This window comes from Clostridium sp. CTA-7 (assembly GCF_054768095.1).
Genome location: NZ_BAAAAV010000001.1, coordinates 1 through 115,343 on the forward strand (window position 1 = coordinate 1; position 115,343 = coordinate 115,343).

Consider the following 115,343-nt stretch of genomic DNA (forward strand, 5'->3'; position numbering starts at 1 on the left):
AAAAGGCTATTTCACTTGGAATATGCAAAGTTAATGTAGCAACAGATTTAAAAATACCATTTTCTGATGCAGTAAAGAAATACTTTATTGAAAATCCAGATGCTAATGATCCAAGAAAATATATGGCTCCTGGTAAAGAAGCTATGAAGAAAATAGTTGCTCACAAAATAATGGTTTGTGGAAGTAATGGAAAAGCTTAATTTAAATATTTAAAAGAAAATAATATATTAAATACGAAAGAAGATAATATGAAAGCAAGAGCTAGAATATTATTTTCTTTCATAATGTTAAGAGACATTAAGAGAATTTTAAGAGGTGATAAGATGGTACATCCTATGAAGGAAATTGTAAAAAGATATAAAAGTGGAGAAAATGTTGGAATATTTTCAGTTTGTTGTTCAAATAAGCATGTAATTGAAGCTTCAATGGAAAAACTTTTAAACAAAAATATGCCTTTACTAGTAGAAGCAACTGCAAATCAAGTTGACCAATTTGGTGGATATACAGGAATGAAACCAAAAGATTACGTTAAGTATATTTATAAAATAGCTGAAGAAGTAGGATTCCCAAAAGAAAGAATAATCTTAGGGGGAGACCATTTAGGACCATTAACTTGGAAAAATATAGATCCGAGAGAAGCTATGGAAAATGCTAAGAATTTAATTAGAGAATATGTTTTAGCTGGATTTACTAAAATTCATCTAGACACTAGCATGCCTTTAAGAGGTGATATTGAAAATGGTTTATTTGACGATAGTTTAATAGCAAATAGAGCATCTGTATTATGTAAAATAGCAGAAGAAGCATATTTAGAGTTAAAAGAAAAAGATGAAGATGCCATTCATCCAGTTTATATAATAGGTAGTGAAGTTCCTATACCAGGTGGAGCGCAAGTAGAAGAAGAGGAAGAAGGTCCTAAAGTAACTAGCGTAGAAGGCTTTAAGAACACTGTAGAAACATTTAAAGTAGCTTTTGAAAGCTTTGGAGTAGGAGAAGCATGGCAATATGTAATAGGTGTTGTTGTTCAACCAGGAGTTGAGTTTAGTAGTGATTATGTATGGAAATATAATAGGGAAGAAGCTAAAGAGCTAATAGATGCACTAAAGGATTATCCTCAATTAATATTTGAAGCTCACTCAACAGATTATCAAACTCCAAAAGCATTAAGAGAAATGGTAGAAGATGGATTTATAATATTAAAAGTTGGACCAGCATTAACTTTTGGTTTTAGAGAAGGTATATTTGCATTAAATCTTATAGAAAATGAATTATTAAGATATAATCCAGATGTAGAGTTGTCTAATTTTATTGAAATATTAGACTTTAGTATGCTTAAAGAAACTAAAGACTGGATAAATCACTATTCAGGAACAGGAGATAAAATTAAGCTAGAAAGAAAATATAGTTTATCTGATAGAGCTAGATACTATATGCCAAAGGATGAGGTAAACTTTGCTTTAGAAAAATTAATGAGCAATTTAGAAGGTATAGAAATACCTATGACTATTATAAGTCAATTTATGCATGAACAATATAAAAAGGTTAGGGATGGAATATTAAATCCAACAGCAGAGGATTTATTAAAAGATAGAATAGGTGAATATATAGACGACTATTTATATGCTGTTGAAGAATAAGAAAAAGACTTTCTAATATAAATTATTTTTAATAAAGGACATGCACTTAGACATGTCCTTTATAATTACCAAGACAGTTTTCTGAATATTTAGAATAAAGCTAATTGGAATTAATTAACTGTTATAATAGTATTGGGGAATATTGGTTTAAATTTATTTATATAGGAGGATTTTGGTATGTTTCAATTTGAAACTCAGTTAAAAAAGCTTAAGCATGAGGTTTTGACAGAAGTAGCTAAGTTGGCTAAGGAAGGTAATCTAACAACAGAATCAATAGAAAAAATTCCTTATGAGATTATAAAAGGGGAAACAGCTATGTATAGATGCTGTGTATATAAGGAAAGAGCTATTGTTTTAGAGAGAGCAAAATTAGCAGCAGGGTATTTAGCTAATGGAGATAATATAGATGATGAATTTGTTGATATTAAAGAGGACGATCAAATAATATATGTTATTGAAGCTGCCTGTGATAGATGTCCTATAAATAAATATAGTGTTACAGATTCTTGTAGAAACTGTTTAGCTCACAAATGTAATGAAGCTTGTAATTTTAATGCGATAACTTACGTAGCTGGAAGAGCATATATAAATCAAGAAATTTGCAAGGAATGTGGAATGTGTAAAAAAGCATGCCCTTATAATGCTATTGCAGAAGTTATGAGACCATGTAAAAGAGTATGTCCTACGGGTGCTTTAGATATAGATCCAGATGATAGAAGAGCTATGATAAAAGAAGAAACATGTGTTAATTGTGGAAGCTGCATGAGTGCATGCCCCTTTGGTGCTATTTCAGATAAGAGCTTGATAGTTCCAATATCAAAGAGACTAGCAAGAGGTAGAAAGATGTATGCAGTAGTTGCTCCAGCTATAACAGGACAATTTGGGGCGAAAATATCATATGGACAAATTAAAAATGCAATTAAAAAGCTAGGATTTGTAGATATGATAGAAGCAGCTTGTGGAGCAGATGCAGTAACTGTACATGAAAGTAGTGAATTTATAGAAAGATTAGAAGAAGGTCAAAATTACATGACAAATTCCTGCTGTCCTGGTTTTCTAAGTTATGTGGAAAAAATGTTTCCTACAGAAGTTGAAAAGATATCAGGAACTGTGTCACCAATGATTGCAACAGCAAGATTTATAAAGCATAATGATCCAGATGCAAAGGTTGTATTTATAGGGCCATGTACTGCTAAAAAAAGCGAAGCAGTTAGAGAGTCAGTAAAGGATGCTGTTGACTATGTTATAACTTTTGAAGAGCTTTTAGCTTTATTTAGTGCTTTTGATATAGAAGTTGAAAAGTGTGAAGATACTATAGTTGATGATGCATCAATATATGGAAGAGGATTTGGAGCTCATGGTGGGTTAACAGCTGCTATAGAAAATTATATAAGAAGTCAAGGATTAGAAGTTAACTTTAATCCTGTTAAAGTATCTGGCGGAATAGAAATAAAGAAAACTATGACTATGGCTAAAATAGGAAAACTGCAAGGAAACTTTATTGAAGGTATGATGTGCGAAGGAGGATGTATAAATGGTGCAGGAGCACTAGTTACTCCTTTTAAATCTAAAGGTATTTTTAATAAAATAAATGCACAAGCAACTAAAAAGTCAGTTATAGATAATGATAATCTTGATGAGTATAAGAATATAGACTTAGAAAGATAAATTAAATATAAAAATATAAATTAGTTAATATATACGAGGTTTTTATATGATAATAACATTTTACGTTATATGATATAAACCTCGTTATATTATATTTTAAAATATTATGTACTTATAAGATATATTACGAGAGTGGTAGCCATATTCTAACTAGTAAAGCTAAAATTCACAGATTTTGATATTGAGCATAAGATAGCATTAGTGTTTTTATTATCCATTTTTTAATATATTTTCTTATATATTTTTTAATATAAGTGTAACAATGATAGATACAATTTATTGGATGTTTTTGAAGTATTATGTAAAAGAAACAAATTCAAATATAATCATTATTAAATAATATATGGACATATATGAAATTAAAAGAAAATAAGTAAAAGAGTGAGGAAATATAAAATAATTAATGAAAAGTGGTAATATTTATTATATACAGGGTAATAATATATGAAGTAGCGTTTGAAAAAATCAAAGCAAAACATTATTATAAAGTTATTAGCACTTGAATATGATGAGTGCTAATAAAGAGAATTATTATTAGAGGTATAAATAGGAGGGATTTTTTTATGAACATTAAACCACTAGCAGATAGAGTAGTAATAAAGAAGTTAGAAGCAGAAGAAACAACTAAGAGTGGAATAGTTTTAACAGGAACTGCAAAAGAAAGACCACAAGAAGCAGAAGTTGTAGCAGTCGGACCAGGAGCTATAGTAGATGGAAATAGAATAGCTATGGAAGTAAGAGTCGGAGATAAAGTACTTTATTCAAAATATGCAGGTACAGAAGTTAAAGTTGATGGAGAAGAATATACTATTTTAAAACAAGATGATATCTTGGCAATAGTTGAATAAGGGAGGAATTAATTATGGCAAAAATGATTAAGTTTAGTGAAGATGCAAGAAGATCAATGCAAATTGGTGTTGATACACTAGCAGATACAGTTAAGGTAACTTTAGGACCAAAGGGAAGAAACGTAGTTTTAGATAAAAAATTTGGATCACCACTTATTACTAACGATGGAGTTTCTATAGCAAGAGAAATAGAACTTGAAGATCCATATGAAAACATGGGAGCTCAATTAGTTAAGGAAGTAGCAACTAAAACTAATGATGTTGCAGGGGATGGTACTACAACAGCAACTCTTTTAGCACAAGCTATAATAAGAGAAGGTTTAAAAAATGTAACAGCAGGAGCAAATCCAATACTAATTAGAAATGGTATAAGAATGGCAGTAGATAAAGCTGTTGAAGAAATAAAAAACATTTCAAAGCCAGTTAATGGAAAAGAAGATATAGCTAGAGTCGCAGCAATATCAGCAGATGATGAAGAAGTAGGTAAATTAATTTCTGATGCTATGGAAAAAGTAGGAAATGAAGGCGTTATAACTGTTGAAGAATCAAAGTCAATGGGAACAGAATTAGATGTAGTTGAAGGTATGCAATTTGATAGAGGATATGTATCAGCATACATGGTAACAGATACTGAAAAAATGGAAGCTGTTTTAGATAACCCATTAATTCTTATAGCGGATAAAAAGATTTCAAACATTCAAGAGTTACTTCCAATCTTAGAACAAATAGTTCAATCAGGAAGAAAACTACTTATTATAGCTGAAGATGTTGAAGGCGATGCAATGACTACATTAGTAGTTAATAGATTAAGAGGAACCTTCACATGTGTAGCTGTAAAAGCACCAGGTTTTGGAGATAGAAGAAAAGAAATGCTTCAAGATATAGCTATATTAACAGGTGGAACAGTTATATCAGAAGAACTTGGTATAGACATAAAAGAAGTAAATGTTGATATGCTTGGACAATGCGAAAGTATTAAGGTTACAAAGGAAAATACTACAATAGTTAATGGAAAAGGAAGTAGCGAAGCTATTAAAGAAAGAGTAGCGCAAATAAAAGCTCAAGTTGAAGAAACAACTTCAGAATTTGATAAAGAAAAATTAACTGAAAGATTAGCAAAGCTTGCAGGTGGAGTTGCAGTAATTAAGGTTGGAGCAGCAACAGAAACAGAGTTAAAAGAAAAGAAATTAAGAATTGAAGATGCTTTAGCAGCAACAAAGGCAGCTGTTGAAGAAGGTATAGTACCAGGTGGTGGAGCTGCTTATGTAAATATAATAAATAAAGTGGCAGAGATAACTTCAGATGTATCAGATACACAAGTTGGTATAAATATAATAGTAAGATCTTTAGAAGAACCAATGAGACAAATAGCAACTAATGCAGGAGTTGAAGGTTCAGTTATTATAGAAAATGTTAAAAATAAAGAAGTTGGAATGGGCTATGATGCATTACAAGGAAATTACACTAATATGATTAAAGCTGGTATAGTAGATCCAACTAAGGTTACAAGATCAGCTCTTCAAAATGCAGCATCAGTAGCATCAACATTCTTAACTACAGAAGCTGCAGTAGTTGACATTCCTCAAAAAGAAACTCCAATGCCAGGAGCACCAGGAATGGGAATGGACGGAATGTATTAAAATTCTAATCTATAGAGAACTTAGATTTCTAAGTTCTCTATTTTTTTATTCTTTAGGGAATTATAAAAATTTTATTCTGTAGATAAATTTTTATAATTTCCTTCCTTCAGTTTTCAAGTGGACATATGTAAGTTTGCCTTGAATTGGAGAGAAGTGACGGAATAAGTAAACTTATATATATCCACTTTTTTATTGATTTTAAGTGTATTATAATATTATAATCTATACAGTAGGAATTAATTATATGAATTAAAAAAATCTTAAAGTAAATAATATTATAATAGTTTTTAAAATCATACTTGGAGGTACTGATATGAATAATAATTATAATACGAGGAAAAAGAAGAAAAAATATGGTTTTACTATAATTGAAATAATAACAGTACTAGTTGTAATAGGAATATTAGCGGGTATATTAGTACCTAATTTTAATAAATATATAGTTGACTCTAAAAAGGTGGAAGTAAAATCAATTATAAGAGAGTTTGTCATGGCAGTAGAAACAGCTGAAATAAGTGATAAAATTAAGTTTTCAAATAGTGATTCTGTAGCAAGTATACTAAGTGAAAGTGGAGAAAAGGCAAAATCTATAAATAAGTACATAAGCAATTCAGATGACTTAAATAGAATAAATAACTTAAATATAGAGGATGCAAAAAAGATAGCTAATTATGAAAAGGATTTTGAGATAGATAAAAAAGGGAATTTTTTAAGAATAATAGAAAAATGATTAAAGCCGAGATTAAAATATCTTGGCTTAATTTATTTTTTATAAATTTATATATCTAAAGGAATATATTAACATTATGTAGAATTAAAACTAGGTCAACTTCACAAATTTAAGGAGGATAATTATGGAATTATTTGTATTTATAATAGGGTTATGTATAGGGAGCTTTTTAAATGTATGTATATATAGAATTCAAAGAGAGGAGTCTATAGCTTTTCCAGCTTCTCATTGTACCAATTGTGGATATGAACTAAAATGGATTGATTTAATCCCTATAGTTAGTTATTTATTTTTAAAGGGAAAATGTAGAAAGTGTAGTGAAAAAATATCATTAAAATATCCTTTAGTAGAATTATTAAATGGTTTTTTATATATTTTATTATTTATTAAATATGGATTAGGATTAAATTTTATATTTTTTAGTTTGTTAGTTTCTCTGCTAATTGTTATTTCATTTATAGATTTAGAAAGTAAATATGTATATTCATCTACAACAATATTTGGTGTAGTCTTAGGAGCTATTTATATATTAATAGCATGGTATATTGGCCATATAAATATTTTAAATAATTTATTTGGAGGTATTTTAGGTTTTGGAATTATATATCTAATAGTTATAATTACGAAGGGGATGGGAGAAGGAGATGCTGAAATAGCAGGAGTTTGTGGCTTATTTCTAGGAGTAAAAGGTGTTTTAACAACATTGTTTATAGCTATACTATTAGGAGGAATAGTGGCTTCACTAATACTTTTATTTAAGTTGAAAGATAAGAAAGCAGAAATTGCCTTTGGACCATATATAGCTATTGCTACTATTATATATATGTTTTTAGGGAATGAGTTATTGTCATTATATTTAAAATTTTTTTGGTGAAAAGTAAGTTAAATTAAAATTAATATTCTGATTGCAAAAGGAAGAAAGCTATATTAATATTAAAATATGAGGTAAATGGACAAAAAAGGAAATTTTTTTTAGAAGGAAATTAAATTTAGGGGGAGCTTATGGCTATAGTTCAAAAGAAAAGATTAGGGGATATTTTAGTAGCAGCAGATAAGATAACTCCTTTTCAGCTTCAAAGTGCGCTAAAATCTCAAAAAATTTTAGGTAAAAAATTAGGAGAAGTTTTAATTGAAGGCGGAATTGTTTCCGAAGAAGACATTATAGATGCCATAGAAACACAAACTGGAATAAAAAAAGTAGATTTAAACGATATAAATTTCGACAAAAAAGCTATTAAGATAGTACCTCAAAATTTATGTGATAAGTATAATTTAATAGCATTTGGCTTTGAAGAAGATAAAATAATGGTAGCACTTTCTGATCCATTAAATATTTTTGCTATAGATGATATTTCTATATCTACAGGCTTAGATGTAAAGGTGTTTATTGCACCCAAAAATGATATAAAAAAATTCGTTCAAATAAACTATAGTAGCGAAGAAGTAAGTAAAGCAGCAGAAGAACTTCTAAAAGAAGCATTAGAGTCAAAAAGTATAGCTTTAGATATAGAAGAACTTGATGATGTAAAAAATGCTCCAGTTGTAAAAATGATAGAGCAATTATTTAGAAACTCAGTTGAAATGAGAGCATCAGATATACATATAGAACCATATGAAAAGGAAATAAGAATAAGATATAGAATAGATGGAGAACTTACTACAATAAATACTTTAGGGATAGAAAGCTTAGCACCATTAGTGACTAGAATAAAAATTCTTGCAGGACTAAATATAGCTGAGAAAAGACTTCCACAAGATGGAAGAATAATAACTAAAGTTGGAAATGCGGAAGTAGATCTTAGAGTATCTATCCTTCCAATTGTAAGTGGTGAAAAAATAGTTATAAGAATTTTAAATAGAGATAATTATAAGGTTAGCAAAGAAAAGCTTGGTTTAAGTAAAGAAAATCTTAAAAAGCTAGAAAATATAATAGCTAGCCCTAATGGAATAGTCCTAGTAACTGGTCCTACAGGAAGTGGAAAATCAACAACACTTTATACAATTTTAAGTGAACTTAATTCAAACAATGTAAACATAGTTACAATAGAAGATCCAGTTGAATATACATTAAGTGGTGTAAATCAAGTTAATGTGAATACCAAAGCTGGATTAACCTTTGCAAATGGTCTTAGAAGTATATTAAGACAAGACCCAGATATAGTGATGATAGGGGAAGTTAGAGATGAAGAAACTGCACAAATAGCAATTAAAGCAGCTATAACTGGTCACTTAGTTTTAAGTACTCTTCATACTAATGACTCACCATCTTCAATAACTAGATTAGTTGATATGGGAGTTGAACCTTACTTAGTGGCAACATCTATATCAGGGATAATAGCTCAAAGGCTAGTAAAGAAAATATGTCCTAATTGTAAAGAAGAATACATAGCTTCTGATTATGAAAAGATGATATTTAATGGAAAAGATAATGAGCATTTAAAACTATATAGGGGTAAAGGTTGTGGACATTGCAATAATACTGGATACATTGGAAGAATCGGTATATATGAAATAATGGAAATAACAAGAGAGCATAGAGACATAATAAATAAAACTAGAGATTCTAATATTCTTAAAGATATATCGATTAAGCATGGAATGACAACTCTTGCACAAGAGTGTAAAAGGCTAGTTTTAGAAGGAGTAACAACTATAGAGGAACTTGCCACTATAACACTACTAAAGGATATATAAGGGGTGATAAGAAGTTATGAAAATTTTTAAATATAGAGCTATGAAGGCAGATGGAACTAAGATAGAGGGGAAGTTTGAAGGTAGTTCGAAAGAAGAAGTAATAAATATGATAGCTTCAAGTGGATATTATCCTTTAAAGATTGAAGAGGTAGTTGAAAGTAAGTCTATAGAGTTTAAATTTTTAGATAGAATAACAACAAAAGATTTGGCCATTTTATGTAGGCAATTTTATACTATGCTAGATGCAGGAGTTCCTATAACTAATTGTTTAAATATTTTATCTAATGAAATTCCAAATAAAAAATTAAGAGATATACTATCAAAAATTGAGGATGATGTTAAAAAGGGAGAGCTTTTATCAGAATCAATGGCAAAGCATAATAAGGTTTTTCCACAGCTTTTAATAAGTATGGTAGAGTCAGGAGAAGTTAGTGGTAATATAGATGAAATGATGCTTAGAATGTCGGTGCATTTTGAAAAAGAAAATAAAATTAATAATAAGATAAAATCAGCAATGACATATCCAGCTATATTAAGTGTAATTGCTATAGCAGCTGTTGTTTTTATAATGACATTTGTAATGCCAACCTTTATAGAGATGTTTGAAGGAGAAGGAATAACACTTCCTTTAATAACTAGAATCATGCTTGGGACAAGCAGGTTTTTAAGTAATAATTTATTTCTAATATTGATATCGATAATCATTATAGTGTTAATATTTAATATTTACAAAAAAAGTTCAAGTGGGATTTTAAGAATTAGCTATTTAAAGTTAAAGCTTCCTATAATAGGGACATTAAATAAAAAAATAATAGTTTCAAGATTTACAAGAACTTTATCTACTTTAATAGCATCTGGAGTTTCTTTAGTGCACGCTCTTCCAATAGTTGCAGGAGTGCTAGCAAATAAAGTGGCAGAAGATGCCATTTTGAAGGTTAGAGAAAGAGTTGTAAGAGGAGATGGATTAAGTTCACCAATAAGAGAAAATGATATTTTTCCTAAAATGCTATCTTCAATGATAAAAATAGGGGAAGAGTCAGGTTCCTTAGATGACATATTAAACAAAACAGCAGATTTTTATGATGATGAAGTTGAACAATCTATTCAAACAACAACAGCGCTTATAGAACCACTATTAATAGTAGTTATGGGGATAGTTATTGGAGGTATAGTAATTTCAATAATGCTTCCAATGTTTGATATGTACACACAAATGTAGGATTTTGATCTTTTTTCAGCAAGTACTTCTAGCTGCTCGCTATATGTTTACTACACATATTCTATTTATCAGCGACAGTATATTTATAACCATAGTTGGTAAAAATAGGGATATGTAGAATTGAAAAGATGATGTTTTGCTATGTAAAATTTAGGGTTATATAATCGCAAAGCGATTCTAGTTTAAAATTTTTTTAAGGATTTTTCCTTAATTGTATATTATTTTGCTTCGCAAAATATAAATAGGTTTATATTTAAAAATTAATATAAAGCAAAAATAAAAGGAGGATTTTATTATGATTAAAAATGCTAACAACAAAAAGAAAAAGAGAGGGTTTACCTTAATTGAACTTATTATAGTTATAGCTATTATAGCTATATTAGCAGCGCTAGCAATTCCTAAGTTTGGTGAAGTAAGAAAGAATGCAAATGAAAAATCAGATTTAGCAAATGCTAAGACAATAGCAAATGCAGTAAGTTCATTGATTGCAGAAGATAAATTAACATTACCTTCAGCTGCAGATGGAATTACACTTAATAATGAGAGAGAGAATACTACAACTCCAACAGATGCAGATAAGATTGAAGAATATCTTCAAAATGTACCAACACCAAAAAGTGTTTCAGCAGCAGCTAATTTCGTAGTTCAAGTTAAGGCTGACGGTGGAGTAACTGTAAAAGCAGGAACTAAGGAGTTCTTCCCAGAATTAAAAGATGCTACAGCAAAACAATAACAAGAATGTAATATTAATTAAAGAGTAAAATGTAGATGACCTCTGCATTTTACTTCTATTAATTTTTAATTATCAACTATCAACTAAACTCCGGAGGTGAGAAAATGTCACAGGAAAAAAGTAAATTCAATTTATCAAAGCTAAAAGATATAGGAAGTATGGATGTAAAAGATATTGGTAAGCTTTTTAAAAAGGAAAAATCTAATGATGTAAATTCTTCTTATGAAGTAAATAAAGTTGAAAAGAAAATAAGAATTAAGGAAAGAGAAAAATTAGTTTTGTCTATAGATTTAGGAACTAATTATATAAAGCTAGTAGAAGGAAAGTATCAAAAAGGTAAGGTTATTTTAAATAAGGCTATTGAAATTACAACTCCAGAAGGATGTATAGCTGATGGTAAGATAATAAATTCTCAAGGTGTTATAGATGTATTAGATTTTCTAATAAAGGAAAATAACATAAAGGCTAAGGATGTTATATTTACAACTAACTCTTCTTCAATAATAAACAGAGATATTTTAATACCTGTAGTTCAAGAAGAAGAAATGGAGACTGTAATTAGATATGAAATACAACAATATTTACCTATAAACTTAGATGATTATATAATTCAATTTATAGTTTTAGACAAAATTGTTGAGGATTCAGGAGCAAAGCTAAAGGTTAATGTAACTTCTTTTCCAGAAAGAATGGCTATTGCTTATTATAATATAATAAATTCTTTAGATTTAAATCCATATGCATTAGATGTTACTTATAATTCAATAAATAAATTAGCTAATTATTCAGAGTACACATCAAATGATGGACAAGTTATAGGAGGTACTGTTGCTTTTATTGATATGGGAGCAACCTCTATTAGTGTGGCAATATTTAAAAATGGCAAATTAGATTTTACAAGAATGATAAAATCTGGTGGAGATAATATAGATTATGCCCTAAGCCAAAGCTTAAATATGTCAATAAAATCAACAGAATCTATAAAGATAAAGGATGGAAATTTATTAAACATTAAAGAAGATGATATCTCCAATTTAACTATAAAAAAAGCTGTTGATGATATATTAGAAGAGCTAGAAAGAATACTTCAGTTCTATAGCAACAAATCTGGTAATGTAATAAATAAAATATATTTATATGGTGGGACTTCTAATTTAACTAATATAAGTACATATATTCAAAATAGGTTAAATACTAATGTTCATAAAATTGAAGAAATTAGAAATATAGAATTTACATCCAAGGAATTAACTAATGAAAATCTTGGAGAATACTTAAATGCCATAGGCGCAATTATAAGGTTATAAGGAGGAACATTATATGGTAAAAGATATGAATTTTTTTACCCCTTACCAAGGGCAAAAAAAGGAACAAAAAAATAAAAATATTTATGTTTACTCCCTAACAGGCTTTCTAGCAGTTGTTATATTAGGAACCTTAGCTTGGAACAGTACAAGCTTATTTTTACTTAATAGAAAAATTAAGAGCTATAATGAAAAATTAGAGCAAGAAGATATAAAAGAGAAAATTACTAAATGGGATGATATAAGTAGAAAAAGTGATATCTTAAAAAGATATGATATAGAGTTAAATAAAATAGTTGGTGCTTTGAAAACTAGAGAAGTAGTAACTACTAATTTATTAGATAAACTAAGCTCCAGCTTACCAACAGAAGTAACTTTTAATAGCATAAACATAACTAATACAGAAATTTCTATTCAGGCTATTTCAACAAGTAGAGTTGCAATAGGGGAAATAGAGCATAATTTAAAGAAGCTAAATAATATACAAGATGTATATATTGGTGGAATATCAGGGGATGGACAGTATACCTTTGATATAAAATGCGTATTAAAGGATGTTGAGTAGTATGAATATAAGTAAAAGAGAAAAATATTTATTAGGTATTTTAATAACTGTATTAGTGTGCTTTGTTTACTATCAATTTATTTATAAAAATCAAGTTGAAAAGCTAAATGTAAAAAGAAATGAAAAAAATCAAGTTGAGCAAAGATATAATGAAGTAATGGCGGCAATAGCAAAGTTAGACTCAAAAGAAGAGGAACTAAAAATATTAAAATCAACTGTTTTAGATAAATCACAAAAGTTATATCCAACTATTTTACAAGAGAAGATAATAATTGAGATAGACAAGCTTTTAAGTGATAGTGGACTTAAAGGAAATATAGCTTTTAGTCCAATAGAAGTATCACCAGTAGAAAAGATGATATCTAAAGAAGTAAAAAAGCCAGAAAGCTCGTTAAAGCCAATAGCTGATGAATATGATGGAAAAGAAGTTAAAAACATTGAAAATAGTAATTCTAATAACAATACAAGCAATACAACAGAAAATTCTGGACAAGATCAGCAAGAGGTTAAAAATCAAGAAGGTGGAGCAACATCAGAACAACTTAAGGTTGCAATAAACTTCTCAGGAAGCTATGGAAATTTAAAAAAATTCATTGAGTTAGTACAAAACTATGAAAGAAAAGTTGTAATTACAAATATATCAATATCATCAAAATCTCAAGAAGAGTTAACTGGAGTTATGAATTTAGAATTCCATGCAGTTCCTAAGCTCTCAGATACAGATATGGAATATCTAATATGGACATTAAACAATGTATATGGAAAAGAAATTTTATTTAGTAATGGAGCAGCAAGTGGAGCATACTCTTCAACTATAGAAGAGCAAAAAGATAAAAAAGATATTAATGATTTTGCTATGATGCTTAGATCATCATCTTCAGAATTACCTACAGTAACAATAGGAAAGTCTAAAGATGATTCAAGGGAAAGTTATATATACTCAGATAATGATAAAACTGAAGAAGTAGAAATAGTCTTTAATGAAGAAGGAGGAAAAACTTATTATAAATATAAAACTTCATCTTCATATTATCCTAAAGAAAATTCAGAAACAGGTAAAGAGTTTAAGTTAAAATCAGAAAATATAGTTCTTGAAATATTAAGTGAAAAAAGAGTAGGAAGTTCAGATAATTCAGGAATAAAATTAAAAGTTATAAATAATACATCTAAAAAGGTTGAAATAATAGTTAAAGATGACGATTCTTCAAATCCTAGAGTTGCAGTAACAAGTGAAGGTAACACTGTGAATGTTACTAAAAAGTAGGTGTTTAATATGAAAAAAGAAAAACTAAAAGCAAAAAAAGGGATGACATTAATTGAGGTAATCATTAGTGTTACCCTTTTATCAATATTAGTAGTACCTTTATCAGGTTTGGTAATTTCAAGCTTAAAAACTAATAAAGATGCGGAACATAAACAAAAGGCAAGTTACATAGGGCAAAAGGTTTTAGAAGAACTAAAAGCTTATGATGAAATAACATTAAAAGATGATACTGGAGTAAAGTATTTTCAGCTTTTGGATGGAGATAAAATAGAAAAAAAGAGCTTATCAGAGAATAAGTTTATAGGAAGCTTTAAAAGAACTATATATGGAGCTACTTCAGAAGACTCAAGTAAAAATGAAGAATTTTATAAGGTTGATGTTGAGATAACTCAAGATTCTAATTTTAAATATAGCGATACAGATAATTTAGATAAAAATAATGATGCAGACTTTAAGCTTAATTTTTTAAAAAAAGATAATATAAATAAAATAGAATTAGATTCAGATAAAAATAACGTTTCATCAGTTAATGGAGATTTAATAGTTGAGTTAAATAAAGGTTCGAACAACCTAAACTTAAGGGTTTATAGTAAAAATAATAAGAGTCCAATAATAGATACTACAATGAAAGAAGCGATTAATAATAAGGTTCTTTTATATATTAGAAATAGTTTTAGTGAAAATATCAATGTTGATATAAAAAATAATACAGAAGAGTTTATAGAAATACATGTAGTTAAGGAAAATAATTCTTTTGATAAGTTAAATGTAACATCAAGTAAGGGCAATGTGATGCTATATGAAGAAAATGAAATAGAAGAAAGCTTAATTGCAGATATGTATAAGTACAAGGTAACAGTTAAAGACAAAAGTAATAAAGTCTTATTTGAAGGTAACTCAAGCAAAAACATAAATATAAAATAAATTTATTGGTGGTGAATAAGAGGTGAAAAAAAGAAAAAAGAAAAAAGGTTCAACCTTTATGATAGTAGTTATAGTTATGGCAATTATTTTTACAACAGGAACAACAATATTAGCTGTTACAGCCAATGACTATAAAATGAGAATAAATGAAAGTAAGAAGCTTCAAAATCTTTATGAAGCAGATTCAGGTCTGGATATAGTAGAAAACATAATAATAAAAACCTCACAAGAAGCCATAAAATATGCAGATAATGAAGTTAAAAAAGAATTCACTAATACAAAGGAAGAAGATAGACGAAAGGAAAATTTAAATAAATTATTTAAAGAAAAATTCTATGAATTTCTATCTAAAAAAGAGACTTTAAATTTAAAAGGTAACTCAAAGGAAGTGTATATTTTAGAATATTTAATAACAAGTAAGAAATATATAAAATCTATATCTAATGATGCTATGGAGTACACTTCAAGTGGAATAGATCCTAATATAATAATAGAAATACCTGAAGGCGGGTATGTTGTAAATAAGAGTGGAAATATTATAGATAATATTAAAGTAAAAGTTAATTCTACTTTTGAAACAAAAGAAGGAACACTTAGAAATAAAAAAACAGTTTCTACAGAATTTACAGTAAAGGCACCAGATTATAATTCGGAAATAACTAGTATAAATATATACCCTGTATTTGATGGTAAAGCGATAACAGCAGATGGAAATATGACTGTTTCAGAAGGTAACCTTGATATAAAAGGGGATATATGGATAAAAGGTAATCCTAGCAATTTAGATAATCCAGCATTTACTTTTGATAAATATAATGGTGGAATAAGCTTAGAAAATACAAAGTTTAATATTGATGGAAATATATACACGGCTAATACTTTTCATTTGAAAAATAAAGTAGAAAAAGAATCATCTGTAAATGAAAATATATATGCAAGAAATATTTATGTAGGAAAATCTATAAATTCAACCATTTCAGAGAGTAATAATATTTCTTTTGAAAAAGACGTAGTTGTAAATAATGACTTAGCATTAAATGCTATAAAAAGTAGTATATTGATTAAAAATAATTTTTATGGAATTAATGATAAGACAACAGAAGTGGATACAGCTGAAAAAGCATTAAATTCAAGTAGTATTATCGTAAATGATCTAAGTAATACATCTAAAATAACAGTAGATAAGGATTCTTATATTATGGGAGTTGCATATCTAAATGCAACTGATGATAAAGGTAATAAATATCAAACTGGTGAATCTATAGCAGTAAAAGGGAACTATTTAGCTTATACAGATGTAAATAATTTAGGTAGTAATGTTACTTTAAAATATTATAACCCACTTCATTTATTAGAAAGTATCAATGGAGATAAGTCAGCAAATATGAAGGCTAAATATTTTGAAGACTATTATTCTAAGTCTAATGATTATTCTTTAAAACAAGGGGGAGTAAATCTTAATGGGAATATACATTCAGTAGGGGCAAGCATTAAGATGGATGGTACTATTCAAAAAGCAAATATAAGTAAAGAAGATTTAGACGTAATAAATAATCAAAAAAGTGAATTTGCAAGAAATGTATTTGCTATGGGGGATTCTACAGGTTTTAAGGATTTATATGACGGGAAAACCGTTGTTAGAACTGTTAATAATCAAATAGATTTTAATAAAGTAAGAGATATTCAAAATAATGCATTTGATGAAAAGGAAGGATCAGTTATTTTAATAGGAGATAAACAAAATCTCGTAATAGAAAATAATAAAATAAATGGACAAGCATCACAAAAAATAAACAAAGGTTTAATAGTAACAAATGGAGATATAACCATAGAAGGTGAATTTGATTTCACTGGAAACATAATAACTACAGGAAATATTAATTTTAAAGACAATGGAACTAAGAAAATTACTTATAGTCCTCAAGTTGTAAGAAATGTACTATCTAGTAATTATGATGTTTTAAAGGATATATTTAAAACTAAAGAAAGTATAAGTAAGGGTGAGGAGATAAAAGTTAATGCATCTTCAGAATTATATAATACAGATAGTTTTCTAAAAAAATCTTTATGGAGAATTGTTAAATAAAAGAGGTGGAATTATTGAAAACAAAAGCAAAAGGATTTACTTTACTAGAACTTACAATAACCTTAAGCTTAACAGTTTTAGTTTTAGGAGTAGTTTATACATTTTTCTTTAGTAATAGCAAAACCTTAACTACTACAGAAATTAATTCTGACCTGCAATTAGAGGCTGAAGCAATTCAAAAGGAGTTGTTAATGTATGGAACACAAGCTGAGGGAATAAGTAAAATTAATGGAGTGGAGTTAATAATCCCTAAGGACATGGAGTATAGTTCTATATCAGCTAGCGATGGAAAACTTGATGTTACAGAAATAAAGCTAAAAGTTGGAGCAGATTATTTTACTTTTTTATACAACGAAATTAATAATACGTTAACTATAAGAAAAACAAATGAAGAAGATAGAGAAGTTATAGACTCAAAGTTAAATTTACCAAAAGAGTTGTCAAATAATGTTTCTGAATTTAAAGTTAGACCTTTAGATTATAGGATGAACCCAACAGGAAATTTTAAAGATGCTCCAGGATTAGAAATTTCATTAGTTCTAAATAAGAAAAAGGGTTATTCAGATGTAACTATTCCTGTAAGTGTAATAGTTAAATTTAGAAATAAAAATAATATTTAAAAAAGGGGGATAAAATGATTAAGAAAAATAAATTTAAAATAATAAGTTTAATAACAATATTTTTTGTTATAGGAACCTTAATATCCCTTAAAAGTTTAGATGTAAAGGCAAAAGTTCCAGATAGACCAGATTTTGATATGGAAATTTCAGCTTCTCCAAACCCAGCTATGGTAGGCGAGGATATAGTAGTTAGTGGAAAAATAATACCAAAGCCATTTGAAACAGAAATACCTCCAAAGGAAATAGTATTAGTTTTAGATGTGTCTGGAAGTATGAAAGATCAAATCAGAGGAGTTATATGTAATAATACAGGATATTGTGAAGAGCATAATTCATATAATAGGCATTATACAACAAAAATGTATGAGCTAAAAAAGGCTGCAAAAAATTTTGTTGAGAAAATGAAAAATGTACCTAATCTTAAGATTGGTATTGTTACGTACTCTACAAATGCAGATATTAGAAGGGCTAGAATTAATAATAAGGATGTAGCATTAATACCTTCAAATGAAATTTATAAGTTAAACTCAATAATAGATGGATTAAGGCCTGATGGAGGAACTAATACAGGAGAAGGAATGAGAAAGGCAACTTATTTATTAGATAGCAGTGGTGAAAGTAATTCAAATGCTAATAAATCCATAGTAGTAATGTCAGATGGAATTCCAACTTATAGAACAATTTATGAATACTGGAACTATGGTCGATATTGGGATTATTATAGGGATACTAGTATTGAAAATCCTAGGGATGCCCGTATTGGTGGCGCAGGTAGTTCAGATGATGGTGGCTTAAATACAGAATATGCAAAAGAAATCGGTAAAATTATTAATATTAAAGGATATAATGCCTTTTCAATAGGATATGGTATGAACGATACAGGAAATAGCAAAATGAGAGAAATACAAGGAGCTATGACTGGGTTAAATATGAATGACCAAAGTACTACGGATGAAGCAAAAGGATTCTTTCCAACAAGTGATAATGCAATAGATAGTGTTTTTAATAAAATTGCAGATAAAATATTAGATAGTTATCCTGTTAATAATATAGATTTAAATATAAACTTTACAGAAGGTTTTACATTAAATGCAGGAGGAAATACTGTAAGATTAGATAATGTTATTTATAAGAAAGTTTCAGAAAGTAATGGTAAGGCAAGGTATGAAGCTAATCCACAATCATTTAAATTTACGGTAAAGGGAAGAATACCAGGTGTTCAAAAAATCTATAATAAAATAGATATTAAATTCCCATGGAAAAATGATACTATTACAATAAATCCTACAAATAATATATCTATAACAATAAAGGATAATGAGCTACCATCTATAGAAGCGAAACTTATTAGCTCTAAGGAAGTTCAGGTTAATAAAAATGAAGAATTTAAACTTCAGTATGAAATTAAGCCAGATAACTTTATTTTTAAAGATGTAACAAATACAATATCAAATGATGTTGTTATTGTTTTAGATGTGTCTAAAGATATGAAGGAGAAATTAACACCAATAAAAAATTCATTATGGAGTAAGCTTTTAAATAATGATACTTTAATAAGTGGTCAAACACAATATGGATTAGTAACATTTAGTAGTCAAGAAAAACAAAAGGTTGATTTAACTAAGGATATAATTAATCTTAATGAAGAATATATAAAAAATATAGAGTTTGATAATTCTAATTCTAGCAATATAGGACATGCTTTTGATGAAGCAGTAGATATTTTATCAAGAGGTAGACGAGAAGCAAGAAAAAATATAATATTTATATCCATGGGAAAAGTATCATATAATACTGATTCCTTAGAATTGTTAAAAAAACAGGGATATAATATATTAAGTTTATCTATGGATAATAGTAAAGATAATAATAGCTTATATAGATTACATAAAGATTTATCAGGAAAAGATGAAGATTATTTTAATGTAGATAATAATAATTATATTAGTATAGAAGAAACTCTAATGAATCTTATAGCTGATAGAATAATTTCTACTACTAAGTATAAATCTTATAAGTTTAAGCCATCATTAAAGATAAATTTAGGTGATAATTTTAATTCTATAAGTGGAATACAAAGTATAAATGAAGGGGTAGCGACAATAGCAGTACCAGAAATTACTTATAATCCTGTAGGAGATGGAAAATATTCATCAGATAAGGTTTTAGTAGAGTTTACTATATCAGTGAAAGAGGGAAGGATAGGAGAACTAAATTTCGGTGAAGCTAAGAAAAACATAATGATCTATAATAAGTTAAAAGGTGGAGTTGCAGAAGTTTTATTAGAAACACCAAAAGTTACAGTAAGAGAGGAAATAAAAAACTTAACTCATGGCCTGTATAATGGAATTAGAAATAACTTAGTAGATATTCAAACTAATGCTAATGGATTTGAAATAGCTGCAGGATCAACAGTAACTTTTGGAGGTAAATTTACTTTAACAAGTAATAAATCAGAATTTAATTTAAATATAGATTCTAAATTTGAACAATTAAATAATGATGATATAAAGATTTATAAAGTTGTTAAGAATGGTGAGAATATTTCTTTAGTGGAACTATTAGATGTAATTAAAACAAAGACATCACCAAATAATAATAACTTTAATATAAAGTTAGAAAACTTAAATGAAAATAATAGTAGTTCAGTATTAGAAAATGAAGTGGTTGTTGTATATAAAGGAAAGATTAAAGAAGATAGTAAAAATGAAAGGTTTGAAAACACCATTCAGTTTACAAATACTTCATCAAAGGTAAGTATTTTTACTCCTAATTCAAAGGATGGAGAATTACCAGACCTATTCTAAAATGAAATTTAAACTATATAAAAAGCAGGAGCTTAAACCTAAAGCTCCTGTTTTTTTAATTTATTTATTAAAATATAAAATCTTAAAGTTTTGAAAATGTGAATATATAATGCTTTTAGCAATAGGTCTGGAAAAGTAGATTTATTTTATGATTTCCTTGCCTTACCTTCATATGTCCACTTTACTTTTTTATTGTGTAAGGAAAATATAAAATCTTTATACAATCTTAATGTCTACATATATAATCCTAACACTATCTTTATATGTAATTTTATATAATTTTAGATAGAAGGGGGAAGGAAATAATGTCAGTTATTATAAGTCTTATTGGTTTAGTAGCCTTAGTGCTATTTATTTATTTAAGTTACATTTTACTAAGAGGTGATAATGAATGATTAACTCAATAATACAGTACTCATTATACTTGATAATTTTAGTTGTACTAGCTATTCCTTTGGGGAAGTATATTGGCAAAGTAATGAATGGAGAAAAAGTTTTCTTAACTAAAATATTAAGTCCAGTTGAAAACTTTATATATAAAGTATTAAAGATAGATAAAAATGAGGAAATGAATTGGAAAAAATACGCCTTATCAGTAGCTGTTTTTAGTATTATAGGATTCGTAATTTTATTTTTATTACAAATTGTACAAGGTGTATTACCTTTAAATCCAGAAGGAGTTAAAGGTGTAAGTCTAGATTTAAGTTTTAATACAACTTCAAGTTTTGTAACAAATACAAATTGGCAAGCTTATTCAGGTGAAAGCCAATTAAGTTATTTAACACAAATGTTAGGGCTTACAGTTCAAAACTTTGTATCAGCAGCTGCAGGAATTGCAGTTTTATTTGCACTTATAAGAGGTTTTACAAGAGTTAAAGAAAAGACAGTAGGTAGTTTTTGGGTAGATGCTACAAGAAGTATAGTTTATGTATTAATACCTCTTTCAATAGTAGTATCAATATTAATAGCATCTCAAGGAGTTGTACAAAACTTTTCATCTTATCAAGAAGTTGAGCTTTTAGAACCAATAACTCTTGAAGATGGAACTGTTATAACAAAGCAAGTAGTACCACAAGGACCAGCAGCAAGTCAAATAGCAATAAAACAATTAGGTACAAATGGAGGAGGATTCTTCGGAGTTAACTCAGCTTATCCACTAGAAAATCCTACACCTTTTACAAATACAGTAGAAATGCTTTCAATATTAATAATACCAGCAGCATTATGTTTTACATTTGGTAGAAATATAAAAGATAAAAAACAAGGACGAGCTATATTTATTGCAATGTTTAGTATTTTACTTATAGCTCTTGCAATAATAGCAGTAAATGAAGCAAATGCTACTCCACAACTTGCTCAAAATGGAGCTGTAGATATATCATCTATCCATCAGGCTGGTGGAAATATGGAAGGTAAAGAAGCAAGATTTGGTATTGCAGCATCTTCTACATGGGCAGCATTTACAACAGCAGCATCTAATGGTTCAGTAAACTCAATGCATAGTAGTTATACTCCTTTAGGTGGTATGATTCCAATGTTATTAATGCAATTAGGTGAAGTTATATTTGGTGGAGTTGGATGTGGATTATATGGAATGATTGCATTTGCAATAATAGCAGTATTTATTGCAGGATTAATGGTAGGAAGAACGCCAGAATATTTAGGAAAGAAAATAGAACCATTTGAAATGAAGATGGCAATGTTAGTATGTCTTGCAACACCAATAGCTACATTAGTTGGAAGTGCTATAGCAGCCTTAGTACCAAGTGTAGCGGAAAGTATTGCTAATCCAGGAGCACATGGATTTTCAGAAATGCTTTATGCATATTCTTCAGCAGGTGGAAATAATGGGTCAGCCTTTGCAGGTTTTGCAGCAAATAAACCATTTATAAATATAAGTATAGGTTTAGTAATGTTATTTGCTAGGTTTGTTCCTATGATGGCTACACTTGCCATTGCAGGATCATTAGTTCAAAAGAAAAAAGTAGCAGTAAGTGCAGGAACACTGCCAACACATAATGCTTTGTTTATAGGGCTTTTAGTATTTGTAATACTTTTAGTTGGAGCATTAAGCTTTTTCCCAGCACTTGCATTAGGACCAATAGCTGAGTTTCTTAAAATGATAGGATAGGGGGAATAGTATATGAAGGGTAATAGTAGTTTTCTATCTGATAAAAAAATGGTAAAAAGAGCAGTAAAGGATTCTTTTATAAAATTAAATCCTAAAACACAAAAAGAGAATCCTGTAATGTTTATAGTATATATAGCTTCAATTATAACAACTATTCTATATTTTATATCTTTATTTGGAATAAAAGATAATTCATCAAGCTTTATATTAGGTATAACTATTTTATTATGGTTTACAGTTTTATTTGCAAACTTTGCAGAAGCAATAGCAGAGGGACGTGGTAAGGCTCAAGCCGATGCATTACGTTCTGCTAAAAAAGATGTTATGGCAAATAAAATAAATTCTTTAGAAGAAAAAGATAAATTGATAAAAGTGAGTTCTACAGAGCTTAGAAAAGGTGATATAGTGGTCGTTTCTGCAGGAGAACAAATTCCAGCAGATGGGGATGTAATAGAAGGTGCAGCATCAGTAGATGAAAGTGCTATAACTGGGGAATCAGCACCAGTAATTCGTGAAAGTGGTGGAGACAGAAGTGCAGTAACAGGTGGTACAACAGTAATTTCAGATTGGCTTATAATTAAAGTAAGTAATGATCCGGGTGAAAGCTTTATGGATAAGATGATAGCAATGGTAGAAGGTGCAGCTAGAAAGAAAACACCAAATGAAAAAGCACTTGAAATATTATTAGTTTCACTTACAATAATATTTCTTATAGTAACAGTTTCTTTATACACTTATTCAGAGTTTATTTCTAATGAAGCAGGTATGGTAAACAGCACATCAATAACTTCATTAATAGCGTTATTAGTTTGTTTAGCGCCAACAACTATAGGAGCTCTTTTATCATCTATAGGGATAGCTGGTATGAGCAGATTAAATCAAGCAAATGTACTTGCTATGAGTGGTAGAGCTATAGAGGCAGCAGGGGATGTTGATATATTAATGCTAGACAAGACAGGTACAATAACACTTGGAAATCGTCAAGCTAGTGAATTTATTCCTGTAGATGGAGTAGATATAAAAGAACTTGCAGATGCAGCTCAATTATCTTCACTTGCAGATGAAACTCCTGAAGGAAGAAGTATAGTAGTTTTAGCTAAAGAGCAATTTGGCATTAGAGGAAGAGATATGGGAAGCTTAAATGCAACTTTTATAGAATTTACAGCTAAAACAAGAATGAGTGGGGTAGACTTTAAAGGGAATGAAATAAGAAAGGGTGCAGCAGATGCTGTAAAAAAATATGTTATAGAAAAAGGTGAAGTTTTTTCTAAGGAATGTGAAGAAAAAGTAAAATCAGTAGCTAACCTAGGGGGAACACCGTTAGTTGTAGCCAAAAACGGCAGAGTACTTGGAGTAATACACTTAAAAGATATAGTTAAAAAAGGTGTAAAGGAAAAATTTGCAGACCTTAGAAAAATGGGAATTAAAACAATAATGATAACTGGAGATAATCCACTTACAGCAGCAGCTATTGCAGCAGAAGCTGGTGTAGATGATTTCCTTGCAGAGGCAACCCCAGAAGGAAAACTAGATATGATTAGAGATTTTCAAAAGAAGGGTCATTTAGTAGCTATGACAGGTGATGGAACAAATGATGCTCCAGCATTAGCACAAGCAGATGTTGCAGTTGCTATGAACACAGGAACTCAAGCAGCTAAAGAAGCTGGTAATATGGTAGATTTAGATTCATCACCAACAAAGCTTATAGAAATTGTTCGTATAGGTAAGCAACTTTTAATGACGAGAGGTGCATTAACAACATTTAGTATAGCAAATGATATAGCAAAGTATTTTGCTATAATACCACCATTATTTATAGGTCTTTATCCAGAATTATCAAAGCTAAATATAATGGGTTTAAGGAGTCCAGAAAGTGCAATATATTCAGCTGTTATATATAATGCCTTAATTATAGTAGCACTTATTCCGCTAGCACTTAAAGGTGTAAAATATAGAGAAGTTCCAGCTAGTAAGTTATTGTCAAGAAATCTTTTAGTATATGGACTTGGAGGTATAATAGCTCCATTTATAGCAATAAAGATTATAGATATACTAATAACAGCAATAGGATTAGTTTAGGAGGTATAAATTATGAAAGTTATAAATAAAGCATTTAAATTTATACTAATATTTACAATAATATGTGGATTAGTATATCCAGTTTTTATAACAGGTGTTTCCCAATTACTATTTAAAGATAAGGCAAATGGTAGTATCATAGAAATTGATGGAAAGAAGTACGGTAGCGTATTACTTGCTCAAGAATTTACAGGAAATGATTATTTATGGGGACGTATAATGAATATAGATACAAATACATTTAAAGATGACAATGGAAAAGCATTAATGTATGCTTCTCCTTCAAATTTAAGTCCTGCAAGTGAAGAGTATGAAAAAATAGTAAATGATAGAGTAAATAAAATAAAGGAAGCAAACCCAGATAAAAAAGATGAACCTATTCCAGTAGATTTAGTTACATCATCAGGAAGCGGACTTGATCCTCATATATCAGTGGCAGCAGCAAATTATCAAGTAGATAGAATTGCAAAAGCACGTAATATGAGTACTGATGAAGTAGAAAAAGTAATAGAAAAATACACTGAAGGAAGAACTTTTGGGGTCTTTGGAGAAGAAAGGGTAAATGTATTACAAGTTAACCTTGCTTTAGATGGAATATTAAAATAATGAGGTGTCAAAATGAATGAAACTCGTCCTAATCCAGAAGAGTTACTGAAAAAAATAAAAGATGAAGAAAAAGAGAATAAAAAAGGTAAGCTTAAAATATTTTTTGGTTATGCAGCAGGCGTAGGTAAAACCTACGCTATGCTAGATGCTGCTCATGCTGCAAAAAAGGCAGGAATAGATGTAGTGGTAGGGTATATAGAACCTCATACAAGACCAGAAACTTTAGCTCTTTTAGATGGATTAGAACTTTTACCAAAACTTGAAGTTAAATATAAAGGAATAACATTAAATGAATTCGATTTAGACGGAGCTTTAAAAAGGAAGCCAGAGCTTATACTTGTAGATGAATTAGCTCATACAAATGCGATAGGGTTAAGACACAAGAAAAGGTATAGTGATATAGATGAGTTGTTAAATGCTGGGATAGATGTTTATACTACAGTAAATGTTCAGCATATAGAAAGCTTAAATGATATAATTGCATCAATTACTAATGTTGTAGTAAAAGAACGAGTTCCTGATAGATTTTTTAATGAGGCATCTCAAGTAGAAATAATAGATATTGAACCATCAGATCTTATAGATAGATTGAATTCAGGTAAAATATATAAAGAAAAACAAGCAAAAAAAGCTTTAAATAATTTTTTTATAAGAGAAAATCTAGTAGCATTACGTGAAATAGCCTTAAGAGAAACTGCAGATAGAGTAAATAAAGAAGTCGCAATTAATAAAAGTTATAGCAAAGGTATGTACCATACAAATGAACACATTTTAGTTTGCTTAAGCTCATCACCATCTAATGCAAAGGTGATAAGAGCAGCAGCAAGGATGGCAGAAGCTTTTCATGCTGAATTTACAGCACTTTTTGTTGAAACTATATCTTCAAAAGATTTAAGTGAAAAAAGTATTGATAAACTAAGAGAAAATTTAAAGCTTGCTGAAGATTTAGGAGCAAATGTAGAAACTGTTTATGGAGATGATATACCATACCAAGTAGCAGAGTTTGCAAAATTAAGTAGTATATCAAAAATAATTATTGGAAGAACAAAAAGAAGAAAGGTTCTTCTTTGGTATAAAATTGGATATGTAGATAGAATAGTAGAGCTTGCTCCAGAAATAGATCTTTATGTTATACCAGATAATGAAGATATTGTTGCTAAAAGGAAATATCCAGTAAAAAATATACAGCTTTCACCTAAAGACATAGCTAAGACAATCTTAATATTGCTATTGTCTTTAGTAATAAGTGGTCTTTTATATACTCTTGGATTTAGTGAAGCTAATATAATAACTGTATTTATATTAGGAGTGTTACTTATTTCTAATAATACTGAAGGTATGGTTTATGGGGCGATATCATCATTAGCAAGTGTATTGATTTTTAATTTCTTTTTTACAGTACCAAGGTTTTCACTGAATTTTTATGATCCTGGATATTTGGTCACATTTATTACAATGCTTACATCTGCATTAGTTACAAGCACGTTAACTAATAAGGTTAAATATCAAGCAAATTTATCAGCTGTAACTGCAAATAGAACCAATATTTTATTAGAATTAAGTAGGGATTTAGAGAGAACAAGTAATTTAGAAGATATTATATTTACTTCACAAATGCAGTTATATAAGTTTTTAAAAAAGCCTATTATAGTGTATGAAGCTATAGATGAAAATATAAAAAGTGTATATAATTATAAATTTGATGATGGAAGTGAGATAGATAAAAAGTATATAAGTGAGGAAGAAAAGGCAGTAGTAAGCTGGGTAATAAGAAATAAGAAAAGGGCAGGTGCTAGTACTGATACACTTCCAGGTTCAAAGGCAATGTATATACCATTAATAGGGCAAAATAATGTTATGGTTGTAATAGGAATAGTAATGAGAGAAAATGAAAGCATAGATAGTAGTGAAAAATCTTTACTAGAGGCAATGCTAAGTCAAATTTCCTTTGCAATAGAAAAGTATTTATTAAATGAGTCTAAAAAGAATGCTTTAATGCAAGCTGAGAATGAAAGGTTTAGGGCTAACCTTTTAAGAGCAGTTTCGCATGATCTTAGAACACCACTTACAAGTATTTCAGGAAGTGCTAGTTCGATATTAAATAATGAATTTGATGAAGAAGTAAAGAGAAAATTAATATTAGATATATATGATGATTCTCTTTGGTTAATAAATTTAGTGGAGAATTTATTATCAGTATCTAGATTGGATAATGGTAATGTAAAGTTAAATACAGAGCCACAATTAATAGAAGAGATAGTTAATGAGGCTCTTGAACATGTTAATCGTAAAATTTCAGAGTATAAAGTAAAAGTTAATTTAACAAATGAATTTTTAATGGTTGATGTAGATGTAAGGTTAATAGTTCAAGTAATGATAAATATATTAGATAATGCAATAAAATATACAAAACAAGGAACGGAAATTCAAATAAATGTATTTACGAAAGGGAAAAAAGTAATAGTAGAAATAGCCGATAATGGGGTTGGAATTAGTAAGAGTGATCAGGAGTGTATTTTTGATATGTTCTTTACAGCAAATGATAATAAGGGAGACAGCAGAAGAGGTCTTGGATTAGGGCTTGCACTATGCAAATCAATAATAAATGCTCATGGAGGAGAAATTTATGTTAGAAATAACAAACCTCATGGAACAGTGATCGGATTTACTTTATTACAAGTGGAGGTAAACAATGGCAGTGTCAATTTTAGTAGTTGAAGATGATAAAGCAATAAGAAATTTTATATCTGCTACTTTAGAAGTTCATTCATATAGTTGCTTTACAGCAGAAAATGGAGAGCAAGCAATTTTGTTTGCAACATCTCATAGACCAGACATAATTATATTAGATTTAGGATTACCTGATATAGGAGGTATAGAAATAATAAAAAAAGTAAGAATGTGGTCTAATTGCCCAATAATAGTTGTTAGTGCAAGAAGTGAAGATAGAGATAAAATAGAGGCATTAGATTCTGGTGCAGATGATTATCTTACAAAGCCATTTAGTGTAGATGAGCTTTTAGCTAGAATAAGAGTTGCTATTCGTAAAATGAACTATGATAATAGCAAAAAAGAAGAAAGCACTGAATTTATAAATGGTGGACTAAAAATAGATTACATCTCAGGGTGTGCCTTTATAGATAGAGAAGAAATACACTTAACTCCTATAGAATACAAATTACTTTGTTTATTAGCTAAAAATGTTGGTAAAGTTTTAACTCATACCTACATTTTAAAAGAAATATGGGGAGCCACCTATGAGGGAGATATACCTTCTTTAAGGGTATTTATGGCTACATTAAGAAAAAAGATGGAAAAAAATAGAACTAAAAGTAGTTATATACAAACTCATATAGGAGTGGGATATAGACTTGTTAGAATACAAGATAATGATAATGATTAAGTAATTACGAGAAATACTGCTGAAAATAATTTGAAAAGAACTTCCTTGGATAATAGTGGAATTTATAAAATTGATTCAGGAGAATGATATAAATCAAAATACAAAAAATATTTGAATTATAAATTGCAAACTTATTGACAAGTATAAGTCATAGATATATAATAACTATAAATTTAAATTAGTCATACATCTAGTACTCGTATATCCCCTGAATATGGCAGGGAGTATCTACCGGAAACCTTAAATTTCCGACTATGAGTGATTTTGATATACTATACCTATAGTTATTTATATAGGGTTTTAGGCATATTAACTTCACTTAGAAGATTAGTATGTCTTTTTTTATACTCAAAAATAGAAAGAAAAAAGAATAAATAACATCATAATACAACAAATATGCAAGAAAAAAATCATTTTTCAAGGGGGAAGACAAATGGCAACAATAATTAAAACTGCTTATACTTTTGATGATGTATTACTAGTACCTAATAAATCAGAGATTTTACCTAATGAGGTTAGCTTAAAAACTAAATTAACAAAAAAGATAACTTTAAATATTCCATTAATGAGTGCGAGCATGGATACTGTAACAGAATCCAAAATGGCTATTGCAATGGCTAGAGAGGGCGGAATAGGAATAATACATAAGAACATGACAATAGAAGAGCAAGCAAAAGAAGTTGATAGAGTAAAAAGACAAGAAAATGGAGTAATAACAGATCCAATATTTTTATCAGAAAATCATACAATAAGACAGGCTCAAGAACTTATGGCTCAATATAGAATATCAGGGGTTCCAATAACAAGAGGAAATAAATTAGTTGGTATAATAACTAATAGAGATATAGTGTTTGAAACAAACTATGATAGATTAGTATCAGAAGTTATGACAAAAAGTCCATTAATAACATCAGCAGAAGGAACTACATTAAAAGAAGCACTTGAAATATTAAAGAAACATAAAATAGAAAAACTTCCTTTAGTAGATAGTGATAATAACTTAAAGGGATTAATAACTATTAAAGATATTGAAAAAGCAAAGGCTTTCCCAAATGCAGCAAAAGATGAAAAAGGTAGATTATTATGTGGAGCTTCAGTTGGTATAACTAAAGATATGATGGATAGAGTAGATGCTTTAGTTAAGGCTAATGTTGATGTTATAACACTGGATACAGCACATGGACATTCAAAAGGCGTTATGGATGGAGTAAGAAAAATAAAAGCTAAGTATCCAGAACTTCAAATAATAGCTGGTAACATTGCAACAGCAGAAGCTACAAGAGATTTAATAGAAGCAGGGGCAGATTGTGTTAAGATTGGGATAGGACCAGGATCAATATGTACAACAAGAATAGTAGCAGGAGTTGGAGTACCTCAATTAACTGCAGTTATGGATTGTGCAGAAGAAGGTAGAAAATATGGAGTTCCAGTAATAGCAGATGGTGGATTAAAATATTCAGGAGATATAGTAAAAGCATTAGCTGGTGGAGCATCTGTTGCAATGATGGGGTCAATGTTTGCAGGTTGCGAAGAAGCACCAGGGGAGATGGAGATATATCAAGGAAGAAGCTATAAGGTTTATAGAGGAATGGGATCACTTGGAGCAATGGAAAAGGGATCAAGTGATAGATATTTCCAAAATGGAACTAAGAAGTTTGTGCCAGAAGGTGTTGAAGGAAGAGTTGCTTACAAAGGATATGTTGCAGATACAATATACCAATTAATAGGTGGAATAAGATCAGGAATGGGATACCTAGGATCAGCTGATTTAGATACATTATATGAAACTGCAAAATTCGTAGTTCAAACATCATCAGGAATAAGAGAGAGTCATCCACATGATGTTAATATAACTAAGGAAGCACCAAACTACAGTAAATAAAAAAATATAGAATTAACTAATAAGCTATTATATAGTTTATTAAATAGAAGATTTAAAAAGTAAAAAAAAGTGAAGAGTTTCAAATTAATTTAATAACTTTTTAACTCTTAACTACTAATTATAAATTATGATATACTAAACTATACCTAAATTAGAAACTTATATTAACGAAAGTTGGAGGTAGTTCATGAATAAAGAATTAGTTTTAGTTGTTGACTTCGGTGGGCAATATAACCAATTAATAGCTAGAAGAGTTAGAGAATGTGGTGTTTATTGTGAAGTTCACCCACATACTTTAAGTGTTGATGAAATAAAAGAAATGAATCCAAAGGGAATAATATTTACAGGAGGACCAAACAGCGTTTATGGTGAAGATTCTCCTTTATGTGATAAAACGCTATTTGAAGCTGGAATACCTATACTTGGAATTTGTTATGGTTCACAATTAATGGCTCATATGCTTGGAGGTAAGGTTGCTACTGCTCCTGTAAGTGAATATGGAAAGACAAAAGTTGATGTAAATGCAGATTCAAAAATCTTTGAGGGAATATCATCATCTACTATTTGTTGGATGAGCCATACAGATTACATAGAAAAAGCACCAGAAGGATTCAAAACAGTAGCCAATACTCCAGTATGTCCAGTTGCTGCTATGGAATGTTCAGAAAAGAATTTATATGCAGTTCAATTCCATCCAGAAGTTATGCATACACAAGAAGGAACAAAGATGATATCAAACTTCTTATATAATGTTTGTGAATGTTCTGGTGACTGGAAAATGGATTCATTTGTAGAGAAGACAATTGAAGAAATTCGTGAAAAAGTTGGAAATGGTAAGGTGTTGTGTGCATTATCAGGTGGTGTTGATTCATCTGTAGCAGCAGTATTACTTTCAAAAGCTGTTGGAAACCAATTAACATGTGTATTTGTTGATCATGGTTTACTTCGTAAAAATGAAGGAGATGAAGTTGAAGAAATATTTGGACCTAATGGACAATATGATCTTAACTTTATTCGTGTAAATGCTCAAGAAAGATTCTATGAAAAATTAACTGGAGTAGAAGAGCCTGAGCAAAAGAGGAAAATAATTGGTGAAGAGTTTATTAGAGTATTTGAAGAAGAAGCTAAAAAAATTGGAGCAGTAGACTTCTTAGTACAAGGAACTATTTATCCAGATGTAATTGAAAGTGGACTTGGAAAATCAGCAGTTATAAAATCACATCATAACGTTGGAGGACTTCCAGACTATGTAGATTTTAAAGAAATAATAGAACCATTAAGATTATTATTTAAAGATGAAGTACGTAAAGCAGGTTTAGAACTTGGTATTCCTAAAAAGTTAGTTTACAGACAGCCATTTCCAGGACCAGGTCTTGGAATACGTATCATAGGTGAAGTAACAGCTGAAAAAGTTAAAATAGTTCAAGAGGCAGATGCAATTTATAGAGAAGAAATTGCAAAGGCTGGAGTTGATAAGGAATTAGGTCAATACTTTGCAGCACTGACTAATATGCGTTCAGTAGGTGTAATGGGAGATGAAAGAACTTATGACTATGCAGTAGTGCTTCGTGCAGTAACTACAAGTGACTTTATGACAGCAGAATCAGCAGATCTTCCGTGGGAAGTACTTGGAAAAGTAACAACTAGAATAGTAAATGAAGTTAAAGGTGTTAACCGTGTAATGTATGATTGCACAGGAAAACCACCAGCAACTATAGAGTTTGAATAATTTCAATTCAATATGAGATATTCTAAATGGCAGGTAATCTATGAGATTATCTGTCATTATTATATTATAATTATTTTTAGTAGTGTTACAAATATAATATTATTAGATTTAAGAAAGTAGTAATTTAAATATACTTAATTTATATAAATGTATAAAGCACAAAAAAGTTAAAAAGAGTTGACAACATAAATATTTTATAGTAATTTTACATTTTAATAAAAAATAAAATAATGTATCATACTATTAAATATAAACTAAAGAGGAGAGAAGTGAATACATGGAATTTAAACTAGACATATTTCAAACAATGGCATTAGCGACAGCTGTATTTTACTTTGGAGTATACTTAAGAAAAAAGGTAAAAATATTAGACAAATATTGTATACCGTCGGCTGTAGTTGGGGGAATGACTTTTGCATTAATAATGCTAATTTTAAAAATAACTAATGTAGCAACAATAACATTAGATACAACACTTCAAAATGTTTTTATGACTGCATTTTTTACTAGTATAGGATATACAGCTAGTATTAAAGTATTAAAAAATGGAGGAGTAAAAGTAGCGTTTTTTTTAATACTATCAATACTACTAGTAACATTCCAAGATTTAATTGGAGTATCACTAGCTAAATTATTTAATCTCGATCCATTATTAGGATTAGCAACAGGCTCAATTCCCTTAGTAGGAGGACATGGAACATCAGGATCCTTTGGTCCTTTATTGGAGAACATTGGGGTTAAGGGAGCTACAACGGTCTCTTTTGCATCAGCAACTTTTGGATTAGTAATGGGAAGTATTTTAGGTGGATTTCTTGCAAAGTCATTAATAGAAAGGAATAATATTAAGACTATCAAGGAGTATCATGACAAAGATATTCCATTAAGTGATTTTCATCATGACGAGTCTGCAATACTAAATTATAATAGGCTTATGAAGGCTGCTTCCTGGATTTTTATTGCAATGGGGATTGGGTCAATTATAACTAATTATATACAAAGTTTAGGACTAACTTTTCCATCATATATAGGTGCGATGATTTCAGCAGCTATTATTAAAAATATAAGTGATTATAAGAATTTCGAGATTGAAGATAAAGAAATAGAAACTATAGGAGGAATTAGTCTTTCTTTCTATCTTTCATTAGCATTAATGGGATTAAAGTTATGGGAGTTATTTTACTTAGCACTTCCTATGATTGTTATGCTTGTTTCACAAACAATTCTTATGGGGGTTTTTGCATATATAGTTGTATTTAGAACTATGGGAAGAAATTATGAAGCAGCAGTTTTCTCATCAGCCATGTGTGGATTTGGTATGGGTTCAACAGCAAATGCAATAGCAAATATGGATGCACTTACGAATAAGTATGGATTTAGTCAAACTCCTTATCTTGTAGTTCCAATTGTAGGTGGATTATTTATTGACTTTATAAATTCCGCAATAATTACATTATTTATAAATATATTTAGTTAATATTTATCATGGTTAAGGTAGTGTAATTTTAGGATTTAAAAGAACCTATAAATAATATTAATATTATTTATAGGTTCTTTTTGTATTATAATTTTCAATAATATTATTTTACAAAACCTCTATTTTTCATTCTTTTCATATTTGTAAATAGACTCATACCTGTCTTTAACTGTCCAAAACCTAGCTTTTTATAAACATAAAGAATTAATAGGTAGAATTTACTTTAAAACATTCCAGCATATTCAGAACCGATAATAATAGAAAACTCTGATTTTGGAATATTTGTGACTTATTCAATAAAGTTTTTAGAAACAACAAATCGTTACTTTCATATAATACTATATTACTTAATTATTTATGAAAAATTTAGTTAGAGTTTAATAATATACAGATAAAACTTAATAGACTTAACTTTAATTCAAAAATAAAGAATTTTAAACATATATACATATATAGTAACAAAATTAACCTATCTTCAATACTATATATTATGAAACAAAAGAGGAGGAATTTAAGTTATGTCAATGTCATGTAATGAAAAAAAACAAACTCACGTTCATGAATTTGTTGGAAGTGTAAGGTTAGCTGAACTTGGGGAAGATCCTCATAATCACCGTTTTGCAGGAGTTTCTGGACAAGTTATTCCATCAGGTTGTGGACATGTACACCGTCTATGTACAAGAACAGATTTCTTTAATGATCACTTTCATGAAATTAATGTAATTACAGGACCGGCAATACCAGTAGGTGCTGGAAGACATGTTCATTTTGTTTATGCATGTACAGAAGAGAGCGATGGTCATAGGCATGCATTTATAGTTGCAACTTTAATAGAAAATCCTATAGGAAAAATTAAGAAATGTTAAATTTAATTAACTAAAAAATAGAGTTAATAGGTAGTTATGATTTTTATAAAAGTAGAAATAGAATCATAACTACCTTAATTATTTTATTTTTTTAGTTGATTACAAATTTTATTTATTCAATAAATCCTCTATTTTTCATTCTTTCTATGTTTGTAAATAAACCCATTTCTGCTCTGAGCTTTCCAAGGATTAACCTTTCATAAATCGTCAGCGTCTTTTCTTCACCATATCTTACAGTTTCTTTAGTACTAAAGCTATCTCTAGAATCTTTTTCAATAAAGTATCTATTATTATTTATTATTTTCAAGTAAAGAAATAATATTTTTAAAAATATTTTGAAAAATTTTTAAAAAACTATAATTAGTGCATATGTAATAGTTGTAAGGAGCTAGCTTCAAAAAATAATAAAAAATAAATTAAAAGGGAGGATTTTTAAAATGGCTTTAGTACAAAGACTTATATCTTCAGACAAATACAGTATAAAGTGTCCATATTCTATGACACCAAAGGGGATTTGCATTCATAACACATATAATGATGCAAGTGCAAATAATGAAATATCTTATATGGTTTCTAACACTAACAGTGTATCCTACCACATTGCAATAGACGATGTGGAAGCAATTCAGGCAATACCATTTAATCGTAATGCTTGGCATGCAGGAGATGGATCAACTGGTGATGGTAACAGAAATTATATATCAGTTGAAATTTGTTATTCAAAATCAGGTGGAACTAGATTTATAAATGCAGAAAAAAGAGCTGCTAAAGAAGTTGCAGCATTATTAAAGCAGTACGGATGGGGTATTGCACAAATTAGAAAACATCAAGACTTTAGTGGGAAATATTGTCCTCATAGAACTTTAGATATGGGATGGCAAAGATTTTTAGATATGATTAAAGCGGAACTAGATAACTTAAATCCACCAACAGAATTATATAGAGTGAGAAAAAACTGGGAAGATGCAGCTTCACAAATAGGAGCCTTTAGTAGCCTAGAAAATGCTAAGATTTGTGCAGATCAAAATCCAGGCTATAGTGTATTCAATAGCAGTGGAGTTAAAGTATATCCTGTATCTATAGTAGTAGGTTCAAAAGTAAAAGTTATAGGTACTAACTATGCTACAGGAGAAATAATTCCAGATTGGGTTAAGGCTAATGTGTACACAGTTAGCAAAATAACTGATAATAAAGCATTGCTAGAAGAGATAACAAGTTGGGTATATCTTAAAGATTTAAAGTTAGCATAATAAAAATTAAGTTTAGAATTCAAAATTTAAAATTGGGGAAAATAATTCAAACATGTTGAATTATTAAAAGAAGGGTAGTTAAATTTAAAAAATTTAACTACCTATTTCTATATAAGGAAATTAGAAAAAGCTTTAACCTAAATTTTCAATGTTTAATTTTAAATTAAGAATTAAGCACATATTATTAAAATAATAACAAAAAATAATATATGAATTTTTATATAAAATAACAAAATAAAATGGCGTTATAAAAAATTTAAGTCATATAATTTAAAATATGTTATAATAGATGTTGATTAAATCAGCAAAAATTCCCAGAAAGATTCGGAGGTATGATTATGAATAAAGGTTTAAGATTAGACTTATCTAAGGTAGAACCATATGCGAAACTACATGAATTAGACTACATGGAAGCAATGGTAAAAGGAGCTCATGAAACTCTTCATAATAAAAGTGGCGCAGGTAATGACTTTTTAGGGTGGTTAGATTTACCTGTTAACTATGATAAAGAAGAATTTTCAAGAATAAAGAATGCAGCTGAAAAAATTAAAAAGAATTCAGAAGCATTAATAGTTATAGGAATTGGTGGTTCATACCTAGGACCTAGAGCTGCTATAGAAATGCTAAATAGTAATTTTTATAATGTGTTAGGCAATGATAAGAGAAACACTCCAAAGGTGTTCTTTGTTGGAAACAACATAAGCTCAACATATTTAGCTGATCTTTTAGATGCAATTGAAGGAATTGATATAAGTGTAAATGTTATTTCAAAGTCAGGAACTACAACAGAACCTGCAATAGCATTTAGAGTATTTAAAGATTACATGGAAAATAAATATGGTGTAGATGGAGCTAAAGAAAGAATTTTTGCAACTACTGATAAGAGTAGAGGAGCATTAAAATCACTAGCTGATGAAATGGGATATGAAACGTTTGTAATTCCAGATGACGTTGGAGGAAGATTCTCTGTTTTAACTGCAGTTGGTTTATTACCAATAGCTGTTGCTGGAATTAGTATAGATGAAATGATGCAAGGAGCTGCAGATGCAAGAGAAGCATATGCCACTCCAGATTTTAAGAATAATGATTGCTACAAGTATGCTGCAATGAGAAATGCTTTATATAATAAAGGAAAAGAAATAGAAATACTAGTTAACTACGAACCAGGTCTACACTATTTTAATGAGTGGTGGAAGCAATTATTTGGGGAGTCAGAAGGAAAAGATCAAAAGGGAATATTCACAGCAGCAGTTGATTTTTCAACAGACTTACACTCAATGGGACAATACATTCAAGAAGGAAGAAGAAGTCTTTTTGAAACAGTTCTTAATGTAGAAAAAGCAAAGAGAGCGGTTGTTATAGAAGAAGCTAAGGGTGATTTAGATGGATTAAACTTCTTAGCTGGGAAAACTATGGATTTCGTTAATAAGCAAGCATTTAACGGAACTTTATTAGCTCATAATGATGGTGGAGTTCCAAATATGGTATTAAATATTCCAGAACTTAGCCCATACTACTTTGGTTATATGGTTTATTTCTTTGAAAAAGCTTGTGCAATAAGTGGATATATTTTAGGAGTTAATCCATTTGATCAACCAGGTGTTGAAGCTTACAAGAAAAATATGTTTGCTTTACTTGGAAAGCCTGGATATGAAGAATTAAAAGCTGAACTAGAAGCTAAATTAAAATAATGAGAATTATAGTAGATGGAGATGCCTGTCCAGGCATCTCTATTATTAAAAGTATAGCCCAAAAGTATAAATTAGAGCTAATAGTTTTTTGTGATATTCATCATTTTATAAGTTTAGATTATGGTGAAGTTAAAGTTGTGGATAGCGGATTTCAAAGTGTGGATATGTATGTAGTAAATACCTGTAAGTCAAATGATGTAGTAATTAGTCAAGATTACGGAGTTGCAGCAATTTGTTTAGGAAAAAAAGCTCATATATTGAATCCAAAAGGATATTTGTACACAGAAGAAAATATAGATAGAATGCTAGAGGAAAGACATATTTCTCAAAAAATCAGAAGAGCTGGTGGAAGGACATCTAATCCTAAAAAAAGAACTTCAGAAGATGATTTACGCTTAGAGAAAAACTTAATAAGGACAATAGAATGTAATTTTAAAGAATAAACTGTAGAAATATAAAATATAGTTTATTCTTCTTTTTTTATTTTGGTGACAAATTTCGTTTTATATTTCATTATGTAAACTGTATAATAATATTAGGTAGAATTGAGAAAAAATAGGGTGTGAGGGTATGAGCGAATTATTAATAACTTTTGATAAAGAAAGTCCATCATTAATAGATGAGAAAATAAATATAAAAGCAATTTCAGATGGTAATGATTGTATGGAATATAAGTTCTTAGAAGGGATTCCAGTGGAGAGGCATTTGACTTGGAAACCAATTCAAGATTATTCACCTAAGAATGAGTGTCTATGGAGGCCTAATAAATCTGGAGAATATATGATAATGGTTCAATATAAACATAAAGATTCAAATAAGCAAGGCAATGCCAAAGCAAATTATGAAATTAAAGGGATAGAAGAAAGTGATGCATTAGAACCAAATCATAGAAGTAGTAAGTTAATCAAAGATGTAATAATAGATAAGACTTCTTTAATTATAGGGGAAAAACTAAATATAGAAGTACTAGCAGCAGAAGATGAAGAAATTTTATTATATAGATTTTGGATAAAAGGAACACAAGGATGGGAGCCTCTTAAAGATTACAGTACAGAAAATAAATTAACATATACTACTACAAAAGCTGTAGATGGTGAATTGCTTATTGAGTGTAAAAGACCATCATCCCAAGAAAATGTTGAAGATTTTATAACTGTAATATTTAAAGTAAAAGAACAACCACTTATAGAGATAAATTCATTTAAATGTTTATCAGAAAATCTTTTAGTAAATGAAGAGTTAATATTTAAAGTTGGTGTAAATTATGATAATAGTAGAACTATACTATATAAATTTTTAAGAGTAGATACTAATGGAAGAATAACATGTATTCAAGACTATTCAACTAAAAATATAGTATCACTTTATGAAAGGAAAAAGGGAGATTATAAGCTTTTATGTTATGTAAGAGATATATTTTCCAACAAGCAATATGATGATAGAGCATGCATGATTTATTCTATTAATCCTTATAATGAAATAAAAATAAGGAATTTTTCATCAGATTTAAATTCGCCTCAAGTTTCTGGAGCTAATATAAACTTTAAATCATTTGTTATAGGTGGAAAAGAAATTCTGTATAGATATATAGTTGAAGGTCCAGTTGCAGAAGATACAGGTTATATAAGGTCAAGAAACTTTAATTGGGAAACAAAAATTGAAGGTGAATATAAAATAGTACTTAAAACAAAGGATATTTCTTTTGATGGAGATTATGAGGATATAAGAGAACTAGACTTTAAAATAGATAAAAAAGGTGAAAAGCCAGTAAAGATAATAGATGTTTTAGCAAGCAAAACAAGAGGTTGTATAAAAAATGAGCCTATAAACATAAAGGTTAAAGCAGAGGGTGGAACAGAACTTAAATATTCATTTATAGTCTATAAAGACAAAAAGGAAAAGGAAAGAAGTAGTTATGGAATTACTAATTGGATAAACTTTACTCCAGAAGAAAGTGGAGAGTATGAGGTTGAGGTAAGAGTTTTAGATAAGTACTCATCTAAAGAATATGATTCCCATAGCTTTATATATTTTAAAGTTAAAGATTATCAAGAAGCAGAAATAGATTATGTATTATTATCTCAAAATGAAATTTATTTAGTAGGAGATATAATAGATTTAGAAACTATAGTACAAAATACTAAAAACGTTTTACTAAGATATATAACAAAAATAAATGGACGTGAAATAGAAGATACAGGTTATATAGAAAGCAAAAGAATTAGGTTTAAGCCTAAGTGTTCAGGAAAATATACTTTTGAGATTTATGGGAAAAATGTATTATGCACTGAGGACTATGATGTAAAAAAGGAAGTATCTCTTTATGTAAATGAAGCTACACCAGTTACGAATACAAAGATTAGAGTTAAAAATGAAAATCTTCAGGTGAATAGTGAAATAACTTTCGAAGCAAGTAGTGAAGGTGGAAAAGAAGTTTGCTATGAATTTTATATCATGGAAAAAAGAAATTGGATAAGAGTACAAGCTTATAGTAGAAAGAACTACTATACATTTGTACCATTTTCGCCCGGTAACTATAGAGTATTAGTTTTAAGTAAAAGCTATTACAAAAAGGTTAATTATGAAGATTATACAAGTATAGAATTTGAAGTTAAGCCTTAAGTATATTAAAAATTGTACGATATTAATAGCAAAAGTGTAATTTCGGAGGGAACAAAAGTGAATATTCCTAAAGTAGAAGAATTTATGGGAAACATGATTAGTAAAGAAGTTTTAAAAAAAGCTATGGGTGATGGCCCGGAATTTGAGATAGTATATGAAGCTTTATTAAAGAATAATGAAGCTAAGGCTTCAGCTAGTGATAATGAAGAAAATACAAGAAGTTATACACCTACAGGGGCAGGACAGAAGCTTGAAGAAATACCCCTTAGATTTAGGTCTGAGACAGTACAAAAAGAAGAAGAATTGTTAGAAGGAGTAAGAAATAATAATACAAGTTCTAACATAAGCTTTAATGAGTTAAGTAAAGATATAAGTAAAGAATTAGGAAATGATGTGGAAAAAATATATGAAGCTGTTGATAAATATTGCAGTAAATATGGAGTGGATAGAGCTTTAGTTCTTTCAATAATAAAGCAAGAATCAAACTTTAATCCTAATGCAGTTTCATATGCAGGAGCAAAAGGACTTATGCAATTAATGGACTTTAACTCAGAAGCTTATGGAGTAACAAACCCATTTGATATAAATCAAAATGTAGAAGCTGGAGTAAGACACATTAAAGAATACTTAGATATGTTCGGTGGAAATTTAGAGATGGCTCTTATGGCATATAATGGTGGGCCAGGAACAATGGAAAGAAGAGGAGTAAAGTCACCTAGTGATTTATATAAGATGCCACAAGAAACTCAAAACTATGTTCCGAAAATACTAGATAATTATAGATATTATAGTAGTAATGAATAAAATAAGTAATATATAATTAATAAATAATAATTAGTTATATATTTATTAATTTAATTCTAAGTAATAAGGACCTAACGAAACGTTAGGTCCTTATTAAATAATTAAGATTATTTAAAGTATGAAGGAAGAAAGTAGATAAATTCTTATGAGGTTATCTACTTTTTTAAATTTTGACTATTTCACTTGTTTATCTCCTATTAAAGTAATAAAATAAATCGTAAAGGCTCAACATATTAATTGAGAAGGAAGGTGCTTAAATGGAAAGATTAGATAAAGTTTTAGCTAATTTAGGATATGGAACAAGAAAAGAACTTAAGCAAGCTATAAGAAAAGGTCTTATAGAGGTAAATGGGGAATTAGTTAAAGATAATGGAATGCAAGTAGATCCAGAGAAAGATAAGATTTGTGTTAATGGAGAAGAAATATTTTATAGAAAATACATATATTTAATGATGAATAAGCCAGATGGAGTAGTCTCTGCAACTCATGATAATAGAGATGAAACAGTTATTGATTTATTAGAAATAGAACATCAAGTATTTAATCCTTTTCCAGTTGGAAGATTAGATAAAGATACTGTAGGATTGCTACTATTAACTAATGATGGTGATCTGAATCATAGATTAATATCTCCAAAATGGAAAGTTGACAAGATTTATTATGCTAAGATAAATAAAAAAGTTACTGATGAAGATATAAAGAGATTTAAAAATGGTATAACTTTAGATGATGGATACACTTGTAAAGAAGCTAAGCTTGAAATTATAGAGGCATCTGAGGAAGGTTCAGAGGTTATGATTACTATTCAAGAAGGAAAGTATCATCAAGTAAAGAGAATGTTTGAAGCTGTCGATAAAAGTGTTACCTATCTACAAAGGGTTGAATTTGGAACTTTAAAGCTGGATGATGATCTGGAAGAAGGCGAATATAGAGAGTTAACAGAAGAAGAAGTCTCTATTTTAAAGAGTTTTTAGCGAATATTTAATTAAAATGAAGCTTAAACATTCATAAATGAATCGGGTTTACAGTAATATTTTCAAAATATCTTGCATTTTAGAAAAAGATACACTATAATAATTCTGCAAGGATAAATAAAAGGAATAAATAGCCCCCTTTTTATTTATTGCTTATTGCTAAAGCGCAACCTGGCCCCAAGGGTTGCGTTTTTTGTTTGGAAAAAAACAGATGAAATCGCTTACTGATGGGGAGAATTTACTATTTTAATAATAGAAAACGATTAAAATTTAAGTGTTAAATCATAATAAAATTTGAATGAAAATGTATAATAAGATGGAAAATGAGTTTATGAAACCAAAAAAATTGCAATATGTATATATTTTAAAAAAATATATGAAATATAAAATTCCTAGATATATCATAATTGCAAGTTTGAAATCACATTTAAAATTTATTGACTAGCTAGTTAAACGTAGTATAATTAAATAGGAAAAATATACAATAATAAACTTATGGAGGATTATTATGAAAATTATACCATGGTGGCAATATTTAATTTCTATGACTGCATATATTGCTGTTTTATACTTATTAGTAGAATTAGCTAGAAAGTATCTTAAAACTACTACAGTTGTAGGTGTTCTAGCAATATTAGCTTTTCCTTTTTGGATTAAGACCTTCGGAAACGATTGGTTTAGATTAGGTAAAGTATTAATAGTTATTATTCCAACATGCTTTGTTAATATTTGTAGAATGAGTAATAAATATAAAGACAAAGGTTTAAGTTTTTTAAAAAAGAATTGGGTATTATGGTTTTTTTATGTAGTACTTTTTCTAAACATATTAGAGGCTTCTATTAAAGACCTTACATTAGGAAATTATTTTAACTTTGGAGCAGGTATTCTATGTGCCATAACAATACCATTTCCACCAAAGCATTGGAGATTTGGATCTAAAGAAGGCTTTGCAGAACTTATTAGTGATCTTCCATTAATGTGGTGCTTATTCTATACTACTTGGAATGCTGGATTCGTTTATGCAGAAAATACAGGATTCTTTGCAAGCTCTATTTGTATATTAATAGTTCCAGAAATTTATTCTTTAATTAGAAAAAGGTCAGATTTATGGTTACATGCAAGAATTTACACATTAGCAATTCATATGTTTATAAGAGGAACATTTGGAGATGTGTTTGCACCTATAATGGGTTCAGAAGCATGGAGAAATGAAAGTATAATTCCTATAATAGGTATATTAAACTTAGTATTTGGTGTAGTATATACTATATGGTGGTTTAATAAATTAAATCAAGAAAAAATAAAAAGTGTAAATGCTATAATTTCTTAGTTATTAGAAATTATATATAGATTTTATTATGAAATTAAAGTGTTTATAAATTAAATAAATAGTAAAGTAGATATACTGTGATTTTTAAATGGTATATCTATTTTTTATGATTAGGAGAATATATTTGATATAATCTATTTAGTACTTTTAGGCAACAATATAAATGATATGTATGTTATAATATGTTGGTAATATGAAAGGAGTCTGTATAGATGGATTTAAAGTCATTACTTAACAAAGAACAATATGAAGGGGCTACTACTATAGATGGTCAAGTGCTGATATTAGCAGGAGCTGGTTCAGGAAAAACCAGAGTTTTGACACACAGAATGGCCCATATGATAGAAGATTTAGGAGTTTTACCATATAAGATACTAGCTATTACTTTTACTAATAAAGCAGCAAAGGAAATGAAGGATAGAGTCAAGGCTTTAATAGGAGAAAGAGCAGAGGATATGTGGATTTCTACATTCCACTCAACTTGTGTAAGAATACTTAGAAGAGAAATAGAAAAGCTTGGATATAAAAAGAGTTTTACAATATATGATACTTCAGATCAAAAGACACTTATAAAAGAGTGTATGAAAGCTTTAAATATAAATGATAAAGATATAACTGAACAAGAAATAATGAGTAAAATAGGTAAGGCTAAGGATAATATGCAAAGCCCTGCAAGTTTTATGAGAGAGAATGAAAGTAATTTTAGAGAAAAGAAAATAGCAGATGTTTATGAAATGTATCAAAAGAGATTAAAGGAAAATAACGCTTTAGATTTTGATGATTTAATATTTAAAACTGTAGAGTTATTTAAAAACGATAAAGAAACATTAGAGTTTTATCAAAGAAAATTCCAATATATTATGGTAGATGAGTATCAAGATACTAATAAGGTTCAATATGAATTGATTAGACTTCTAGCAGATAAATATAAGAACATATGTGTTGTTGGAGATGATGACCAATGTATTTATCAGTGGAGAGGAGCAGATATAAGAAATATATTAGACTTTGAAAAAGATTATCCTGATGCTAAAGTAATTAAGCTTGAGCAAAATTATCGTTCAAAAGGTAATATATTAGATGCTGCTAATGTAGTTATAGTAAATAATGCAAATAGAAAAAGCAAGGTTTTAAGAACAGAACAAGAATCAGGAAATAAAATTAAGGTATATAGAGCCTATTCAGATAGTGATGAAGGTGATTTTGTTGCAACCCAAATAAATAAAATAAAAGAAGCTGAAGATAAGAAATATAAGGATTTTGCAATTCTTTATAGAACTAATGCTCAGTCACGTATATTTGAAGAAGGCCTAAGAAGAAAAGAAATCCCTTATAAAATTTTAGGTGGAACTAGATTCTATGATAGAAAAGAAATTAAGGATATGCTTTCATATTTAAAAGTTCTAGTTAATCCAACTGACAGTGTAAGCTTAAGAAGAATTATAAATGTTCCAAAGAGAGGGATTGGAGATGCTACAGTAAATAAAGTTGTAGATTTCGCTGATGATTATGAATTGCCATTATGGGATGCTTTAAGTACAGTAAGAAATATTCCTACATTAACTGCAAGAAATTGCGGAGGAATAGAAGTGTTTATGGAAATGATGGATAAATTCATGGAAATGAGCGAAGTAATGCCTGTATCTACTTTAATAGAAACTATATTGAAGGAAACAGGGTATATATCAGAGCTAGAAAAATCAAAGGAAATAGAAGATAAAAGTAGAATAGAAAACTTAAAAGAATTAGTTTCTGATGCTGTTGATTTTGAAAGAAGTAGCGAAGATAAGAGCTTATCAGCATACTTAGAAAAAGTTTCCTTGGTTCAAGACACAGATAAGCTAGAAGCGGAAGATGACACTATAGTTTTAATGACTGTTCATAGTGCTAAGGGGCTAGAGTTCCCAGTAGTTTTCATGGTTGGAATGGAAAATGGAATATTCCCAGGTAATGCATCCTTTGAAAGTGAAGCAGAAATGGAAGAATCAAGAAGGTTATGTTATGTTGGTATAACAAGAGCAAAAGAACAACTATTTATGACTTCAGCAGAGGTTAGAAGACAATTTGGTAGAACAGTTGCCTATCCTCAATCAGATTTTATAGCAGAAATAAAAGGCGATTTAAAGGAGTATGTTTCAGGGAATAATTTATCACAAACAGCTAGAGCAACAATGTTTCCAAGAGATAATAGATATAATAATCCACATAGCTTAAGAGGTAATTCAGTACAAATGACAAAACCTAAGTCACAAAATATAGAATCATCTCTTTCAAATGATGAGATAACTATAGGAAGAAAAGTAAAACATAGCAAGTTTGGAATTGGAACAGTAGTATCAATAGCTAATACAGGAAATGATAAAAAGCTCACAATAGCTTTTGATAATCAAGGAATAAAGATATTAATGTTATCATTAGCAAACCTAGAACTAATGTAATAAATTGCGAATATAAAGGCTACGATAAATAGATATGTTCTATAAGCTAAATAGCTGTGCGAAGAAGTACTAGGCTTATTTCACATATTCTATTTATCTTCTCCAACTTATATTTCTCCACTTAAAATTATTAAATGGTGAATTAGCCTCATTAATTATATGTATTAAATTGGAAATTTTATAAAAGGGGTGTTCTATTTGGATAAAAAGCAAAGAATAGAGGAATTAGTAGAAGAATTAAATAGATATGCTTATGAGTATTATTCCTTAGACAATTCATCCATATCTGATAAAGATTATGACAAAAAGTATGATGAACTTAGAAAACTAGAGGAAGAAACAAACTATATTCTTTCATATTCACCTACTTTAAGAGTTGGAGATAGAATATTAGAAGGATTTAATAAATACACTCATAAATCAAGGCTTTGGAGCTTAGATAAGGCTCAAAGTTTAGAAGAATTAAAAGATTGGCATAATAGAAATCTTAAATTTATAAAAGAAATGAATTCTAGGGGCGAAAATTTACCAGAACCAAGATATGTATTAACAAAGAAATTTGATGGATTAACAGTTAACTTAACTTATGATGAAAATGGAATATTAGTATCTGCTGCTACAAGAGGTAATGGAGAAGTTGGAGAAGAGGTTTCAGCTCAAGTTAAAACTATAAAATCAGTACCATTAAAAATATCCTCAGAGGATTTGTTTGAAGTTCATGGTGAAGCTATAATGACTACAGAGGCCTTTGAAAATTACAATAAAAATGCTGATGTTCCTCTTAAGAATTTAAGAAATGGTGCTGCAGGAGCTTTAAGAAACCTTAATTTAAAAGAAACCGCTAAGAGAAATCTTTCAGCTTTTTTCTATGATGTAGGTTATAAAGAAGGGGAACCTTTTAAGACTTATGAAGAAATGTTAAATTTCATAAAGGGAAAAGGCTTACCTATGGATAGCTATGTTAAATACTGTACTACAGTTGAAGAAATAGAAAAGGAAATTAACTATATAAATGATAGTAGATTTGACTTAAATTATGATATTGATGGTGTTGTTATTGCAATAGATGATATAAGAACAAGAGAGCTTATAGGATATACAGTGAAATTTCCTAAGTGGGCAATAGCTTATAAGTTTGAAGCACAAGAAGCCACAACAAAGCTTTTAGATGTAGAGTGGAATGTTGGCAGAAGTGGTAGGGTTGGCCCTACAGCTATTCTAGAACCTGTAGAACTTGCAGGAGTAACTGTAAAAAGAGCAACTTTAAATAATATAGATGATATAAGAAGAAAAGGTGTAAGAATAGGAGCAGAAGTTTTTGTAAGAAGATCTAATGATGTTATTCCTGAAATAATGGGAGTAGTAGAAGAATCCTTAGAAAGTACAGAAGAAATAAATGTTCCTGAAATTTGCCCAGCTTGTGGAGCTCATTTAGTACAAAATGGAGTTCATTATTTCTGTGAAAACACTCTTTCATGCAAACCTCAAATGGTTAAAACGATAGTTCATTTTGCATCAAGAGATGCTATGAATATAGAAGGTTTCTCAGAAAAGACAGCTGAACAGTTATTTGAAAAGCTAGATATTAAATCAATTGCAGATTTATATAATCTTAAAAAAGAGGATCTTGTACAGTTAGAAAAGTTTGGACCTAAAAAAGCACAAAATTTATTAGATGCAGTTGAAAAAAGCAAAGATTGTGAATTATATAGATTTATATATTCATTAGGTATTCCTAATGTTGGAGTAAAAACTGCTAAGGATTTAGTTAATAAATTTAAATCTTTGGAAGGATTAAAAAATGCTAGCTTTGATGATTTAGTATCTGTTCAAGATGTAGGCGGAATAGTTGCTAAATGTGTTTTAGAATTTTTTAAGGAAGAAAAGACATTAAATACGATAAATGAGCTTTTAGAGCTTGGGGTATCTCCAAGTTTTGAAGAACAAGAAATAATATCCAGTCCTTTTGAAGGTAAAACAGTTGTTGTAACAGGAACTTTAAAAAACTACTCTAGAGGAGAAATAAAAGCAAAACTAGAACTATTAGGTGCTAAGGTTTCAGGAAGTGTAAGCAAAAAAACTGATTTTGTAATAGCTGGTGAAGAAGCAGGATCAAAGTTAGATAAAGCAATTGAACTTGAAGTAAAGGTTCTAAGTGAAGAGGACTTTGAGGGTATAATAAAGGAGTAATTAGAAATGAGTAAATTTAGATTTAAGGATTTTTTTACACTAATATGTACTTTAGCTTCAATAGCAGCTAGTGTGATTATAGTTCTTACATTCTTAACAACATACCATTTCATTAATATGCATATGTTTAATTCATACTTACCATTACAAATAGGTATATGCGTAACTATGATGCTATGGGCAATAAGATTTTTTCTTTATAGGATAGGTAGAGAAAAGTATATGTATTCATTAATATGTATAATAATATCAATTATAAGTTTATTTTTTATAGTAAATTTAGTGAAATAGTATATATTAGTAAAGGAGTAGGGTTTTCAAAATTCTACTCCTTTTACTATATAGTTAATTTATAAATTTTATAGAGGTATATAATTTTCAAATTTTTTAATTACATTAGCATAAATATTATCTAACATATTAAAATCTAGAGCATTTATATAATAAGCTTCTAATTCATCATGAATTCTATGAGCCTCAGAGATGTAAGATAAAGCTTTGTTTGTAAGCTCATAGAAAATTTGCTTATCATAATCTACATCACTTTTATTACTTGAAAGTATAGATGCATTACAGAAATCTTCAATATTATAAGTCTTACCATTAAAAGAAGCTTGGCTAATTTCATTTTCAGTTAATACACAAGTAGATATTTCAGGTATTAAAATGTGTTCAATTCTTTCAGGTATAAAAGGATCATGCATATATTCCACGAAGTAGCCTTTCTTTTGAGCAAGCTTACCTATTTCTAATAGAATAGTGCTTTTGCTAAATCCAGGACCTCCTTTTAATATGAATTTGCGCTTAAGTTCAGAAGTGAGATCTTTAGCAAAGGTGATTATTCCATTAGGTGTAAATGCCGTTGCAAATAAATGTCTCTCATCACCAAAACCAGACTTTTGCTTAGTAAATATTTCTTCTTTTAAACTTTCAGAAATTGTTACTATTTTACTATAATCTAAAGCCTCAGAATTTAATCTACTCCAATCATCATGGATATACTTAGCTGAAGCTAAGAATGTATAAGCCCTTTTAAAGTTATTGCTAATAATCTTACAAACATCGATAATTTCTCTCTTGTTTAAAGAAAGAGCATCAATGTTAAGGGCATCCCCCATATTAAGAATTTCATCTACAGCACCTGGGTGAATAGGATCAACCATATGAGGTGATGTACCATCTAGAATTGCAAGGCCAAGTTCTTTTATAACAACTCCATCTAGGGAATTATTATCAGAAGAGCAGTGGTGATATTCGATTGAATAACCCATATTCTTAAAATGAGCTCCAACCTTTTTCATCAAAAAAGATTTCCCTGTTCCAGGCCCACCTTTTATGCATATAATTCTATTTGCATCTTCTTGTGTCAATATATACTTATAAAAAGAGTAAAAGCCTTTATAAGTATTACCCCCTGGAAAAAGATGCCTTTCTTTTTGGTAAATCAACTATATCACTCCTAATTATTGCTTCTTTTATTTAAGTTCCAATAATAATGTATGCTTATACTAAAAAAGTGAAACAATAAATTTGAATTTATATATATGTTCTAATAAAGTGCATTCATTTAGTTAAAGTAGATACAATTTTCTATAGCTTCAGTAATTAAGTGTGACAAACTTATATATTATGTATAAATTACAACTAACAACTTATAAAAATGCATAAATTTTCAGGCTCTGAAAAATAATAAATATTATGAAATTTATTTTTATAAACAAGAAAAGTATAGAAACAAGGAGGATTTACTGAAATAACATGGTTCATGAAAAATATAAAAAAATTTTAAAAAAAGTGTTGCATAAAAATAAAATTATGGTGTATAATTATGCTAGTTTATTTGAAAGACAATTTGCATATTTAATCATAAAGAGGGGGATTAAAAAATGAAAAAGGGAATAATAAAAAAAATATTAGCTGTAACTGTAGTTGGGGTTATGTCATTTGGTTTAATAAGCTGTGGGGGAAAAAGTTCTAAATCTGCAAATAAGCTAGCAGAAGTTAAGGAAAAAGGAAAATTAGTTGTTGGACTAAGTGCGGATTATGCTCCATATGAGTTTCATATTATGAAAGATGGAAAAGATGAAATAGTAGGCTTTGATGTCGAGATAGCTAAAGAAATAGCTAAAGATATGGGAGTTGAATTAGAAATAAAAGATATGAAATTTGATTCTTTAGTAGCAGCTGTTCCAACAGGGAAAATAGATATGGTTATATCAGGAATGAGTCCTACTGAGGAAAGAAAAAAAGCTGTAGACTTTTCAGATATATACTATGTTGCAGAACATGGAATGGTGGTAAGAGCTGAAGATAAAGATAAATATAAGACATTTGAAGATCTAAAAGGTAAAAAAGTTGGAGCTCAAATGGGATCAATTCAAGCCGATTTAGCTAAAGAAAAAATTGCAGATGCTCAAATGCAATTACTATCAAATGTTAATGATTTAATTCTTGAATTGAAATCAGGAAAAATAGATGCTTTAGTGGTTGAATTACCAGTAGCTGAAATGCTAGTTAAAAATAATCCAGAATTAGTTGTAGGACAAGAAAAATTAAAAGATACAGAAGGTGGATCAGCTATTGCTATTAAGAAAAATTCACCGGAATTTGCAGAACAATTAAATAGTACAATAAAAAGAATAAAAGAAGAAAAATTATTAGATAAATTTATAATAGATGCTAATGATTTAGCAGGGCAAGCAAATTAGTTAATTATTGACAATTGATAATGTTTCAATTACGAATTATATTCTTATTAAGTTAAGCAATTTAATTTATGGAATTGTAAAAATAATTATCAATTGTCAATTTTAAATTTAAGTTAAGAGAAAGGGTGTAAAATTTGACTTTAGATTTTAGTTTTTTATCTGAATATATGCCATATTTTATAAATGGTGTTAAATGGACTTTATTGATATCATTAATAAGCGTACTTATGGGTGTTATTTTAGGATCTTTATTATGTTTCATGAAAAGATCAAAATTTCAAATATGGAAAATCAATCCTTTAAACGCTATTGCAACTATATATATTGAAATAATTAGAGGAACTCCGATGCTTCTACAAATCATGATAGTTTATTATGGATTTGATGAACTTTTAGGTGTTAATATACCAGCTTTAACAGCAGGTATAATAGCAGTATCTATAAATTCAGCAGCTTATGTTTCAGAAATAATAAGAGCTGGTATTGAAGCTGTTGATAAGGGGCAGTTAGAAGCTGCAAGAAGCTTAGGGATGAGTCAATTTACGGCAATGAAGCTTATAATAATGCCACAAGCAGTTAGAAATATATTACCTGCAATAGGTAATGAATTTGTTACTGTAATTAAAGAGTCTTCAATGGCATCTGTAATAGGTGTTAGTGAACTTATGTATGGTGCACAAGTAGTTAGAGGAGTAACTTTTAGAGGATTTGAACCATTAATAGTTGCAGCAGTATTCTATTTTATTATGACATTTTCACTAGGAAGACTTATGAATTATATAGAAAGGAGAATGAAGGCCGGTGATTCACGTTAATAATTTACACAAATATTTTGGGAACAATGAAGTATTAAAGGGAATTAATGAAAATATACAAAAGGGTGAAGTTGTAGTTGTTATAGGACCTTCAGGATCAGGTAAAAGTACTTTTCTAAGATGCTTAAATTTATTAGAGGAACCAACTGATGGGGAAATAATTTTTGAAGGTAAAAGTATTACAGATAAAAAAACTGATATAAATAAGATAAGAGAGAAAATGGGAATGGTGTTTCAACAATTTAATTTATTTCCACACAAAACTGTCTTAGAAAACCTAACAATAGCACCTATTAAAGTTAAAAATATGTCCAAGAATGAAGCAGAAAAAAAGGCAAAGGATTTATTAACAAAAGTAGGACTATTAGAAAAAGCTGATGCTTATCCAGCTTCTTTATCTGGAGGACAAAAACAAAGAATAGCAATAGCAAGAGCTTTAGCTATGGAGCCGGATGTTATGTTGTTTGATGAACCTACATCAGCATTAGATCCAGAAATGGTCGGGGAAGTATTAAATGTTATGAAAAGTTTAGCAAAAGAAGGAATGACTATGGTTGTAGTAACTCATGAAATGGGTTTTGCTAAGGAAGTTGGAGATAGAATATTATTTATGGATGGAGGAAATATAGTAGAACAAGGAACTCCTGAAGAAGTATTTACGAATCCTAAAAATCCAAGAACTATAGATTTCTTATCTAAGGTGCTTTAATAAAAAATTGGACATATGTAAGTTTGCTTATTCCGTCGCTTTGCTCCAAGTCAACGCAAACCTACATATATCCACTTGAAAACTGAAGGAATGAAATTATAAAAATAAAACCAGTTTTGCTTTATAGTAAGACTGGTTTTATTTTTTAGGGTACACACTATTAATATATTTCTTAATAAAAAATAAAAAAATAAGTCCAGTAGTGCTAATATTTATAACCTTTATAATGGCGATAGCACTTTCATTTTTAGGAATTTTATAGTTAATTAAATGTTCTATATAAATTTCAACTAAATAAAATAGTAATAAGAAATTAAATAGATAGAGTTTGTGGGGGAATGATGAAACTTAAATTTGACTTTAGTTTTTTATTACTTGAATTTAAAGATTTATATTATATTTTAAACAAGATAAACGAAGAAACAAATCTAGAAGATATATGCTTAAAACTAATTAAAACAATAAAAGAAATAATAATAACAATACATTTAAATAATAAGTTATTTTACAACAGTGAAAATTCATTAGTAGAAAATATTAAATATCTTTCAAGAAAAGACGTAATTCCATATGAACTTATGAAATACCTAGTAAATTATGTAGAAGATTTATATTATATTGGAGATATGCTAAATGATTATGAAATAAACGTTGATAAAAAGAAAGATTTATCAGAATTATTATATGATCAAAAGGCAATTTATGAGGCTTCTGTTTGGTTAGTTATAAATTGTGGTGAAGAAGACTATTCATTATTTTATGATAGGCTAAGTGAATATGAAAGAAAGATATTTGATAAATATTTAAATTATAATGAAGTTGAAGAGCATGTAGACGATTTTGATGAATTAAATTTATTAGATGAAGCTGAATACGAAGAAGAAATTGGTGAAGAAGAAAATAGTTCAGTAGAAGAGTATTTGTTAGCTGGAGAACTATATTATCTAGGTAAAAATGTTAGAAAGAACTATTATAAAGCAAAAGAATATTTCGAAAAGGCAGCAGAAGAGGGAAGTGAATATGCAGAAAGTTATTTAGGACTATTCTTTGAAAAAGGATATGGTGGAGAGAAGGATATAGACAAGGCACTATATTGGTATAAAAAAGCAGCTTTGAAAGGAAATCCATTTTCTCAATATTCTTTAGGATATATGTACTTTTCGGGGGAAGAGGTAGAGCAAAATTTAGAATGCTCATTTAAGTGGTATAAAGAGGCTGCAGAAAATGGGTTTGCACCAGCTCAGTATGCTCTTTCATATTTATATAAAAACGGAGAGGGTTGCGAAAAAAATATATTTAAAGCGTACTATTGGCTAGAGGAGTCAGCAGAAAATGATTTTGAGGACGCTTATTATGTTTTAGGACAATCATATTTAGAAGGAACCCATATAGAAACTGACTATAAGAAAGCTTTCTTTTATTTATCAAAGGGAGCAGAAAAAAATGATCTAAATTGCTTAGACAGTCTAGGAGATATGTATTATTGGGGTTTATATGTAGATGAAGATAAAGAAAAGGCATTTTCACTATACTTTAAAAGTATAGAAGAAGGAAATATAGCATTGTATTATAAAGTAGGAAAATTATATGAAGAAGATAATAATTTTGAAATGGCATTATTGAATTATTTAAAAGGTCATAATAACGGGGATTTAAAATCTACTCAAAGGCTAGGTATAATCTACTATAATGGTGAAGGAGTAGAGATGGATAAGAAAAAAGCATTATACTATATGAAGTTAGCTACAGAAGGAGAAGATCCACACTCTTTATATGTTATAGGGGTTGCATATTTAAATGAGAATAGAGAAAAAGGTTTAGAGTACTTGAAGAAAGCTTATAGAAAGGGATCTCATTATGCAGCAGAAGCTCTTGCAAGTGAATATTTATTAGATTTATTAAATGAAAAAGATATAAATGAAGAAGAATTGTTACAATATATAACTAAAGCTATGGATAATGAAGTTACAGAAGCAATATATTATTATGGATTACTTCATGTTTATGGAGTATGTGTAGAAAAGAATAATGAAGAAGCATTCAAATATTTTATAAAAGCCGCAGAAAAGGGATCTGAAAAGGCAATGATAAAGTTAGGAAACTGGTATAAACATGGAGTATTTGTTAAAGCGAATTCAAAAGAAGCTATAATTTGGTATAGAAAAGCTGCTGAAAAGTATAATACAGAAGCGTTGTTAAATATAATAGAAATTCATGAAAAAGGAATTGGAATAGATAAAGATTATAAAAAAGCATTAGAAGGAGCTTATTTATTAAGAGATATTAACATAGTTGAGGGAAATATAAAGTTAGCATATTATCATGCTAAGGGAATTGGTGTAGAAGTGTGTAATGAAACTGTAAACAAATATATAGAAGAATTGTTAGTATTAAATAAAGGTAAAGCTCTTAATTTATTAGGTGAATTAGCAGAAGAAGGTCTAATTAATAAAAATGAAGAAGAGGCAGTTGAATATTATTTAAAGTCAATTTCTACAGGATATATTAAAGCTTATTCTAATTTAGAGTATTATCTATATAAAAGAGGAAGAGATATAAGTGAATTTAAAAATTTAATAGATAATATATGCGGAAAAAATTATTTGTTGGAACAGGGTAAAAGTGTATTTATAAAAGGAAAAATTGAAATTATAGAGGGAAAAATAGATAACAATGAAGAAGCTATAAATGAAGGATTAAGGAAGCTGAAAAAAAGTGTGCATTTAGGATTTTACGAGGGGGTAAGAGATATAATATCATACTATGAGGAAGCTGAAAAAAACAGTAAAAACTTAATAGAGTTATACAAGTATAAAGAAAAATTAGTGTACTATGGTATTGATAATTAATTTGAATAAAAGAGTGTAGAATTTCTATACTCTTTTATTAATATACTCATTTTGTAAAATAAAATTTCAAAAAATAAAAAAAATATTGAAATAAAAAAATAATAGTGTATAATATAATTATACTAAGAAAAAGATTTAGTGTAAACGTAAAACTTATATTAGGAGGTAATATATATGGCACAAAATATGGAACTAATAATTTTCGAAATAATAAGTCAAGGTGGTACAGCTAAGGGACTAGCATATGAAGCTTTAATGGCAGCTGAAAATGGTGATTTTGAAAAAGCAGAAGAACTATTAAAAGAAGCTGATGTATGTTTAGGAGAAGCTCATAAAATTCAAACAGATATAATCCAAGCAGAAGCAAGAGGAGAAAAAACTGAAGTATCAGTATTATTTGTACATGCTCAAGATCATTTAATGACAGCTATTGAAGCTAAGACATTAATAGAACATATTATAAAGTTACATAAGAAGATAGCAGATAAGTAATTAATTTAAATATATGAAGTCTATAGTAAAAGGAGGTATTAAAGCTTATGAAAAGAAATTCTGTTACAAGTGAGTTGCGAGCTAAGAAAACAGATTATAATATACCAACCTTTGGATTTAAAAGTGCTTTAGTGATACTTTTAGGTGGAGTAGTTGGAACTATAATATTTCCAATGTTTTTAAGTATATTTGGTGTAAATACTAATTTTGGGGTGTTAATAGGAAATACATTTATAACAAGTTTTGTTATTGCATACTCAAGATATTTTATAGAAACAAAAAAAGGATATTGTAAGTCTTTTTGGTTAAGCTATGCTTTCTTTGCATTTTCATTGGGAATTATGTCTTATCTATGGCTGTATTTAAAGTTTTTCATATAAATATGAAATTATATTTCATAAAATTTTAAAAAAAATGAAAGAAAACATTGAATATTTCTTGAAAACGATTTATAATATTAATTAAGAAAGATATTATAAAAAAATATTAATGATTGTTGAAATTATTAATAAAAAATTGGAGGTATTATTTATGATGAAAGTATTATTTGTATGTTCACAAGGTATGTCAAGTGCTATAGCAGTAAATGCACTTAAAAAAGAAGCTGAAAAAAATGGTGTAGATATGGAAGTGAAAGCTGTAAGTACACAAGAGTTTGAGGAAGAAGTTAAAGCTGGATATGATGTAGCAATGGTTGCTCCTCAAGTAAGACACCGTTTTGATTATTTAAAAGCATATGCAGATGAAGCAAAGGTTCCATGTGCTTTAATACAACCTCAAGCATATAGTCCACTAGGTGGTCCAAAACTACTTAAACAAGTTAAAGAACTTGCAGAAAGTTAATTTAAACTAAATGTAAGTTTGAAATAATAATTATTTTTTATTTTATTATCTAAGGGGGAATTAAATTATGAATCATTTTGCTGATTTCTTGGACAAGAAGTTATCTACTCCAATGGCAAAATTGGCAGAGCAACGTCATTTACGTGCTGTGCGTGATGGTATTATAGCTACATTACCATTAATTATTGTAGGATCATTTTTCTTAATACTTGCGAATCCACCGCTACCACAAAGTTGGGGGATTTACAAAACTCTTAAAGCTAATGCAGCAACTATAGTGCTTCCATTTAGAATGACAATGTATATAATGACAATATATGCATGTTGGGGTATAGGATATAGTTTAGCTAGATCATATAAACTTGATGGAGTTACTGGTGGTACATTATCAGCAGCAGCATTTTTCTTAACTCTTGTTCCTAAGAGTGCAGCTGCATTAACTCCAGAATTAATGGAAATAGTTAAAGGAAATGCAGATCTTTTAAAATGGTATCAAGGAGTACCACAAGGTTTCCAAATGCCTATGGCAAACATGGGTGGAGGCGGAATGTTCGTTGGTATTATAGTATCAATACTAGCAGTTGAAATATTTAGATTTACTAATAAGAGTGGATTTAAGATTACAATGCCTGAACAAGTTCCAGCATCTGTTGCAAGAAGTTTTGAAGCTTTAACACCAGCTGCAATTATAGTTTTATTAATAGGATCTATAACATATTACCTTCATTTCGATTGGCATGGATTTATTGGAAAAATAGTTGCTCCACTTGTATCTGCAAGTGATAGTTTACCAAGTGTTTGGATATTAGCAATTTTACAAGATTTCTTCTGGTCATTTGGTATTCACGGTGCATCAGTAGTTGGATCTATTGCAAGACCAATATGGTTAATTTTATTGGAACAAAACTCAGCTGCAGCAGCTGCTGGAGCTCCTTTAACAGCAATAGCAGCAGAACCTTTCTTCCAATGGTTCTTATATATTGGGGGTTCAGGATGTACTATAGGTTTAATTACAGTTTTATCAATATTTAGTAAATCTACTTATGGTAAGACAATAGGTAGAGCTGCTTTAGTACCAGGTATATTTAATATAAATGAACCAATAGTATTTGGTGCTCCAATAGTATTAAATCCAACATTAATTATACCATTTATAACTACACCTTTAGTAACAGGTACTTTAGCATGGTTTGCTACATCATGGGGATTGGTCAATAGAGTTCAATTGATTGCCCCTTGGACGTTACCAGGACCAATTGGAGCTTATCTAGCTACAGGAGGAGACTGGAGAGCGGCAGTATTAAATATAATTTGTATTTTAATATCAATAGTAATGTACTATCCATTTGCTATGATGTATGATAAGAAATTATTACAAGAAGAACAAGGCGAACAAGCTCAATAAAATTAATAATTATAAAAGTGGTGAAGAAATTCACCACTTTATTTTAAACTAAAGTTAGAGGTGAATATTATGGGAAAATTAGGAATATCAATTTATCAAGAAAAAACTACAGAGGAAGAAATATACAAATATATAGATATAGCAAGTGAAAACGGATTTAGCAGAATATTTTCCTGTCTACTTTCAGTAAATGATACTAAAGAAAATATAGCTAATAAATTTAGAAAGACAAATGAATACGCAAAATCAAAGGGCTTTGAAATAATAGTTGATGTTAGTCCAAGAGTCTTTAATGAGTTAGGTATAAGCTATAAAGACCTAAGTTTCTTTAAGGAAATTGGGGCAGATGGCTTAAGACTAGATATGGGATTCACAGGTTCAGAAGAGTCATTAATGACATTTAATGATGAAAATCTTAAAATTGAAATCAATATGAGTATTAATACTCATTATATAGATACAATAATGGATTATATGCCTAATAAAGATAACTTAATTGCTTGTCATAATTTTTATCCACATAGATATAGCGGATTAAATTTTGATCATTTTATGAAATGTACAGAAAAAGTTAATAAGCATGGATTAAGAACAGCTGCATTTATAACAAGTCAAAATGAAGGAACATTTGGTCCATGGCCTGTTGCAGATGGACTTCCAACTTTAGAATTACATCGTAATTTACCAATAGAAGTTCAAGCTAAGCACTTAATAGCATTAGGCAATATAAACGATATAATAATATCAAATTGCTATCCAACAGAAGAAGAAATGAAAAAGCTAGGCTCTATGAGAAAAGATATGGTTACTTTCGATGTTTATCTTGAAGAATCAACTCCAGAAATAGAGAGAAAAATATTATTTGAAGAAAGACATTTTAATCGTGGAGATTTCTCAGATAATTTAATTAGATCTACTCAAAGTAGAGTTAAGTATAAAGGACATGACTTTAAATTATTTAATGCGCCAGAAATAATTAAGAAAGGTGATATAGTAATAGAAAGTAGTGAATATGGTCATTATGCTGGAGAACTACAAATTGCTTTATCAGATATGCTTAACAGTGGCAAATCAAATGTTGTAGGACATATTAAGGAAGAGGAAATATTTATTCTAGACTATATAAAACCATGGCAAAAATTCAACTTCAACTTAATTAAATAATTGGAGGACAATTTATGTATTTTTTAGGGATAGATGGAGGAGGCACTAAAACCTGTTTCACTTTAATAAATAAAGATGGTAATGTTATTAGCAAGGTTATAAAGGGAACTTGTCACCCAACTCAAATAGGCTTTGATAATTTGGAAATATTATTAAGAGATGGACTAAAAGAAATAATGGAGTCTAGTAATATTTCTAAAGAGCAAATTTCAAAAAGTTATTTAGGGCTAGCTGGATATGGGATAGTTAAAGAAATTGCAGATAAAATAAGTGAAGTTGTTTCTAAAGTATTTGCTGGAATGGATTATATTCTAAATAATGATGTAAGAGTTGCAATAGCAGGAGCTTTAGTTGGAGAAGATGGAATAAATGTTGTTTCAGGAACAGGATCCATAGTGTTGGCTTTAAAAGATGAGAAAGTGTTAAGATGCGGTGGATGGGGATATTCAATAGGGGATGAAGGATCTGCTTATTGGATAGGTAAAAAGTCACTAGCATTATTTAGCAAGCAAAGTGATGGAAGGTTAGATAAGGCTCCTTTATATGAAATATTTAAAAGTAATTTAAGCTTAAATAGTGATTATGAAATAGTTTCTTATGTAAATGAAAAGATAAAAGGTGATAGAGGCGAGATAGCTAAGCTCGCTAAATTATGCTCAGATGCAGCCCAAAGCGGGGATGAAGGAGCAATAGCAATATTTAATGAAGCAGCAATAGAAATTGGAGAAATGATAAAAGCTTTATTAAAGAACTATGATAAAAAAGATGAGATAAAAGTTTCTTATACAGGTGGAGTATTTAATTGTGGGGATTTAATACTTAATCCATTGAGAAACATATTAAAGGGATACAATGTTAAACTAGTGGAACCACAATTATCACCAGACTTGGGAGCTTGCCTACTAGCATTTATAAAGTCAGGAAATGAAAAAACAGAAGAATTTATAGAAAACATGAGGAAGAATAGTTAAAGGGTTAAAAAATGAAAGAGTTAAAGAATTATAAAAGAATTTATCAAATTCTTTAATTCTTTAACTCTTTAAAATTTATTGTATTACATAAAGTCATAATCAACTGTTATAACACAGTTATATTGTGGATGTTCTTTCTTTATAGAAGATTTAATGCTTGATAGCATTTTTTCTTGATCTTTTTTATTACCAGAATCAGCTGAAGATAAAACTATATCAAATATTAGGTTTTTAATCTCACCTTCACCAACTATTCTAAAATCATGCATCGATTTTATTTCTGGATATTTTCTAAGAACTTTTTCTACGAAGTCCCAAGTTTCTTTAATTTCATCTGTAATAACACAAATAGGATCCATGTGTATTACTAAATGTAAATTAAGATCTTTTGAAATTTCTCTTTCAGCTTTATCTATTACATTATGAATTTCCATTATATCTATATCTGAAGGAATTTCAGCATGTAAAGAAGCAATTATTCTACCAGGCCCATAATTATGAACTATAAGATCGTGTACTCCTGAAATATTAGGATAAGATAATACTTTTTCACATATCTCATTTACAAGTTCAGGATCTGGAGCCTCTCCAAGCAATGGATTTAATGTTTCTTTTACTATTTGAAAACCTGCATATAAGATTGCTAATGCAACAAACACACCTATATATCCGTCTATAGGAAGTGTTGTAAATTTAGCAATTAAAAATGATATTACAACTGTACTAGATGTGAAAACATCACCCATTGCATCTGCAGCAGAAGCTTTTAAAGCAGAAGAATTTATTTTATTACCTATAAATTTATTAAAAGATGATAACCATATTTTAAATCCAATTGATACTAAAAGTAGTATAAATGGAACTATTTCAAAGGTTATTGCTTGAGGGTTTAAAATTCTTTCTATTGAAGATTTTATAAACTGTAATCCAACAAGCATTACCATGAAGGCAACTAATAGTGCAGATAAATATTCTATTCTACCATGTCCAAAAGGATGTTCAGCATCAGCAGGTTTACTTGCCATTTTAAATCCAACTATGGTTATTATTGAAGAAGCTGCATCAGATAAATTGTTAAATGCATCAGCTGAAACAGCAATTGATCCAACCAACATACCTACTGAAAATTTAATTAAAAATAAAATAACGTTTATTATAACTCCTATAATTCCACCTAAGGTTCCATAAGCATTACGAACTTTTTGATTTTTTGTATCTTCATTATTTTTTATGAAAGATTTAACTAAAAAATTAGCAATCACCGTATCACTCCTATCTATTTAATATTGTTTCATGGAAAATATATATCTATTCAAAATAGATATAATCACTATTATATACTAAAATTTACTAAATTCAATTATAATTAATTTTATAAATAATAAGAAAATTTTATAAATATGGTATAATATTAATAGTCTTAATTTAGGAGGAATTGAAATGAAAAAAGAATTAGCATTAGATTTAATAGACTTTTTATATAAAAGTCCAACAGCATATCATTCAGTTAAAACTATTAAAGAAAGATTGGATTTAAATGGTTTTAGTGAAATAAAAGAAAGTGAAGAATGGAACTTACAAAAAACAGGTAAGTATTATGTTATAAAAAATGATTCTGCGCTTATTTCTTTTACAGTTGGTAATGGAGAGATTGATAAAGACGGATTTAGATTAATAGGAGCACACACTGATTCACCAGGCTTTAGAATAAAAGCAAATCCAGAGATGGTTTCAGAAGGAAAGTATTTAAAGCTAAATACTGAAGTTTATGGGGGACCAATTCTTTATACATGGTTTGATAGACCTTTAGGATTAGCAGGAAAAGTAACTGTAAAAGGAAAATCAGCTATTAAGCCAGAGACAAAGCTTGTAAATATTAATAAACCAATTCTTATAATACCAAGTGTTGCAATTCATATGAATAGAACAGTAAACGAAGGCTTTAATATAAATAGACAAAAGGATACATTGCCATTATTAAGCTTAATAAATGAAAAGTTTGAGAAAAATGGAAATTTAGTTAAGCTCTTAGCAGAAGAGCTAAATGTTTCTTCAGAAGAAATATTAGGATTTGATTTAGGGTTATATGAAATTGAAAAGGGATGCTTAACAGGATTAAATGAAGAATTCATATCCTCAGGAAGACTTGATGATATGTGGATGGTTTATACAGGTATTCAAGCGTTAATAGATAGTAAAGTAAATACCTTTACTAAAGTTATGGTTTGTATAGATAATGAAGAGACAGGAAGTCTTACAGCTCAAGGAGCTAATTCAATGCTATTATTAAATATTTTAGAAAGAATAACTCTAGCATTAGGAAAAGATAGACAAGGATTCCATAGAGCTTTATCAAATTCAATAATGATATCAGCAGATTTAGCTCATGCAGTTCATCCAAATGCAGAAGAAAAGCATGATCCAACTAACAGACCAGTTTTAGGAGGAGGCCCAGTATTAAAGAGTGCAGCATCTGGAAGCTATAGTACAGATAGCTATAATGCAGCTATTTTTGAAGGCCTTTGTGCATCTGCAGAAGTTCCATATCAAAAGTTCTTTAATAGATCTGACGTAAGAGGTGGAACAACTATAGGTCCAATAACTTCAGCTAACTTAACTATTCCAGTTATGGATATGGGTGCACCATTACTTTCAATGCATTCAATAAGGGAATTAGCAGCAGTAGAAGATAACTACTATACAATAAAATTATTTACAGAATTCTTTAATATTTAATATCGAAATTAAGAATAATGATAGATATTAATATTTAAAAGTTACCCTATGAATTTAGACAATACTATAGTAAAGTCTACATCATAGGGTATTTAAAATGAAATAAAATATGTTAAAGAGGGGAGAATATGCAAATAAATAAGAAGAAAAGCGCATCTCTTAAAGGAAAAATAACATTTATAAATGTTACATTAATAACTATTGCAATAACAGTAACAGTAATCATAACATTGATGTTAAGTGTAAACATATTAGAAAGAAATATTACAAGCAATATAAAAAATGTTTCTGAAATGCTTTCTAAATCAGACATGGTTAGAGATTCTTTAATAAATAATGAAGTAAAGGATAATTTGATTACATATATAGATGATTTAATACCAAAGTTAAATGATGTTGATATTATTGTTATTGCAGATAATAATGGTAAACGATATTATCACCCAGATAAAGAAAAGATAGGGCAGTCATTTACTGGAGGTGATGAGGAGAGAGTATTAACTAATGGGGAAAGTTATATATCTGAAGCTAAAGGGACTTTAGGAAATCAAAAAAGAGCTTTTGCTCCAATAAAAGATAAAAATGGTAATCAAATAGGCTTTGTTATGACTAGTACTCTTCTTAAAAATTTAAATAAGCTTAAAATAGATATACTTAGTATATATATAATGGTAGCTGGGTTTTTATGCAGTATAACTATAATAGTATCTATGTATCTTTCTAGAAATATAAAGATGTCATTACTTGGTCACGAGCCAGAAGAATTTGCTAAAATGTATTTACAAAGAGAAGAAGTTTTATCTACGCTAGAAGAAGGGATAATAGCTATTAATCATGAAGGAATAGTAACACTTTTTAATAACGCTGCTATTAACATGCTAGATATAGAAGAAAAGAATCCAGAAGGAAAATATATAATTGATGTATTTCCTAAGACAGAGTTAATAAACGTTATTAAAGATAAGGAAAGCCAATACAATAAAGATATGATAATAAATGACAAGGTAATTATAAGTAATAGAATATTAATAAGAGAAAATGATAAAGTTATGGGAGCTGTAGCTATATTTAGAAATAAAACTGAGGTAACTAGGCTTGCAGAACAACTAACAGGAGTAAATCAAATAATAGATGCTTTAAGAGCTAATACTCATGAATTTATGAATAAGCTTCATATAATATTAGGACTTATACAAATAGATAGAATAGAAGATGCCAAAAGATACATAGTTGATATAACAGAAGATCAGAGAGAAGTAGTAAGTCTTGTTATGAACCAAATAGAAGAGCCTACAGTAGCAGCATTAATACTAGGAAAAATGAGTAGAGCTAAAGAACTAGGAATAAAGCTAAGACTGTATAATAATAGTTGCTTAAATAGAGATAATAAGCTTTTAAATCGTAATTCATTAGTGACTATAGTAGGAAATTTACTAGAAAATTCCATAGACTCAATAAATGAAAAAGATGATGAAATAAAAGAAATAAATTTACTTATTTCAGAAGATGCTAAATCCTTAATAATAATGGTTGATGATACAGGTATGGGGATTAGAGAAGAACATAAACTATCTTTATATAAAAGAGGATTCTCTACAAAGAAAAAAAATACTGGAATAGGTATGTATTTAATAAAAGAAATAGTAGATAGTGTTGGGGGAGAAATAAATTTAGAAACTGAAGAAGGAGTAGGAACTTGTTTTACTATAAGAATAGGTGGGGAGAAATAATATGATTAAGGTTTTGATAGTAGAAGATGATCCAATGGTTGCTGATATTAATAAAAGATATATACAAGACTTTCAGGAGCTTACAGTTGTAAGGATATGTAATAATGGAAAAGACGCACTAGAAATTTTAAATAGAAATAATATAGATCTTGTTATTCTAGATGTTTATATGCCAAAATTAACAGGCATAGAGTTATTAAAAGAAATAAGAAGAAGAGAAATTAATACAGAAGTAATAATGGTTACAGCAGAACATGAAAGCAGAAATATAGATGAAGTTTTAAGACTAGGAATTATAGATTACTTAATAAAGCCATTTGAATATAATCGATTTATTGAAGCAATAAATAAGTTTCTTGAAAAGTATAAAATGTTTAATACCAATAATAAATTAAATCAAGGGGAAATAGATAAAATTATTGGCAATAGTATAAATTTAAATAGTTGTAATATAAAAAAAGGACTTCAAGAAAAAACATTAAAAAATGTTAGAAGCTTTATGGAGAATAATAAAAACAAACTATATACCAGTGAGGAAATAGCTGATAGCTTAGGATTATCAAGAGTTACCATAAGAAGGTATATGAATTACATGATGGAAATAAAAGAAATAACTAGTGAAATAGACTATGAAACAGGAGGAAGACCTAGTATAAAGTATAAATGGAATATGTAGGATGATTTATTAGAGTGGTGTAATAATCCACTCTTTTTAGTTTTTATAAGAGCACTAATTTAGTTATTATAACTTGAAAAATTAAAAAAAATATATTTTAGATACATATATTATTGTTAAAGTGAAAACATAATTAATGTTAAGAAGTTCATTTATTATATAAAAAAATAGTAGAATTATTTTAAAATCTATAAATTTTAGTTAAATCTTTAACATGTACTTTACTTACAAAAGGTTTTCAATACTTATTAAAAGTATAAATTTGAAAACGTTAGCAGTAGAATAATATCAAGAAAACAAATTAACCTTTAGGAGATGAATATTATGGATTATAACAAATTAAGTTTAGAAATGCATGAAAATAACAAAGGTAAGGTGGGTGTACTTTCAAAGGTAAGAGTAACTAATAGAGAAGAATTAAGTACAGCTTATACACCAGGAGTTGCAGAGCCATGTAGAAAGATAAGTGCAAATAAAGAAGATGTATATAGATATACAGCAAAAGGAAATTTAGTTGCAGTAGTTTCAGATGGAACAGCAGTTTTAGGCTTAGGAGATATTGGACCAGAAGCGGCAATGCCAGTTATGGAAGGTAAAGCTATATTATTCAAAGAATTTGCTGGGGTTGATGCTTTTCCTATTTGTTTAGATACAAAGGATGTAGAAGAAATAATTAAGACAGTTAAATATTTAGCACCTACATTTGGAGGAATAAATTTAGAAGATATATCAGCACCAAGGTGTTTTGAAATAGAAAGAAGATTAAAGGAAGAATTAGATATACCAGTTTTTCATGATGATCAGCATGGAACTGCAATAGTAGTAGCTGCAGGATTAATAAATGCTTTAAAGCTTGTAGGAAAAGATATTAAAGATACAGAAGTAGTTATAAATGGTGCAGGCTCAGCAGGTATATCTATATGCAAATTACTTCTACAATTAGGAGTAGGAAATGCTATTCTTGTAAATATTCAAGGAGCAGTTGCTGTTGGAGAAGAATGGATGAATGAAGCACAAGCTCAAATGGCTTTAGTTACAAATAAGAATAATGAAAAAGGACCATTAAAGGAAATAATAAAGGGGAAAGATGTATTTATAGGAGTTTCAGCACCAAATGTTATGGATGCAGAAATGGTTTCAACAATGAATAAAGATGCAATAGTATTTGCTATGGCAAATCCAATTCCAGAAATTATGCCAGAAGAAGCTAAAAAAGGTGGAGCTAGAGTAATAGCAACAGGAAGATCAGATTTCCCTAATCAAATTAATAATGTTCTTGTATTTCCAGGAATATTTAGAGGAGCTTTAGATGTTAGAGCTACAGATATAACAGAAGAAATGAAAATAGCAGCTGCAAAGGCTATAGCAAGCATTATAACTGATGAAGAGCTAAATGAAGAGTATATAATTCCAGGAGCTTTTGATAGTAGAGTAGCTGAAGTTGTGGCAAAAGAGGTTGCTAGAGTTGCTAAAGAAACAGGAATAGCTAGAATATAAAAACAATTAGGGGGATATATTATGCAAGGCATATTAAATAAAAACTCAAGTCAAGCTACTGAAAAAAAGAAAATAGAAATAATGGGAATGCCATTACTAGCATTTTTAGGGGTAGCAACAGTAATACTAGGGGCCACAGTTATGGGGTACTTACCAAGTGGAATAGTTGGAGCTCTATCTATAATGATGGTTTTAGGTGCTTTATTCAATGAAATAGGAAATAGGACTCCTATTGTTAGGACTTATTTAGGTGGAGGTGCAATAGTTGCTATATTTGCATCAGCTGCATTAGTAACCTTTAACCTAATACCTGAAAGTGTTATATCAAATGTAAACAGTTTTATGAATGATTTTGGATTTTTAAATTTTTATATAGCTGCCTTAATAACAGGTAGTATATTAGGAATGGGAAGAAAACTATTAATAAAGGCATCTGTTAGATTCTTACCAGTAGCAGTAGCTTCTATAACAGTTGCATTATTATTAGTTGGAACAGCTGGAGCACTTTTAGGATATGGATTTAAAGAAGCTATAATGTTTATTGCAATACCTATGATGGGTGGCGGAATGGGTGCTGGTGTTATACCTTTATCTAATATGTATTCACAAGCGTTAGGAACTGATGTTTCACAGATGCTTTCTGTAATGATACCTGCATCAACATTAGGAAATGTTATGGCTATAATAATGGCTGGTGTATTAGGAAGAGTAGCTACAGTAAAACCAAATTGGACTGGTAATGGAAAACTAATGAAAAGTGATTCAGGAGATTTGGAAGAAAAGACAGAGAATAAACTAGATCTTAAAATGTTAGGAATGGGATTATTATTAGCAATGACTTTCTTTACTTTTGGTACAATAGTTGGTAAGTTAATTCCTTCAATTCATGCATATGCTTGGATGATAATAGGTGTTGCGGCAGCTAAGATACTTGGAATATTGCCAAAGAAATTTGAGCAAGCAGCTCAGCAATGGGGACAATTTGTAATGACAAATTTAACAAGTGCTCTTCTAGTTGGAATAGGTATTTCAATGATAGATTTAAAAGCTGTTGCAGAATCAATAAGTCCTTTATACTTAGTTCTTGTATTTGTAGTTATTGCAGGTGTAACTATAGGAGCTGGAGTAGGTGGAAAGCTAGTTGGATTCTATCCAATAGAATCATCACTAACTGCAGGTCTTTGTACAACTAATATGGGAGGTACAGGAGACGTAGCAGTACTATCAGCAGCGAATAGAATGGAATTAATACCATTTGCACAAATAGCAACTCGTATATGTGGAGCTTTGATGTTAATAGTAGCAAGTGTACTATTGCAGATACTTATGTAGTAAAAGAATAGATATTTAAATTTTATAATAAGAATAAAAGAGACTGTTATAAAATTGACTTGGTTAGTTGATTTTGAACAGTCTCTTTTACTGTTCAAAATTATTTGCAAATTAAAGATATAAAGTAATAAGTTATAAATTTAATATAGAAATATTGAATTAATGAAATAACTAATAAGAATAAAACAAATCCAATGAAATGAAATAAGGAATTTGAATAAAGGCGTTGAAATATTGTTTCAAATATGGTAATATAATATTAAAGTGAAAACGTAGTCAAATGCACTGGTAGGCATACTTTATTTTGGAGGTATTTATATGAATAAAATAGACTTAGAAAATTTAACAACAGAGAGTAGAAACCCAAATACCATAGACATAGACAAGGTTTCAACCTTAGAAATGCTTAAAAAGATTAACGATGAAGATAAAAAAGTTGCAGAAGCTGTTGAAAAGGAATTACCTAAAATAGCAGAAGCTATAAATGGAATAGTAGAAGGAATGCATAAAGGAGGAAGATTAATTTATATAGGAGCTGGAACCTCAGGAAGACTTGGAATATTAGATGCGTCTGAATGTCCTCCAACATATGGAGTTTCAGAAGAAGTAGTTCAAGGGATTATAGCAGGGGGAACAGAAGCTATATTTAGAGCAAAAGAAGGAGCAGAAGATTCTAAGGAATTAGCTGTTGAGGATTTAAAGTTAAAGAAACTAAACGAAAATGATACAGTAGTTGGACTAGCTGCATCAGGTAGAACACCTTATGTAATAGGTGGATTAAATTATGCAAATGAAATAGGTGCTTTAACAGTATCAGTTACATGTAATGCAAATTCAGAAGTTTCAAAAGCAGCTAAGATTTCAATAGCACCAGTAGTAGGACCTGAAGTAATTACGGGCTCAACTAGATTAAAATCTGGAACAGCTCAAAAGTTGGTTTTAAATATGTTATCTACAGGAGCCATGATAAAACTTGGAAAAGTTTACGGTAACTTAATGGTAGATGTAAAAGCTACTAATGAAAAACTAGTTGAAAGATCAAAAAAAATAGTTTGTGAAGCTACTGGAGCAGATAGGGAAGAAGTAGAAAAAACATTAAATGAAACAGAGTTTGATGTTAAACTTTCAATATTTATGATATTATCAAAGCTTGATAAAAACCAAGCTAAGAATATATTGGATGATAAAAACGGGTATATAGCTGAAGCATTAAAGGGTATTTAAAGCAATAATTAAAGGGTATTTAGAACAACAATTAAAGGGTATTTAGAAGAATAAGTTAAAATTAAAAAATGTGGGAGGAATTGAGAATGACAAATCAAGAAATTGCTCAAAATTTGGTAGAATTAGTAGGTGGAAAAGACAATATACAGTCTGTAGCTAATTGTATGACTCGTTGTAGATTAGAACTTAAAGATTATTCAAAGGCTGATATAGAAAAAATTAAAAAGTTAGAAGGATCTTTAGGAGTAGTTAAAGCAGACGGTCAACTACAAGTAATATATGGACCAGGAAAAGTTAATAAAGTGACTGATGAAGTGAGTAAAATTGTTGGAAAGCCTATACTTTTAGGCGAAGATGCACTTAAAGCTACAAAAGCAAAATTAAAAGAAAAAAATAATACAGGTTTTAAAAATGGACTTAGAAAGCTTGGAAATATATTTATTCCATTAATACCTTTATTCGTAGCATGTGGTTTAGTTCTTGCAGTTAATAATATTTGTAATGTTTATTTTGGTGATGTTTATAAAACAACTACAGCATCCCAAATAATTGGGCTTATAGGTGGTGGAGTATTCTCAGTATTATCAGTTTTAGTTGGTGTAAATGCAGCTAAAGAGTTTGGTTCACAAATGCCTATGATGGGTGGAGTACTAGGTGGTATTCTTTCATCAGGAGCACTAGCAAATATTAATTTATTTGGAAAAGCTTTAACACCAGGTCGTGGAGGAGTTATTTCAGTTATATTAGTAGTTTTACTAGCTGTTTTCATTGAAAAAGCTTGTAGAAAGTTTGTACCAGATGTATTAGATTTATTTGTAACACCTTTAGTAACTTTAACATTATCAGTGTTAGCAGCATTATTTATACTTCAACCAGTAGGTGGATTTATTTCAGATACAATTGGTATGGTAGTTGCACAAACAATAGCATCAGATAATACATTTGTTTCAGTTATTTCAGGAGCAGTTTCAGGGGCATTATTCTTACCATTAGTTATGACAGGAATGCACCAAGCATTAACTCCAATACATGCCGATTTAATAGCTACTGCAGGATATACAGTATTACTTCCTATATTAGCAACAGCAGGTATGGCTCAAGTTGGAGCAACTATAGCAGTGCTTAGAAGAACAAAAAATGAAAGATTAAAGAAAACTGCTAAAAATGGACTAGTTCCAGGATTCTTAGGAATTGGGGAACCATTAATATATGGTGTAACATTACCACTAGGAAAACCATTCTTAGGAGCTTGTTTAGGAGCTGGAGTTGGTGGAGCAGTAATGGCAATCTTCAAGGTTGGAGCAGTGGCTATGGGAGTATCAGGATTACCTCTAGCATTATTAATAGCAGATGGAAAAATGTTTGTATTCTTAATTGGAGTAATTACATCATATGTAGCAGGATATTTATTTACAGAGATGCTTGGATTTGAAGATCCAGTAGAATAATATAGAAATAATTAAACAATAAGTGTAGATATTATGTGAGTCTTAGTTACTAAAGGTAATTGGGTGTTGCTTAATTTCTACACTTTACTTTAAGAAAAGTGAAAAGGAAGGTGTGAAATGAATAATAATCTAAAAGCCGAAGAACAAGTAAAAGAAGATCAAATAAAAGTTGAGGATAAGACATCTCAGGTAATAGCAGATACTCAATGGTCTAATACAATGAAAATACATTGGAACTATGGAGTTTACCTTCCTGAAGAATATGTGGAAAATTTAGATAAAAAGTATCCTGTACTTTATGTTTTACATGGATGGGGTGGAAATATTACTAATACAATTGATGAAACTAGAATAGATTCAAAATCAATATTAGATAATTTAATAACTAATAAAGAGATTAAACCTATGATAGTTGTGTTTATAGATGGATTTAATAGTTTTTATGTAGATGGGCCAACATTCAAAATGAAAAGTGCAATAGTCAATGATTTAATTCCATTAATAGATTCTAAATATAGAACGTTAAATAATAAGAGTAATAGAGCGATAGCTGGGATTTCTATGGGCGGTTTTGGATCATTAAATATAGCATTAAGCAATAGTAATAAATTTGATTCAGTTGGATTAATGTCACCGGCTATTTGGGATACTATAGAAGAAAATAATATCATTTATGGAAGTCCATTAGTAGAAAAGTATTATGAAAATTCTTATAAAAACTTAATTAGAGAAGTTAAATCAAAGGATATAAATATTTTTTTATATCATGGAGAAGATGATGAAGTAATATCTTATGATAATATTGAAAATTTTGTTTCTTATGCTAGAGATTCTGGATTTGATGTTAAATATGAGCTACAAAATCAAGGAACTCACTCTTGGCCAACATGGCGAGAAATGTATCCTAAAGTGCTAAATGATATAAGCAATAATTTTAATAAGTAAAATGTTTGTATTTATATAAAATAGTAGGCATATTAGGATAGGTTTCTTAATATGCCTGATTTTTTATAAGTTAATTTTAAGAGATATTTACATTAAAAAATAACATTAATTATAAAAATAAGTTAATTAAGGAGAGGATTAATATGAGTTATGGATTTTCAGTTTATTTTGGACTTGATAATACTAAAGAAGAAAATATTCAATTATTAAAAGATGCACATGAACTTGGATTTACTAGAATATTTACATCTCTTCATATACCAGAAGCTAATTATGAAGTTTTGAAAAAAGAAGTTAAAGAATTTTTCGATATAGCTAAAAACTATGACATGGATATAATAAGTGATATATCACCTAACACTTTTAAATTTTTAGATTTGGAAGATATGGACTTAAAAGGACTAAGGGATCTGGGAGTTAAAACTATAAGGATAGACTTTGGCTACAGTGAAGAAGAAATCGCTAAAATGAGTAACAATAAATATGGAATTAAAATTCAATTAAATGCATCAACTATAACTGAAGAATTCTTTAATGAACTTGATAAATACTCTCCTAATTATAGTAATGTAGATGCATTGCATAACTTTTATCCAAGAATTGGAACAGGTATTTCTGAAGAGTGTATGGTAGATAAAAATAGTATTCTTAGCAAAAGAGGAATAAAACCTTGTGCATTTGTACAGTCAAATAATAGAAAAAGAAGTCCATTAAAAGATGGCTTACCAACTCTTGAAGATCATAGAGGAGTAGGGGTAAGGGATGCTGCTAATCACTTATTTGCACTAGGAAACAAATCAGTGTTTATAGGAGATTCTCTTCCAAGTATAGATGAACTAAAAGACTTAGCAAATTTAGATCCTGAAGTTATAGAATTAGATATAAATGTAAAGACTAATAGTGAAGTCATAATTAGACTTCTAAGTGAAACCTATACAGCAAGAACAGATGAAGCTAGAGATGCTATAAGGGCAAGTGAAAGTAGATTGCTATTAAATGGTGACACTATAGAACCTTTTAATACAACTAGTAAAGAATATGGAGATATTTCAATAGACAATAAGAACTATATGAGATATATGGGAGAACTTCAAATATTAAAAATAAATCAAAGTGAAGATTTTAGAACAAATATAGTAGCTTCTGTTTTACAAAAAGATATTTATTTATTAAAATATATACATGGTGGTAAAAAATTTAACTTTAATATAGTCAATAAATAAGCTGATGAAAGAGTAGTAAGGTGTTAATGATGAACGTATTGCAGTATATTAAACAAAATTATGATAGTTTTACAGATAGGGAAAAGCTAATAGCTGAATATTTACTTAGTAATAAAAAAAGCATTATAGGTATGTCAGCAAAGGAGATTGGAGATATTACAAATACATCAGCTCCAACAGTTGTTAGATTCTCTAAAAAAATAGGTTTTGATACTTTAAATGAAATGAAGTTGCAATTGTCATTAAATATAAAAAATCATGAGAAGGCTTCAGATTTTGAATATTTAGAGGGTGATTTATCTACAAAAAATATAATCCATGGAATAAAAAGATCTATAGATTCAATAGTAAATCAAACAGTGGGGACTTTAAAAGAAGACCAACTAGAAAAAGCTATAAATGTACTTAATAAAGCTAAAAATATATATATATTTAGTGTAGGTGTTTCTAATTTAGTAGGTTTGGATTTTTATTATAAGTTAAGTAGAATAAATAAGAGATGTATTTCTCATACTGATACCCATCTTCAGATGACTTCTTCTGCTCTTATGGAAAAAGGAGATGTGGCAATAGCTATATCTTATTCTGGAGAAACAAAAGAAGTTATTAGATGCATTGAAAATGCTAAAAAAAGTGACGTTCCTGTTATATCGATTACAAAGGCTAGTATAAATAATACATTAGCCAGTATATCAGATATAGTTCTACATGTCCCATTTGTAGAAAAATCTTTAAGAGAAGGTGCTATGAGTTCAAGAATATCACAGCTTGCAATAATAGATATGCTATTTATAGGAATGGCAAGAAATAATTTGAGAGAAGTAGAAGAAAAGCTTAGAATAACAAGAAAAGCTGTAGAAGAGTTAAAAAATTAAAGAGTTAATAAATACTTTACTAATAAAATTGGCTTCTGCACAATGAACTAATTTAGTTCATTGTGCAGAAGCTAATTTTTATGTCCACTTTTTTATTTATCTAATTTTCACTAGACTTTCTTTTTCTTTATGAGTAAAAATCCTTAATTCTGCAAATAATAAACTTATCCTATGGGTATAATTCTTAAAGAAGATTTTTTAAGAAAAGAAATTATAGAAAAATCTAAAATGAATAAGTTTAAGTATATTTTTAACAAGAGAAATTTATTTTAGTATAACGATAAATTTATTTAAATTAAAGAGTAGAGGAGTATTTATTTATGAAGGAAGAGGTTTTAAAAAGTGGCAGAAAAACAGTCTTAATGGAGTTAAATGAAGCCTTTAAAGGTATAATTCATAATCATAAATATTTAAATAAGCTTGCAAAGCATGGTGAAGATGTAATTTCTTCAGCTGAATGGTTATTAGATAATATATATTTAATAGAAAAGGAATATAAAGCAATAAAATTCAATTTGCCAATTAATTATTTTGATAACTTACCAACTGTTGAAATGGAAGATATAAAATATCCAAGAGTATATATTTTAGCAAAAAATTATATTGAAAAAAATCAAAATACAATAGAAGAAAGTGAAATAATAAAATTTATAAATGAGCAAGGAGAAATATTTACAATAGGAGAACTTTGGGCTTTTCCGTTAATGCTTAGAATTGCATTAATTACAAACTTAGCAATTATAACCAATGATATGGTAGTTCTTCAAAAACAACGATTAGGAGCAAAGGACTTAGCAAATACAGTTATAGATTCTTACAATAATCAAAAGTTAGATATATTATTATCTAAGTTAGAAAGTAAATATCCAATAGAAGTAGAAGATACTACAAAAGATATTTCTGAAATTAATTATATGGGAGATGAGGATATTCTCCATGATGGTCTATTTTCACCGGAATTTTTAGATAAGTTTTTTAATATTTTAAGAAATAACTCAATAGATGATGAAAGAATATATAAATTTGCTCTAGATAGATTAAAGGACAAGGAAAATACAAGCTTTGAAAAGGAAATAATAAAAGATCATATAAGAGAAGGGAATATAGCTACAACAATAGGACGGATTATAAGTTCGTTAAGAATAATGGATTCTGTAAATTGGAAGAGATTCTTTTCAGAAACATCAAATGTGGAGAAAATATTACAACAAGACCCAGCAGAAATTTATGAAAAAATGGATTTTGAAACAAAAGATTATTATAGACATAAGATAGAAGAAATTTCAAAAAAGATAGATATAAAAGAACTAGAGTTAGTTAAAACAGCGTTAGAGCTTAGTACTTTGTATCTTGAAGATAAGGATCCATATAAAAGGCATATAGGTTATTACATAGTAGATGAAGGAATAAAGGATGTATTAAAAAGATTTAATATTAATAAGAATATAGATAGAAAAATTTCAAGAGCAACATATTTATCAACAATATTTTTTGGAACAATGTTAGTAGATTTAGTAGTCTTACTATTAACATACTTAATACCATTAAACTTTAACATAGGACAATATATATTAGCATTTATATTAATGATAATTCCATCAAGTGAGGTTGTAATATCATTATTTAATTGGTTTATAGCAAAGGTAACTCCTGTTAGCTTTATACCTAAAATGAACTACTCAAAGGGAGTTCCAGAAAGTCAAAGAACTATAGTAGTTATTCCTGCAATATTAAGCTCAGGAAAAGGTGCAGTTGAATTATTAAAAAAATTAGAAATTTATTATTTAGCCAATAGAGATAAAAATATATTTTTCGCTTTACTTGGAGATTTATGTGACAGTAATAATGAAAGTGAACCTTTAGATAAATCTATAAATGATGAAGCAATAAAGTTTACAAAAGAATTAAATAAAAAATATTCAATAGATGGAGAAGATAGATTTTTCTTCTTTAACAGAAAGAGATTATACAATAAGGCAGAAGGAGTTTTCATGGGCTATGAAAGAAAAAGAGGAAAGCTCATGGAATTTATGGCACTTGTAAGAGGTAGTGAAGAAACTACATATAATGTACTGAGCAGTAAGATAGACTCATTAAAAAGTGCAAAATATATTATAACTTTAGATAGTGATACATTTTTACCTATAGGAGCAGCTAAAAAACTTATAGGAGCTATGAGCCATATATTAAATACTCCTTGCATAGAAAATCAGGTTGTAGTTAGAGGGTATGGAATAATGCAACCAAAAGTAGGTGTACATTTAGAAGATAAACATAAAACATATTTTTCTGAAATTTTTGCAGGTGAAGCAGGGGTAGATGCTTATTCTACAGCTTCATCAGATACATATCAGGATCTTTTTGGAGAAGGAATATTTACCGGAAAGGGAATTATAGAAATAGATACTTTCTATGATGTTCTAAAAGATGAAATTCCAGAGAATAAGGTTTTATCTCACGATTTAATAGAAGGTGTCTTAACAAGATGTGCACTAATAACAGATGTTGAAGTTATAGATGGATATCCATCTAGTTATATTTCAAGTGCTTTAAGACTTCATAGATGGGTAAGAGGAGACTGGCAAATATCAGGTTGGATATTTTCAAAGAAATTATCAGCAATATCTAAGTGGAAGATTATAGATAATCTTAGAAGAAGTTTATTAGCACCAAGCTTACTAATAGCTTTACTAGCAGTCTTAACAGTATTAAATGGAGCAGTGCAAATATCCATATTGCTATTCTTAGCTTTAATAACACCATTAGTATTTACAGTAACAGATTTTGTTGTAACTCCTAAAAATAAGCTTATGGGAACCTTTAAAAATTTAAAACAAATAATATTGATATTAAGTTTTATCCCATATCAAGCGTGGTTAATGTTTGATGCTATATTTAGAACAATTTATAGATTACTTATATCTAAAAAGAATTTACTTCAATGGAAAACCGCTGATAGAGTTGAGAAGTCAGTAAAAAATACATATATGTGGTATTATCAAAAAATGTGGATATCAGTAGGTGTATCTTTAGTAGTATTATTACTTAGTTTAGATAATTCTATAGAAGTTTTAATAGCAACAATAGTAATTTTTATCCTTTGGGCTATAGCGCCTGCAATAGCATGCAAAATATCAAAAGAAGCGATATTTGTAGAGGATAGAATAGAGTTAGAGGATGAAGAATTTTTAAGAGAAAGTAGCAGAAGAATATGGGCTTATTATGAAGATTTTATAAACGAAGAAAATAATTATTTAGCACCAGACAATTATCAAGAAAAGCCATTTAAAGGATTAGCTCATAGAACATCACCTACTAATATAGGTATGGGATTGATTACTAATCTAACAGCTTATGACTTAGGATATATATCAATAGGAGAAGTTGTTTATAGAACAGAATTAATACTAGATGGTATGAGAGGTTTAGAAAAGTTTAAAGGTCATTACTTAAATTGGTATGATACAAAAACAAAAGAACCACTTTGGCCTAGATATGTATCAACAGTAGATAGTGGAAATCTTTTAGGATACCTGTGGATAATTAAAGAAACTATAAAGGATTTCAATAATGATCCAATAGTTAGAGAAAAAGAAATTTTTGCAATAAAAGATACCTATAGCTTAATTAGAAAAGATGAAAAAGAAGAATTTTACGATGGTTTACCTGATAATATAGATTTGAAGGATTATAAAAATATTTTATTAGATGAGCTAAAGAGAGTAAATGATAAACTAGAGAAAAATAAAGAAAATAATGAAAAAGACAAGAGTGAATATTATTGGCTAAAAAAATTGAAAAAAGAAATAGAAATAAAAATAGATTTTTATGATTATATATTTGATGGTATAGAAAAAATAGTTATAGATTCTTTTGAAAATTATAAATCACCAACATTAATGGAGTTAATAGATAGATTAGAAGATATAAAGAATTCTTCAGGTGAAGAGTTTAGAGAAATATTATCTAAAAAAATAAATAATTTAAGAGAATTTGATGAAAGACTTAAGCTTATTTATTCAGAAATAGATAGCATAATGGAAGATATGAACTTTAGTTTCTTATACAGCAAAAACAGAGGTCTTTTTGCTATAGGATATAATGTTGAAGAAAAATCCTTAGGAAATTCTTATTATGATTTAATGGCATCAGAAGCAAGAATATCCTCATTTTTAGCTATAGCAAGAGGTGAGATTCCAAAAGAACATTGGTATAACTTAAGTAGAAATATGACAAAGGCCTTTGGTGAAAAAAGCTTGGCTTCATGGAGTGGTACTATGTTTGAGTATTTCATGCCATTCCAAATAATGAAAAGTTTTAAAAAGACTATATGGGATTTAACATATTCCTCAGTAATAAATGCTCAAAAAAATTATGGCGAAAAGAAAAACATTCCATGGGGAATATCAGAGTCAGCTTATTATGAATTTGATATAAACCAAAACTATCAATATAAAGCCTTTGGAGTACCTGGAATAGGTTTAAAGAGAGGGCTAGAAGAAGATGTTGTTGTATCTCCATATTCTTCAATAATGACGTTACCTTATGATAGAAAAGGATCAATAGAGAATCTTAAAAAATTATATGACATTAAAGCATTTGGTAGATATGGGTTTATAGAATCAATTGATTATAGTGATGAAAAATCTAAAGACGAAGCAAAACAAGTAAGATGTTATATGGTTCACCATTTAGGAATGTCCCTTTTGGCTTTAGATAATATATTAAATAATGATATATTAAAGAAGAGGTTTCATAATATACCAGAAATAAAAGCAGTTGAAATTCTTCTAAAAGAAAAGGTTCCTCAAAATATAACCTTTGAAAGAGAAGTAGATATTACTAATAAAAATAATATAAAGATAGAAAAAGAAGATTTCATCCCAAGAATATTTAAAGGAACTAAAAGAGAAAATTCAGAAGTATTACTGTTATCAAATGGTACATATTCTACTATGATTGCAGATAGTGGTAGTGGATATTCTAGAAAGGATGATATGACAGTATACAGATGGAAAGGTGATAGTACATCTGATTCAAGTGGAATGTTCTTTTATATAAAGAACTTAAACTCAAATGATTACTGGAGTGCTGCTTATGAACCTTGTAAGGAAGAGAATGATGATTATTTAGTTGAATTTACTCTAGATAAAGCAAAATATGAAAGAAAAGATGGAAGCATAAAAACTAATTATGAAATCACTTTAGCATGTGAAGATAATTTAGAAATAAGGAAATTAACATTAAAAAATACTGGTGATAAATCAAGATGCTTAGAAGTAACAAGTTATTTAGAAGTAACTTTACAATCATTTGAAGGAGATGCAGTTCATCCAAGTTTCTCAAATCTTTTCATAAGCACAGAATATGATGAAGAAACCAAAAGCTTAATAGGTAATAGAAGACCTAGAGCTAAAGGAGCAGTTACTCCATACATATTCCATACTGTAGCTACAAATTATGAGTTAGATGGGGACTTAACTTATGAAACATCAAGGCTAAACTTTATAGGAAGAAATAGAAGTTTAAAATCTCCAGAAGTTATGGATAATGATACACCACTTCAAAATACAATTGGAATAGTACTAGACCCTATAATGAGTATAAGAAGCGCAGTTACTCTTAAAGCAGGAGAAGAAAAAGAGATTTACTATTTAACAGGAGTTGGAGAATCAAAGGAAGAAGTAATAGATATTATTAAAAAATATAAGGATATTCCAAGGATAGAAAAAGAATATGAAGCTTATAATTATGCTAATCAATTAGAGATTAAGCATATGGGTATTAGATCTGCTCAAGCTAATATATATCAAAGCTTGGCATCTTATATTTTATACTTACACAGTGGAAGAAAAAATAGAGAATATTATATAAAGAATATTAGTATGAATCAAGAAAATTTATGGTCTTATGGAATATCAGGAGATTTACCTATAATATTTTTAGTATTAGAAACAGAAGACGACATTGATTTATTAAGGCAAGTTATTAATATGCATTATTACTTTAGAAATAAAGGAATAAAATCAGATTTAATAATTTACAATGAAGAAGAAATATCATATGAAGAACCATTACAAAAAAATATTATGTCTACAGTGAAAAATTCTGTTGAAAGAGAAAGCTTAAATAAATCAGGTGGAATTTTTATTCATAACAAATCAACAATGGATGATAATGTAGAAAGATTTATAATAGGAATAGCAAAAATTTATATAAATTCATCTGAAGGCACTTTAGCAAAGCAATTAATAGAATCAATAGAATACAAATATGATGATTATAAGAATAAAGAAGAGTTATCACATATTAATAGAATAAGAGTAAATATAAACGAAAGTGATTATATAAAGAGCTTTGTAGATAAGGAAATAAATAAAAAAGATAAGGCTTCAAATAAAGCATTAAAAGAGTATGGTTTAAGAGAATTTAATAAGAATAATGAGAATAAATTAGGCGAATTAAGAAATACTGAACTTATGAATGAACATTTAAACATAGAAGAATTAGATTTCTTCAATGGTTATGGAGGCTTTAATAAAATCGATAAAAGTTATGTTATAAGACTTAAAGATTATGAAAACACTCCGGCACCATGGATAAATGTAATTTCTAATAAGGATTTTGGATTCCATATTTCCGAGGTGGGTTCAACTTATACCTGGTGTGGAAACAGTAGGGAAAATAAAATAACGCCTTGGAGCAATGATTGGGTTGTGGATCCAACAGGAGAAGCTTTATATATAAGAGATAACAATACAGGAGCATATTTTACAATTACTCCTATGCCAATAAGAGACGGTGGAGAGTATATTGTTGAGCATAGCTTTGGAGTTTCAACATTTAAACATACTGCATATAACATTAGTGGTGAAATGAAGATTTTCTGTCCACAAGAAGAAAAGTTGAAATTATGCAAGGTTTCTCTTAAAAATTTATCAAATGCAAATAAAAGCTTATCTATATTTTACTACGCTCAGTTAGTACTTGGTGTATATAATTATGGAAGTGCTAAATATATAAGCACCCATGCCCAAGGCAAATATATATATGGCCAAAATCCTTATTCAAAATATTTTGGCAAGTTAAAGGCTTATTTATCTATTAATGGTGATAAAGAGCAAAGCTTTACAGGAGATAGAAAAAGTTTTATAGGTGTAGGTGAAGACTTAAGTGCTCCTAAGGCATTATCCTTAGATAAATTAAATAATGTGTATGGAAGTGTCTATGATCCTTGTTTAGCAGCTCAATTAAATATAGATTTAGATGCCGGAGAAGAAAAGGAAATTGTAATAATTTTTGGTGAAGAAGAGGATGAGAAATTAATCGAAGAAAAAATAAATAAATATAGCAATATGGCGAATGTTCATAAAGAATTAGCTAATATAAAAGAATATTGGTCAAATTTCCTAGGAAATATACAAGTAAAGACACCAGATTTATCTATGGATTATATGTTAAATGGGTGGCTTATGTACCAGACATTAGCTTGTAGATATTTATCAAGAACAGCATTTTATCAAAGTGGTGGAGCCTATGGCTTTAGAGATCAACTTCAAGACTCAATGGCAATAGGAGTACTAGATCCAAATATAACAAGAGAACAAATTTTAAGGAGTGCTTCAAGACAATATATTGAAGGAGATGTCCAACACTGGTGGCATCCAATAATTAATTCTGGTATAAGAACTAGATTTTCAGATGATTTATTATGGTTACCTTATGTAACAATTGAATATATAAAGTCAACAGGTGATTATAGTATTTTAGATGAAGAGGTACCTTATTTAGAGGATGAACCATTAAGAGATGGAGAAGATGAAAGGTACACAATAGTAAATCAGTCAAGAAAAAATGGAAGCATATATGAACACTGCTTAAAAGCTATAGATAAAGGGTTAAGATTTGGAAAACATAATATTCCTCTTATGGGTAGTGGAGATTGGAATGATGGAATGAGCACTGTAGGAAATAAAGGAGAAGGAGAAAGCGTTTGGGTAGGCTGGTTCTTATATAAAATATTAGATGGATTTAAAGAAATTTGTAATTATAGAAAAGACAATGAAAAAGAAGAAGAATATAATACATTCCAAAGCTTTATACAAGAGAACTTAGAGAAAAATGCTTGGGATGGAGGATGGTACAGAAGAGCATACTTTGATGATGGAAAGCCTCTTGGATCAAGGGAAAATGATGAATGTAAAATAGATGCAATAGCACAAAGTTGGTCAATAATTTCTAATGCAGGAAAGTCTACAAGAGTAAAAGAAGCTATGGAAGCAGTTGATAAACATCTTGTAGATAAGGATAAGGGGCTTATAAAATTACTAGCACCACCTTTTGATAAATCTACTTTAGAACCAGGATATATAAAAGGTTATGTACCAGGAGTTAGAGAAAATGGTGGTCAATATACGCATGCAGCAGTATGGGTTATTTTAGCCTTAACTAAGCTTGGATTAGGTGATAAAGCATGGAGATATTACAATATGATAAATCCAATAAATCACTCTAATACAGAGCTTGAAGCAAGAAGCTATAAAGTAGAACCATATGTAATGGCAGCAGATGTGTATATAAAAGAGCCTCATGGTGGAAGAGGTGGATGGAGCTGGTATACAGGAGCATCAGGATGGATGTATAAAGTAGGACTTGAGGATATATTAGGATTAAAGAAGATAGAAGGAAAAGGATATAAAATAAAACCATGTATTCCTGAGGCGTGGAATGAATACGAAATAAACATTAAAAATGAAAAAGAGCAATATAGTATAAAAGTAAAAAGAGGTGAAAATAAAGGTCTTATTATAAATGGAGAAAAGTCAAAAGATGATTTAATTCCTAAAGACAAAGGAAACCTAAATATAGAAGTTATAATATAAAAAAATTCATATAAAATTATAAAAAGCTATATTACTGAAATTCTACTTATCAGTAATATAGCTTTATTTTAAAGGTTTTTAACTCTTTAGAAGGTTATATTTTTATTAGTAAACTATAATTTTATAATGAAACTACAGAATATTTAAAAAATATTAAAAGTTATATACCATTGTAAATTAATATTTAGTTATGTATAATTTTAGTAATAACTGAGATGATAAAAATTTATTCTTAGTTTTAAATAAAAATAAACCTTTGGTTGATTAGGGGGAGAGGTATGAGTAAATATAAAATGGGTGAAAGAAAAAAAATAGCACTTGTAGCTCATGATAATAGAAAATCTGCTTTAATTGAATGGGTGTATGAAAATAAAGAGTTATTAGAAAAACATATACTTTGTGGAACTGGAACAACTGCTAAGCTTATTAGTGAAAAAACTGGATTAAGTGTACATGGTTTTGAAAGTGGACCAATGGGAGGAGATCAACAAATCGGAGCAGCCATAGTAAATGGAGAAATAGATTTAATGATTTTCTTTTGGGATCCATTAACATCTCAACCTCATGATCCAGATGTAAAAGCACTACTTAGAATAGGGGTACTATATGACGTAGCAATTGCAATGAATAAATCTGCAGCAGATTTTCTTCTAAGTTCAGATAGGTTTAATGAAGAGTATGAGAAAAATATTGTAGATTATTATGACAAAATAAGAAAAGATAATTTCTAAGAAGGTGGAGATCTTAATGAATAAAACTAAAAGAGCTATCTTTGAATCAGCTATAAAGGTTTTTTCTAGTTATGGTTATACTGGAGCAACAATGGATGAAGTTGTAGCTAGAGCTGGAGTAGCTAAGGGTAGCTTGTATTATCACTTTAAAAGTAAAGAAGAACTCTTTATGTTTATAATTAAAGAAGGAATAAATCTTATAAATGAAGAAATAGAAGAAGCAACAAAGGATATTGATAATCCATATGAAATAATAAAAGTTTCTGCAAAGGTTCAACTTAAATATGTTTATGAAAACAAAGATTTATTTAAGGTAATAGTTAGCCAGCTTTGGGGAACTGGTGATAGAAATAATATGTTAAGAGAAGAAATAAAAACTCTTATAGATAGAAGTTCACTTAAGTTTAGAGCTGTAATGGATGGAGGATTTATCGAAAATGATGATCCAGCTTTCTTGAGCTACGGTTTAATTGGAGTATTAGTTTCTTCAGCTCTTTATGAAATTTTAAATGAAGATAAATACGACCATGAAGAAATAGTTGAGAAATTTATGAAGTATTTTCAATATGGAATAAATGTAAAAAGAGATTGAAATAGTTATTGTGATTTAGGAGAGAGTATGACATGAAAGAAAAAGAAAAAATGCTTAAAGGATTACCGTATGATCCTAATGATGAAGAATTAGTAAATGGAAGATTAAGAGCCAGAAAGCTAACTAGATTATTTAATTCAACTATAGAAACAGAATTGGATGAGCGTAAAAAAATATTAAAGGAGCTTTTCGGTTCAACAGGAGAAAATATTTATATAGAGCCCAATTTCAAATGTGATTATGGATATAACATACATGTCGGAGAAGGATTCTATGCAAATTTTGATTGTATAATGCTTGATGTATGTGAAATAAAGATAGGTAAAAATTGCTTTATTGCACCAGGAGTACATATATATACAGCAACTCATCCAATAGATCCAAATGAAAGGCTAAAATATGAATTTGGGAAAAGTGTTACTATAGGAGATAATGTTTGGATAGGAGGACATTCAACTATAAATCCAGGAGTCACAATAGGAAATAATGTTGTAATAGCTTCAGGATCAGTTGTAACTAAAGATGTTCCAGATAATGTTGTAGTGGGAGGAAATCCGGCTAAAATAATAAAAAACATAGAACTAAAAAATAGATAAATAACAAAAAATAATCAATTGATAATATAAGTGATAAATATACAAAAAATTTAAAAATATTTCTTAAAAAGGTTAGTTATAAGCACTTAAAGCTATAGACTAGTCTTTTTTTATACTTTTCTTATCTTCAGTTTGTAAGTGGAAATATGTAAGTTTGCGTTGACTTGGAGCGGAGTGACGGAAGAAGCAAATTTACATATTTCCACTTTTTTATTTCAAATTTATTGGTAAATGTTTTCATTATACTATTCTAAAAATTAATGAAAAAACCTAAAAAAATTTTCAAAAATTATATTGACTACCCAGTACAAAAGTAGTATAAATATATCATACTGATTAACTGACTAATCAGTACAAAAAATTAAACAGAGGGTGATTGTATGAATTTCCTAAAGATTGCAGGGGAAGACATCAAGAGCATATTTAAAAACCGATTCATAAGAGTATCGATAATTGCAATTATTGTAGTACCACTATTATATTCATTATTATACTTATATGCTTTCTGGGATCCATATGCAAAACTTAGCGATGTCAACGTTGCGGTAGTAAATAAAGATGAAGGTACCATCTTAGATGGTGACAAGGTTAACTATGGTAAGGATATTGAAGAAGAATTAAGGGGAAATAACGAAATTGGATGGGTCATAACATCTGAAGAAGATGCTAAAGAAGGCCTAGAAGGTAAAGAATACTATGCAAAAGTAGTTATTCCAAAGGATTTTTCATCAAAGGTTATAGCAGCTAAGGATGGAGCACCAAAGGTTGCAAAGATTGAGTTTATAACAAATGATAAAAAGAACTTCTTAGCATCACAAATAAACTCAAAAGTAGAAGGCGAACTTAAGGCAAATATAACTAAAACAATAACAAATAATTATGTAGAAGTAGCATTTGATAGTTTATACGAAGCTAAGGACGGATTAACTCAAGCTGCTGATGGAAGTAAACAAATTTATGATGGTTTAAGCACAATGAATGAGAAAGTACCAGAATTAGTTGATGGAGCAAACAAATTAGGCGATGGTTCAGGTCAACTAGTAAATGGACAAGTTGCACTTAATGATGGTATTGGAGCTGCAGCAAATGGTTCTAAAGCTTTAAATTCAGGACTTGGACAATTATACGGAAAAGTTCCAACATTAAGTGGTGGCATGAATGAGTTAGCAAAAGGAACAGGAGACTTAAAGTCAGGAATTTCAGAAGCAACAGATAACTCAAAGAAATTAGCTGATGGAAGCAAGAACTTATATAATTCTTATACAGATGAAGTATACCCAAAAATTGGTCAATTAAAGGCAGGAGCAAATCAGCTAAATCAAGGATTATCATCAGAACAAGAAGATATAGCTAAATTAAAAGGGGGAGTTGCTTTACTAACTAATAATTCAGATCCTTTAGTAGCAGGATATTCAGAAATAAATGATGGAATAAATGAGTTAATAGCAGGGGTATCAGATTCAACAAAGGCAACAGCAATGATACAAGATCTTTTAAATAAAGCATCAAATTCAAAAGATATTGATGAAAAAAATCAATTGATACAGCAAGCAATGCAAATAACTCAAAAAATACAAGCTGAAGCAGCAAAAAATGCGCCAGGAGTTAAGAAGTTAACTGAAGGAACTAAAAACTTTAAAACGGGTTTAAATGATTATACAACAGGATCAAAAGCTTTAGCAGCAGGTACAACTCAATTAATTGGAAAGGCTTCAAAAGGAGCTTCAGAATTAAGTAATGGATTAAATGGCTTATATGCTGGTCTAGATCCTAATACTAGTGATTTTGGTTTAGGACTAAAATCTATATCAGATGGAAATGGAAGGTTAAGTGTTGGTTTAACCCAGATAAATGCAGGTGCTTCAAAGGTAAATGCAGGTGCTAGTGAGATAAATTCAAGTATACCAGAATTAAGTTCAGGAATAGGTGCACTTTATAATGGTTCAAGTGAACTAGCAAATGGTTCAATTAAACTTGCTGATGGTTCAAACCAATTAGTAAGTGGACAAAAAGCATTAAATGATGGAGTATCTCAATTAACATCAAAGGTACCAGAGTTAAGCGATGGAGTTACAAAGCTTCATGATGGAAGTAATGAATTAGCAACTAAGCTTAATGAAGGTGCAGATGAGATGGAAAAAGGATTAGTAAATCCAGCAGATACAATGGGTGAATTTGTATCAGAACCAATTAATATGAATTTAGAGTCAATAAATAAAATTCCAAATTACGGAACAGGATTTGCACCATACTTTATACCACTTTCATTATGGATAGGTGCAATAATGATGTTCTTTGTAATACCAGCAAATGTTAGAGATGAAGAAAATTTATCTAAGTTTGATAAGGTAGCAGGTAAATATTTATCTTATGCATTTGTAGGTGTTTTACAAGCAGTGCTTGTAAGTGTAGTAGTATTAATGCTTGGATTAAAGACAAGCAATGTGGTTGCTTATGTAGCAACAAATATATTCTTATCACTAGTGTTTATTTCAATTATTCAATTCCTAATTTCATTATTAGGTGATGCAGGAAGATTACTAGGTATAGTATTATTAATACTTCAACTTACTTCATGTGCGGGTACATTCCCACTAGAAGTAGTACCTGGATTCTTTAAAGCATTGAATCCGTTTATGCCATTTACTTATGCAGTTGAGGCTTTAAGAGAAGTTATATCTGCAGAAGTAATCAACTATAGCATAATAGGAAAAGACTTCTTAATCTTAGGCGTAATACTAGTAGTATTTTTAATTATGTCTATAGCTCTAAAAAATGTTGGAGAAAAGATAGCCGAAAAGATAGAAGGAAGAAAATCAGAAATGACAGCATAGAATTAACTAGATTATAAAATTAAAATGTAATAACTAAATAAATAATTACTATGAAATGAATAACAAAAAGATGTAGAAGTTTTTAATAATTTCTACATCTTTTTTTATTCTTTGGAAATTATAAAAAGTTTACCCTGTGAATAACTTTTATAATTTCCTTCCTTCAGCTTTGAAGTTAACCTATGTAATTTTGCGATGACTTGGAGGGTCGCAAGGTCATAAGCAAAATTTACATAGGTAAACTTTTTTATAGTTACTATATAAATTAAATTGAGACCTGTATTACATATTAAATATTTTTATTGGGCTTTCTAACATTACTAATAGAATCTTTATTAATATCTTTATCATCCTTTACTTTAGTTAAACAGAAAAAGCCTATAGAAAATAAAATTATTAAGCTCAATATACCATTTTTAGTTTGACCTGTTCCTTGAGTTATTATTGCAACAAGGAATGGTCCCATAATTGCTGCAAATTTTCCAAATATATTATAGAACCCAAAAAATTCATTAGCATTTTCTTTAGGAACCATTTTGCCATAGAAGGATCTAGATATTGCTTGGATACCACCTTGAGCAGAGCCTACAGCCATCGCAAGTATCCAAAAACCTATGGCATTTTTAATAAAATATCCATATATACAAATTATCATATAAGTTATTATTCCAATATAAAGAAGCTTTTTTCCACCATATTTTTCTGACATCTTACCATATAAGATTGTAAATGGAAAAGCTACAAATTGTGTAATAAGAAGTATTACAAGTAAAGAAATCATAGATATTCCAAGATCTGTACCATAGGAAGAAGCCATTCCTATTATAGTATCTACACCATCAATATAGAAAAAGTATGCAATTAAGAATAAAAATATATTTCTATGATTTTTAATTTCTTTTATAGTTGAAAAGAGTCTTTTAAAGGAATTAGAAATAGGATTATCTTCAGGTTCAATATAATATACTTGATTAACATTTTTAAGTATAGGAATAGTAAATATTAGCCACCAAATAGCTGTAATTAAAAATGTTAACTTACATGCTGCTGGAAGTGTAATTGGTAGTATCTTCATCTGGGTAAGCAAAACAACTCCTATTGAAATTATAAAAGGAATAGTACTTCCTATATATCCAAGTGCAAATCCATAGGATGAAACCTTATCCATTCTTTCTTTAGTAGATACATCTACTAAAAAGGCATCATAAAATATATTTGTTCCTGAAAATCCAACAAGAGTAAATCCATAGCAAAGAAGTAAAAGTATAGGGTTGTTTGCAGGAATAAATGCAAGAAGTACAGTGAAAATAACACCAATAGAGAAAAAGTACTTAAAGAACTTCTTTTTATTACCTTTATAATCAGCAATAGTTCCTAAAATAGGGGCAAGGAGAGATACTACCATAGTAGAAAGAGAAATTGTGTATCCCCAAAGAGCTGTAGAGTTTGATGGTGACATACCTCCAGACTCAGCTACAGACTTAAAATACATTGGCAATATAGATGAAGTTATTGTCATTGAGTATGCAGAATTAGCCCAGTCATAAAGAGCCCAGCTTTTTTCTTGTTTGGTTAAATATTTCATAATTAATCCCCCATAATTTATAGATTTTAACCTTTTATACACTTAACATTAATTGATCTATTTTCCTAAATTAAATTTATAATATAAATTATTTTCATCCTTCGGTTTTGAAGTTCACCTATGTAATTTTGCGATGACTTGGAGCAAAGCGACGGAATAAGCAAAATTTACATAGGTGAACTTTTTTATAAGTCTAAAATTCTATCTTCTACCATACCATCAGTATTTACTAAATTTAATCCTAATAATTTTGCAAAAGTAGGTCCATGATTTATTATTTTTCCGCTTTCTAAAACAATACCTTTTTTAATTCCTTTTCCAAAGGCAACTAAAAATGTTCCATAGTTATCTTTAGTAGGAGAGTATCCGTGAGTAGATTTAGTTCTATGAGGTAATTTTCCAACATCACATTCATTAACTTCTTCAACAACATTTCCACAAAGCTCATCAACAAAGTAAAATCCTCTTTTTGCCTCAAGCATAAAGCTACATTCCGGATCAGCACCACAATTAACAGCTTCTTCATTGTTTAATATAAATTCTATAGGTGAGTCAGAAGTATTTTTGAAGTCATTTAATATAGTAGAAACAAGATTCAATATTTCTTTATCGTTTCTATTTTTTAAATAAATATAAGAAGAGCCATCACAACTTTTAGATATAGCCTTATAACTTTTTAACTTACCTTTTGAATCAACTTCAAGCAATCCATTTTCCTTAAGTAGCACATTAAGATTAATCATATTATTTCCATCAATAGTACTATGATCCCCTAAAGCTACAATTGTACTATCCTTTAGTATATTAGCCTCTTTTAGGGTATCTATTAATTCACCTAGTCTAATGTCATGTCTTTTTAAAGCTTCATTCGCTTCAACACTATTATATCCATGGTAGTGTCTATGAGCATCAACATCAGTAAAGTGGATAAGCATTAAGTTAGGCTTATATTTTAATATTGTATATTTTACAGATTCTTGAACAAAGTTATCTAGAGCAGGTTGAGAAATTCCATCTCTAATATGGCCAAACCTTTTATTTAAATCAAGTTGATATTTTAAAGAGCCAGATAAGATAGACATTACCAATTGATTATGCCAAGGCTTAGTGCAGAAAATTTCAGGTAAATTATAATCTATACTGCTTCTACCAGTTACAGGCCATAATAATGATGCTGTGGTTAAGTCATTTTCTCTGGCTAATTCAAATAAAGTTTTTGATTTAATATATTTACTATACCAATACCAGTCAGGGCTAGCATCGAATGCTTTATTTAAAGTATTGTTAACAATTCCATGCTTACTAGGATACATTCCTGTTATGATACTAGCATGTGCAGGATAAGTTAAAGTAGGATAAACACTTTCAATATTATTTATTAAACTTCCATTTTCAATTAAATACTTAAAATTTTTAAATTCTCTTAGTTTAACTACATCCTCAGATGAAACAGCATCAAAGGATAGAATTATCAAATGTTTAGTTTTCATTTAATATTTACCTACCTTTTAATTAGTAATTATATGTTAATAATATATTAATTATATCGTATAAAAGTTAAAAATATAATAAAGTATATGTAATATTCATGTTAAATAAACCAATAATGCTTAATAAAGAATTAACCAAATTTAATATAAATATTGATAAGTTACATTTAAATAACATATTTATATATCTACAAAAATCAAATAATAATATTTTTAAAATTTAACGCTAGTATTTATATAGAATAATATCTGATTAAAAAGTAATACTAAATTTAAGTAAAACTAAGTAAATTTAAATTTTATTAATATGGAGGTTATTTAGATGGATATTAACAATCATCTTTTAAATGGAGTATTAGAACAATACAATGATATGGTTGTACCAAAGATTCCAGTTTTTACAGGAAATGATATTACTTCAGAAGTTTACTTTTTTAAGCCAGGACAAGTTTTGAAAAGTCATAGACATCCAAGTGGAGAGCAAATTTTTATATTTTTAAAGGGAGAAGGAAAAATTAAAGTTGGAGAAAATGAATTTGATGTAAGTGAAGGAAGCACAGTATTTATACCTACTGGAGAGTGGCATGAAATAACTAACGGAAGCAAAAATAAAATGACTGCTGTTCAAGTAACTAAAGTAGGTGCAGGAGCAGAATATAAATCTTAAAGTTAAAATAAATTAAAAGAGTAAGTATAATATTTTAGTTATCCTTACTCTTTTAATCTTTATTACTGAAATATAAAAGTTAAAATAATAAGATAAAAATAAAAAACTGATAGCTCCAGGTAAATGTATAGTTGATAATCTTAAGAAAATATGAGATTAATATTATAAGTAAACATTTATAAAAGTGTTAGTTAATTAGATATTCAGATATTTACGAAAAGGGATTAGAGATCGGAATTTAATACTTGGAGGATTTTATGAAAAAGATATTAGTGGTGGAAGATGAAAAACAACTTAGTAAAATTATAAAGTTATACCTAGAAAGAGAAGGCTATGATGTTACTTTAGCTAATGATGGGAAGATAGCTGAAGGCTTAATAGAAGATAATATATATGATTTGGTTGTATTAGATATAATGCTACCTAATAAGGATGGATGGTATCTTTTAAAGAAAATAAAATTTTTAAATAGTAAAACACAAGTAATTATAACTAGTGCCAGGGGGGAAGAAGAGGATAGAATTTTTGGATTTGAACTTGGTGCTGATGATTATATGGTTAAGCCATTGAGTATGAGAGAGTTGGTATTAAGGATTTCATTAAGAATTAATAGCGATAAGAAAGAATACTTTAAGGATATTAAGTACAATGATTTAAAAATAGAAGAAGAAAATAGAAGAGTATTTGAGAAGGAGAGGGAAGTTATTTTAACTCCTAAAGAATATGACTTAATGATATTTTTAATTAAGAATAAAAATAGAGTTTTCACAAGAGAAGATTTAATAGTAAGTGTGTGGGGATATGATTTCTATGGCGATACAAGAACTGTAGATACTCACGTTAAAAAGCTTAGAGAAAAAATAGATTTCTTTAAAGAAAACTTAAAAACTGTATGGAGGGTAGGCTATAGCCTTACAATAGAGTAATGAATAAAATAACTGAAAGAATGGTTAAGTATCTATTTGCTATGAATCTAGCAGTAGCACTTGTAGGATTTCTTTTAACCTCTTTTATTTTACCAAAGATTTATATAAATAATGAGTATAAAGATTTAGAAAAAGCAAGTGAATATGTTTTGGAAGCAGCTCAAAATAATACTGTTACAGATCTAGCTAATATATCAGCTGTGTTAATAAATGAGGGAAAAATTTCTAATATGTGTAGACCAGCGAATGGGCATGGACAAATGGGTCAGATGGGACAAATGGCTCAGATGAAATCTATAGATTTTGAAAGCATAAAAGGAAAGGAGATATTTAAGTCTAGAAATGGAGATACATACATAGGACTTAAAAAGACTACAGATTATGGAGATATAGTTGTTTATAAAAGTTATGAAGGTACAAAATCTTTAATAAAAAGCGTTAATTTAATTCTTATATCAATATTTTTATTTTCATTAATTGTGTCAACTTTGATAGCTAGTTATTTAGGTAATAAATTTACAAAGCCAATTATAATTTTACAAAAAAGAGCTAGCAATATTTCAAAAGGAATATATAAAGGGGAATTTTTGGTTAATACAGGAGATGAAATTCAAGAATTAAATGATAGTATAGATGAAATGGCTAAAGAACTTGAAATAAAAGATAATATGCAAAAAGAATTTATTGCAAATGTTAGTCATGATTTAAAAACTCCTTTAAGTGTAATTAGAGCTAATAGTGAAGTTATAAAAGATGGATTAGTATCTGGAGAAGAGGTTAATGAGTATGCTTCTAATATAATTAAAGAAGTGGATAACTTAACAGAGCTTGTTGGTGAAATATTAACATTATCTAGATTAAAGGATAATAATAAATTAATTAAACTTTCAAAATGTAGCTTAAAAGAGTTTATAGAAGAAAGTCATAGTAGATTAATTTGCTATTTGAAAAATGATGAAAATTTGGGTTATAAATTAGAATTAAAAATAGATGATAATTTAATTAATAAAAATATATTTGTTTTAATAGATAAGAATTATTTATTTAGAGTTGTATCTAATTTTTTTATTAATGCTATGAAGCATTCAGGAAAAAAGGATGGAAGTGTACTTTTTAGGGTAGAAGAGTTAAATGAAGATATAAAAATATCTATTAGAGACTATGGAAAAGGGATAGATTCAGAAGAACTTAAATATATTTGGGATAGATATTATAAAGGAGAAAAAAGTGGGGGAATGGGGTTAGGCTTAGCTATTTCTAAAGAAATAATATTAGCTCATGGATTTAAATATGGAGTTGAAAGTGAAGTTGGAATTGGGAGTGATTTTTATTTTATTATTCCAAAGAAACTAATAGAAATACAATAAATTTTCACAAATCCATCACAAGTTTATCATTAAACTATTAAATATTACCTTTATTATATAATTAAAGTTGCTTAAGAGGAGAGTTTTAAAAATAATCTTAAGTGGCAAATTATATTAAAGTTGGAGGTATAATCATGAAAAAAATATTTTTATCTTTATCATTAATTGCAGCCCTTACAGTAGGTACTGGTGCTATGGCATTTGCGGCTGATGGGGAGGCAGCAACAACTACAAATGAAAATACTACTACAATAACACAAGTTGATGAAGCTACTATAGATAGCCAAGATACAAATACTTACTGCCAATACAATGAGAATTGTCCATATAATGGAGAAGGCTGTGAAGGATCTGGAAAATGTAGAACTGATGGGCAAGGATTAGGTAGAAGGAATTGTCAAGGAGGATCTGGAAATCAAAGTTTAGAAAATGGTGAAAAAAGAGGAAACTGTGATGGAACAGGTCAAAGAATGGGCTTTAGAGGCGGAATGCAAAAGTAGAATATAATTATTAGTTATATTTATGTAGATGATTTGATAGTTTATAGAGAATAAGGTTTATTTAAAAATTACACTAGGTAGAATCATTTTTATATGGCACTACCTAGTGTAATTTCTAATAAAAAAATCATAATTATATAAAATCTTATTAATTTCCGATTAATAGAATATTAAGTATAATATTATAATATTTAAGGTTCTATATTGATTTTAGAATTTAAATTTTGTTAGAGTTTCTGAAAGTTCTTGTGCTAGCTCAGCTTGACTTTGAGCTGTTTCAGCAATTTTAGTTATGGCACCTATAGTTTCGTTAATGCTATCTTTAACAGCATTAACATTTGATGATGAGCCTTGAGTCATTGAAGCAACTGATTGAACAGCATCACTTAATTGAGACATTGTTGCAGATACTTCTTCAGACATAGATGCAATATCTTCACTCATTTTTCTAACAAATACTCCATCACTTTCATATTTACTGCCTATTTCAATAAAGTTTTTAAATTCTTTCATTATTTCATTGTTCATAAATTCCAGTAAAGTATTACTACTATCAGTTATACTATTAAAAGCTATTTGTACCTGTTTAACAGTATCTTTAACATTTTGAACTGAGGCTCTGGATTGCTCAGCAAGGTTTCTTACCTCTTCAGCCACTACTGCGAATCCTTTGCCTTGCTCTCCAGCACGAGCAGCTTCTATTGCAGCATTTAAAGCGAGAAGATTAGTTTGTTCAGCAATTTCTTCAATAGAATTTGCCATATAAACTATTTCATTTACAATTTTACCTTTTTCAATTGAAGATTTTATGTCACTTTCAACATCTTTATATAAATTGTTTGTATTTTCAATTACATATTCAGTATTCTCCTTAATATTAGTAGCTCTTTTTTGTATCTTTTCTGAATTCATATTTCCATCAGTAGCTTTTTCAGAAAGGACATCTATGCTTGAGCTTACTTCTAAAATAGAAGCAGATAACTCTTCTGTTATAGCACTAGTTTCTTGAACTATAGAGTTAATTTCACTTGAAGAATCACTTATTTGATCAAATTGACATGTAACTTCCTCAATAGCCATAGATAAATCTTCGGTAGCAAAGTTAACCTTGTTAGTGCTATCTATAACAGTATGAATTATTCCTTTTAAATTTTCTTGAGCTGTATTAAGGGAATTACCTATAACTCCAAACTCATCATTATATTTGTCCACTATAGATTCAGATAAGTCATATGTAGCTAGTCTATTAGATAAGGACATTATCCTCTTTAGTGACTTACTAATTCTAAGTATAATATGAATTGCAGATGCTAGAGCAAGAATTATTGATAAAATTAGAACTATGGATGTAATTCTTAATGAGCTATTATAAATATCTTTATTTGATTTTAGAGATTCTTCTGCCCATGTATTATTTAATTCTACCAATCTATCTAGTTTAATTGTAAAATATCCACATGTTTTATCTAAATCATATACAAAGTTTTTGGCTTCATTAATTTTATTTTCATTTACTAATGTAATTATTTTATTTGATAAATCATCAATAGTATCTAAAGATTTTACTATTTCATCAAAACGTTGTTTATCTTCTTCTTTTACAATTGAACTTTCGTAGAGTTCTGCAATTTGTGAGTTTCTTTTAATATTATAAGCTATATTTTCAGTTAAAGTTTTTCTTTCTGATTCATCAGTTGTTGAAAGTAGTAATTTGCTACTTAGATAATTATAAGTAGTATTTTCACTTAATTCATTAATATAAATTACTCCTAAAGTATTATCGGAGTAAAGGTTTTCGGAGGCCTTATTAACTTTATTCATATTATAGAGCCCAAGTCCCCATATAAATAATAACAAAGCTATAATTAATCCATATGACTGTATAAGTTTATGAGATATTTTATGTAATTTTTTATTAGCCTTTTTAACTTTTTCTTTTGGAATTTTTTCTTTTTTAATTAGTTGGAATTTAGTTTCTGTACTCATTTAATTCTCTCCTATTTATACAATAAATTTATTTAGTAAAATAACAAAAAAGACAATTACTTAAATTATCGGAAAATTAATCCAATAATTTAGTAGTTGTCCATATAAATATTATAATAATGTACAAATAATTAATATAATAATGTACAAATAATTAATATAATTGATTTGTTTTTGATGTTTTATTTACTTCTTGTTTCCTTGTATATTCATAAGATGAAGAGGCTACATTGCTATGATTCACAGGTGTTGCAACAGTTTTATTTTTCATTGGAATTACTCCGTCTGTTCTGCTTTTTTTCTTGTTAGACATACTACATCTCTCCTTAAAATTTATTTATCTAATTCTATATCTATATTAGATTGTTCTGTATAATCGAACTCCGCATTAGATATATTATTTGCAACTATGGCATCTTCCACTGGACTAGGTAATGGACTTGATGGTGCTTCAATTTTCCCATGGCTAATCAAAGCATGTTTTTCTGGAGCATATCCTGTTCTTTCATGAGGTGTATAAATTTTTTTATTGTTTAGTTTAGTTGGCATAAATAATCCCTCCTTATAATTATATTATTTGAATTATAGCTTATTTAATTCCTAGTATTATCTTCTAAAAATGCATAAAGATTTTATAAAATTTAGGGTAAACTAAAACAGATAAAAATATATAAAATTTTAAAATTTAGATATGAAATTTCCTCTGTATGAGGCAATTATATATATATGAATATGTTTTCACTAAGTATATAATTTTAAAAGGTGATTTTTTATGATAAGTAGCGAAAGACAAAAACAAATTATTAATATCTTAATAAGCAAAAATAAAATTGTTAAAGGTGAAGATTTATGTACTACAATAGGGGTTTCATCGAGAACAATAAGAAGCGATATAAAAGAGCTGAATGATGTATTAAAAAAGCACGGAGCTTTTATTTTATCCGAAAAAGGTAAAGGTTATAGTATAGAAATAACTGATAAAGATGATTTTAAACAGTTTTTAGATTTTTTAAAAGTAGATGAAAAAGGTGGTTATATAAATTTAACTATAAAAGAAAGAGCAGAATATATAGTTATGAAGCTTCTTTTAAATGATATTAAAGGCTTAGATGGTGTTACACAAATAGATTTAGCTGATGAACTTTTTATTAGTTTATCTTCTTTAAAAAACGATATTAAATTAAGCAAAACTATACTAAGTGAAATTAAGCTTGATATTGTTAAAAATAAAAATAAAGGAATAATAATAAGTGGAAAAGAGGACGATATAAGAAAATGTATATCAATATATTTAAAAGCTTATAATAAATTTTTCTTTGATGAATTTAAAAAGATTTTCCAAGAAAAAGTAGGTAATGATACATTATTAATTATAGAAAATATATTAAAAGAAAATCTTTTAAAGTATAAGCTTAGGTTAACTGATATAGCCTTTAGTAATTTATTAAATCTTACTTATATAATGATTATTAGAAGCTTAATGGGAAAACACATAAATTACACAGAAGAAATAATCAGTTCATTAAATAAAGAAAGTAAAATAGAAATAGCAGAAAATATATGTAGTGATTTAGAAGAAAAATTAAAAATAAAATTAGAGGTATGTGGTGTTTATTATATAACTCAATATATAATTTCAAGTAATTTAATAATTACAGAAGTAGAAAAATACAAGTTAACAAATGAAGAAGCAAATTATAATTTAATAAATGAAATATTAAAAGAAATTTATCAGGTTTATTATATTGATTTAAGTAAAGACGATATTTTAAGAAGTTTCTTGGGAAGTCATTTAAGTGCATCTATAAATAGAGCAAAATATGAAATTAAAATTGAAAATAATATGCTTTCAACAATAAAAAATAATTATCCATTTGCTTTTGAATTAGGCGTTTTAGCTAATAAAATAATTAGCAAAAGTATAGGAATAAGCTTAAGTGAAGATGATATTGGATTTTTGACTTTACACTTTGCAGCATCCCTAGAGAGGATGAAGGGAAAAAAGGGAAAAGTAAAGAGAGTAATTCTTGTATGTACTACGGGAGTTGGAACTTCTCTTTTACTAAAAGTAAAGCTTGGGGATAGATTTAAAGATAAATTAGATATTGTAGATACTATTCCTTGGTATGAATTCAATGAAAACTTATTTGAAAACGTAGATCTAATAATTACAACAATACCTTTAGGTATAGAGTCAAAGAAAGTAATATATGTTAAAAATTTATTAGATAAAAATGAAGTGAAATTAATAGAAGAAAGTATATACAATACAAATCTAGATGGTAAAAATATATTAGATATATTTAAAGAGGAATTATTTATAAAGTCGGTAGATGCAGCAAATAAGTATGATGTACTTGAGATGATGACAAACCATTTAATAGATTTAAGTTACATAAAAGAAAATGTGAAAGATGAGATATTTAAAAGAGAAGAATTAGCTAGCACTGAAATTGGTGATTTAGTAGCTATTCCTCATACTATGCAAGAAGGAATAGAAAAGTCATTTATATCAGTAGCTATTTTAAAAAAATCAATTACATGGGAAAAGGAAAAGGTTCAAATTGTATTTATGGTAGGTATAGCTCAAAAAGATCAACAATTATTAAAGTCAATTTTAGAGCAAATATACAAGAAGATTATAGATAGTGATTTAATACTAGAGTTAATAAAAGTTAACAGCTTTAATGAATTTATAAAAGTATTTAATTAAAAAATTTCCTCTACTAAGTGCAATTATCTAACTGTGAATATGTTTTCATAGGCAATATAATTAAATCATCAAATGACAAACAAAATTCAAAGTGAGTTTTAGGAGGAAATAAAAAATGAAACTATTAGCAGTTACATCATGTCCAGTAGGAATTGCTCATACTTATATAGCAGCAGAAAAGCTAAATAAGATGGCAAAGAAAATGGGAGTAGAAATAAAGGTAGAAACTCAAGGGTCAACAGGAGCTGAAAATATTATAACAGACGAAGATATAAGAGGAGCAGATGGTGTTATAATAGCAGCAGACAAAGCTGTAAACTTAGACAGATTTGAAGGAATGGCAATTTATGAATGTCCTATAGCTAAGGCTATAAAGGAGCCAGATGTTTTAATTCAAATGTTTTTAGATGGAAAAGTTGAAAAGAAAAAGTCTTCAAAAATAAAATCAGTTGATGAAGCTAAGAAAGAAATGAAATCAAAGCAACCTACTTTCTATAAGCACTTAATGGGTGGAGTTTCTTACATGATTCCAGTAGTTGTAGTTGCAGGTCTTTTAATAGCAATAGCTTTAGCTTTCGGTGGAGAGCCAACAGCAAACGGATTAGCAATACCAGCAGATTCATTTTGGAAAAAGATAGAAATGATAGGTGGAGCAGGATTTACATTTATGGTTCCAGTTTTATCAGGATTTATAGCTTATTCAATTGCAGATAGACCAGGTTTAGTTCCAGGGTTAATCGGTGGATATATAGCAGCAAATGGTTCATTCTATGGATCTGAAGCAAATGCTGGTTTCTTAGGTGGTATAGTAACTGGTTTCTTAGCAGGTTATGTAGCAAAAGGATTAAAATCAATAAAAGTACCAAATATGATTAAACCAATAATGCCAATAATCATAATTCCAATAATAACAACATTAGTTACAGGATTGGCATTTATATTAGTATTAGGTGGACCAATAACTTCAATATTTGAAGGATTAACTAACTTCTTAGCAGGATTATCAGGAGCAAGTTCAGTAGTTTTAGCTACAGTATTAGGTGCAATGGTTGCATTTGATATGGGTGGTCCAGTAAATAAAGTTGCATTCTTATTTGGTGTTGCAATGATTACAGAAGGTAGACCAGAAATAATGGGACCTATAGCAGCAGCAATAGCTATTCCTCCAATAGGAATGGGATTAGCAACATTCTTAGGAAAGAAACATTACAGTCAAGATGAGCTTGATGCAGGTAAAGCTGCATTTACAATGGGACTTTGTGGAATAACAGAAGGTGCAATACCATTTGCATCAGTTGACCCACTAAGAGTTATTCCATCATTAATAGTTGGTTCAATAGTTGGAGCTAACATAGCAATGTTTGCAAAAGTAGCTGATAGAGTACCTCATGGAGGTCCAATAGTTGCTTTAATGGGAGCTGTTGATGGAGTAGTTATGTTCCTTGCTGCAATAGCGATAGGCTCATTAGTAACAGCACTTATGGTTAACTATTTAAAATCTTTAAGAGATAGAAAAGCAGCTAAGTAAATTAATAAGAAATATATTATAATAAAATAAATAGTAAAAACATAAATAATATCAAGGGAGTTAACAGTTTTAATTTCCTTGATATTAAATTCAAAATTCAAAGAGAGGTAATAGCAATGAATAGCAAAATATTTGATGTAAAATACATGGATTTAAACTTAGAAACTAACGAAAAATTTGAAACAATAAATCATCTAGCACAACTAGCAAAAGATAGATTAATAGATGTTGATAAGTATGTTGAAGATGTAAAAAGAAGAGAAGCTATATCAACAACAGGTATAGGTGATGGAGTTGCGATACCTCATGCAAAATCACCATGGGTAAACATACCAACGGTTATAGTTGGTAAAAGTGAAAAAGGAATAGAATGGGAAAGCTTAGATGATGAACCAGTAAATATGGTGTTTTTAATAGCAGTACCAGATGGTGAAGGAAATGAGCATTTAAAAATTCTTCAAATATTAGCAGTAAGCTTAATGGATGATGATTTTAAAGCAGAAATAGAAAAAGCTAATGATAAAAAAGTAATAGAAGAGTTATTATTACAAAGAACTGAAATGTAAAAAGAATATAAGCAATAAAATAGACTTAAAAGTTTCATCTTTTAAGTCTATAAATTTATTTGTGAAAATTTATTCAATTATATGATAAAATTATAGTGATAAAATATTAAAAAAATATCGATATAATAATGGAGGAATAAATGAGTAAATTATTAGCAACAGATCTTGACGGAACATTAATAAATGATAATGAGGTTACCATTGAGGATAAAGAATTTATACTTAGACTTCAAAGAGAAAAGAATTTATTAGTAGTTTCAACGGGAAGACCATACAATGGAGTAGAAATGCTAAAGGATGACTATAAGATATTTGCAAATTATTATGTATTACTAAATGGAGCATTAATAGTAGATTCATTAGGAAGAAAAATAAAGCAAGAAGTAATTAATAAAAAAATAATAGAAAGTATAATAAATGGAATAAGTGAAGATGATGTATATATTTCAGTAGAATCTGGATTTGACACATATTTATTAACAGATGGAGATAATTTACCATATCCAAATAAAAAAAGAGTAAATTCAATATGTGAAATAGAAGAGGAGCTAAGCTTAATTTCTATATATAATCCAAATAAAGAGAAGGATGAAATAGAAAAAATAAAAGATGAAATAAATGAAAAATATGGTGATACAGTAGTAGCATATAGAAATGATATTTATATAGATGTAGTTCCAGTGGGATGTTCAAAGGGAAGTGGAGTAAAATATTTAGCAGAACAAGAATTAATAGAAAATGAAGATCTATATACCATAGGAGATTCATGGAATGACGTAACTATGTTTAAGATAACTAAAAATTCATTTACATTTAACCATGTAGAAGAAGAACTAAAGAAACATGTTAAATATTTAGTTAACTCCGTAGGAGAATGTATAGAAAATTATTTATTATAAATATTATAGAAAATAAATATTATAAATAAAATAGAATAATTGAAGAATATTAATTAATTTTTATTTAAAAAAATCAATTAATTTAATAATCTATATATTGAAATATATATTTTACTTAAGAAGTGTTGTTAAGGAAGGAGAAAGATTATGTATCCAATTAGATTTGAGAATTTATATTATGAAAAAATATGGGGTGGAAGAGATTTTGAATCCTTTAGAGATAATATGCCAGAAGGTGAAATAGGTGAAACATGGGATATAGCATGTCATCCAAATGGGACTGGAATTGTAGAAAATGGTTCATTAAAAGGAACTAGCTTCGATGATTTAATTAAAAAGTATGGACATACACTTGTAGGAGCGAAGGTTACTTTAGAAAAATTTCCATTACTTATAAAGCTTATTAATTCAAAAGAAAAACTTTCAGTACAAGTACATCCAGGAGATGAATATGCTGCAAAGTATGAAGGGGATTATGGTAAAACAGAAGCTTGGTATGTTATGGATGCTAAACCAGGTGCTTGTTTAATAGTGGGAACTAAAGATTGTAGTAAAGAACAATTTGAAGAAGCTATAAAAAATAATAATGTGGAAAGTTATTTAAATAAAATAGAAGTTAAAAAAGGTGATTGCTTTTTAATTAATAGTGGATTAGTTCATGCTATATGCGAAGGTGTTATAATAGCAGAGATTCAACAAAATAGTGATGTAACATACAGAGTATATGACTATGGAAGACCAAGAGAAATTCATGTTGAAAAAGCATTAGATGTTATAAACTTTGATCTTCAATGTGAAAACCTTAGTGAAAAAGAAGAAATAAAGCATGAAGGCTATAAGCAAAGCTTACTATGTAAAAATGAATACTTTGGAATAGAAAAAATAACTATAGATTCACAATACAATGATGCAAGTGATATAGAAAAGTTTGATATGTTAACTTGCGTAGATGGAGAAGGAATAATAGAAGGAAAAGACTTCACAGAAAAAATAAAGACTGGAGATAGTTATTTAATCCCAGCTACTTTAGGAGAATATTCAATAAAAGGTAATGTTACAGTTTTAAAGAGCTATCCAGTTATATAGTTAAAAAAAAAACCTCTAAGTAATTAATTATTTAGAGGTTTAATTTTAGTTTTTTATTTTAAATTAAAATGACTTAGCAAAATATAATGGATTTCTTACATATGTCCACTTTTTTATAAAAAAGTAAAAATACTATTGACAGTGGAAATATATACATATATAATGAGGAACAAGAAATGAAAAACAAAAAAATGAATAGATTTTTATCAAGAAAGACGGAGGGACTGGCCCTGTGAAGTCTGGCAACCTGAATTACGAACTTAAATTAGTTATGATTTAAGGTGCTAAATCCTGCAGATGTTTACTGCGTCTGAAAGATAAGAATGAAATATAGAAGTGTATTACACTGCTTTCTTATTTTTTAGGAAAGCAGTTTTTTTATTACCTTTTTTAGGGTAGAGGGAGGGGCAACATGATTGAATTAAAAAATTTATACAAGACTTATGATACAGAAGGTGAAAAAGTAGAAGCGGTAAAGGATGTAACATTAAATATTAACAAAGGTGAAATCTATGGAATTATAGGCTTTAGTGGAGCTGGAAAATCAACTCTAGTTAGATGCATAAACTTTTTAGAGAGACCTACTAAGGGGCAAGTACTTATAGATGGAAAAGACCTTAATACATTATCAAATAAAGAACTTAGAGAAGAAAGAAAAAAGATAGGAATGATATTTCAGCATTTTAATCTTATGAAGTCTAGAACAGTTTTTGAAAATATAGCCTATCCTTTGAAGGGAAGTAAATATTCAAAAGATGAAATAAAAGATAAAGTTATATCACTACTAAAGCTTGTTGAATTAGAAGATAAGGCAAATTCTTATCCATCTCAATTAAGTGGAGGACAAAAACAAAGGGTAGGCATTGCAAGGGCTTTAGCCAATGATCCAAAAGTATTACTTTGTGATGAAGCAACTAGTGCTTTAGATCCACAAACTACAAAATCAATACTAAAGCTTTTAAAAGAGGTAAATAGAAAATTTGGAATAACCATAGTAATAATAACTCATGAAATGCAAGTAGTTAAAGAAATATGCACAAGAGCTGCTGTTATGGAAAATGGAAGAGTTGTAGAAGAAGGAAATATATTTAAGGTATTCTCAGAGCCTAAAGAAAAGATTACAAAGAATTTTATAGATAGTACTTCTTTATTAAGTAATATATATGACTTAATAGAAGATAAATCTTCAGTTGTAGAAATTAAGGAAAATGAAAAGATACTGAAACTCAAATACTTAGAAAATAGTACAACTGAACCAATAATTTCAATAATATCTAGAGAATTTAATGTAGATGCAAATATAATCTTTGGAAATGTAGAGATAATTCAAGAATCTCCACTTGGTGGACTTATTGTAATAATTAAAGGTCAAGAAGAACGGATTCATAATGTTATAAACTATCTTAAAGAAAAAAATGTGGAAGTTGAGGTGATTAAAGATGGCAGACTTAATACAAAAATTATTGCCTAATGCAGTAAAAAAAATACCGGAAATTTATGAAGCAACTGGACAAACCTTGATTATGCTTCTAGTATCAGGAGCTATATCCTTTGTTATAGGTCTTATATTAGGAATAATATTAGTGGTAACTAAGAAGGGAAGCATATTAGAAAATAAACCAGTTTATTATGTTTTAGACAAGATAATAAATATAACAAGGTCAATACCATTTATTATTTTATTAGCAGCAGCAATACCATTAACCAGGGCTATAGTAGGAACAGCAATTGGAACAAAGGGTTCTTTTGTACCACTAGTTTTAGGAACTATACCCTTCTTTTCAAGACAAATAGAAAGTGCTTTATCAGAAATAGATAAGGGGGTGATAGAGGCAGCTGAGGCAATGGGGTCATCACCTTTAGAAATAATATTTAGAGTGTATCTAAAAGAAAGTGTACCAAATATTATTAGAGCAACAACAATAACTTTTGTAAGCTTAGTTGGATTAACAGCTATGGCAGGATCAGTAGGTGGCGGAGGTCTTGGGGATCTAGCAATTAGGTATGGCTATCAAAGAAATCAAATAGATATAACCTTTGTAACAGTAATAATATTACTTATTGTAGTAAATATAATTCAAGGGCTAGGGGATAGAGTAATTAAAAAAACAACACATTAAAATTAAAGCAATAAGCAAAAATAAATAATAAATAAAAAGGGGACGTAAAATATGAAAGCTAAAAATTTACTAAGTATAATATTATCGGGGGCATTACTTTTCTCATTAGCAGGATGCCAAGGAGGAAAATCTAAAACAGAAAATAAAGTAGTTAAGGTAGGAGTAGTTGGTGAAAGCAGTGATCAATGGGAACCTGTAATAAAAAATCTTGCAAAAGAAAGGATAACTGTAGAACTTGTTCCTTTCTCAGATTATAGTCAACCAAACCAGGCTTTAGCAGATAAAGAAATAAATTTAAATTCATTCCAACATTATGCATACTTAAATAAAGATATTGCAGATAGAGGATTTGATTTATCAGTTATAGGAGAAACTTTAATAGCTCCTCTTGGTGTATATTCAAATAAAATAAAATCTGTTGATGAGCTAAAAAATGGGGATTCTATTGCTATACCAAGTGATGCAACTAATGGAGGAAGAGCTTTAAAGGTTTTAGAATCAGCAGGAGTTATTAAGGTAGATGAGGCAGCAGGATACACTCCAACTTTAGATAATATAGTTGAAAATCCTAAAAATATAAAATTTGTAGAAGTTGAAGCAGCTCAAACTCCAAGATTATTAGAAGATGTAGCTGCAGCTTTAATAAATGGTGGACATGCAGTTGATGCAGGACTTAATCCAAAAGAAGATTCTATTTACTTAGAACAAGTTAAAGAAGGTAGTGACAATCCTTATATAAACGTAATTGTTGCAAGAACTGAAGATAAAGATAATGAAGTTTATAAAAAAGTTGTTGAAGCATTTAGATCAGATGAAGTAGCTAAGGTTATAGAGGAAGTATATAAAGGGGCCTATATACCAACTTGGAAATAGAAATTAAAGAATAAAACTATTTATAACAATATGAATATAAATAAGTAAAATACTGTGAGTGATTAATATAAGGGGGCTATTTTTATGAATATAAAAGATTATGTAATAAAGGAAAAGGACTATATTACTGGATTAAGGAGATATTTTCATAAGTATCCAGAAGAAAGTTTAAAAGAATATAATACAGCAAAGAAGATAGAAGAAGAGCTAGACAAACTAAATATTCCACATAAAAGAATTGGGGAAACTGGAGTTTTAGGAATAATAAAAGGTAAAAAAACATCAAATAGAATTTTAGCTGTAAGAGCAGATATAGATGCTCTTAAGGTTCCAGATTTAAAGAAGGAAGACTATAAATCTGAAAATGATGGATATAACCATGCTTGTGGTCATGATGGACATACGGCTAGTCTTCTTGGAACTGCAAAAATATTAAAAGAAAAGGAAGAGGAGCTGGTAGGAGAGGTAAGATTATTCTTCCAACAAGCAGAAGAAATTGGACAAGGAGCTAAAATATTTCTTAAAGAAGGATGCTTAGATGGAGTAGAAGAAATAATAGGAGCTCACGTAGCTTCAGGAATAGACTTAGGTAAGGTATCAGTAACTAGTGGGCCTAGCTTTGCATCTTGCGATTACTTTAAGATAACTATTAAAGGTAAAGGTGGTCATGTATCTGCACCTCATTTATCAACAGATGCTTTATATATTGCCAGCCAAATAGTAGTAAATCTACAATCAATAGTAAGCAGACAAACAGATCCTGTTGATACAGTAGTTGTAGGAGTTGGATTAATCAAAGGGGGAACTACTTACAATACAGTAGCAGGAGAAGTCACATTAGAAGGAACAACGAGAGCTTTTACTTTTGAATCAAGAGAAAAGACAAATAAGTCAGTAGAAAAAATAGCGAAAAATATAGCAGAAAGCTATGGGGCAGAGGCTATAGTTGAGTTTAGAGATTATGCATCACCTTTAATAAATGATGAAAGAGTTAGTAAGGAAGTTGCTCTTATTGCAAAAAATATTATGGGAGAAGAAAATGTAATAACCAACTATCCAAAGAAACTAGGAGCAGATGATTTCGCAGAATTCTTAATAGAAGTACCAGGTACCTATATACAAGTGGGAACTAAAAATTCATGTAATTCAAATACTGCTGTAGCACATCATAATGATTTATTTGATATAGATGAAGCGGGATTATTAGTAGTTACAAATATAGAAGTAGATTATGTATTAAATAAGTTATTATAAAATTATTTCCCTAGGTTCAAAACAGTTGTTTCCTAGGGGAATTTTTTTAGGAAATTATAAAAGTCTAAAATTTTGAAAATGTTAATATAGAAAGCCTTTAGCAATTTTATTTGGAAAATCGTTTTAAGAATTATCTAGTTCATTTTCTAAAAATTAGAATAGTAAATAAAAAATATCACTATATAATAAATTATAAGATGTTAGATTATATACAAAATTAAAGTGAGTTATTATTGAATTTCAATTAATCCAGCTATAAGATTGTTTTAAAGATTACTTTATATTATATAAGAATATGTTATCTTTAAGAAGAATTAAAATAAGGCGGTGATTTAATGTATCCAATTAGATTTGAAAATTTATATTATGAAAAAATATGGGGTGGTAGAGATTTCGAAGCCTTTAGAAATAATATGCCAGAGGGAGAAATAGGTGAAAGCTGGGATATAGCATGCCATCCAAATGGAACAGGAGTAGTAGAAAATGGCTCATTAAAAGGAACTAGATTTAATGATTTAATAAAGAAATACGGGCATGCACTTGTTGGAGAAAAGATTACTCTTGAAAAGTTCCCATTACTTATAAAGCTTATAAACTCAAAAGAAAAACTATCTGTTCAAGTTCATCCAGGAGATGAATATGCAGCAAAGTATGAAGGGGATTATGGTAAGACAGAAGCTTGGTATGTTATGGATGCTAAACCAGGTGCTTGTTTAATAGTGGGAACTAAAGATTGTATCAAAGAGCAATTTGAAGAAGCTATAAAAAATAATGAAGTAGAAAGTTATTTAAATAAGATAGAAGTTAAAAAGGGTGATTGCTTTTTAATAAATAGTGGATTGGTTCATGCTATATGCGAAGGAGTTATAATAGCAGAAATTCAGCAAAATAGTGATGTAACATATAGAGTATATGACTATGGAAGACCAAGAGAAATACATGTTGAAAAAGCATTAGACGTTATAAACTTTGACCTTCAATGTGAAAATCTTAGTGAAAAAGAAGAAATAAAGCATGAAGGATATAGTCAAAGTTTATTATGTAAAAATGAGTACTTTGGAATAGAGAAAATATCTGTAACTTCAGAATATAAGGATCTAAGCGATATTGAAAAATTTGATATGTACACTTGCGTAGAAGGTGAAGGAACAATAGAAGGAAAAGATTTCTCAGAAAAAATAAAAATGGGAGATAGTTATTTAATTCCAGCTACTTTAGGAGAATATTCAATAAAAGGTAATGTTACAGTTTTAAAAAGTTATCCAGTTATATAATAAATCCCTCATAATATAATTAATAACAAGCTTAAGCTTGTTATTAATTATAATGTAAATGTTTAAATTATATAAAATAATAGAATGGAGATTATAAAAATGAAATATATAATAGGTATAGATATAGGTGGAACTAATATTAGAACTGCCTTAATGGATGAAGAAAGAAATATTATAGAAAAACTTAAAATAGAAAATGAAGTGAACAAGGGGCCTGAATACAATTTAGATAAAATTATAAATCATATTAATGCTAATTGGAAAGAAAAAGGTATAAGTGGGATAGGAATTGGAAGTCCAGGTCCTTTAGATATTAAAAGTGGTAAAATACTTAAGGCTCCAAATTTAAAAGGCTGGGATAATTTCAATGTGAAAGAATATATTGAAAAAAACACATTATTAAAAACTGAAATTAATAACGATGCAAATGTTGCTGGTCTTGCAGAAGCAATGATAGGTTCTGCAAAAGGTGCTGAAAGCGTTTTTTACATTACTGTATCCACAGGTGTAGGTGGAGCTTTAATAATTAATAATAAAATAGTAAATGGTGCAAATAGTTTTGCAGGAGAAATATGCAACTTAATAATAAATGAAGATAAATATAGTCATTCAGGATTGGTTAAAGGAGGATTAGAAGGTCAATGTAGTGGCCCTAATATTTCAAGAAAAGCAAGTGAAAAACTAGGAAGATACATAGAAACACCAGAAGTTTTTGATTTATATAAAAATAATAATGAAGTAGCAATTAAGCTAATTGAAGAATTATGTGAAAATTTATCTAAAGGAATTTCTAATATAATATCAGTAGTTGACCCTGAAATTATAGTTTTAGGAGGTTCTGTAGTTTTATATAATCAATCAATTATCCCAATAATAATAAATAAAGTTAAGGAAAAGGTTATAAATAAGGAAGCAGTAAATATAAGGGTAGCAGAAATTGGAGATGATGCTGGACTTAAAGGTGCAGGATTCTTAATAGAATAAATAGTTTAATGGGAATGGATAAAAATAATATTAGAAAAAGAGAAAATATTTATTTCTATTGTTTAGGCTGTGTTAGAGGAAGATATCTAACACAGCCATTTTTTACCCTATAAGAGATTATATTTTTAAAATCTGTGGATAAATTATTTATAGCATATAAGTTATTGAAGTTAGCTCTATAGAGCAAAAAAGAGAATAAAGAATGCAAGATTTAATTGGTTTTATTTAAAGTAAATATTTGTTTAATTAAAGCTTCATAGATAGTAAGCTATTTCGTGAGGAGAATTCTTGAAAAAAGGGGGGAAGGAATAGTGGAGACTGTATCTAAAAGGTTTTCTAATTATCTTCTTATATCGTCTTTAGGTGGAAATATAATTGGAAGCTTATTTGTTCTATTTTTAAGTTCTACTAAAGGATTTAGTGCTAAAGAAATAAGCTTAATTATAGGAACAACACCATTGATAATATTTCCCATATTTTTTATATGGGGTAGTGTATTAGATAAATATAAAAAAATTATATGGTTTAGTAAGTTAGTAAATTTATCAAATATCATAACAATGATGCTATTGATATTTACAGATAATTTTAGAATATTCTTTATTATAAATTTATTAAGATCAATTTTACTGCAACCTGGTGGAACATTAAATGATAAGTACCTATTGAACATATCAAAGATTAATAAAGGTTCATATGGAAATTTAAGAGTTAGATCTACTATAGGATATGGATTAGCTGGAATAGTAAGTTCTATAGCTATTAAATTAGGTGATGTATATTTAGCTATGTCAGTGGGGATGGTTTTAATATTTATAAGTATTATTCTAATAAACAAAATTCCAGACATACCCAATGATGATATAGAAAATTATAAAGAGAATGAATTAAGTAAGGGTAATCTTATTAAATCTATAGCAAATTTATTAAAAAATAAACTATATATTAAGTATTTAATAATAATATCAATCATTTGGGGAACTCAAAATGCAGCATCTGGATATGGAATTCAAATAATGATGATTGATTTAAATGCGTCAAAAGAAATTATAGGATTAATTCCTTTTATAATGGTTATTTTTGAAGTTATATTTTTGTTAATTTATGATAAAATAAGGATTTTAAAAAAAGTTGATACAGCATTAGTAATATCATTATTAATACTAATTTTAAGATGGGGTATAATGCTTTTTGCTAAATCATATTCAACTATATTATTAATAACTATACTTCATGGAATAGTTACAGGAATAGTTCTACAAATTCAAAATAAGTTAATTGGAGAAACTGTTCCATCTAATCAGCACTTCTTAGCATTTATAATAATAAGTTCCTTTTCCAATACAATACTACCTAGTATATTAAACTTAATTACAGGGAGTTTATATGAGAATATGGGGATTTGGATATTCGGAGGATGTTATTTAGTACTTACATTAATAGCTATATTTATAATGATATTTACAAGTATAAAGAATAAATTTAAATTCAAAAAAGTTGATGCAGAATTCAATTTATAAATATAATTGTAGGGTTAAGTTAAAAAATTCAGAGAAAAACGAATTTATAGAGTAAGTTTGGATAATGAATATAATTTTATAGAAAATATAACAAAAAATATAATATAGATACTAGATTAATAGAATTTAAGATTAATAGGCTATTAAAGTAAGGTTTAATGGTCTATTAGATGGAGCATAATGACTATAACAAATTCTTATATTGTAGTTTTATTAATAACAATTTTACATGGTTTTGTAGCTGGAGCTATTTTTCAAATACAAAATAAACTTTTTGGAGAAATAGTAGAGCCTCGGTATCAATTTTCAGCCTTTATGTTATTAGGAGCTATATTAGGGACAATGCTACCTAGTATTTTAAATTTAATAACAGGAAATTTATATAAAAAATTAGGTGTTGGAATATTTGGTGCAACATATTTAGCACTTACAATAATTGCATTAGTCATTATGATATTAAGCAAAATAGAAAAGAAAAATTTTGGACAATAAATATGGTAAAAAGAGGATGTTGAATCCTCTTTTTCTATTTATACCAGAAAAATTTACAAATTAATTTAAAAAACATAAAAATTAAAGTTAATTCGCGTTGAAATTCAAGCAAATCAACTATAAAATGATAATTGAAAGGTTTACAAAATAAAAAATATGTCGAAGCAAGTAGTAAAATGCTAAAATATAAATACTTGTATTAAAAAATTAAAGTTAAATTCAAGTTTATAGTGTATCTATGATACTTATGATAATTAAATTTTTAGGGAGGAATTTTTATGAGCAAAATCACTAAAATAATTTCTGCATTAACATTAACAACTATTATGGCTACATCATTAGTAGGTTGTTCAGGTGGTAATTCAGGTTCAAAATCTTCAGGAGATGCTATTACAGTAAACTTTTGGACAGCACCACAAAAAGTTCAGTATGATTTTTGGACAAAGAAGGCAGAAGCATTTAATGCAACCAATACTGAGGTAAATGGAAAGAAAGTTAAATTAGAAGTACAACAAATGCCAGAAACACCATCATCAGAAGCTGGGATTCAAAATGCATTAGCTACTGATACTACTCCAGCTATATCAGAAAACATAAATAGAGGATTTGCAACTACGTTAGCAGCATCAGATGCTGTATACTCACTAGAAAATGAAGAATGGTTTAAAGACTTAGTTGAAAATAGAGCACTTGAAACAGTAATGCCAGGTTGGCAAATAGATGGAAAACAATATGTAATACCAATGTATGTTAACCCAATGGTATTACAATGGAACACTAAAGCACTAAAGGAGTTAGGTGTTGATAAAGCTCCAGAAACTAAAGCAGAATTTGAAAGCTTAATAACTAAATTCAGAGAAAATAAAGATAAGATGGCTTCAATTGGTGTAAGTCACGTATTCTATAGAAATTCATTAATAAGACCAGATCAATGGTGGGACAGATGGTCTGATTTCCAAAATATTTATTTATCATTTAGTGGTGGTAAGCCATGGGTTGAAGGAAATAAATTAGTTTTAGATAAGGAATTAACAAAAGAAACATTTGAATTCTTTGGATCATTAGGAGATACATTATTAACATCAGAAGTTCCAAATGTATGGTCAGAAGAAAATCCACCAGTATTATGTACAATAGCAGCACCATGGGAAATTCAATCTTTAAGAGAAGGTGGAAAAAAATATGGTGAAGATTATAAATATGGTCCAATGATAGTTAAAAACCAAGGTAATACTACTTATAACTATGCAGATGCAAAAGGTTTAGTTTTATATAAAGATAGTAATATTACTGATGAAATGCATCAAGGCGCAGTAGAGTTTATTAAGTGGTTATATAATGAAGAAAATTCAGCGCAAACAGATTTAGAATGGTTAGAAGCTACTACAATGTTACCAGTTAGAGGTGACTTAGTTACAAATGAAACTTTCACTAAATACTTAAATGAAAATCCAGAATTAAAAGACTTAGCAAAATATGTACCATATGCTATTCCTTGTATGCCTCATGATAAGATGACACCAATACAAGAAGCATTAGGAACTAGTTTAGCAGCATATTTAGAAACTACATTAACATCAACTAATATTAAACCAAATGATGCTACACAATTTGTTAACCAAGCATTTGACGCAATGAAACAAGCTGGCGGACTAGAATAGTTTATTAAAGTAAAGCAAAGATGAATAAACTTTATCTTTGCTTTATTTATAAAGGAGTGACACTAGATGAAGGAAAAAATACAGAACTTAAAAAATAAAGGTGGGTTTTTAGGATGGCTATTTAATTTGCCATATATTGCATATTCAGTTATTTTCTTTTTAATACCATTAGTGTGGGCATTTTGGTTGTCAATGACAGACTGGAACTTAATGTCAAAGAATAAGAATTTTGTAGGGTTTGATAATTTTACAGCTTTATTCAGTGATCCAAGAGTTAAAGCGGCTTTTATAAACTCATTTAAATATTTAATACCTATAGTTATTTTTACATTTGTTGCAGCGATGATAATTGCATTATTAGTTCATAAGTTACCAGAGAAAATAAAGGGAATTACAGCAGTTTTATTTTTTATACCTTATTTAACTTCAGGTGTTGCAATATCAGTTGTAGTAAGATATTTCTTTAGCTTTAATTCAGCTTTAAATGTATCTTTGAGAGACAAAGGAATTAATATTGATTGGTTTAGAGATCCAAAATGGGCATTTATTATAATAGTTGGAATAGTAGTTTGGAAAATGTCAGGATATTATGCATTATTTATATTATCAGCATTAGAGTCTATTCCAGATGATGTTCATGACGCTTGTAAAATTGATGGAGCTACTGGTTTTAAAAAATTTAAAAGTGTAACATTACCAATGGTTATACCAACATTAACAACAGTTATTGTATTAGCAGCAGGACTTGCATTTGGTATCTTTACAGAACCTTATTTATTAACAGGTGGAGGGCCAAATTTAGCAACAACTACATGGCAATTAGAAATTTACAATACTTCATTTACAAACTTCCAATCAGGATATGGTGCAGCTATTGCAATAGCTAGTGCAGTTCATGTATTTGTAACAATAAAAATAATTACATTTATAATGGAAAAATTCAATAAGAAATACGGTCAATAAAAGTACTTACGCAAATATAAAATTGGAGGTTAATAAAATGAAAAATAAGTTAAATATAAAAACTATTTTAGTAATAGTAGCTACTATTATAATATTAGGAATTTCATTATTTCCTTACTTTTATATGATAGTACAATCATTAGCACCTTGGGATCAAGTAGATAAGGTTATGATGCCAGATGGATTTACATTAAAAAGTTATGAATATCTTTTAGGCGGAAATGGTGCAGCTAATGCTAGCATGTGGATTAAATCATTAGTAAACTCATTTATAGTATCATTACCTACTGCAATAATTTCAGTATTAGTTGGTTTATTAGTTGGTTATTCAGTATCTAAAATGAAGAACTTTAAAGGAGAAAAAGTAATAATGAACTCATTATTATTTCAAATGTTCTTCCCAGTAATAATATTACTGGTACCAAGATATATAATTTCAAAGCCACTTACAAACACATATTTGGGTATGATATTACCTTTGTCAGTATCTATTTGGGGTGTGTTTATGTATATAAATTATTTTAAATCATTACCAAATGCTGTTTTTGAAGCTGCAAGAATAGATGGTGCTTCAGAACTAAAAATACTTTGTCATATAGCTTTCCCAGTAACAAAATCAGTAACGACAATAGTATTTTTATCAACATTTATGACAAGATGGTCAGAACTTATGTGGGATATGCTAATTTCACCAAAGGTAGATATGCAAACACTTAACGTGTTAATATCAACACAATTTAAGCCAATGGGGAATTTGCCAGGACCTATGTATGCAGCATCAGTTATATTAACAATTCCAATAGTAATTATGTTCCTATGCTTCTCTAAGCATTTCAAAGAAGGAATAAACTTTATGTTAAAGTAAGAGGAGGACTAGTATGAGTAATAATATAGACGTAAAAAGAAGTTTAAGAAATCCATTAATAAAGCCAAGTGACGTTAAGGCAAGTAGAGAAGACTTTAAGGTTGATGGTGTATTTAACTGTGGAGTATGTAAATATAATGATGAATATATTTTATTATGTAGAGTAGCAGAATCGGTTAAAGTAGTAAGTGAAAATGAAGTTAAGATACCTGTGGTAGTTAATAAAAATGGTGAGGATGTTATTGAGATAGTATCTTTTAACAAAAAAGTAGATACACAGTTTGATTATTCAGATTCAAGATCATTATGGATAACTGATGTTAAGGGAGGAAGAAAGATAGCTTACTTAACTTCATTATCTCATATAAGAGTTGCGAGATCTAAAGATGGAGAGAACTTTGAAATAGCAGATGAAGCTTTTATAAAGCCAATTGCTTCAGAAGAAGAATGGGGAATAGAAGACCCAAGAATAACACAAATTGATGATACTTATTATATAAACTATACTTCAGTTACAAGAAATGGAGCAGCAACTTCAT

Annotated in this window: 90 protein-coding genes, 1 pseudogene and 2 riboswitches (1 of these 93 running past the window's edge); of the genes and pseudogenes, 83 read left to right on the forward strand and 8 right to left on the reverse strand. The window is 28.7% G+C overall.

Annotated elements, in window-relative coordinates:
- The 26 genes from ACYUEX_RS00005 to ACYUEX_RS00130 all read left to right on the forward strand — a co-directional run.
- Nucleotides 1–200, forward strand: a 200-nt coding sequence (locus tag ACYUEX_RS00005; RefSeq protein ID WP_460285998.1) for a class II fructose-bisphosphate aldolase, incomplete at its 5' end; no start/stop codon positions are given.
- Between the two features lie 123 nt (nucleotides 201–323).
- Entirely contained in the window at nucleotides 324–1,637 is a 1,314-nt protein-coding gene (locus ACYUEX_RS00010) for a class II D-tagatose-bisphosphate aldolase non-catalytic subunit (protein ID WP_460286507.1), read from the forward strand.
- A 177-nt stretch (nucleotides 1,638–1,814) separates the two neighbouring features.
- Nucleotides 1,815–3,305 carry a 4Fe-4S dicluster domain-containing protein gene (locus tag ACYUEX_RS00015; RefSeq protein ID WP_460286000.1) on the forward strand — a complete coding sequence of 497 codons (1,491 nt, stop codon included), beginning with the start codon at nucleotides 1,815–1,817 and terminating at the stop codon, nucleotides 3,303–3,305.
- 563 nt (nucleotides 3,306–3,868) lie between these two features.
- Nucleotides 3,869–4,153, forward strand: a complete 285-nt coding sequence (gene groES / locus ACYUEX_RS00020; protein WP_322389777.1) for a co-chaperone GroES — start codon at nucleotides 3,869–3,871, stop codon at nucleotides 4,151–4,153.
- Between the two features lie 14 nt (nucleotides 4,154–4,167).
- Entirely contained in the window at nucleotides 4,168–5,793 is a 1,626-nt protein-coding gene (gene groL, locus ACYUEX_RS00025) for a chaperonin GroEL (RefSeq protein WP_460286001.1), read from the forward strand.
- Nucleotides 5,794–6,106: 313 nt separating this feature from the next.
- Nucleotides 6,107–6,523, forward strand: a complete 417-nt coding sequence (locus ACYUEX_RS00030; protein WP_460286002.1) for a type IV pilin protein — start codon at nucleotides 6,107–6,109, stop codon at nucleotides 6,521–6,523.
- A gap of 124 nt (nucleotides 6,524–6,647) precedes the next feature.
- Nucleotides 6,648–7,397: a prepilin peptidase gene (locus ACYUEX_RS00035; protein ID WP_460286003.1), complete on the forward strand. Its 750-nt coding sequence runs from the start codon at nucleotides 6,648–6,650 to the stop codon at nucleotides 7,395–7,397.
- Nucleotides 7,398–7,525: 128 nt separating this feature from the next.
- Nucleotides 7,526–9,217, forward strand: coding sequence for a GspE/PulE family protein (locus tag ACYUEX_RS00040; protein ID WP_460286004.1), 1,692 nt, complete (start codon nucleotides 7,526–7,528; stop codon nucleotides 9,215–9,217).
- 16 nt (nucleotides 9,218–9,233) lie between these two features.
- The gene (locus tag ACYUEX_RS00045; RefSeq protein ID WP_460286005.1) at nucleotides 9,234–10,436 is read left to right on the forward strand and encodes a type II secretion system F family protein; all 1,203 of its coding nucleotides are present in this window, start codon (nucleotides 9,234–9,236) and stop codon (nucleotides 10,434–10,436) included.
- Nucleotides 10,437–10,731: 295 nt separating this feature from the next.
- Nucleotides 10,732–11,169 carry a prepilin-type N-terminal cleavage/methylation domain-containing protein gene (locus ACYUEX_RS00050; RefSeq protein ID WP_460286006.1) on the forward strand — a complete coding sequence of 146 codons (438 nt, stop codon included), beginning with the start codon at nucleotides 10,732–10,734 and terminating at the stop codon, nucleotides 11,167–11,169.
- Between the two features lie 104 nt (nucleotides 11,170–11,273).
- Nucleotides 11,274–12,476, forward strand: coding sequence for a type IV pilus assembly protein PilM (gene pilM / locus ACYUEX_RS00055; RefSeq protein ID WP_460286007.1), 1,203 nt, complete (start codon nucleotides 11,274–11,276; stop codon nucleotides 12,474–12,476).
- A 13-nt stretch (nucleotides 12,477–12,489) separates the two neighbouring features.
- On the forward strand, nucleotides 12,490–13,038 hold the full coding sequence (locus ACYUEX_RS00060) for a PilN domain-containing protein (protein ID WP_460286008.1): 549 nt from the start codon (nucleotides 12,490–12,492) through the stop codon (nucleotides 13,036–13,038).
- A 1-nt stretch (nucleotide 13,039) separates the two neighbouring features.
- Nucleotides 13,040–14,302, forward strand: a complete 1,263-nt coding sequence (locus ACYUEX_RS00065; RefSeq protein WP_460286009.1) for a hypothetical protein — start codon at nucleotides 13,040–13,042, stop codon at nucleotides 14,300–14,302.
- Between the two features lie 9 nt (nucleotides 14,303–14,311).
- Nucleotides 14,312–15,226, forward strand: coding sequence for a type IV pilus modification PilV family protein (locus ACYUEX_RS00070; RefSeq protein ID WP_460286010.1), 915 nt, complete (start codon nucleotides 14,312–14,314; stop codon nucleotides 15,224–15,226).
- Between the two features lie 22 nt (nucleotides 15,227–15,248).
- Complete coding sequence (locus ACYUEX_RS00075; protein ID WP_460286011.1) at nucleotides 15,249–17,312, forward strand: hypothetical protein; 2,064 nt, start codon at nucleotides 15,249–15,251, stop codon at nucleotides 17,310–17,312.
- Nucleotides 17,313–17,326: 14 nt separating this feature from the next.
- On the forward strand, nucleotides 17,327–17,932 hold the full coding sequence (locus ACYUEX_RS00080; RefSeq protein WP_460286012.1) for a PilW family protein: 606 nt from the start codon (nucleotides 17,327–17,329) through the stop codon (nucleotides 17,930–17,932).
- A 14-nt stretch (nucleotides 17,933–17,946) separates the two neighbouring features.
- Nucleotides 17,947–20,739, forward strand: a complete 2,793-nt coding sequence (locus ACYUEX_RS00085) for a VWA domain-containing protein (protein WP_460286013.1) — start codon at nucleotides 17,947–17,949, stop codon at nucleotides 20,737–20,739.
- A gap of 391 nt (nucleotides 20,740–21,130) precedes the next feature.
- Nucleotides 21,131–22,870, forward strand: coding sequence for a potassium-transporting ATPase subunit KdpA (kdpA, locus tag ACYUEX_RS00090; RefSeq protein ID WP_460286014.1), 1,740 nt, complete (start codon nucleotides 21,131–21,133; stop codon nucleotides 22,868–22,870).
- A gap of 12 nt (nucleotides 22,871–22,882) precedes the next feature.
- Nucleotides 22,883–24,949, forward strand: a complete 2,067-nt coding sequence (kdpB, locus tag ACYUEX_RS00095; RefSeq protein ID WP_460286015.1) for a potassium-transporting ATPase subunit KdpB — start codon at nucleotides 22,883–22,885, stop codon at nucleotides 24,947–24,949.
- A gap of 12 nt (nucleotides 24,950–24,961) precedes the next feature.
- Nucleotides 24,962–25,555 carry a potassium-transporting ATPase subunit KdpC gene (gene kdpC / locus ACYUEX_RS00100; RefSeq protein WP_460286016.1) on the forward strand — a complete coding sequence of 198 codons (594 nt, stop codon included), beginning with the start codon at nucleotides 24,962–24,964 and terminating at the stop codon, nucleotides 25,553–25,555.
- Between the two features lie 12 nt (nucleotides 25,556–25,567).
- Nucleotides 25,568–28,273 (forward strand): DUF4118 domain-containing protein, encoded by a 2,706-nt coding sequence (locus ACYUEX_RS00105; RefSeq protein WP_460286017.1) that lies wholly within the window; start codon nucleotides 25,568–25,570, stop codon nucleotides 28,271–28,273.
- Complete coding sequence (locus ACYUEX_RS00110) at nucleotides 28,248–28,958, forward strand: response regulator (RefSeq protein ID WP_460286018.1); 711 nt, start codon at nucleotides 28,248–28,250, stop codon at nucleotides 28,956–28,958. Before ACYUEX_RS00105 ends, ACYUEX_RS00110 begins: the two co-directional genes overlap by 26 nt.
- A gap of 177 nt (nucleotides 28,959–29,135) precedes the next feature.
- Nucleotides 29,136–29,233, forward strand: a riboswitch (purine riboswitch).
- A gap of 158 nt (nucleotides 29,234–29,391) precedes the next feature.
- Nucleotides 29,392–30,840, forward strand: a complete 1,449-nt coding sequence (gene guaB, locus ACYUEX_RS00115; protein WP_460286019.1) for an IMP dehydrogenase — start codon at nucleotides 29,392–29,394, stop codon at nucleotides 30,838–30,840.
- 187 nt (nucleotides 30,841–31,027) lie between these two features.
- Nucleotides 31,028–32,569 (forward strand): glutamine-hydrolyzing GMP synthase, encoded by a 1,542-nt coding sequence (gene guaA, locus ACYUEX_RS00120; RefSeq protein ID WP_460286020.1) that lies wholly within the window; start codon nucleotides 31,028–31,030, stop codon nucleotides 32,567–32,569.
- Nucleotides 32,570–32,846: 277 nt separating this feature from the next.
- Nucleotides 32,847–34,043 (forward strand): sodium/glutamate symporter, encoded by a 1,197-nt coding sequence (gene gltS, locus ACYUEX_RS00125; RefSeq protein WP_460286021.1) that lies wholly within the window; start codon nucleotides 32,847–32,849, stop codon nucleotides 34,041–34,043.
- A 524-nt stretch (nucleotides 34,044–34,567) separates the two neighbouring features.
- Entirely contained in the window at nucleotides 34,568–34,909 is a 342-nt protein-coding gene (locus ACYUEX_RS00130) for a YmaF family protein (protein ID WP_411170651.1), read from the forward strand.
- Between the two features lie 112 nt (nucleotides 34,910–35,021).
- Here ACYUEX_RS00130 and ACYUEX_RS00135 read toward each other — a convergent pair whose 3' ends face one another.
- Nucleotides 35,022–35,216, reverse strand: a complete 195-nt coding sequence (locus ACYUEX_RS00135) for a hypothetical protein (protein WP_460286022.1) — start codon at nucleotides 35,214–35,216, stop codon at nucleotides 35,022–35,024.
- Nucleotides 35,217–35,346: 130 nt separating this feature from the next.
- On the opposite strand from ACYUEX_RS00135, the gene ACYUEX_RS00140 reads away from it, so the two are divergent.
- The 10 genes from ACYUEX_RS00140 to ACYUEX_RS00185 all read left to right on the forward strand — a co-directional run bounded on the left by ACYUEX_RS00140 (nucleotide 35,347) and on the right by ACYUEX_RS00185 (nucleotide 48,499).
- A complete protein-coding gene (locus tag ACYUEX_RS00140; RefSeq protein WP_460286023.1) occupies nucleotides 35,347–36,159 on the forward strand; it encodes a peptidoglycan recognition protein family protein in 813 nt (270 codons plus the stop codon).
- Nucleotides 36,160–36,497: 338 nt separating this feature from the next.
- A complete protein-coding gene (locus tag ACYUEX_RS00145; protein ID WP_460286024.1) occupies nucleotides 36,498–37,850 on the forward strand; it encodes a glucose-6-phosphate isomerase in 1,353 nt (450 codons plus the stop codon).
- Nucleotides 37,850–38,293 (forward strand): YaiI/YqxD family protein, encoded by a 444-nt coding sequence (locus ACYUEX_RS00150; RefSeq protein ID WP_460286025.1) that lies wholly within the window; start codon nucleotides 37,850–37,852, stop codon nucleotides 38,291–38,293. Before ACYUEX_RS00145 ends, ACYUEX_RS00150 begins: the two co-directional genes overlap by 1 nt.
- A 127-nt stretch (nucleotides 38,294–38,420) precedes the next feature.
- Nucleotides 38,421–40,472: a triple tyrosine motif-containing protein gene (locus ACYUEX_RS00155; protein ID WP_460286026.1), complete on the forward strand. Its 2,052-nt coding sequence runs from the start codon at nucleotides 38,421–38,423 to the stop codon at nucleotides 40,470–40,472.
- A 57-nt stretch (nucleotides 40,473–40,529) separates the two neighbouring features.
- Complete coding sequence (locus tag ACYUEX_RS00160) at nucleotides 40,530–41,276, forward strand: lytic transglycosylase domain-containing protein (protein ID WP_460286027.1); 747 nt, start codon at nucleotides 40,530–40,532, stop codon at nucleotides 41,274–41,276.
- A 257-nt stretch (nucleotides 41,277–41,533) separates the two neighbouring features.
- Nucleotides 41,534–42,250, forward strand: coding sequence for a pseudouridine synthase (locus tag ACYUEX_RS00165; RefSeq protein WP_460286028.1), 717 nt, complete (start codon nucleotides 41,534–41,536; stop codon nucleotides 42,248–42,250).
- Between the two features lie 508 nt (nucleotides 42,251–42,758).
- Nucleotides 42,759–43,580, forward strand: coding sequence for a DUF5692 family protein (locus ACYUEX_RS00170; protein WP_411169706.1), 822 nt, complete (start codon nucleotides 42,759–42,761; stop codon nucleotides 43,578–43,580).
- Between the two features lie 212 nt (nucleotides 43,581–43,792).
- Complete coding sequence (pcrA, locus tag ACYUEX_RS00175; RefSeq protein ID WP_460286029.1) at nucleotides 43,793–46,018, forward strand: DNA helicase PcrA; 2,226 nt, start codon at nucleotides 43,793–43,795, stop codon at nucleotides 46,016–46,018.
- A gap of 198 nt (nucleotides 46,019–46,216) precedes the next feature.
- Nucleotides 46,217–48,208, forward strand: a complete 1,992-nt coding sequence (gene ligA / locus ACYUEX_RS00180; RefSeq protein ID WP_460286030.1) for an NAD-dependent DNA ligase LigA — start codon at nucleotides 46,217–46,219, stop codon at nucleotides 48,206–48,208.
- A 6-nt stretch (nucleotides 48,209–48,214) separates the two neighbouring features.
- A complete protein-coding gene (locus tag ACYUEX_RS00185) occupies nucleotides 48,215–48,499 on the forward strand; it encodes a hypothetical protein (RefSeq protein ID WP_460286031.1) in 285 nt (94 codons plus the stop codon).
- A gap of 68 nt (nucleotides 48,500–48,567) precedes the next feature.
- Here the strand turns inward: ACYUEX_RS00185 and ACYUEX_RS00190 are convergent, their stop codons facing one another.
- The gene (locus ACYUEX_RS00190; RefSeq protein WP_460286032.1) at nucleotides 48,568–49,656 is read right to left on the reverse strand and encodes a PRK06851 family protein; all 1,089 of its coding nucleotides are present in this window, start codon (nucleotides 49,654–49,656) and stop codon (nucleotides 48,568–48,570) included.
- 438 nt (nucleotides 49,657–50,094) lie between these two features.
- Here ACYUEX_RS00190 and ACYUEX_RS00195 point away from each other — a divergent pair, with 438 nt between their 5' ends.
- The 11 genes and pseudogenes from ACYUEX_RS00195 to ACYUEX_RS00245 all read left to right on the forward strand — a co-directional run bounded on the left by ACYUEX_RS00195 (nucleotide 50,095) and on the right by ACYUEX_RS00245 (nucleotide 60,164).
- Nucleotides 50,095–50,916, forward strand: coding sequence for an ABC transporter substrate-binding protein (locus tag ACYUEX_RS00195; RefSeq protein ID WP_460286033.1), 822 nt, complete (start codon nucleotides 50,095–50,097; stop codon nucleotides 50,914–50,916).
- A 167-nt stretch (nucleotides 50,917–51,083) separates the two neighbouring features.
- Nucleotides 51,084–51,731 carry an amino acid ABC transporter permease gene (locus tag ACYUEX_RS00200; RefSeq protein WP_460286508.1) on the forward strand — a complete coding sequence of 216 codons (648 nt, stop codon included), beginning with the start codon at nucleotides 51,084–51,086 and terminating at the stop codon, nucleotides 51,729–51,731.
- A complete protein-coding gene (locus tag ACYUEX_RS00205; protein ID WP_460286034.1) occupies nucleotides 51,718–52,440 on the forward strand; it encodes an amino acid ABC transporter ATP-binding protein in 723 nt (240 codons plus the stop codon). Before ACYUEX_RS00200 ends, ACYUEX_RS00205 begins: the two co-directional genes overlap by 14 nt.
- A gap of 157 nt (nucleotides 52,441–52,597) precedes the next feature.
- Nucleotides 52,598–52,702, forward strand: a pseudogene (locus tag ACYUEX_RS00210) (PTS N-acetylgalactosamine transporter subunit IID); the annotation flags it as partial.
- A 79-nt stretch (nucleotides 52,703–52,781) separates the two neighbouring features.
- Nucleotides 52,782–55,289 carry a tetratricopeptide repeat protein gene (locus tag ACYUEX_RS00215; protein WP_460286035.1) on the forward strand — a complete coding sequence of 836 codons (2,508 nt, stop codon included), beginning with the start codon at nucleotides 52,782–52,784 and terminating at the stop codon, nucleotides 55,287–55,289.
- A 174-nt stretch (nucleotides 55,290–55,463) separates the two neighbouring features.
- On the forward strand, nucleotides 55,464–55,781 hold the full coding sequence (locus tag ACYUEX_RS00220) for a PTS lactose/cellobiose transporter subunit IIA (RefSeq protein ID WP_322388348.1): 318 nt from the start codon (nucleotides 55,464–55,466) through the stop codon (nucleotides 55,779–55,781).
- Nucleotides 55,782–55,828: 47 nt separating this feature from the next.
- Complete coding sequence (locus ACYUEX_RS00225; RefSeq protein WP_411169714.1) at nucleotides 55,829–56,161, forward strand: hypothetical protein; 333 nt, start codon at nucleotides 55,829–55,831, stop codon at nucleotides 56,159–56,161.
- 154 nt (nucleotides 56,162–56,315) lie between these two features.
- A complete protein-coding gene (locus ACYUEX_RS00230; protein WP_322412841.1) occupies nucleotides 56,316–56,624 on the forward strand; it encodes a PTS sugar transporter subunit IIB in 309 nt (102 codons plus the stop codon).
- A 67-nt stretch (nucleotides 56,625–56,691) separates the two neighbouring features.
- Nucleotides 56,692–58,029 carry a PTS sugar transporter subunit IIC gene (locus ACYUEX_RS00235; RefSeq protein ID WP_460286036.1) on the forward strand — a complete coding sequence of 446 codons (1,338 nt, stop codon included), beginning with the start codon at nucleotides 56,692–56,694 and terminating at the stop codon, nucleotides 58,027–58,029.
- Nucleotides 58,030–58,098: 69 nt separating this feature from the next.
- Nucleotides 58,099–59,193, forward strand: a complete 1,095-nt coding sequence (locus tag ACYUEX_RS00240; protein WP_460286037.1) for a DUF871 domain-containing protein — start codon at nucleotides 58,099–58,101, stop codon at nucleotides 59,191–59,193.
- A 14-nt stretch (nucleotides 59,194–59,207) separates the two neighbouring features.
- Complete coding sequence (locus tag ACYUEX_RS00245; protein WP_460286038.1) at nucleotides 59,208–60,164, forward strand: N-acetylglucosamine kinase; 957 nt, start codon at nucleotides 59,208–59,210, stop codon at nucleotides 60,162–60,164.
- 83 nt (nucleotides 60,165–60,247) lie between these two features.
- On the opposite strand, the gene ACYUEX_RS00250 is transcribed toward ACYUEX_RS00245, so the two are convergent.
- Nucleotides 60,248–61,426 (reverse strand): cation diffusion facilitator family transporter, encoded by a 1,179-nt coding sequence (locus tag ACYUEX_RS00250; RefSeq protein ID WP_411169718.1) that lies wholly within the window; start codon nucleotides 61,424–61,426, stop codon nucleotides 60,248–60,250.
- A gap of 178 nt (nucleotides 61,427–61,604) precedes the next feature.
- Here ACYUEX_RS00250 and ACYUEX_RS00255 point away from each other — a divergent pair, with 178 nt between their 5' ends.
- The 15 genes from ACYUEX_RS00255 (at nucleotide 61,605) to ACYUEX_RS00325 (ending at nucleotide 87,485) form a co-directional block, all read left to right on the forward strand.
- Nucleotides 61,605–62,900: a M18 family aminopeptidase gene (locus ACYUEX_RS00255; protein WP_460286039.1), complete on the forward strand. Its 1,296-nt coding sequence runs from the start codon at nucleotides 61,605–61,607 to the stop codon at nucleotides 62,898–62,900.
- Nucleotides 62,901–63,028: 128 nt separating this feature from the next.
- The gene (locus ACYUEX_RS00260; protein ID WP_460286040.1) at nucleotides 63,029–64,630 is read left to right on the forward strand and encodes an ATP-binding protein; all 1,602 of its coding nucleotides are present in this window, start codon (nucleotides 63,029–63,031) and stop codon (nucleotides 64,628–64,630) included.
- A 1-nt stretch (nucleotide 64,631) separates the two neighbouring features.
- Complete coding sequence (locus ACYUEX_RS00265; RefSeq protein WP_460286041.1) at nucleotides 64,632–65,306, forward strand: response regulator; 675 nt, start codon at nucleotides 64,632–64,634, stop codon at nucleotides 65,304–65,306.
- Between the two features lie 324 nt (nucleotides 65,307–65,630).
- Complete coding sequence (locus tag ACYUEX_RS00270; RefSeq protein ID WP_460286042.1) at nucleotides 65,631–66,803, forward strand: NAD(P)-dependent malic enzyme; 1,173 nt, start codon at nucleotides 65,631–65,633, stop codon at nucleotides 66,801–66,803.
- 21 nt (nucleotides 66,804–66,824) lie between these two features.
- Nucleotides 66,825–68,135 (forward strand): 2-hydroxycarboxylate transporter family protein, encoded by a 1,311-nt coding sequence (locus ACYUEX_RS00275; protein WP_460286043.1) that lies wholly within the window; start codon nucleotides 66,825–66,827, stop codon nucleotides 68,133–68,135.
- 318 nt (nucleotides 68,136–68,453) lie between these two features.
- On the forward strand, nucleotides 68,454–69,359 hold the full coding sequence (gene murQ, locus ACYUEX_RS00280; protein WP_460286044.1) for an N-acetylmuramic acid 6-phosphate etherase: 906 nt from the start codon (nucleotides 68,454–68,456) through the stop codon (nucleotides 69,357–69,359).
- A gap of 86 nt (nucleotides 69,360–69,445) precedes the next feature.
- A complete protein-coding gene (locus ACYUEX_RS00285; RefSeq protein ID WP_460286046.1) occupies nucleotides 69,446–70,807 on the forward strand; it encodes a PTS transporter subunit EIIC in 1,362 nt (453 codons plus the stop codon).
- Nucleotides 70,808–70,924: 117 nt separating this feature from the next.
- Complete coding sequence (locus ACYUEX_RS00290; RefSeq protein WP_460286047.1) at nucleotides 70,925–71,752, forward strand: alpha/beta hydrolase; 828 nt, start codon at nucleotides 70,925–70,927, stop codon at nucleotides 71,750–71,752.
- Nucleotides 71,753–71,895: 143 nt separating this feature from the next.
- The gene (locus ACYUEX_RS00295; RefSeq protein ID WP_460286048.1) at nucleotides 71,896–72,975 is read left to right on the forward strand and encodes a DUF871 domain-containing protein; all 1,080 of its coding nucleotides are present in this window, start codon (nucleotides 71,896–71,898) and stop codon (nucleotides 72,973–72,975) included.
- Nucleotides 72,976–73,001: 26 nt separating this feature from the next.
- The gene (locus ACYUEX_RS00300; RefSeq protein WP_411169728.1) at nucleotides 73,002–73,850 is read left to right on the forward strand and encodes a MurR/RpiR family transcriptional regulator; all 849 of its coding nucleotides are present in this window, start codon (nucleotides 73,002–73,004) and stop codon (nucleotides 73,848–73,850) included.
- 320 nt (nucleotides 73,851–74,170) lie between these two features.
- Nucleotides 74,171–82,732, forward strand: a complete 8,562-nt coding sequence (locus tag ACYUEX_RS00305; protein WP_460286049.1) for a GH36-type glycosyl hydrolase domain-containing protein — start codon at nucleotides 74,171–74,173, stop codon at nucleotides 82,730–82,732.
- Nucleotides 82,733–83,010: 278 nt separating this feature from the next.
- Nucleotides 83,011–83,463: a methylglyoxal synthase gene (locus ACYUEX_RS00310; protein ID WP_411169730.1), complete on the forward strand. Its 453-nt coding sequence runs from the start codon at nucleotides 83,011–83,013 to the stop codon at nucleotides 83,461–83,463.
- A gap of 16 nt (nucleotides 83,464–83,479) precedes the next feature.
- On the forward strand, nucleotides 83,480–84,055 hold the full coding sequence (locus tag ACYUEX_RS00315) for a TetR/AcrR family transcriptional regulator (protein WP_411169731.1): 576 nt from the start codon (nucleotides 83,480–83,482) through the stop codon (nucleotides 84,053–84,055).
- A 32-nt stretch (nucleotides 84,056–84,087) separates the two neighbouring features.
- Nucleotides 84,088–84,651, forward strand: coding sequence for a sugar O-acetyltransferase (locus tag ACYUEX_RS00320; protein ID WP_460286050.1), 564 nt, complete (start codon nucleotides 84,088–84,090; stop codon nucleotides 84,649–84,651).
- 380 nt (nucleotides 84,652–85,031) lie between these two features.
- Nucleotides 85,032–87,485, forward strand: coding sequence for a YhgE/Pip family protein (locus ACYUEX_RS00325; RefSeq protein WP_460286051.1), 2,454 nt, complete (start codon nucleotides 85,032–85,034; stop codon nucleotides 87,483–87,485).
- 289 nt (nucleotides 87,486–87,774) lie between these two features.
- On the opposite strand, the gene ACYUEX_RS00330 is transcribed toward ACYUEX_RS00325, so the two are convergent.
- A complete protein-coding gene (locus ACYUEX_RS00330) occupies nucleotides 87,775–89,070 on the reverse strand; it encodes an MFS transporter (RefSeq protein WP_460286052.1) in 1,296 nt (431 codons plus the stop codon).
- 185 nt (nucleotides 89,071–89,255) lie between these two features.
- The gene (locus ACYUEX_RS00335; RefSeq protein ID WP_460286053.1) at nucleotides 89,256–90,560 is read right to left on the reverse strand and encodes an alkaline phosphatase family protein; all 1,305 of its coding nucleotides are present in this window, start codon (nucleotides 90,558–90,560) and stop codon (nucleotides 89,256–89,258) included.
- Between the two features lie 322 nt (nucleotides 90,561–90,882).
- Between ACYUEX_RS00335 and ACYUEX_RS00340 the strand changes: the two genes are divergently transcribed.
- The 4 genes from ACYUEX_RS00340 to ACYUEX_RS00355 all read left to right on the forward strand — a co-directional run bounded on the left by ACYUEX_RS00340 (nucleotide 90,883) and on the right by ACYUEX_RS00355 (nucleotide 94,020).
- Nucleotides 90,883–91,227: a cupin domain-containing protein gene (locus ACYUEX_RS00340; protein ID WP_411169736.1), complete on the forward strand. Its 345-nt coding sequence runs from the start codon at nucleotides 90,883–90,885 to the stop codon at nucleotides 91,225–91,227.
- A gap of 257 nt (nucleotides 91,228–91,484) precedes the next feature.
- Nucleotides 91,485–92,153, forward strand: a complete 669-nt coding sequence (locus ACYUEX_RS00345; protein WP_460286054.1) for a response regulator transcription factor — start codon at nucleotides 91,485–91,487, stop codon at nucleotides 92,151–92,153.
- Complete coding sequence (locus ACYUEX_RS00350) at nucleotides 92,153–93,520, forward strand: sensor histidine kinase (RefSeq protein WP_460286055.1); 1,368 nt, start codon at nucleotides 92,153–92,155, stop codon at nucleotides 93,518–93,520. The genes ACYUEX_RS00345 and ACYUEX_RS00350 overlap by 1 nt, the downstream gene beginning before the upstream one ends.
- A gap of 134 nt (nucleotides 93,521–93,654) precedes the next feature.
- A complete protein-coding gene (locus ACYUEX_RS00355) occupies nucleotides 93,655–94,020 on the forward strand; it encodes a hypothetical protein (protein WP_460286056.1) in 366 nt (121 codons plus the stop codon).
- A 210-nt stretch (nucleotides 94,021–94,230) separates the two neighbouring features.
- Here ACYUEX_RS00355 and ACYUEX_RS00360 read toward each other — a convergent pair whose 3' ends face one another.
- The 3 genes from ACYUEX_RS00360 to ACYUEX_RS00370 form a co-directional block, all read right to left on the reverse strand.
- Nucleotides 94,231–96,006: a methyl-accepting chemotaxis protein gene (locus ACYUEX_RS00360; protein WP_460286057.1), complete on the reverse strand. Its 1,776-nt coding sequence runs from the start codon at nucleotides 96,004–96,006 to the stop codon at nucleotides 94,231–94,233.
- Nucleotides 96,007–96,160: 154 nt separating this feature from the next.
- Nucleotides 96,161–96,319, reverse strand: a complete 159-nt coding sequence (locus ACYUEX_RS00365; RefSeq protein ID WP_411169741.1) for a hypothetical protein — start codon at nucleotides 96,317–96,319, stop codon at nucleotides 96,161–96,163.
- A 20-nt stretch (nucleotides 96,320–96,339) separates the two neighbouring features.
- Nucleotides 96,340–96,555, reverse strand: a complete 216-nt coding sequence (locus tag ACYUEX_RS00370) for a hypothetical protein (protein WP_411169742.1) — start codon at nucleotides 96,553–96,555, stop codon at nucleotides 96,340–96,342.
- A gap of 223 nt (nucleotides 96,556–96,778) precedes the next feature.
- On the opposite strand from ACYUEX_RS00370, the gene ACYUEX_RS00375 reads away from it, so the two are divergent.
- The 17 genes from ACYUEX_RS00375 to ACYUEX_RS00455 all read left to right on the forward strand — a co-directional run.
- The gene (locus ACYUEX_RS00375; protein ID WP_411169743.1) at nucleotides 96,779–98,719 is read left to right on the forward strand and encodes a BglG family transcription antiterminator; all 1,941 of its coding nucleotides are present in this window, start codon (nucleotides 96,779–96,781) and stop codon (nucleotides 98,717–98,719) included.
- Nucleotides 98,720–98,834: 115 nt separating this feature from the next.
- Nucleotides 98,835–100,247 carry a PTS fructose transporter subunit IIC gene (locus ACYUEX_RS00380; RefSeq protein ID WP_460286058.1) on the forward strand — a complete coding sequence of 471 codons (1,413 nt, stop codon included), beginning with the start codon at nucleotides 98,835–98,837 and terminating at the stop codon, nucleotides 100,245–100,247.
- A 116-nt stretch (nucleotides 100,248–100,363) separates the two neighbouring features.
- Nucleotides 100,364–100,813, forward strand: a complete 450-nt coding sequence (locus ACYUEX_RS00385) for a PTS sugar transporter subunit IIA (protein WP_460286059.1) — start codon at nucleotides 100,364–100,366, stop codon at nucleotides 100,811–100,813.
- A gap of 140 nt (nucleotides 100,814–100,953) precedes the next feature.
- Nucleotides 100,954–101,712, forward strand: a complete 759-nt coding sequence (locus tag ACYUEX_RS00390; protein WP_460286060.1) for an HAD-IIB family hydrolase — start codon at nucleotides 100,954–100,956, stop codon at nucleotides 101,710–101,712.
- A gap of 147 nt (nucleotides 101,713–101,859) precedes the next feature.
- Nucleotides 101,860–102,798, forward strand: a complete 939-nt coding sequence (locus tag ACYUEX_RS00395; RefSeq protein WP_411169747.1) for a type I phosphomannose isomerase catalytic subunit — start codon at nucleotides 101,860–101,862, stop codon at nucleotides 102,796–102,798.
- Nucleotides 102,799–102,998: 200 nt separating this feature from the next.
- A riboswitch (SAM riboswitch) is annotated at nucleotides 102,999–103,122 on the forward strand.
- Nucleotides 103,123–103,210: 88 nt separating this feature from the next.
- On the forward strand, nucleotides 103,211–104,269 hold the full coding sequence (locus ACYUEX_RS00400; RefSeq protein ID WP_460286061.1) for a methionine ABC transporter ATP-binding protein: 1,059 nt from the start codon (nucleotides 103,211–103,213) through the stop codon (nucleotides 104,267–104,269).
- On the forward strand, nucleotides 104,238–104,918 hold the full coding sequence (locus ACYUEX_RS00405; protein WP_460286062.1) for a methionine ABC transporter permease: 681 nt from the start codon (nucleotides 104,238–104,240) through the stop codon (nucleotides 104,916–104,918). The genes ACYUEX_RS00400 and ACYUEX_RS00405 overlap by 32 nt, the downstream gene beginning before the upstream one ends.
- Before the next feature lie 51 nt (nucleotides 104,919–104,969).
- Complete coding sequence (locus tag ACYUEX_RS00410) at nucleotides 104,970–105,791, forward strand: MetQ/NlpA family ABC transporter substrate-binding protein (protein ID WP_460286063.1); 822 nt, start codon at nucleotides 104,970–104,972, stop codon at nucleotides 105,789–105,791.
- Between the two features lie 84 nt (nucleotides 105,792–105,875).
- Nucleotides 105,876–107,045: a M20 metallopeptidase family protein gene (locus ACYUEX_RS00415; RefSeq protein ID WP_460286064.1), complete on the forward strand. Its 1,170-nt coding sequence runs from the start codon at nucleotides 105,876–105,878 to the stop codon at nucleotides 107,043–107,045.
- A gap of 335 nt (nucleotides 107,046–107,380) precedes the next feature.
- The gene (locus ACYUEX_RS00420; RefSeq protein WP_460286065.1) at nucleotides 107,381–108,319 is read left to right on the forward strand and encodes a type I phosphomannose isomerase catalytic subunit; all 939 of its coding nucleotides are present in this window, start codon (nucleotides 107,381–107,383) and stop codon (nucleotides 108,317–108,319) included.
- Between the two features lie 99 nt (nucleotides 108,320–108,418).
- Nucleotides 108,419–109,303, forward strand: a complete 885-nt coding sequence (locus ACYUEX_RS00425; RefSeq protein ID WP_411169753.1) for an ROK family protein — start codon at nucleotides 108,419–108,421, stop codon at nucleotides 109,301–109,303.
- Nucleotides 109,304–109,614: 311 nt separating this feature from the next.
- Nucleotides 109,615–110,823 carry an MFS transporter gene (locus ACYUEX_RS00430; protein WP_411169754.1) on the forward strand — a complete coding sequence of 403 codons (1,209 nt, stop codon included), beginning with the start codon at nucleotides 109,615–109,617 and terminating at the stop codon, nucleotides 110,821–110,823.
- Between the two features lie 180 nt (nucleotides 110,824–111,003).
- The gene (locus tag ACYUEX_RS00435; protein WP_460286066.1) at nucleotides 111,004–111,315 is read left to right on the forward strand and encodes a hypothetical protein; all 312 of its coding nucleotides are present in this window, start codon (nucleotides 111,004–111,006) and stop codon (nucleotides 111,313–111,315) included.
- A gap of 278 nt (nucleotides 111,316–111,593) precedes the next feature.
- Nucleotides 111,594–112,976, forward strand: a complete 1,383-nt coding sequence (locus ACYUEX_RS00440; protein WP_411169756.1) for an ABC transporter substrate-binding protein — start codon at nucleotides 111,594–111,596, stop codon at nucleotides 112,974–112,976.
- A gap of 66 nt (nucleotides 112,977–113,042) precedes the next feature.
- A complete protein-coding gene (locus ACYUEX_RS00445; RefSeq protein ID WP_411169757.1) occupies nucleotides 113,043–113,939 on the forward strand; it encodes a carbohydrate ABC transporter permease in 897 nt (298 codons plus the stop codon).
- 37 nt (nucleotides 113,940–113,976) lie between these two features.
- Nucleotides 113,977–114,804, forward strand: coding sequence for a carbohydrate ABC transporter permease (locus tag ACYUEX_RS00450; protein WP_411169758.1), 828 nt, complete (start codon nucleotides 113,977–113,979; stop codon nucleotides 114,802–114,804).
- 13 nt (nucleotides 114,805–114,817) lie between these two features.
- On the forward strand, nucleotides 114,818–115,343 hold the 5' portion of the coding sequence (locus tag ACYUEX_RS00455) for a glycoside hydrolase family 130 protein (RefSeq protein WP_411169759.1). Its footprint extends 569 nt past the window's final position; 526 of the gene's 1,095 nt are visible here — the first part of the coding sequence; it begins with the start codon at nucleotides 114,818–114,820; the stop codon falls past the right edge of the window.

Bases quoted from the DNA above. Each gene is read 5' to 3' on its own strand.
- ACYUEX_RS00010 (WP_460286507.1), top strand. From the start codon at position 324: ATGGTACATCCTATGAAGGAAATTGTAAAAAGATATAAAAGTGGAGAA.
- ACYUEX_RS00015 (WP_460286000.1), top strand. From the start codon at position 1,815: ATGTTTCAATTTGAAACTCAGTTAAAAAAGCTTAAGCATGAGGTTTTG.
- groES (WP_322389777.1), top strand. From the start codon at position 3,869: ATGAACATTAAACCACTAGCAGATAGAGTAGTAATAAAGAAGTTAGAA.
- groL (WP_460286001.1), top strand. From the start codon at position 4,168: ATGGCAAAAATGATTAAGTTTAGTGAAGATGCAAGAAGATCAATGCAA.
- ACYUEX_RS00030 (WP_460286002.1), top strand. From the start codon at position 6,107: ATGAATAATAATTATAATACGAGGAAAAAGAAGAAAAAATATGGTTTT.
- ACYUEX_RS00035 (WP_460286003.1), top strand. From the start codon at position 6,648: ATGGAATTATTTGTATTTATAATAGGGTTATGTATAGGGAGCTTTTTA.
- ACYUEX_RS00040 (WP_460286004.1), top strand. From the start codon at position 7,526: ATGGCTATAGTTCAAAAGAAAAGATTAGGGGATATTTTAGTAGCAGCA.
- ACYUEX_RS00045 (WP_460286005.1), top strand. From the start codon at position 9,234: ATGAAAATTTTTAAATATAGAGCTATGAAGGCAGATGGAACTAAGATA.
- ACYUEX_RS00050 (WP_460286006.1), top strand. From the start codon at position 10,732: ATGATTAAAAATGCTAACAACAAAAAGAAAAAGAGAGGGTTTACCTTA.
- pilM (WP_460286007.1), top strand. From the start codon at position 11,274: ATGTCACAGGAAAAAAGTAAATTCAATTTATCAAAGCTAAAAGATATA.
- ACYUEX_RS00060 (WP_460286008.1), top strand. From the start codon at position 12,490: ATGGTAAAAGATATGAATTTTTTTACCCCTTACCAAGGGCAAAAAAAG.
- ACYUEX_RS00065 (WP_460286009.1), top strand. From the start codon at position 13,040: ATGAATATAAGTAAAAGAGAAAAATATTTATTAGGTATTTTAATAACT.
- ACYUEX_RS00070 (WP_460286010.1), top strand. From the start codon at position 14,312: ATGAAAAAAGAAAAACTAAAAGCAAAAAAAGGGATGACATTAATTGAG.
- ACYUEX_RS00085 (WP_460286013.1), top strand. From the start codon at position 17,947: ATGATTAAGAAAAATAAATTTAAAATAATAAGTTTAATAACAATATTT.
- kdpA (WP_460286014.1), top strand. From the start codon at position 21,131: ATGATTAACTCAATAATACAGTACTCATTATACTTGATAATTTTAGTT.
- kdpB (WP_460286015.1), top strand. From the start codon at position 22,883: ATGAAGGGTAATAGTAGTTTTCTATCTGATAAAAAAATGGTAAAAAGA.
- kdpC (WP_460286016.1), top strand. From the start codon at position 24,962: ATGAAAGTTATAAATAAAGCATTTAAATTTATACTAATATTTACAATA.
- ACYUEX_RS00105 (WP_460286017.1), top strand. From the start codon at position 25,568: ATGAATGAAACTCGTCCTAATCCAGAAGAGTTACTGAAAAAAATAAAA.
- ACYUEX_RS00110 (WP_460286018.1), top strand. From the start codon at position 28,248: ATGGCAGTGTCAATTTTAGTAGTTGAAGATGATAAAGCAATAAGAAAT.
- guaB (WP_460286019.1), top strand. From the start codon at position 29,392: ATGGCAACAATAATTAAAACTGCTTATACTTTTGATGATGTATTACTA.
- guaA (WP_460286020.1), top strand. From the start codon at position 31,028: ATGAATAAAGAATTAGTTTTAGTTGTTGACTTCGGTGGGCAATATAAC.
- gltS (WP_460286021.1), top strand. From the start codon at position 32,847: ATGGAATTTAAACTAGACATATTTCAAACAATGGCATTAGCGACAGCT.
- ACYUEX_RS00130 (WP_411170651.1), top strand. From the start codon at position 34,568: ATGTCATGTAATGAAAAAAAACAAACTCACGTTCATGAATTTGTTGGA.
- ACYUEX_RS00140 (WP_460286023.1), top strand. From the start codon at position 35,347: ATGGCTTTAGTACAAAGACTTATATCTTCAGACAAATACAGTATAAAG.
- ACYUEX_RS00145 (WP_460286024.1), top strand. From the start codon at position 36,498: ATGAATAAAGGTTTAAGATTAGACTTATCTAAGGTAGAACCATATGCG.
- ACYUEX_RS00150 (WP_460286025.1), top strand. From the start codon at position 37,850: ATGAGAATTATAGTAGATGGAGATGCCTGTCCAGGCATCTCTATTATT.
- ACYUEX_RS00155 (WP_460286026.1), top strand. From the start codon at position 38,421: ATGAGCGAATTATTAATAACTTTTGATAAAGAAAGTCCATCATTAATA.
- ACYUEX_RS00165 (WP_460286028.1), top strand. From the start codon at position 41,534: ATGGAAAGATTAGATAAAGTTTTAGCTAATTTAGGATATGGAACAAGA.
- ACYUEX_RS00170 (WP_411169706.1), top strand. From the start codon at position 42,759: ATGAAAATTATACCATGGTGGCAATATTTAATTTCTATGACTGCATAT.
- pcrA (WP_460286029.1), top strand. From the start codon at position 43,793: ATGGATTTAAAGTCATTACTTAACAAAGAACAATATGAAGGGGCTACT.
- ACYUEX_RS00185 (WP_460286031.1), top strand. From the start codon at position 48,215: ATGAGTAAATTTAGATTTAAGGATTTTTTTACACTAATATGTACTTTA.
- ACYUEX_RS00195 (WP_460286033.1), top strand. From the start codon at position 50,095: ATGAAAAAGGGAATAATAAAAAAAATATTAGCTGTAACTGTAGTTGGG.
- ACYUEX_RS00200 (WP_460286508.1), top strand. From the start codon at position 51,084: ATGCCATATTTTATAAATGGTGTTAAATGGACTTTATTGATATCATTA.
- ACYUEX_RS00215 (WP_460286035.1), top strand. From the start codon at position 52,782: ATGAAACTTAAATTTGACTTTAGTTTTTTATTACTTGAATTTAAAGAT.
- ACYUEX_RS00220 (WP_322388348.1), top strand. From the start codon at position 55,464: ATGGCACAAAATATGGAACTAATAATTTTCGAAATAATAAGTCAAGGT.
- ACYUEX_RS00225 (WP_411169714.1), top strand. From the start codon at position 55,829: ATGAAAAGAAATTCTGTTACAAGTGAGTTGCGAGCTAAGAAAACAGAT.
- ACYUEX_RS00230 (WP_322412841.1), top strand. From the start codon at position 56,316: ATGAAAGTATTATTTGTATGTTCACAAGGTATGTCAAGTGCTATAGCA.
- ACYUEX_RS00235 (WP_460286036.1), top strand. From the start codon at position 56,692: ATGAATCATTTTGCTGATTTCTTGGACAAGAAGTTATCTACTCCAATG.
- ACYUEX_RS00240 (WP_460286037.1), top strand. From the start codon at position 58,099: ATGGGAAAATTAGGAATATCAATTTATCAAGAAAAAACTACAGAGGAA.
- ACYUEX_RS00245 (WP_460286038.1), top strand. From the start codon at position 59,208: ATGTATTTTTTAGGGATAGATGGAGGAGGCACTAAAACCTGTTTCACT.
- ACYUEX_RS00255 (WP_460286039.1), top strand. From the start codon at position 61,605: ATGAAAAAAGAATTAGCATTAGATTTAATAGACTTTTTATATAAAAGT.
- ACYUEX_RS00260 (WP_460286040.1), top strand. From the start codon at position 63,029: ATGCAAATAAATAAGAAGAAAAGCGCATCTCTTAAAGGAAAAATAACA.
- ACYUEX_RS00265 (WP_460286041.1), top strand. From the start codon at position 64,632: ATGATTAAGGTTTTGATAGTAGAAGATGATCCAATGGTTGCTGATATT.
- ACYUEX_RS00270 (WP_460286042.1), top strand. From the start codon at position 65,631: ATGGATTATAACAAATTAAGTTTAGAAATGCATGAAAATAACAAAGGT.
- ACYUEX_RS00275 (WP_460286043.1), top strand. From the start codon at position 66,825: ATGCAAGGCATATTAAATAAAAACTCAAGTCAAGCTACTGAAAAAAAG.
- murQ (WP_460286044.1), top strand. From the start codon at position 68,454: ATGAATAAAATAGACTTAGAAAATTTAACAACAGAGAGTAGAAACCCA.
- ACYUEX_RS00285 (WP_460286046.1), top strand. From the start codon at position 69,446: ATGACAAATCAAGAAATTGCTCAAAATTTGGTAGAATTAGTAGGTGGA.
- ACYUEX_RS00290 (WP_460286047.1), top strand. From the start codon at position 70,925: ATGAATAATAATCTAAAAGCCGAAGAACAAGTAAAAGAAGATCAAATA.
- ACYUEX_RS00295 (WP_460286048.1), top strand. From the start codon at position 71,896: ATGAGTTATGGATTTTCAGTTTATTTTGGACTTGATAATACTAAAGAA.
- ACYUEX_RS00300 (WP_411169728.1), top strand. From the start codon at position 73,002: ATGATGAACGTATTGCAGTATATTAAACAAAATTATGATAGTTTTACA.
- ACYUEX_RS00305 (WP_460286049.1), top strand. From the start codon at position 74,171: ATGAAGGAAGAGGTTTTAAAAAGTGGCAGAAAAACAGTCTTAATGGAG.
- ACYUEX_RS00310 (WP_411169730.1), top strand. From the start codon at position 83,011: ATGAGTAAATATAAAATGGGTGAAAGAAAAAAAATAGCACTTGTAGCT.
- ACYUEX_RS00315 (WP_411169731.1), top strand. From the start codon at position 83,480: ATGAATAAAACTAAAAGAGCTATCTTTGAATCAGCTATAAAGGTTTTT.
- ACYUEX_RS00320 (WP_460286050.1), top strand. From the start codon at position 84,088: ATGAAAGAAAAAGAAAAAATGCTTAAAGGATTACCGTATGATCCTAAT.
- ACYUEX_RS00325 (WP_460286051.1), top strand. From the start codon at position 85,032: ATGAATTTCCTAAAGATTGCAGGGGAAGACATCAAGAGCATATTTAAA.
- ACYUEX_RS00330 (WP_460286052.1), bottom strand. From the start codon at position 89,070: ATGAAATATTTAACCAAACAAGAAAAAAGCTGGGCTCTTTATGACTGG.
- ACYUEX_RS00335 (WP_460286053.1), bottom strand. From the start codon at position 90,560: ATGAAAACTAAACATTTGATAATTCTATCCTTTGATGCTGTTTCATCT.
- ACYUEX_RS00340 (WP_411169736.1), top strand. From the start codon at position 90,883: ATGGATATTAACAATCATCTTTTAAATGGAGTATTAGAACAATACAAT.
- ACYUEX_RS00345 (WP_460286054.1), top strand. From the start codon at position 91,485: ATGAAAAAGATATTAGTGGTGGAAGATGAAAAACAACTTAGTAAAATT.
- ACYUEX_RS00350 (WP_460286055.1), top strand. From the start codon at position 92,153: ATGAATAAAATAACTGAAAGAATGGTTAAGTATCTATTTGCTATGAAT.
- ACYUEX_RS00355 (WP_460286056.1), top strand. From the start codon at position 93,655: ATGAAAAAAATATTTTTATCTTTATCATTAATTGCAGCCCTTACAGTA.
- ACYUEX_RS00360 (WP_460286057.1), bottom strand. From the start codon at position 96,006: ATGAGTACAGAAACTAAATTCCAACTAATTAAAAAAGAAAAAATTCCA.
- ACYUEX_RS00365 (WP_411169741.1), bottom strand. From the start codon at position 96,319: ATGTCTAACAAGAAAAAAAGCAGAACAGACGGAGTAATTCCAATGAAA.
- ACYUEX_RS00370 (WP_411169742.1), bottom strand. From the start codon at position 96,555: ATGCCAACTAAACTAAACAATAAAAAAATTTATACACCTCATGAAAGA.
- ACYUEX_RS00375 (WP_411169743.1), top strand. From the start codon at position 96,779: ATGATAAGTAGCGAAAGACAAAAACAAATTATTAATATCTTAATAAGC.
- ACYUEX_RS00380 (WP_460286058.1), top strand. From the start codon at position 98,835: ATGAAACTATTAGCAGTTACATCATGTCCAGTAGGAATTGCTCATACT.
- ACYUEX_RS00385 (WP_460286059.1), top strand. From the start codon at position 100,364: ATGAATAGCAAAATATTTGATGTAAAATACATGGATTTAAACTTAGAA.
- ACYUEX_RS00390 (WP_460286060.1), top strand. From the start codon at position 100,954: ATGAGTAAATTATTAGCAACAGATCTTGACGGAACATTAATAAATGAT.
- ACYUEX_RS00395 (WP_411169747.1), top strand. From the start codon at position 101,860: ATGTATCCAATTAGATTTGAGAATTTATATTATGAAAAAATATGGGGT.
- ACYUEX_RS00400 (WP_460286061.1), top strand. From the start codon at position 103,211: ATGATTGAATTAAAAAATTTATACAAGACTTATGATACAGAAGGTGAA.
- ACYUEX_RS00405 (WP_460286062.1), top strand. From the start codon at position 104,238: ATGGCAGACTTAATACAAAAATTATTGCCTAATGCAGTAAAAAAAATA.
- ACYUEX_RS00410 (WP_460286063.1), top strand. From the start codon at position 104,970: ATGAAAGCTAAAAATTTACTAAGTATAATATTATCGGGGGCATTACTT.
- ACYUEX_RS00415 (WP_460286064.1), top strand. From the start codon at position 105,876: ATGAATATAAAAGATTATGTAATAAAGGAAAAGGACTATATTACTGGA.
- ACYUEX_RS00420 (WP_460286065.1), top strand. From the start codon at position 107,381: ATGTATCCAATTAGATTTGAAAATTTATATTATGAAAAAATATGGGGT.
- ACYUEX_RS00425 (WP_411169753.1), top strand. From the start codon at position 108,419: ATGAAATATATAATAGGTATAGATATAGGTGGAACTAATATTAGAACT.
- ACYUEX_RS00435 (WP_460286066.1), top strand. From the start codon at position 111,004: ATGACTATAACAAATTCTTATATTGTAGTTTTATTAATAACAATTTTA.
- ACYUEX_RS00440 (WP_411169756.1), top strand. From the start codon at position 111,594: ATGAGCAAAATCACTAAAATAATTTCTGCATTAACATTAACAACTATT.
- ACYUEX_RS00445 (WP_411169757.1), top strand. From the start codon at position 113,043: ATGAAGGAAAAAATACAGAACTTAAAAAATAAAGGTGGGTTTTTAGGA.
- ACYUEX_RS00450 (WP_411169758.1), top strand. From the start codon at position 113,977: ATGAAAAATAAGTTAAATATAAAAACTATTTTAGTAATAGTAGCTACT.